The sequence below is a fragment of the Streptococcus sp. SM5 genome (assembly GCF_027497975.1).
On the sequence record NZ_JAJNSC010000008.1, the window covers coordinates 1 to 115,343 of the forward strand.

The following is a 115,343-nucleotide window of genomic DNA, read 5'->3' on the forward strand; positions in this document are numbered from 1 at the left end:
TAAGCTGCGTCTTCTTTGTTGTCTGCAACCGCTTTGACTGCAAGAGCAACGTTGCGCACTGGCGCTTGAAGTACAGAAAGGAGCATAGAAAGAAGTCCTTCGCGGTTTGGAAGAGTTGCAAGAGCAAGAATCTCTTCTTTAGATGCGACAGCGCCTTCGATTGCACCACCTTTGATTTCAAGTGCTTCAGCGTTTTTAGAAAAGTCGTTCAAGATTTTCGCTGGTGCGATAACATCTTCGTTAGAAAATGCTACTGCAGATGGTCCAACAAATACAGATGCAAGATCTTCAAGACCAGCTTTTTCAGCTGCACGACGCAAGATTGAGTTTTTAATAACTTTATACTCAACTTCGCTTCCACGAAGCTCACGACGAAGAACTGTATCTTGCTCAACTGTCAAACCACGAGCGTCTACAACGACGATAGATGCAGCAGCTTTCATTTTTTCAGCTACTACGTCAACTAGTTCCGCTTTTTTAGCAATAATTGCTTCACTCATTAGTGTGTTCACCTCCGTTATTATTTTGCTTGGGGAAATTTTTCAAAAGAAAAACGCGCCCAAACCTAGACACGAAAGTACAATACGCTTCTTTTTACATGATACGTTTTGTCCTCGGTAGGATATTTATGAGTCGAGCTCCCCTACTGTCTTAGGCAGTTTTTTCAAACCGTATATAAGTATAGCATAGTAAAAAAAAGAATGCAAGATTTTTGCAAACTTTTTTTAAAATTTTTCGTGATTTTTCTTTTAAAGTTCTACTGTTAGTACTTGGCCTTGCTTAACAACCTGTTCTCCAGCGATATAAACATCATCAACATCACTGGATTTAACAGCATAGATGAGATGAGAAAGCATATTTTCCTGAGGTTGGAGATGAATTTTTCCTTGTGGTTGAATAACGAGAAAATCTGCTTGCTTGCCGACTTCTAGACTTCCTATCTGATTTTCCATTCCTAGAACCTTAGCCCCTTCGATTGTCAGTGCCTTGAGAGCTGTTTCGATAGGAAATTGGCTGGCATCCCCACTTTTCATCTTCTGAAGAAGGGCTGCAGTCCGTCCTTCCTCAAACATATCTAGATTGTTATTGGAAGCAACCGAATCTGTCGCAATTCCTACTGCCACTCCTGCTTTTTGCAGTTGAATGATGGGAGCAATCCCTGATGCCAGTTTGAGGTTACTAATAGGATTGTGGGCAATAGACACTTGAGAAGTTGCCAAGCGTTCAATTTCTCTCTCGTTTAATTCAACCCCGTGAGCAAAGACAGACGGATGATCTAAGTAACCCAGTTCTTCTAGAAAAGTAAGGGGGCGTTTGCCGTATCGTTTCAGGATAATTCCTGACTCCTCCTTGGTCTCCGCCACGTGGATATGGATTGGAATAGCAAGCTCTTTTGCCATGTCTAAACTTTCTTCCAGCAAGTCTCTATCACAGCTGTAGGGAGAATGTGGGGCTACCATCACCTTGAAATTTGGATTTTTATATCCAATAATTTCCTCAATGGTTGCTCGAGTTCTGCTTATGGTCTCAGCAGTTGTCTCTGCCTCTGAAGAAAAAAGAGTCGGTGAGAAATAACAACGCATCTTGGAAGTTTTCACTGCCTGATAAATCCGTTCAATATCCACACCATTGGGATTATACATATCGTTAAAGGTTGTTGTTCCCGACTGGAGCATCTCTATCATAGCTTCTTTAACCGCTCTTGTAGTCATGTCGGGAGTAAATCCTGCTTCTGCTGGCCAGATATAGTCATTAAGCCATTCATGGAGATTGCTATCATCTCGAATTCCTCTCAATCCTGTCATAGCAGAATGGGTGTGACAATTGACCAAACCAGGCATAATCCAGGCCCCCTGATAGTCTATAATCTGCTCAGCTTGCTCTAAAATCTCTGAATTCTCTTGACCGACATAGACGATTTGAGAATCCTTAACTGCTAAGATTCCATTCAGATAAACATGGAAATCTTGATCACAAGTCACGATATTTACATGCTGATAGACTTTCATTGTTTTTCTCCTTCTAAGGCCTTGATTTTTTCTAGCTATTGTAACAAAAAAGTCACCCGAAGGCAACTTTTTTCGTCCATAAACTTTCAAAAGAGAATGGCTTATTCAAAGCTAAAATCTGCTGCTTGCTGCATTTGATAATACTTACCCTTTCGAGCCATGAGTTCCTGATGGCTCCCATACTCAACAATGTCGCCATCCACCAAGACAAGAATCAAATCCGCATCCTGAATGGTTGACAAGCGGTGGGCAATGATAAAGCTTGTACGCCCCTTCATGAGTTTAGCAAAGGCATCCTGAACCAGCACTTCTGTCCGCGTATCGATGGAAGAGGTTGCCTCGTCTAAGATAAGAATCTTTGGAATAGTCAGAAAGACTCGGGCTATGGTCAAGAGCTGGGCCTGACCAACAGAGAGAGATTCTCCTGCATTTGCCAACTTGGTATCGTATCCCTGCGGCAACTGTTGGATGAAAAAGTCTGCATTGGCTGCTTTGGCAGCAGCAATCACTTGCTCCCGACTGGAATCAGGATTTCCAAAGGCAATATTATCATGAATAGTTCCTTGCTTGAGCCAGGTTTCTTGAAGCACCATTCCAAACTGCTGGCGTAAAGAGGCACGACTATAATCATAAATGGATTTCCCATCCAGCAAGATATCTCCTGAGTTAATAGGGTAAAAACGCATGAGGAGATTGATAAGAGTTGATTTTCCAGCACCTGTCGGACCAACAATAGCAACCTTGCTACCAGCTGGAATATCAATAGATAAATCCTTAATCAAAATCTTTTCAGGATGGTAGCCAAAAGAAACCTGTTTAAAGGAAATAGCTCCCTTAACTTGGTCACTAGTCAACTCTTCCTTACCTGTTTCAGCCACCTCAGGACTATCTAAGACTCCATAAACACGTTCTGCACAAGCCAAGGCACTTTGCAACTCAGCTAGCACTGAAGAAATATCATTAAAAGGCTTGGTGTACTGTTGAACATAGTTCAAAAAAGTCACTAAGCGTCCAATGGTCAAGGTAGAGCCTATCATGATACGATAAGCTCCCACTCCAGCTAGAAGGGCATAAATAAGCGCATTGACAAAGCGAGTCGAAGGATTGACCGTTGAAGAATAAAAGATAGCTGACTGTGAATAACCTGCATAGTTGTCATTAGCCTCACGCAGCCTTTGGATAAATTCTGCCTGAGCATTAAAGGACTGGATAATGGTCTGCTGGCTAAGAGATTCTTCAATCAACTGAGTTTGAATCCCCCTTGTCTCTGTTTGCTTTTGGAAGAGATGATAGGAGCGTTTGGCAATAAAGCGTGAGATTACCATAGACAGTGGCGTCAACAGCAAGACCAAAAGAGTCATGAGGAGATGAATTTGAAGCATGGCTAGAATACTAACCAAAATCATTAAGACACCAATGAAAAATTGGTTAAAAATCATGGTCAAGCCGGCTGCCAACTGTTCTATGTCTGTTGTTACACGACTAACCATCTCGCCACTGCCCTGCCGATCCACAAAAGCAATCGGTAAACGATGGAGCTTATGGATGATTCGCTCTCGCAAGTCTCTGGTATAAGAGAAGATTAGGTGATTATAAAGAAGAGGATTGGCCCATTGTACCAGAGTATTTCCTATGACTACCAAGAGCATCTGAAGGAAAATTTGCCAAAAAACTGGTGAGGAACCAGCCACTAGGACTTGGTCGATGACCTGCCCAATCAAGATAGGTAGGTAAATCGATAAACCAACTTGGGCAATAGTTCCTAGAAAGGCTAGGAAAAGGAGGAAGGGATGGCTTGCAAGGTCTTTAGCCAAACGTTTGAGCGTCTGTTTTGCAGTTTGTTGTCTCATGCTAGTCCTCCTTACCATGTTGGGATACATTGATTTCACGATAGACTTGACTGGTCTTCATCAAGTCATCGTGCTTGCCGATAGCTAGGAGCTCACCTTTTTCCAAGAGGAGAATCTGGTCTGCCATCTGAAGTGTCGAAGTCCGTTGAGAAATCAAGATTAAACTTGTATTTGGCAGGTTTTCTCGGATAGCTTTCAAGAGCTTGGACTCGGTAATGGTGTCCAGGGCCGAGGTCGCATCATCTAGGATGAGAAATGGAGCTTGGCGCAAGACTGCTCGTGCGATAGACAGCCTTTGTTTTTGACCGCCCGAGAAATTTCGCCCTCCTGCCTCAACTAGGGCATCCAATAGTCCTTCCTTTTCACTGATAAAATCCTTAGCTTGCGCAATCTCCAAAGCCTGCCAGAGTTCTTGGTCAGTCACTTCTTGATTTAAACCTAGAGTCAAGTTAGAACGAATGCTTCCCTTAAAGAGTTCGACCTTTTGGGGCACATAGGCAATCCATGACCGCCACTGCTCCAAATTACTAGGACTAGATCCATCTCGATAAGGGTAAATGCTCCCCTTATCTGCTGGATAAAGTCCAAGGATGAGTTGTACTAAGCTTGATTTACCGGAACCAGTTCCCCCAATGATACCAAGGATTTGTCCTTGAGTCATATCAAAGGAAATGTCTCTCAGAGAAGGCTGGGCCGCATCAGGATAGGTAAAGGTCAATTCTTGGACTTGTAAAACCTGATCACTGGTAGCTTGCTTTTGTTCTAATTTTGAATGGATGTCTTCTGGAGCTTCGGCAAAGACTTCCTCAATTCGCTTAGCTGAGATATAGGACTGGTTGAGAGAAGTTATCAGCATGGCTAGCTTGACCAATTCCACCAAGATCTGTAGGAGATAATTAATAAGGGCAATGAGAGCACCTTGACTTAGCAATCCTCCTTGAATAGAAACATATCCCTGCCAGATGATAACAAGGAGGGTTCCATTAACAATCAGATAGGTCAGAGGAGTTAATAAACTGGACCAGAAACCTGTCTTTTCTTGTAATCTAGCATAGACTTGGTTAAGAGTTTGAAAAATTTGTAACTCTCGTTTTTCTTGACCAAAAGCACGAATAACCCGCATTCCTTGTATTTGCTGACGCGTTTCTTGAACCAGTTGGTCCGTTTTCTTTCTCAGACTGCTGTAGAGAGGATTAACCAGTCTAGAGAGCCCTACAATAACAATGGTCAAAATGACAACCATGACCAAGAACCAAAGAGTCAGCTCAGCTGAGATTCGATAGGCCATAAAAATGGCTCCAAAAACGATAATAGGCGCTCGTAAAAAGAGACGCAGGAATTGATTGATACCAGTCTGAATCTGGTAGGTATCCGAAATCAAGCGAGTGACCAAGCTAGAAGTGGTCAAACGATCTCTGCTGTCCTTGGGCAAGGAAAGAATATGGCGATAGAGGTCACCTGTCAATTCTTTGGCAAATCCAACCGCAGCCTTAGCTGAGTAGAACTGGGCTATTAAGGCCACTAAAACGCCAATCACTGCAAAGATAAGGAGCAGGCCAATCTGCATCCAGAGATGACCTTGATTTTTCTGGGGTAAGGATTGATCAACAATCCCAGCAATCACCATGGGAACCAAGAGCTCAAACACAGCTTCTAGTAGTTTGAACAAGGGGGCTAAAATGGATTCCTTGATGTAGGGTTTAAAGTAAGATAGTAGGTGTTTCATAAATCCTTTCTATTCGTATTCTGGAAATGAAGAAAGTGGGAAGCACCCACCCTCTCTGATTTATTTGTTTAAGTAAGGTAGTAGATAGCCATATCCTTCTTCTTCCATCTCATCCTTGGCCACAAAGCGCAAGGAAGCAGAATTGATACAGTAACGGAGGCCACCAAACTCACGTGGTCCATCTGTGAAAACATGACCCAAGTGAGCATTTCCTGACCGAGAACGAACTTCGATTCGCTCCATTCCATGACTGAGATCCTTGTAGTAGTGAATCAATTCCTTGGAAATCGGACGACTAAAACTTGGCCAACCACATCCTGAGGCAAACTTATCCTTGGCGAAAAAGAGTGGCTCACCCGTCGTGATATCTACATAAATCCCTTCTTCAAAGGTTTGGTCATAGGCATTGGTAAATGGAGCCTCTGTCGCAGCTTCTTGGGTGACACGATAGGATTCTTCTGATAAGCTTTCCTTTAACACCTCTTGACTAGGCTTTTCATAGTTAGAGGCATCAATCAAAGGTTTCTCAGCATCGGTCACATCGATATGACAGTAACCTGAAGGATTCTTCTTAAGATAGTCTTGGTGGTAATCTTCAGCCAGAATGTAGTGGCGAAGTTTCTCCACCTCTACTGCAATCTTTCGCCCAAGCATGCGCTCCTGCTCCTGCACCACTGTGTAGATAGCTGGCAAGTCTGCTTCATCCTGGTAATAAATCCCAGTTCGATATTGGCGACCACGGTCATTCCCTTGTTGATTGACTGATAATGGATCAATAACACGGAAATAATAAAGCAAAATTTCTCTGAGTGATACTGCTTTCTCATCGTAAATAACTTGAACCGTTTCTGCATGGTCTGTTTCCTTGAGCAACTGGTAATTGGTCGTTTCAACTTGCCCATTAGCGTAGCCAACACTGGTTGCTAGCACTCCAGAAATGCGTGAAAAATACTCCTCTAAACCCCAAAAACAACCACCTGCTAAATATATTTCTGCCATCTTCGTTTCTCCTTTACCAAGTTTTTAACTAATACTCTTCGAAAATTAAATTCAAACCACGTCAGCTTCCATCTGCAGCCTCAAAACAGTGTTTTGAGCAGCCTGCGGCTAGCTTCCTAGTTTGCTCTTTGATTTTCATTGAGTATAAACTGCTTTTCAAAAAAAGGATAGGAAGCCCTCTGATCAAGAGTTTCCCCATCCTATCTTCTATTCTTTATTTTGCTTCGACACGGACACCTTGGGTATCAACTTTCAAGTCATGAAGTTTTCCTTTGAAGGGTTGCTTTTCCAATTCTGCCTTAATCGTTGGCATCTTGTCGTGAGAAGCCAAAACCATAACTGTCGGCCCAGCACCAGAAAGGTAGGTTGCATAGGCACCATTTTCTTTGGCTACTTGCTTAATCGTCGCAAATTCTCTCACCAAGTCCTGACGATAGCGCTCGTGGAAGAGGTCGCCCTCGATTGCTTGCCCAGCGGTCACCATGTCTCCTGCCAACAAGGCTGCAACCGCCACATTGGCGATAGAACTAGCCGCAACAGCTTCCTTGTAAGACAATTTCTTAGGCAAGACGCCACGGCTGTCTCGAGTACGCAATTCATAGTTTGGAATGTAGGCTAGAAAATCACATTCTGGGAAGTCTGCTACGATAGCAGAAACTTGCCCTTCAACGGAACTTGCAATAACGAGATTACCATAAATGGCTGGAGCCACATTGTCAGGATGGCCTTCAATCTTAGTCGCTAACTGCAATTTTTCATGATCAGACAAGTTGAGCTGGCCCAGTTGGTTGGCTAGTTCAATCCCAGCTACAATAACCGAGCTGGAAGAACCCAAACCACGCGCCAAGGGAACATCACTAGTCATTTTCAAGCGTCTAGGTTGCAAGTCTGGCACAATTTGCAAAGCAATTTTGAGCAAGAGATTACGCTCGTCATGTGGAATCCATTTGCCAATCTGGTGTTCAATCAGCCACTCTTCTCGTTCTTCACATACCTCAATTTGAAGATACTTGGTTACAGCTACACCGACCGAGTCAAAACCTGGCCCGATATTGGCACTGGTTGCAGGTACAATAATCTTCATCTTATTCTCCTAGCACCTTGAAGGTATTCAAGAGGTCGAATTCTGAAACCTTCTTCAATTCAGCTGAGACATTTTCAAGTTGGGCTTTATTAATCTTGTGTGTTATGATCACAACACGCGCCTTGTCACCATCTTTTCCATCTTGGAGGATTTGCTTGAAGGAAATATCTTGGGCATTAAAGATTTCAGCCAACTTCAAGACCTGACCTTTTGAGTCTGGAGCCAAGATTGAGAAGTAGTAATTTGCTTTAACATCTTCAGGATTTGCCAAGACCAAGTCACGGCTATATTCGTTGAAGTCTTTGCCAATGGTTCCATCATTCAGGCGACGAACGATACGGACAATATCCGCCACAACACTTGTTGCAGTTGGTTTTTGACCAGCACCTGGTCCGTAGTACATAGACTCACCGATACCGATAGATTCTACAAAGACAGCGTTCATTACCCCATTTACACTGGCAAGTGGATGCGCTTTAGGAAGGAAGGTTGGAGTCACTTCTGCAGCAATTCCTGAAGAAGTTTCCTCGATAGAACCAACCAATTTCACTACATAACCCAAGTCTTGGGCTACAGCTACGTCTTCTGGTGTGATGTTACGAATTCCCTTGTGAGCTACATCATCAAAGGCAACCTTCATGCCAAAGGCAAATTGGCTCAAAATCACCATCTTGTAGGCTGCATCAATCCCATCTACGTCATTTGTCGGGTCGCTTTCTGCAAATCCTAGACGTTGCGCTTCCGCAAGAGCATCATCGTAAGACCAGCCTTCTTCCACCATCTTGGTCATCATGAAGTTGGAAGTTCCGTTGACCACGCCAAGGACACGCGTAATTTTATCAGAAGCCAAGGAATTTGCCAAGGTACGAAGAATTGGAATCCCACCAGCTACTGCTGCTTCATAGTAAAGTGCTACCTTGTTAGCTTTAGCGATTTCTAACAATTCTGCACCATGGACAGCCAAAAGGTCCTTGTTAGCAGTAACAACGTGTTTTCCAGCTTCCAAGGCACGAGTGATAAAGGTTTTAGCAGGTTCGATACGCCCCATCAATTCCACTACGATCGTAATGTCTTGATCTGACAAAATGTCATCCACATTGGTTACAAAGTTAAAGTCATTCCCTGCTGCAAGCAAGCGATTCTTTTCATCTTCATCCTTGACCAACACCTTAGCAACTTCAATCTCTGAATGTGCCGATTGATTGATTTTTTTTCCATTTTCCTTTAGGAGGAAAGGCACACCACTTGCAACGGTACCAAATCCTAGTAAAGCAATTTTAACTGTCATGTTTGTCTCCTCGAAATTTTCTATTATAGCCATTATAACAGAATTTTGTGAAAATTCCTATCATAGTAATTCACTATTTCAGTATAGAAAAGAAAAAACGAATCAAACGATTCGCTCTTCTTATAATCTAGAAATAGCTTTCCAGAAATGATTATCCGATTTTTTGCAGATTGAGCACAGCATCGTGATTCATCAAGACTTGGCCATACTCTTGCAAGACTGAACGACTGATGTCACTATCGTCTGCAAACTCGCGCATACGGGCCAAAAGCCACGCTGGATATGGACTTGGATGATTTTCAATATCCACTAAAATGGTCAAATAATAGCGCTCATTCATCTTGTAGAGTTCAGAAGTTTCCATCTCAAATGTCACTGTCTTGGCAAAAGCCACCAAATCAGCTAACTTAGCAAAAGAAAGGATGTAGTAGATGTAAGGCTCTTTCTTGCTCTCAACTTCTTGTTCAACCTGTTCCTGCTCTTCTTCCTTGGCTTCGACTTGCTCTAGAGATTGAATGGCTTCGATATCATCCTTAGTTTTGTCCGCGATACTTTTTTCCAGGGTTTTGATAAATTCATCTGGCGACATTTGAGCCAATTCTTCCATGTCTGGCAAATCCGATAAGTCTTCAAAATCTAGATTTTGGTCAATCTTTGACTTGGTCACAAAGACGTCCACCTTATCAGGTTTTGGAGTCACACGGAAGCTCAACATGCCTGTATCTAGAAAGCTCTCAGGCATCTCTAACTCATCCAAGATAGCATAAAAGAACTCTTCTGTTTTTTCTTGAGGAACGAGAAAGTCAGCAATCTCCATCCCTCGATCCATCAAATCTTCTAAAGACATCGTGATTTTTAAAGTAGTATCACTGATTTGTTTCATTTTCATTGCTAGTAACCTCATACTTTCAGTTCTATCTATTATACTAGATTTTTACGATTTTATCAAAAGAATGAAGCGAGAATGTAATATAATACTAGAGACCATTTTACAATACAAGAAAGAAAGTACAATGAAAATATAAAAGTTAATGCACTGACTAGCTTACTAGTCAATGTTCTCAATATCGTTTTTCCTCTGATAACTAATCTTTATCTGACGCGGATTCTCAGCAAATCCAACTACGGTTATTTCAATACCGCCAATACCTGGGCTAGCTTTGTCATTCCTTTATCCGCCTTTGGGATTTACAACTATGGGATTCGAGCTGTCAGTAATGTCAAGGATGATAAGAATAAAATCAACTATGTCTTTTCTAAGTTGTTTTATATTTCTGTTTTCACTTCTATCCTGATGACTAGTATCTACTTCCTCATTATCTTTTTTGATACCAGCATTGAAAATCTGAAAGTTCTCTACTATATTTTAGGTGCACAAGCACTCTTCCAATTCCTCTATATTGAGTGGATGAATGAAACATATGAAAATTACTCCTTTATATTATATAAGACATTAATTATACGAATAGCCATGTTGGTTGCAATCTTTACCTTTGTAAAAACTCCAGACGATATCGTACCTTATGCAATCATTATGAGTGCAACAACAATTCTCAACTATCTACTCAGTTTTCTCTGGATTAAGCGAGAAGTTTCCTTTGTTAAGATCGGTCTTGTCGAATTAGTCAAAGCATCTAAACCACTCTTGACTATGCTTCTCCTAGCGAACGCCAACATGCTCTATACCTTACTTGATAGAATGTTTATCACCAAAGGCCCTGATGAAAACTATATTTCTTATTATACCATTACTTCTAGCATCGTCATGTTAATTGCCAGTGTCTTGAGTGGAGCTATCAACGTCAGTATTCCACGTCTAGGCTACTATCTCGGTAAAAAAGACTATGAGTCTTATAAAAATCTTCTAAATCAAGGCGCTGCCCTCTTTTACTTCCTCATCATTCCAACCAGTATTGGGATTATGGTATTAGGGAACTACGCAACTGTCATCTACTCTTCTGAAAAATACCTTGAAGCTGGTATTGTGACTAGTATCTTCGCCTTTCGAACTATCATTTGGGCCATTGAATTAATCCTTGGTAAGCAGATTATCTTCATCAACGACAATGAAAATCGTTTAACAGCCTTTTACTTTATTGGTGGCGGATCTAATATCCTACTCAACAGTATCTTGTATTTCAATAATATTTTTGCACCAGAGTACTACATTGCTACTACTATTATTGCAGAAACTGTAGTTGTTCTACTGGAAATTTACTTTATCAAGAAGCATCATCTGCTTGACTTAAAAGAAATCTTTACTACTTTAACACGCTATACTATTGTATCGCTCGGATTCATTCCAATTTATTTCACTTTTAAATTTCTTTTCCAAATCAACTCTTATACAGTCAACCTCAATATGATACTCATGGTACTCTCGACTGTTGCAACCTGTGGAATCTACTATCTCTTGATACTTTTTATCACAAAAGATAAAACATTCCATTATGCACTCAATCTTGTACTTACTAATATAAAAAGGTCTCTATAATATTTGTAGTGGGTAAATCCCCTATAGATATTATGGAGCCTATTTTGTTATAGAAAAAAAGTCCCATATGACCTATAATGAAAAGCGACAAAACAACTCATTAGAAAGATTCATATGGAACAATTATATTTTATCACAAAACTACTCGATATCAAAGACTCAAATATCAAAATTGTAGATATCATCAATATGGATACACATAAGGAAATCATCGCTAAACTGAATTACAATGCCCCATCTTGCCCTGAGTGCGGAAGCTAAAAAATTGCTCAAAAATTGATTGAAAAGACTTCTATGACCGATATTTCACGCCAGCTTTCCATTTCAACTTAAACTGTCATTCGAAAGCTCAGTGACTTCCATTTTAAACATGATTTTTCTCAACTTACCGAGATTATATCTTGGGATGAGTATGCCTTCACTAAGGGAAAAATAAGCTTTATTGCGCAAGACTCTGATAACCTCAATATCATCACTGTCCTTGAATGCAGAACACAGGCTATCATCCGAAATCACTTTCTGCGCTACGATAGAGCTGTTCGTTGTCAGGTGAAAATCATTACTATGGATATGTTTAGTCCCTACTATAACTTGGCTAAACAGCTGCTTCGCTTTAGAATTTCTAGACTCAGGCTAAAACAGTCCACTGGACTGTTTTACTCCAACATCTCAGCCGTGCTATGAGTCGTTTGCGTGTTCAAATCATGAATTAGTTCTATAGAAAATCCCATAAATACAAGGCCATCAAGCGCTACTGGAAGCTCATCCAACAGGATCGTCGTAAACTAAGCCATAAACAATTTTATCACCCTACTTTTCGTATGCACTTGACGAATAAAGAAATTCTAGATAAGCTTTTGAGCCATTCAGAATACTTGAGACACCACTCCAATGTCTATCAGCTCTTACTCTTACTCTTTCACTTTCAGAACAAGGAGCCAGACAAATTTTTCGGACTTATCGAGGACAATCTAAAGCAGCTTCACCCTATTTTTCAGACTGTCTTTAAAACCTTTCTTAAGGACAAAGAGAAAATAGTCAACGCTCTTCAACTACCTTATTCTAAAGCCAAATTAGAAGCAACCAATAATCTCATCAAACTTATCAAGCGAAATGCCTTTGGTTTTCGGAACTTTGAAAACTTAAAAAAACGGATTTTTATCTCTATGAACATCAAAAATGAAAGGACGAAATGTGTCCTTTCTAGATCTTAGCTTTTCTTCTACCCACTACAGTTGTAAAACTAAAAGGACTTAGTCCTGTGCAATACAGAACTAAATCCTTTCAATAATTATTTTTCCAACTTTTTGGGGTAGTCCACAACGTTCTCTCTTAAACTTAAATCGTAACAGAATCTTTATCCTTGAGCATATAGCGTTTTAAAGGAGTTAAGCTAGCTAGCCAGTACAATAGACCTCCAAAGATCGCAGTAAAGCCACTACCAGTTGTGAGCAGGAACATAGGACTCTGGATATGCTTTGTTATAGGATTGTAAACAAATAGTACCGCAACTAACAAAGAAATGATTACACAAGATAATCCTATCAGATTAAAGCCATTTGTAAACTCATAGGCGTCATGTCCTTCAAGGAAATAGGCTGAACGCAAATCGAGTTTTCGTTTTCTTAAGATAAAGTAGTCTACAACGATCATTCCAATAATGGGTCCTTGAATATAGGCCGCCAGCGAGATGAAGGAACCGAAGTATTCATCCACTCCTCCCCAGATGGTAAGTAGGCTCACATAAACCATGGCAATCCAAACCATTAGTTTATAGCTTACTTTGGGCATCCCGCTTTTTACAATCATACAGTTCACATACGATCCTGTACCCTGGGTTCCAATATTAGCAAAAGCTACTAGTAGTAAACTTAAAAGGGCAAAGGCAGGAGTACTTAGAGTGGAGAGCATCGTCGTTGGGTCACTTTCATAGACACCTGTTTTGACAAACATGGCTAGAGCCATCACCCCACCTGTAGCAGCGAAGAATGGCGCAACAACCCCATACGATAATGCTGTAGCCCAATAGCCACTACGTTCTGATTTTGCCAAACGTGGTAAGACAAAGGCTTGTGTAGACCAAGAAAAGGCTACGGCCACATTTCCTTCCCCTGACATCATAAAACGTTCAATCGGTGTCAAATTTTCTTGGATGGCAGGTTGGACATTCATAATATCCCTAATCGGAACCGCAACAAAACAGATTCCAACGATGATTAGCCCAACAAATAACAAGGCAACCACCAGAAAGCGATTAGTACCTTTAATCACCTCTGGGCCCCCAAGAGCAATCAGCGTTCCAAGGAGAACACAGAGGGTACCTAGAATCGGTGCCCATACTCCCTTGTCTAAACCAAGCCCAAAATTATTTGCCAAATGAATCATGGAGCTGGCAAAAAGATTGGCGGTAACAGCGTACCAACCAAAATTTGCCAGACTAATCACGGTTGATAGAACGGCCACCCCTTTTCTACCTAGAACGGCTCTCAACCAAATCCATAAATCAATTCCATATTTAACTGCAAACAAGATTGGGAGACATTCGATAAAAACCCAGATAATGTTAAAGCTAAAAATATTTATCAACATTTGATTAAAGGTCAAATATTGAGCCACATAGGCTCCTTGGGTATAACACCAGGTTGCGATGGCAAAACCACTTGTCGATAGGAAGAGATCCCAGAAAGAATACTGACGATCCTTGTTGGTCATGGGAACGATTCCCGTTATGGTCTCCTGTTGAATGAAGTCATTCATCTTGGACATTTTATTGAATACCTCCTGTCATGGCTAGGATAATCAGAATAAGGTTAATTAGAACTAAGACGATGACTATAGTAAAATCACTTTTTAGAAATGGCTGGGCAAACACATAGTTTGGTGATTCCATTTCTTCTAGCCTTCTTTTCGTTTCATTTGCTATTAATTCTTCAATTTCTGATGTCGGTTTCATCTTAATTATCCTCTAAGTATAAATCTAATGCAAGTTTTCCATACTGCTTGGTATAACGATACCAGATATAAAGAAATTCACCTACTGGTTTTCCAACGCTTTCTTGGAACAGGGCCCACAAGAACCAATAATATGAAGTCACTGATACATAGGCAAAATAGTGACGTTTGGTTTTCTTGTCTGGAACTTCTTGTAGATAGATTTCAAGTACCTTTTCAGCTTCTTCCACTGTATAATTTGAACATCCAATAAAGGTCCCTAAATCTCCCGCTGGATCTCCCATACCAGAATATTCCCAATCAATCAAGCTCATTTCGCCATCTTCATTCAACAAGAAATTTGGGCTATAAGAATCTCCATGGCAGAGAACCTTTTTCGCTTGATCTTCTTGTAAAAGCTTCTCGAGAACTGAGACATTCTTATCCAACTCTTCAAGCCCATCAAATTCAAAACGATTGCTGGCTTTTAATTTTTGTCTAAAATCATCAATTCCCTCAAATTGATCAAAAGAATGATCCGTTTTTTCTCCAGATTGGTGCAAGCGTCTCAAGAGCTCCATTGCTTTTGCTACATCATCCCAATTATCATAATCTAGTTGCTTGGCGTTAGGAATAAATTCTGAAATTTTCCAGCCCTCATCCTTGTTCATAGCAACAAAAGTAAGGTCAATCTTCAATTTTGTAGCAATTTCCATGGAAGCTGCCTCGCTAGCACGATCGATATAATTCTCCGTTCCTCTACCTGGATGACGGTAAACATATTTCTTTCCTAGGCAGTCAAATGAAAACGAAGTGTTGGTTAAACCGTCTTTTAGGGGTTTAATATTGACAATATCTGAAGCTATACATCCTAATGTCTTACAGATGTTATCAATGATTTCCGAATTAGTATTCACCAAATAGTGTTCATCAAACTGACGCAACTCATCTAGTGAATCAAACTCCTTAACAATGTCTGCTGAATAATGCCGAGCTTCCAAAGGAAGTTCTTTGACGTGACGACTATAATAATCTTCCCAGAGCTGTTCGCGATACGGCTCATGTTTAAATTCAGTTTCCAAAATATCTACGAATTTTTCACTAAATGCACGATCAAAATAAACGTGCCCCACCATAGCCCAAGTATTCGTCCCACCGATTTGAATATCGATAATCGTGTGATTGGAATCTTCCTTAGAGCAGTATTCGTCTGTGTCCCCTTCTGCAAATATAGTCGAATAATAACCTCTGTAAATGTATCGTTCAAACGGATTTTCTACAAAATAATTATCCGAAGAGCAGATATAAGTGTTGGAAAGTTGATCTCTGACTAGCATGAGAGAAGAACAGTTATTGTATTTGTAGTAATCATTATTCACAACGATTTTAACGCCAAACTTTTCTTCCAGATAGAACATTTTTTCTTGTAGATAACCTACAATAACGGTTATATCTTCTATTCCTGCTTCTTGCAGTTGTCTGATTTGCCTCTCTATCAAGCGTTCCCCCTTGACTTGAAGCAATCCTTTGGGAATTTCATAAGACAAAGGAGCAAAACGACTACTCATTCCAGCAGCCATTATAATAGCATTTTCTACTCGATAGGGTTCTAAAACGTTCTTGCCTAGTTCATTTAAGTGATGTTCCTCATCAATCCACTTCTCTTCTTTAAGTTTTCCAACCAATGCATTGACTGTTCCTAAAGATAAATCTAGCTGTTCAGCCAATTGTCTCTGCGTAAAGTTTTCGTCTTTGTGAATCAACAAAAAACGTAAAAGTTTAAATTGTTTTTCTGATAGCATATCCTTAACCTCTTTCGTTCAATATTTCTATCCATTCGATTATACAATGAACATTTGTTTTTGTCAAGTTAGATTCTATATTAAGAAAATAGGGAACTATAATATTTGCAGTGGGTAAATTCCCTATAGATATTATGAAGCCTATTTGTTGTAGAAAAAGTTCCGTAATATCTAGAATGAAAAATGACCAAACCATCATTAGAAAGAATCGTATGGAACAATTAAATTAACAGGGATACCCACAAGGAAATCATCGCTAAACTGGATAATGATGCTCTATCTCGTCCTAATTGCGCTAGCCAAATTAAGAAATATGAGTTTCAAAAATTGTCTAAAATTCCTTACCTTGAAACAATTGGTATCCCCAATAGAACCCCTTCTTAGAAAAGATGTTTCAAGTGCTATCATTGCTCGAAAATGACCCTCTCCAAAACTTCTCTCATCAATAAAAATTGAGCAAAAGTTGATTGAAAAGACTTCTATGACTGATATTGCACATCAGCTGTCCATTTCAACTTCAACTGTCATTCGAAAACTCAATGACTTTCACTTTAATCATGATTTTTCTCGTCTTCCTGAGATTATGTCTTGGGACGAGTATGCCTTCACTAAGGGAAATATGAGTTTCATTGCGTAAGGTTTTGACAATCTCAATATCATCACTGTTCTTGAAAGTGGAACACAAGCTATCATAAGTAATCATTTTCTGTGCTACGATAGAGCCGTTTGTTGTCAGGTGAAAATCATTACTATGGATATGTTTAGTCCTTACTATGACTTGGCTAAACTACTTTTTTCCATGTACTAAAATCGTTCTAGATCGTTTTCATATTGTACAACATCTCAGCCGTGCTATGAGTCGTGTCCGTGTTCAAATCATGAACCAATTCGAGCGAAAATCCCATAAATACAAAGCTATCAAACGTTACTGGAAGCTTATACAACAGGATAGTCGTAAACTGAGTGATAAGCGATTTTATCGCCCTACTTTTCATATGCACTTAACGAATAAAGAAATTCTAGACAATCTTTTGAGCTATTCAGAAGAGTTGAAACACCACTACAATCTCTATCAACTCTTGATTTCTCAATTTCAGAACAAGGAACCTGACAAATTCTTCGGACTTATTAAGGACAATCTAAAGAAAGTTCATCCTCTTTGTCAAACTGTCTTTAAAATCTTTCTAAAGAACAAAGAGAAAATCATCAATGCCCTTCAATTACCCTATTCCAACGCCAAATTAGAAGCGACCAATAATCTCATCAAGCTTATCAAACGAAATGCATTTGGATTTCGGAACTTTGAAAACTTCAAAAAACAGATTTTTATCGCTCTCAACAATCGAGTAGGGGATAATCTCTAGCTCCTCTCACACCACCGTACATGCCGTTCGGCATACGGCGGTTCAACTAAATTTTAACGCATGTCGTTCAAGGTAATAATCCAAACACGAAACCAGTCCACGTTTTTCAAGGACTGATTTTGATATCGCACGTTTAAGTATCAACTTCTGAGCTACTAATTGATAGTGGTCACCCCAGCCAGATACCTTATCTGCTGTCCATTTAGGAACCCCTAGTTTCAGTAATTCCCATAGTCGTCTAGATTTCTTCTTCCATTGCTTCCAGATAATCACTCGTAGGCGAGTACGCAAGCGCTCATCTATGCTAGTGACTATGTGCTTCATATTTCCCAGCGAGAAATAGTTTATCCATCCTCGAATAGACAAATTCAGTTGCTCAATACGTCTTGTTAAGTCTATACTCCATTTCCTCTGTGTTAGTTTCTTCAATTTAAGCTTAAATCTCCGAACACTATCTTGATGGGGGCGACTTTTCCAACCAACTGATGATTTCCAGAACCCAAAGCCTAAGTATTTCAACTCGCTTGGTCTGGCAATCTTAGTCTTGATCATGTTTACTTTCAAACCTAGCCGTTTCTCAATAAAACGACTGACTTAATATATCACACGCTTAGCGGCTGCCTCGCTTCCGACCGTAATCACACAATCATCTGCGTAGCGCACAAATCGAAGTCCCCTCTTTTCTAATTCCTTGTTCAATTCATTTAGCATGACATTAGATAAGAGATGAGATAAATTTCCTCCCTGTGGTGTACCAACTAGCGTTTTATGACACTGACCGTTAATGATAACACCTGAATGAAGATACTTACGAATCAAGTATTCCGTATCTCCGTCTTCGATAATATTATGTACTAAGGACATCAATCTATCTTGAGGAACCGTATCGAAAAATTTCTCTAGGTCTATATCCACTATCCACTCATAGCCGTCATTTAAGTACTCTAAGAGCTTCATGATGGCTTTTTCACATGACCTATTTGGTCTGAAGCCATAACTCGTATCTGAGAAATGGGGTTCACAAATGGGGTTAATGACTTGGACAATGGCCTGTTGAATCATTCTATCCATAACTGTTGGAATTCCTAGTTGACGGATGCCTCCGTTTGGTTTGGGAATCTCAACTCTAAGAACTGGTTGAGGCTTATATTTTCTCTGTTTTATCAGTTCCTTAGTCAGGCGCCAGTTGTGTCTGAGATAGTCATCCATCTCTTCGATAGTAATTCCATCAATCCCAGTTGAGCCCTTATTGGATTTTACTTGATTGTGGACTTCCAGCATATTTTCGCGTGATAATATCTTATCTAGCAATTTTGACATGTGCGTATTCCTTTCTTGTTTTGATGCCTGAGGGACATCTTATATTGGTGAACCTTCACCCAGTCATACGTGACAGAGTCCAGTTCTATTAGACCTCTCGTTTTACAGACACAAGTGAAGTAGGATTACTTCGATTTGTTGGTCACCCCTCCGCTCCACTTCCATTACAGAAGCTTCCTCACTACTATGGGCTCGGCTGACTTCTCATGATTCGTTGTTACTACGCTTTCAGCTCTCATGAGATCTCACGGGATAAGTCGTACATCTTTCCTCGTTTATACAAGATACGAGGACGTTAAAAGGTTACAGTGAAAATAGGAAATCTGACGCAGAGTCTTTAGACTCTAGGAAAATTTATCTTTTTCACACAAACCTTAGTCCGAATTCAATTACTCTCGTGATTTACGCATATAGATTACGACTACTTTTTTGGACTTTAGAGTTTTAAGCCTCCTTATCCACTATATACGCCTTACTATCACGTTCCTGTTCGTAGAGCCACGATTTCGCTATCCCTTCCTCTGACGACTCTTATTTCTAGCGTCAGACTTAAAACGGTCTATCCCCAGACCGTTTTAATCCGCTACCTCACGATAGTCAGACTTGGGAATCGCTATTGGGTTCACCAGTAGCGGGTGCCCACGGAGGACTTACACCTCAGATGCACGACATGCCCGTCGTACTTAAAAAAGAAAGGACGAAATGTGTCCTTTCTCGATCTTAGCTTTTATTAAACCCACTACAGTTTACAAAGAGTTGACATATGTACATAATCTAACTGATAATTTCAACATCCTTATAACTACACAAGCGATGAAATACTTCGCTTAAACTACTTCGATATTGATTATAGACTACTTTTCGTCTATACAAGATGTGATACTTACAGCGCCACTTTGTGTACGATAAACTATGAGACTTTTGTACCATATTTTTTCACTTTTCGATTTACAGAAATAACTTTATTGTATCGCATTTGAAGTTTTTAGGCTATAACCTTCGACGCGCACCTAACGGAGCGATAAGGATCAATAGTCATATAATTAAAACAAAGTACCCTTAGCTTTCTAAAAGAATAGTATAACTCCCTGACTTAGATTTTACATTAATAAAGTGGATGCGGATAATTTGGCAGCCATAATTAAAGGACATACAAGAAAACTAAATAATATTAAATTTCTTATCATTATGTTCTTCATGTATATCACACTTTCCTTTACCATCTCTACAGACTACAATTTGGAATATTTTCTGCTGATGTATAAAAAATTGATCTTAGTAAACTAGAACTCCTTTTTGTGTCCAAGCTTGTATAAGAATATCAATGTCCTAATCTCCTCAATAGACACTCACAAGATTTGTTCTCTCATAAAACAGAATTACTTCTCCACCTTGCGAAAAGCTTTTATACTATGACTATACCACTCCTGCATTTTTTTTGAAGGAAAAGTCATGTAATCGCCATACATCTGGGTTAAAAAGACATCATAATTTTTAGGAATTGGTAACATTCTTCCCTCAAACTCTGTTAAGATTAACTCTTTGAAAGTATTTATTTGGAAAACACCCTTCATTCCCTCTTTATCAACTCCAACCATTCCCTCATATTTCGGCTGTTCTACAACACTATTCTTAACTAACTTATCTATTTTCTTATAGAAGTATCTCGGATTAACAAATCGGAGGGCGTACCAACTGCATAATCTTAGAAAATCTTTTAACTTGCTGTCACCGTGAACCGCGCGTGATTTTTTGATATAAGCTAGTTGACGAAGGGCCACATACTTATAACTCTTGTCAACAATGCTCAAATCTGTAAATCGATCAATTGGAAATACGTCAATAAAGAGACTAGTGTCATGACGCTTGTACTTGACATGGTCTTCGATAACAGTAGAAGTGTCCAAAATCGATGCAAAATTATGGAAGTACCAAGAAGAAGTGTCGTAGGAGAGAACCTTATAACGTGGATGGTCTTCTTCCTCAATGATCTTCAATAAGCGCTCATAATCTTCACGATAGAGAGAAATATCAATATCATCATCCCAAGGAATCATACCTTTGTGGCGGATAGCACCAAGCATGGTCCCATAACTGAGAAAATAAGGAATATTGTGTTTCTTACAAGTCTCATCAATATAATCTAGCAGAGCTAGTTGAATTTCTTTAATTTCTTCTTTTTCTAAATATTGCATCCTAATCCTCCAATTTGTAGGCATGAAATTCATGACTGTAGAAGCGTTTTTCTTCAGGTGGCAAGGTCATATAATCCCCATAAAATTGAGTCAAAATAGTATCAAATTTTTCAGGTGCAGGAAGGCTTAAATTCTCAAAGGGTAAATCAATTGTTTTATCAAAGGTACCACTTGGGAAGACTTCCTTTTCTTTAAGTTTAGAAGGGATAAAGGCCATATATTGTCCATTCTCACGACTATATTTTTGAATTTCTTTCTCGATTTTATTTGCAAAATAACGAGGAGAAACAGGTCGAAGGAGCAACCAGAAGGCTGTTCGTATCCAATCTTTTAAAATGCTATCCTTATAGACAATATTTTTGTGTTTACTGAAAGATAGAAGTTTGAAGCTTTCCAGCTTATAACAAATATCAATAACCTTAGGATCATCAAATCGGTCCATAGGGAAAATGTCGATAAAAACACCTGACTCATAGGTTTTTGTATTCCGAGTATCAATAATTTTAGTCGTACTGTCTATTATTTTGATAAAGTTGTTAAAGTAGTTCTTATCAGTTTCTAAGGAAAGGAGCTTATATTTGCTTTTTTCCTTTTGAAAAATGTTAATAAATCGTTGATAGTCTTCTCGAGGCATGGATAAATCAATATCGTCATCCCAAGGAATAAAGCCCTCATGTCGAACTGCCCCAATCAGCGTCCCGTAGTTAATAATATAGTTGATATTGTGCTTTTTACAGAGAGTATCAATGTAATCCAAAATTTCTAATTCAATTTGTTTGGCATCTTCAATGGTTAGTTTTTTCATTTTAAACTCCTATGATTTTTTGAATTTATTTTTTAAGGCTAGAACATGGTTTAAAAATTCATAGAAAATGCTATCTTTGGTAAAGACAAGTAGACCAATATAAGAGATGGCTGATAGCAAGACAATCAAACCAGTGTTAATCAAAAATGGCAAATTAATGACCATATCCACGGGATACAAGAAATTAATCAGGAAATAAATTGCTACAAAGGAAAGTGAAAAGAGAGAGTATCGAACAGTATAGCTAAAGATATGTCCCAGGTGAATAAGCTGTTTTCTATAGATGAAAATGATATAGAAAACAAGTAGAGAGGCCTCTGATAGCATAGTTGTCAGTAAGTAGTATTCAGGAGCCACGATGTGGTTGAAAAAGAGGAGACTATTTAAGCCCAAATTGAGTAATCCTGCAAAGACTGTATAGACTGTGATTCGTTTTTCATAGCCATTTGTAAAGAGAATTTGGGAACCAAGAATGGTATCCAGTGCCAGGATAATCGTACGAAAAGCGAAGAGAGAGGTTAAGATTCCGCCTCCGATATATTTTTCACTACCATAAAGTAGGATAGCATTTGGTCCTAAAACCATGAGTCCGAAACTGAGTGGAATGATAAAGAAGTTAAAGATTCGACTTCCTCTGTTAACCAGAGAAACATAGGCTTCTTTGTCTCCTTTACCCAAATAGTAACTGAGACGAGGCACACTCACTCCGATAGCTCCTGTTACAACCCCAGCTATAACGGTCACAATTCGTTGAGCTATGATATAGTAACTAACGTTAACATCAATCCCTGTTTTAACGAGAAAGAGACGATCCAAAAAAGTGAAGAGCATATTGGCATTAGCGAAGACCAACATGGCTGTCAAAGGGAGAAAGAGTGGTTTAAAATAACTTAGGTGAATCTTAACAAGTTTGATGTCCCTTTTAATCCAAAAATAACTAATCAGATAGTTAATCAGTGTCGATAAACTCATCACAAGTGTATAGACAACAATATCGTGCTCATTTTTGACAAAAAGGAAAATAGAGACCAACATCAGGATACGGATGAAGGCAGTTTTGTAAAAGAGAAAACTGTAATTTTCCAGAGCTTCATTGACCCATTCGATTGAAAAAATCTGGGCAATGAGTTGAATCCCCATAACAAGGTAGACCTTTTTGACGATTGGATTATCAGTAAAGAAGAGAGGATAGGATAGGATATAGACAGCAGTGGTCAAAATCGTACAAGCTATGCACAAATAAAAAAGACTAGAGAAGGTTCTATTCAGATCTTTTTTGTTATCCTTGACATTACTGATGGCCCGTAAACCGTAGTTATAGACTCCATAAGTTGCAAAGGGTAAGAAAAATGACAAAATTGTGTCGACTGAGTTGAAGTAACCATAGTCAGTACGATCCAAGACACGCGCGACGTAGGTACCAGTTAAGATGGGAAAAATAATATTCAAGACACGAATTCCCATGTAAGATAGAGCATTTAATTTTATACTTTTCATTCAATTTACCTCGTTTTCATTATATCATAAAGTTAGTTAAAATAACTCTTTTGTTTTCAACAACTAGTCTTTAATTATTTTAAAACATTTTTAGGAACTCAAATCCTCAAAAATTTAAGATTAAAAACTAACTTTTTGAGTATTTCAAATAAAATTTATTGAACTTTAACCAAGGACAAATATATCGTTAAAAAAGCAAAGAACTCCAATTGGGATTGAAAATACAAAAATTATCAAGCCTTAATTATTTAGTTACAGTACGATAATTATAATAAGATTGAAAGTTTATGATTTATATCTTTCATAGAAGTCTTTTCAATTAACTTTTAAGTAATCTTTGAATTGAGAATCTAACGGATTTGTTGATATTCTTTACTAGAGGACTCTCAGTGACTACTATCTTCTAACAACACAACAAAATAGACTCCATAATATCTATATGGAGGGTACCCACTACAAATATTATGGAGCCTCAAAATCGACTCTTCGCCAACTTTAGAGATTCGATGTATCAGAATGCTTATAATTTAAAGGTTGCTACACCGAGGATAGAACGATTTAAGTTTCGAAGAATTTGGAGACTTTGTTCAAATTTCTTATAACGAGTCACTCCATACTCTTCAACAAGAAGGACTGTATCTCTTTCCAAAAGAGATGGTACATCCTGTAAATCGACAAAATGAATTCCTTTTAAAGCCTCTTGATTTTGTTTCAATTTATCTAGGATAGCTTTATTTGAGCTAACAATTGTTAATTCTTGTCCAGCATTTTTGTATGACAGAACATCTGCTAGGTTAGCAATTGTTGTAATCTCTGTCACAAAATCAATTTGATACTGAGAAAAATCACCTGCTCTATTGATTGTTGGGTTAAAGAGATAAACCAACACATTTCCCATCACAACCAAAATCACACAGACTACTCCAATAACAGCTAAACGGAGAATCAAATTCTTCACATTCAACCCAAGCGCTGTCTCACCATTTGCATTCAATTCTTTAGAGTTGATGGTTTCCAACTTTTCAATTTTCACATTTGCATAAGTGTGTTTAAATTTCTCAATCAATCCATCAATCTTTTTCTCTAACAAGTCATTAGCGTCTTTACTTGGTGTCAAAATTTTCACACCAACCCCTGCATCGTCAATCATATAGTAGACGGTCAATTTTTTCCACCAATAGTCACTTGTAGAGTTTTTCAAGGTTGTTTCTGTCGTATCCAATTCACTAGCAATTTTTTTCAACTCACTAGACTCTACATCATTGAAAAGATAAGCTCCATTCAAGTTCCCATCAATCAATTTCCCGTAGAAATCACTATAACCACCAATTTGATGATTCAAAATCGTTTTAGCTGAATCTTCCGGAGGAGTGATTTTATAGCTGATATAAGTTGAATAACTTGTTGTGTCTTTGACAGTATTTTTATTCTTAACTGCTTTAATTGTAAATGGCACAGCAATGAGAGCAAATAAAGCGATGAGAGCTAAAATATTTGCTTTTCGTTTTTTGTAAAGATTTGCAAACAAATCAGCTACTGAATAATGTTCAAACATGATTTTTTTCTCCTTTGTTTAGTAGATACTGGTTCTCTTTTGTAAGCATTTTCGCTACGAATATAATCACAAGAACAATTCCCCAGAATTGCATTGTAAATAAATTGAAGAAACTTTCTGAAAAGCTACTTCTTGGCATAAAGAATAGATTATTCAAAATGAGTAGGGACAAGGCAAATAAGATTGTTCTTGAACGATAGGCTACTTGCAACATGGCTATGAATAGCATACCTAGCAAGAGACTAAGTAGAAAGACTCCTATCATACCATAGTCGGTATACAACTCCATAATGTAGCTACTTCCGATACCATGTCCTTTCAAGTATTCCTTGTTCAAGACAAGATAGGATAGATTATGGGCATAACTATTACTATCAATAGCTAGTTCCACACTATTGGTTGTATGTTCAAAGGCTTTTCCTCCGAAAATGGCCCCTAAACTTCCCCTTGCAAAATAATCAATAACAGGACCAAAAGTAAAATTGCGTAAATCTCGGTAAGGTAGGCTACTGTTAAATAGAAAACCTCGAGCCAAAACACCAAAACTGGTTCCTTGTTTATAGATAAAGTCAAGCAGGATATCCCAGAAACCTGTATGGGAAACTTGGACATTATCCCGTACATAATTGAGTATTCCCATCGCTAACATGAGAATAGGAGAACCTACAAAAATCGCTAACTTTTCTTTAAATCCAATCCATTTTCCCTTTTCTGTTTGCTCCCGCATAAAGTAATAAACGAAAGCAAATAGAATACTTAAAATAAAGGGATTGCGTGTCCCGATTGCCAAATGAATAGTATTAGCTGCAATAAAGGAGACAAGCACTGCTGTTGCCTGCAATTTCTTTGGCTTGGTTGCCAAATACATACACATTGCATAGACCGTAAATGTTGATAAGATATAGGTAAAATAAGGTAGTTTACTTTCAAAGTTTGCATAGTAGGCATAGTAGGAAGTCTGCAAGCGATACAGGAGCCGTTCAAATAACCGAATGAAATAGAAAGGATAGGTTAGAAGAAAAACTCCTAGCGATACAAAGCGCAACCGCTTGATGTAAACATCTTTTAGAGAACTTCCTATCTTGGGTACTTTTATTTGCTTTCTAGCTATAAAATAGCGAGCTAGGAGCCCCCCTGTGGTCAATCCCAATATCGAAACCATGACGACTATAAAGGCAAAACGATAGGCTATGGGATGATAGGTATCCAAAGCACCATCCCTAAAATAATCAATGGTCGGCCTTGATACCAGAAATACAAAAATAGTTAAAAAGAAAATAAAATGGATTAAGTAATACTTGATATCATTCCAACAAGCAATTAAGCTACTAACCAGTAAGAACAATAAAGTAGAAAGCAAGCTAACATTGTTATTATTAAACAGATACACAATTCCACTTACTAGCGTCAAGGCATAGCTGACTATGGTCAAACTAAATAATAATCGTTTCCCATCAATCACTTGCTCACCCCCGTTCTAATGTAATTTTTTAGATTTTTCAATATTTTTTAGTAATAAGAATCGGTATAAGGAAATATTTATGAATAGAGCCAAAGCACTAATTCTTCTCCCCTTACGGAAAATTGGATTCCTAGCAATAGCAAAGGCATGGCCTTTTAAAAAACGATGAATCTGAGAATAGGCTTCAAATTGTTTATACTGATCATCTAGCAACATCTTATCCAGAATAAAGAAGTGGGCATAGGCCAATCTGAAAAAAGCAACCTCTTTCAAGTCAGGATAGTTTTTCACAACTTCATTGTAAAACTTTTGGTAGATATCAATATAGGCTAAATCCTTCTCTGCATAGGGTTTAGTCGTAATACTATCCCCTCTATGGAAATAGTAATAATAGGGTTTGGTATTAACAACGTACTTCTTGGTCAACTTGATTAAATCAAAATGATAATAAGCATCTTCGTAAATCAATCCCTTTGGAAAGGATAGTGCAGTTGCAATCTCTCTCTTGATTAGCTTATTGCAAATCGTCCCAGGTATTTTTTCACCTATGAGGTATTCCCTCAGAAATGTTTGAGAATCACAGACAAAATAGTCATCCTGATTGGTTGATTGTGGGCTTTCATCATTAGCATAGACATTCATGACACCACAGCTCGAAACATCCGCATCTTCTTGAATTAATTGCTCATATAAACTATGAATCATTTCTGGATGGATATAATCATCTGAGTCAATAAAAATCAGATAATCCCCGTGGGCCTGCTTCATTCCATCATTTCGTGCTTGCGACAATCCTTCATTCTTTTTATGAAGTACTGAAACTCTATCATCTAGTTCAGCAATTGAATCACACAAGCGACCACTTTCATCCGTTGCTCCATCATCGACAAGAATGATTTCCAGATTTTGATAGGTCTGCTTCTGAATGGAAGCTATCGATTTTTCTAGGTACTGCGCCACATTATAGACTGGCACAATCACACTAATTAATGCAGTTTCCATGCTACTCCTCTAATAGTTTTTCTACTTGTTCGATTTGTTTGGCAATTGTAAATTGTTGAATAAATTGACTAGCCTCATTGACATCGAAGTTTGAGGCAGATGTCATGTAGTTCGTAATTGCCTGAGCTGCCTCTTGATTGCTCTCAATGATTTGTCCAAATCGACCTTCTTGGGATAATTCCTCAGCCCCTCCAACATCTGTAGAGACAAAAGGAAGTCCCAGACTCAAGGCCTCAACATACACTCCAGGAAACCCTTCTTGCTTAGACATAGACAAGAGAACTTTCGTCTGAGATAAATACTGATAAGGATTTTTTTGATAACCAAGGAAATGTACATAGTCCTCGAGCCCATACTCTTTGACTCGTTTTTTCAGTTCCTCTTCCATGTCACCAGCACCTATAAAGTAAAGGTGATAATGTTTTCCCTCTTGGTGTAATAGTCGTATCACTTCCACTACACGGTCAGAACCCTTATTTTTCTCAATCCGTCCAATGGTACAGATACTTTGAGGAGCAATCTCGATATCGATCTTCTCTTGAGATTTTTCTAGAATAGTCTTAAAATCATAACCATTGTAGACCGTCTCTAATTTTGAAGCATAATCTGGATAGACTTCCTTGATAGAATTGCTGGTTTTATTCGAAATTCCTACAATGGTATCCGCAGCATTCAACTGGCGTCTATGTGATTCCCTTTTTGAGCTATCCTTAAGAAATTCTTCAATACTTCCATGAATCCAAGATATCTTCTTGACTTCTTTTCTTTTAGAAAACAAAAGCGGTGGATTCATAATTGTAAAGGAAACTTCAACATCATAGTCATCTTTCACAAGCAAGCGCCGAGTCAATCTTGGAAAATAAATTCTCATTCTCCACAAAAGAGCTCGTAACCATCTGGCTTGGCGATAATCCTGAAGGGATTTTAAAATTCGTACATGTTTCGGAACAGATTCATATCCCTTGTCAAAATGCTCCATTTCAAGAATATCAATATCATACTTTTCTGGATCCAGATTTGAAACAATGGTAGATAAAATCTTCTCTGCTCCACCTCCGAGAGAAAAAGACCACATAAAAAATAATATTTTTTTCTTAGCCACCATATTCTCCCTTGTATTCTGTATAAGACTTATCCATATCAGCGATGACAGCATCATGATGCGGCACCTGCTTGTCAGCTGGTGGAGGTGTCATATAGTCTCCAAAAGCGGTGCTGAGATAGGCATCATAGCCGACTGGAATGGGCATCTCTGTCTCTTCAAATGGCAAGAAGAGATTATCTTCAAAGGATGCGATTGGGTACTTGTTTCTCATGTAGCCAGGCCCTGAGCATAATTCCGTGATTCCATCACTCTCAGCTAGACCATACTTGGTCATTTCTTTTTCAGCTTTTTTCCAAATGCGATAACGAAGAGATTTTGGCGTCACACCCAGTAAAATGCGACTTCCCCATTTCATAAGTGCGCCATGCTTTTCTGGAACAGTTTGCGCACAAAAAAGAGAATAAATCAAGGCCCAACGAACCTGTTTCTTCCGCTCAGCTGGATTTTTCGGATAATAATCCAAAGGCAAGACATCCAAGGCTAAACCATGTGGCAAATCCAAATCCTGCTGATAAGGTTTGATACAGGTGGTTTCCTTGTCACGAATGGTAATAAAAAGATTGCGGTCTACAAAATCCTTGTGACTCTTTGACAAGAAATAACTCTCATCTGCATAGCGAGGCCATAATTCTGCTAATTTCTCATAATCTTTACGAGGCATAAAAAAGTCTAGGTCATCGTCCCAAGGAATAAAGCCCTTGTTTCGAAGGGAACCAATAGCACCTCCACCACAAAGATAACAAAGCAAATCATGTTCTTTACAAAATGCGACGAAATATTCAGCCATTTTCAGACTACGAGCCTGAATTGCTTTTAAATCAGTCATGTCTCTCCTCTTCTGTTCAATAACGAGTTATATCGGTTTATTATACCATAAAAAAGCCTTAAAAATCCATCGGAAACTAAAAAAAATCAAAGTTCAAACCACTATTTTACTAGTGATTCCAACCTTGATTTTTTCTGTATAATTCTATCTCATCCTCATCTGAGAAAGTTTAGTTTGATATTTATTTTGGTCTACTAAGAGTGCCTGCCCTCCATAAACATCGTAATCATCAACCCAATCACCCAGTTCTGGAACTGTTAATCTCTCTATACCATTTTGCGCTCCATCTAGGAAGGATAAGCCATTGGTCAATAAGAAACTATAAGGAACATTCGTAGAGGTCATGCCAAAGACCTTACCAAGTGCTTCTGATCCAGTAAAGAGTTTAGTTGGATCCTTGAGTTGTTGCAGAACTACTGTCAAAACTTGCTGTTGTCTCTTGGTACGACCATAGTCACCTTCATCGTCATCACGGAAACGTGCATAATTGAGCAAGGTTGAGCCATTCATCTGCTGTTTCCCGACTTTAATCGTCTGCGTTGGAGACTCTGTTTCTGTAGCATGCAAATCATCACCCACGGTAGCTTCGGTTAAAGGTTGACCTTCTAAGGTTGAGAATTTGGCATCAATCGTCACCCCATCAGGGAAAAGAGTGTCAATAGCGGTTGCGAAGGCCTGGAAATCAACCAAGGCATAGTACTTAATATCCAAGTCAAAATTGTCTTTTAGGACTTTTCGGACCATTTCTGCTCCTTTTTGCCCCTCTTGTTCTCCCAACTCATAGGCTACGTTTAACTTGTTATCCGTCTGTTTTCTACCGTTAATCACTTGACTGTAACCGTCTATATAGACCAAATTGTCACGCATAAAGCTGACCAGCTTAATTTTCTTATCTGAGCCACCAACATTTAGTACCATAATAGAGTCCGTTCTCGTCTCAGCACTATTTTGACCAATCCGTCCATCTGTTCCCATAATTAAGATATTAACACCATCCTTGGTATCTTGACCATGAAAAACTTCTACTTGAGCCGCCTTAGCATTGGCAGGTTTATTTGGATCCGCATTTGAATAGCCTTTTAGGAACATAAAAATCATGCCAAAACCGACACAGGCTAGAAGGACAAGCAATCCTGCAAAAATGCGCCCCCAACGAATCTTGCGTTTTTTTGCTTTAACCTTTGGAAGTGAATGACTTTTCTGATATTTTTTTGCACGACTACGGTTACCATAGGATGGAAGAGGAGATTGATTGATTGGTTCCATGAAAGACTCTTCCATATCATGATTTTCACTATGAATTTCTGGTGAAGCTTCACTACCACTAGCCATATTTAACTTACCTTGCAAGTAAGCAAACTCTTTTTTCTCTCGCTCATTGAGGTAATGAATGTTCTTAAAGAGATAGTCATAACGTAACTGCTCATGATGACTTAAGGGATTTTCTTTACTCATCTTCTCTCCTTTCCGTGGTCTGATATTGGATAAATAGGATAGGCTCCCAGTACTTTATACTGGATTCCAATCGCTTCTAATTCTTTTTGGGCAAAGTTAACCAAATCCTTATCGGCATAATCCACATCAATAATGAAAAAGTATTCTCCCAGTGCTGTCTTGAGTGGCCGACTTTCAATTTTTGTCAGGTCAATTCCTCTCCAAGCAAAGGTCGACAGAGCCTTATAAAGGGCACCTGGAAGGTTGTCCGGTAAGGTCAAGGCCAAAGTCATTTTCTCAGTTTGTGCTTTCAAGGGAATAGAAGACTTTTCAGCTCCCAAAACCCAGAAACGTGTGAAATTGGCTTCCATTTCTTGAATATCCTCGGCAATCAGTTCCAAGCCATATTCTTCAGCAGAACTTCTTGGTGCAATCGCTGCATAAGGATGGCCTGGATGTTCAGAAATAAAACGAGCCGCATAAGCTGTACTAGCTGTTACCTCGATTTGGGCCTCTGGATATTGTTCATCGATGAATTTCTTTCCTTGAGCCAAGGCCTGTGGATGTGAAAAAATCTTTTCAATCTTAGTATGACCTGGAACCACCATCAACTGCTGATGAATAGGCTGAACGATTTCTGCTACTGCTTGAATGCGAGCCTGATGAAAAAGGTAGTCCAAGGTTTCATGAACACTACCCTCGATAGAATTTTCAACTGGCACCACAGAATAGTCCACCAAACCTTGCTCATAGGCCTTGATGACATCTGTAATATTGGCAAAGGCCTGCAATTCCTCCTGAGGAAAAGCTGACTGCACAACATGGTGTGAAAATGATCCCTTGGGACCTAGATAAGCAATTTTCATCTCAGTTCCTCTATAATTTCCTCTGGGCTTAGCTCGGTCACATCCAAAATCCGACTAGCCACTTCCTCATACAAAGCCTGTCTTTCTTGGAAAATAGCTGCTAATTCTTCCTTGCTATTATTTAGAAAAAGCGGGCGCTGATTGTCCTTATCAGCTGATATGCGTTGGTAGAGGGTGTCAAAATCAGCTTTCAGGTAGATATTATCAGAATTTGTCTTTAGTAAGTCACGATTTCGCTGAGAAACGACCACTCCTCCACCAGTTGACACAACTTGGTCTCTTTGTAGTAACTCAGCCAATACTTCTGACTCTACCTGTCGAAAGGTCTCTTCTCCCATTTCCGAGAAAAATTCCGCAATGGACATACCTAAGCGTTTCTCAATCAGGGCATCCATATCAAGGTAATTAGGGTCCAAGCCTCTTGCAATAGTCGATTTGCCAGCTCCCATAAATCCGAGTAATACCTTAGTCATGAATCAAGCTCTCCAAATCATCAAAGAAGCTAGGATAGCTGGTATTGATAGCTTCAGCACGGTCAAGCTCCACTTCTCCATCTGCAACCAAGAGGGCCGCGATAGCCGTCATCATTCCGATACGGTGGTCACCAAACGTATTGACTCTAGCACCGTGAAGGACTGATTTCCCTTTGATAATCATCCCATCTGCCGTAGGAGTAATATCTGCTCCCATACTATTTAAGGCGTCTGCGACTACCTGAATGCGGTCTGTTTCTTTGACTTTAAGTTCCTCAGCATCCTTAATAACTGTTACACCTTGGGCTTGGGTCGCAAGTAGAGCGATAACTGGCAATTCATCAATCAAGCGTGGAATAAAAGCGCCACCAATCTCTGTTCCTTTCAAGTCTGAAGACTCAACAGTTAAGGTTGCAGATTTAGCGACTGGGTCAATTTCAGTTATTTCTAGTTTCCCACCCATGGCACGAATGACATCAATAATACCAGTACGCGTTTCGTTGATGCCCACATTATTAAGCACCACACGAGAATTTGGAACAATCAAACCTGCGACCAACCAAAAGGCTGCACTGGAAATATCTCCTGGAACAACCACCTTTTGTCCTGTCAATTTTTGTGGTCCTTGGACTGTGATTTTCTTACCGTCCACACTTAAATGGCCACCAAATTGTTGCAACATATCTTCAGTATGATTACGGGTGCACTCTTTTTCGATAATAACAGACTCCCCCTGAGCCTGCAAGGCCGCAAACATCAAGGCTGACTTAACCTGGGCAGAGGCAATTGGCAACTCATAATGAATAGGTCTTAGGTTTTTCGTCCCTTTTAAATGAAGGGGAGGCAAGTCTCGCTCAGCTTGCCCTGAAATGCTGACACCCATTTTTTTCAATGGAACCGTCACACGGTCCATAGGACGTTTGGAAAGACTATCATCTCCAAACATTTCTACTTCAAAGTCTGCACCAGCAAGGACACCTGAAATCAGACGAATCGAGGTTCCAGAATTTCCCATATCAAGGGCATTTTGCGGCGCTTTTAAGCCATCCATACCTACACCTTGGATGGTAATAACCTCATCTTTATCCTCAATCTCAACACCAAGGTCACGAAAGACTTGCATGGTCGAAAGGACGTCTTCGCCACGTAATATATCATAAACCTTGGTCTCACCCTCAGCCAAACTTCCAAAGATAATAGAACGGTGACTGATAGACTTGTCACCTGGAACTCGGATACTGCCGTGTAAGTGGCTAATGTTTGTTTTTAGTTTCATACTGGACCTCATACTTGCAATACTTTTACCTATTTTATCATAAAAAGCCAGAAATTCCTTAAAAATTTCTGACTTTATGATAGTTATTTTCTTATTTTAGCAATTCTGAAACTGGTTCGAAAACGATTTTTTCAATGTCAGAAAGGTAAATGGCCAATTGTTGTTGCTTGGTAAAGAATTCTGACAAGAGGCTATTTCCTTGAATCTGCTTACCAAAGCCTTCCATCTTCGCTTGGAAGGAAGCGTCTGGCATTTGACCTGTCTGCGCTAGTCTTTGAATTTCCTCTTGGAAAGTAACATATTCTGTAAAGATTTTGCTTGCCTCAGCATCTGCTGCAATCGCATCTTTAGCTGCTTTAACAGCCTTGTATTCTGGTAATTCGCGTAGACCGCGACTAAGTTCATTTGCACTATCGTAAATATTTGACATAATTTTCTCCTTATTTGATAACGACTGTGTAGTCGGTATTTTCTGTTATGAGGTGCTCAGCTCGTTCTAAATCTTGAGCATTTCTAAATGAGATTTGTAGAATCCCGTGAATATCTTCACGGTTTTCCTCGTTGATATGGATGTTAACCAAGGAAGTTCCACGCAGTAGTTCCAAAATCCGCAAGATGACATCTTCTTCATCGGGAACATCTACATAGAGGTCATAAGAGCTATCCACACCTCCACGCTTATGGATTTCCATGGCCTGACGTTGCTCACGTGCTTGATTGAAAAAGTTCCAGATCTGCTCCTCATCTCCCTTGCTGATGGCTTGTCCAACCTCATCTAATCGCTCCTTGAAATCCTCAATTCGATCCAGAATAGTTTCACGATTAGACAAGAGAATTGAGGTCCACATACCCGGCTCGCTTTCCGCAATTCGGGTCATATCTCGAAAACCACCGGCCGCAAAGCGCCTTGCCATCTCATGTTCTTGAGCATAGGTCGCAGTCTGCTCCATGAGACTGGAAGCCAGAATATGTGGAAAATGGCTAATCTGAGAAGTCACACGATCATGCTCCTTGGTATCAATCTCGATAAAGCGAGCATGGAGACCTGAAAGCAGATTCTTCATTTCCTCAAGTGTATCAGGACTTGTCAGGCTCGAAGGTGTAAAGATATAGTAGGCATTTTCAAAGAGATTGACATCTGCAGAGGCAGCCCCTGTCTTGTGACTACCAGCCATAGGATGGGCCCCGACAAAGCTGACGGGCTTGCCAGTTAAATACTGCTCCGCCGCATCCACAATGGCTGATTTGGTCGAACCGGCATCTGAAATAATCACACCTTCTTTCAAGTCCAAGTCAGCTAATTCCTTAATAAAGGAAATGGTTTGTTTGATTGGCAAACTGAGAATAATGATATCTGCCAAAGGAGCAAAACTAGCAAAATCATCCGTTGCACGGTCAATCATGCCTTCTTTCAAGGCGATATCTCTCGAAGCTTGACTGCGATTATAACCTAAAATTTCATAATCTGGATGATCACGTTTGATACCAAGTGCCATAGAGGCTCCAATCAAACCAAGACCTGCGATATAGATTGTTTTTGCCATAGGAACTCCTTAATAGTTCTTTGTATAGTCTCGGTGCTTGGCTACCGCTTCTTTTAGTTCCTCAAGATTGTCTGATGAAAATTTTTCAAGGATTTCTTGTGCCAGAACCGTTGCTACAACAGCTTCCATAACCACACCGGCAGCTGGAAGAGCGGTCGGATCACTTCTCTCCACGGTCGCCTTGTAGGGTTCATGGGTTTCGATATCCACACTCATAAGTGGTTTGTAGAGTGTAGGAATGGGTTTCATAACGCCACGAACAACAATGGGTTGCCCATTGGTCATACCACCTTCAAAGCCGCCCAGATTATTGGTACGGCGAGTATAACCATCTTCTTTAGACCAGAGAATTTCGTCCATAACTTGGCTACCTTTACGGTAACCAGCTTCAAAGCCAAGACCAAATTCCACCCCTTTAAAGGCATTGATAGAAACAACTGCCTGAGCCAATCGCGCATCCAATTTTCTGTCCCATTGGACATAGGAACCAAGACCAACTGGAACACCTCCAACGACTGTCTCGACAACCCCACCGATGGTATCACCGTCACGCTTGATTTGGTCAATATAGTCCTTGATTTCCTGTTCTCGTTCTTGGTTGACAATAGAAACTTCAGACTGGGCAGCTCTTTCCTTAATCTCAGCAACTGTGAGATTCTCAGGAACATCGATTTCCTTGCCACCAAAGACCACGACATGGTTGGCAATCTCCATATCCAATTCAGCCAAGAGGCGTTTAGCTACTGCTCCAACTGCCACCCGCATGGTTGTTTCACGAGCTGATGAACGCTCCAAAGAATTTCGCAAATCATCAAAACGGTACTTGATGCCCCCAACCAAATCGGCATGTCCTGGACGAGGATGGGTGATTTTTCGTTTGCTTTTAAGGCGGTCTTCAATGTCTTCAGCAGACATAATATCCAGCCATTTTTGGTGGTCCTTATTGATGACATCCATGGTAATCGGAGCCCCTGTCGTCTTCCCATGGCGAACGCCCGAAGTAAAGACAACCTGGTCACTCTCAATCTTCATACGACCACCACGACCGTAGCCACCCTGACGGCGTTTAAGGTCTCCATTGATATCCTCTGCTGTCAAAGGAAGTCCTGCTGGAATTCCTTCAATAATAGCCGTCAGACGGGGACCGTGTGATTCTCCTGCAGTTAAATATCTCATACACTCTCCTTATTTTACCAAGTAGTCTTTCATCTCTTCTAGAGAAACTGGGTGAATCGTCGCTGAACCAAGCTCTGGTACCAAGACCAATTTCAAGGTATTGCCACGCGCTTTCTTGTCATGTGTCAAAGCCTGATAAAGCTTATCAACATCCCAATTTTCATAGTCAACAGGCAAGCCGAATTTCTGACACATCTCTGTGATAGATTGGGTAATGCCAGCTGGCATAAGTCCCTTCTCCTCAGCAACCTTGGAAATCTGTATCATGCCCATGGCCACAGCCTCACCATGCATGACTTTGCCATAACCGGCCGTTGCTTCAATGGCATGGCCAATGGTGTGGCCAAAATTGAGGTAAAGGCGAACACCATTGTCCAACTCATCCTCAACTACCATCTTACGCTTAACCTGACAAGAATGTTCAATCAAGGTCTCTGCATATTCCAGTATGCTCTCTACAGAACCATCCAGTTCCGTCAAAAGAGCCCACAGTTCTGGATCCTCAATCAAGCCATACTTGATAACTTCACCCATTCCTTCAATCAACTCTCTCTTTCCGAGTGTTTCAAGGACAAGCGGATCAATCAGAACCCCATCTGGTTGGGCAAAGGTACCCACCATATTCTTAGCAAATGGAGTGTTAACGCCTGTTTTTCCACCGATAGAAGAATCCACCTGGGCTGTCAAGCTGGTCGGAATCTGAACAAAGTGAATGCCCCGCATATAGGTTGAGGCTACAAAACCAGCTAGGTCTCCAACGACACCACCACCTAGGGCTACAATCCCATCACTACGAGTTAGACCTTGCTTGACTAGAAATTCATAGACTTTCTGAACAGTGGTTAAATTCTTTCTTTCTTCCCCTTCTAAAAAGTCAAAAACGGCTACCGGAAAACCAGCATCTTCTAGGCTGAGTTTGACCTTCTCTGCATAAAGAGAAGCTACATGGTTGTCTGTTACAATGACCACTTTTTGCGGTTGCCAGAGTTCTCGCAACCATTGACCAGCTTGAGCCAGACAACCTTTTTCAATCTGAATATCATAAGGATGATGAGGAATATCGATTCTGATTTTCATAGGAGAATCTCCCTTTCTTTATTGGTATTTTTCTGTTAAGGACTGCCAAATTTCTTCTGTCGGCATTTCTTTACCTGTCCACAGTTGAAAAGCTTCTGCAGCTTGATAAAGCAACATTCCTAGACCATTGACAGCTGGATTGCCCTGTCTCCTAGCCCATTTTAAAAATGGCGTTTCAAAGGGTTGGTAAATGATATCTGCCACCAAGAGATTTTCTGGCAAGCTAATACTTTCTGGAACTGGAGAGGATTGACCATCCATCCCTACACTTGTCGCATTGACAAGTAAATCCGACTCGGCAATCCTTTCCTGCAAGACAGAAACATCTTCTAAAGCATACAAGTCCACTTTAAAGCCTGTCTGCTCCTGTAACTTGTCTAGGTAAGGTCTTGTTTTTTCCATAGAAACTGAACGAACAAAGACTGAAATCTGACTGACGCCGTCCAAAATAGCTTGCGCCAAGATAGATTTGGCCGCACCGCCTGCACCCAGCAGGGTCATCTTCTTACCTGAAATTGTAAAAGAAGGCAAGCTCTTAAAAAATCCCTTGCCATCTGTATTATATCCAATTAAATTGCCATTCTCATTGACAACCGTATTGACCGCACCAATCAAGCGCGCTTCGTCACTCAGCTCATCCAAATATGGAATCACTTGCTCCTTATAGGGCATGGACAGGTTGATGCCAAACATCTGGTAGCGACGAATATTAGCCACTGTATCCGCCAAATCACTCGCTTCAATCTCCCAAGCCACGTAAGCACCATTGGTAGCTGTCGCCTCAAAGGCACTATTGTGGATGAAGGGAGAGATAGAATGCTTAATAGGATTGGCAACAACTGCTGCTAAACGTGTATAGCCATCAAGCTTCATCCAAAATCTCCCTGATTTTTTTCATGTTAGCTAGAGAAATCTGACCAGGGGCACTTGCCTCATCTAGACTAGCAAAAGACCAGCTAGAACCCGTCACATCCGCAGTGATACGAGAGACCTTGCCCACCTTACCCATAGAAATAGTTACATATTCCTGTTCAGGATTGAGGGTTTTAAAGCCTCGTGTATAGTTCATCAAGTCTAGCACATCCTGTTCCGTGTGAGCCATCACCGCAACCTTGACAAGTTTTGGATTTAGGCTCGTCAACTCTGACAAGATTTCCATCATGTTTTCAGGCGTTTCTTGGAAATTGTGGTAACTCAAAACGAGATTTGGGAAGTCCAGCATTTCCTCAAAAACATCCTTGTAGCTATAGTACTCAAAATCAATATAGTCTGGTTGATAGAGTTGCGCCACTTCCTTGATTAGATGGATATATTCTTCTGGAGAAAGGTCGATTTCTCCCCCTTCAGCGCGAGTTCGCAGCGTGAAAACCAACTCACGACCTGCAAATTTTTCAAAAATAGCTGGAGCCACCTGCAAAATCGCTTCCTTAGGCAGATAGTCGGCACGCCATTCAATGATGTCGGCATCTAGGTACCTCGTGGCATCCAGAGCCTGGACCTCCTCTAAACTTCTTGGCATTACTGAAACAATTAATTTCATTTACTAACCTTCATACTAATCACCTTGAGGTAATTACTACTTTCATCTTTTTTATTATAGGCAAAATCTGCTGGAAGACCGTATTTATTTAAAATCTGGTAACTTCTTCCTGCAAAGCCTTTATCAATTTGTTCTGTAAATTTCTGGTGGGAAATATTGGCAGCATTAGTACTGGCAATGATAATCCCTCCAGGATTTAAAATCTCAAGACTCTGGGAAATCAACTTGTGATAATCCTTGGCCACAGAGAAAGTTTGTTTTTTGTTCCGAGCAAAGCTAGGCGGATCTAGAACAATCACATCGTAGGTCAAGCCTTTTCGTTTGGCATACTTGAAATACTCAAAGACATCCATGACTATAAAACGGTGGTCGTCTGTGCTGAGCCCATTTGCCTGAAAATGCGCTTGAGACAATTCTCGTGAACGTTTAGCTAGGTCAACAGAAGTTGTCTGACTTGCTCCTCCCATGGCCGCAGCTACTGAAAAGGCTGCTGTATAAGAAAACATATTGAGCAAAGATTTGCCCATAGCCAATCCATCAACCAGACTACCACGAACTTCATGCTGGTCTAGGAAAATCCCTGTCATCAAGCCATCGTTCATAAAGACTTGATACAGAACACCATTTTCCAAAACAGTGAAAAAGTCAGGTGCTTCTTGACCATAAACATGGGCAGATTCGTAGTCCAAACCCTTAAAACGGATCTTCTCATAGGCTCCTAAAACCTCAGGAAAAACCTGTCTAAAAGCTTCTGAGATAACCTTGCGAATCTGATAAACATAAGAGTTATACCAAGAAAAGACAGCATAGTCGCCATAAAGGTCCACTGTCAGACCACCAAAGACATCTCCCTCTTGGTTGAAGAGACGAAAGGCAGTTGTCAATTCGTCTTGATAGTAGGCACTTCTCTTTTCTTTAGCTTGTCTAAACAGTGCTTCAAAGAACGCTTGATTGAAGGTCACCTTGTCTGTGCTGACAAACCAGCCCAAGCCCTTGTTTTGCTGAGAAAGGTAGGCAGTACCAAGAAAGTTGCCATCTTGACTATGAACTTCTACTTCCTGATCCTTGAGATGAACATCTGCAAGGTCGCTAGCTTCTAGTAAAACTAGCCCTTTAGCGAGCTTCTTTTCAACCCTTTTGTTGACTCTTATTCTATTCATAACTACCATTATATCAAACTTTTAGCCAATTCTCAAAAAAGAAACTACCCTTGCTTTTTTACTTTCATTTTAAAAAATGGTATACTAATACTAATAAAAAATTAGGAAGTAAATGTGTGAGAATTAATTTTAACAAAATCCAAAAAGCCATGGGTACCAGACTGGGTTTTGTCCTAACCCTTTTAATCCTCTATTGGCTCAAAACCTTATTAGCCTATACCGTTGACTTTAATTTAGATATTCAAGTAGGAAAATTACAAGGAAATTACCTTGCCTTTATCGCCTTTTTCAATCCCCTTCCTTTGGGGTTACTCCTGCTGGCTCTAGCCCTCTATGCTCGGTCAACCAAGATTTTTTATGGTCTGAGTATAGCTATTTATAGTCTTTTATTCATTTGGCTTTATTCTAATGTCTTTTACTATCGAGAATTTAGCGACTTTATCACGGCTAATACCATGAAGGTGGTCAGCAAGGTATCTGTCGGTACTGCAGAACTAGAGTTACTGCGTCCTTGGGATTTCATCTATTTTATGGATTTCCCACTGCTAGCATTCCTTTTCTTTAAAAAATTTATCCAGCTGGATAGGAGACCTTTCAAATTCCGCTCCAGTATTGCCATCACTGCACTCTCAGTCCTGCTCTTTTCAGCTAATCTTTTCTTGACTGAAATTGAGCGTCCCGATCTCCTGTCACGAGGATTTTCCAATTATTATGTTGTTCGTGCCCTTAGCTTACCCGCCTTTTTAGGTTATAGTGCGAATCAATCCTATAGCGCCAACAAGGAGCGTGCTAAGGCTTCTGAGACTGACCTGCAACCTATTACAGATTATATTCAAGAGCATTCGGCTAAGCCCAATCCAGACTATTTTGGCTTGGCTAAAGGGAAAAATGTGATTTATCTCCACTTGGAGAGTTTCCAACAGTTCCTGCTTGACTATAAACTCAACATGGATGGAACTGAGCATGAAGTCACTCCCTTCCTCAATTCCCTCTACCATTCGCAATCAACCCTAGCCTTTTCGAATATCTTTAACCAAGTCAAGGCTGGTAAGACCTCCGATGCGGAAACCATGCTAGAAACCGGTTTATTTGGTCTTAACCAAGGTTCTTTCATGGTCAACTACGGTGGCACCAATACCCAGCAGGCAGCTCCTTTTATCCTATCAAAAAACGGCTACCAATCAAGTGCTGTCTTTCACGGTAATATCGGGACCTTCTGGAATCGAAATACGACCTACAAACAATGGGGCTATCAATACTTCTTTGATGCTTCCTATTTTACCAAGCAAGACAGTAGCAATTCTTTCCAATATGGTTTAAATGATAAAATCATGATGAAAGATTCTATCCAATATCTAGAGCACTTGCAGCAGCCTTTTTATGCTAAGTATATCACGGTGTCCAATCACTATCCCTATGCTAGCAATCTGACAGGCGATGAGCTTGGTTTCCCACTGGCTAAAACCAAAGATGAAACAATCAATGGCTACTTCCAAACGGCTAACTATCTGGATAGTGCTATCAAGGCCTTCTTTGACTATCTCAAAGAAAGTGGCCTCTATGAAAAATCCATCATCGTCATCTACGGAGACCATTATGGAATTTCTAACTCCCGAAATCCTGAGCTGGCACCCTTGATTGGAAAGACTTCTGAGAACTGGTCGAATTACGACAATGCCATGTTGCAACGAGTGCCTTTTATGGTGGTCATGCCTGGCTATGAAAAAGGACAAATCATCAATACCTACGGTGGACAAATCGATATCTTACCGACTCTCGAACACCTCCTTGGTATTGAGTCCAATTCCTTCCTTCAAGTTGGACAAGATCTTCTGTCTCCAGATCATCAAGAAATCGTTGCCTTTCGGACTGCCAATTCCTTCGTTACACCAAAATACACCAGTTATGACGGACGAACCTACTATACTGAGAGCGGTCTTGAAATCAGCAATCTTGATGAACAAGCTCAGACTGAACTAGACATTGTTCGGCAGGCAGCCAGCCAACAGCTGAAAATCAGCGACCAGATTCAAACTGGCGATTTGATACGTTTCTACCAAGCAGATCATCTTGGAAAAGTTGATACAGAAAGTATTTCTTACCTCAATTCTTTACCAATTCTTCAAAAGATTGAGCAGGAAAAAGGTAGTCAATCAACCAGTCTCTTTAGCCAACGACAAGGTAAGACCAGTACTGACCTTTTCAAGGCACCAAGTTACCAAGAACTCCATCCAGAGTCGGCAGAAACCGAATCAAAATCACAATAAAAAATGCTCTTCCGTCTTGGAGGAGCATTTCTTTTTATAAAATTTATCAAGTAAGCGACCAACAACCTTATCTTTTTTCTATCTCTAACAATATCCGTGACAGGTAGTAATGATAGCTAAATATAGCAAGACCAAGCAGGAGGATAAGAGCTCCTACTCCCAAGCTGATGGCAAGGACAGGGGAAAGAGACTGAAGCAAGTATACGCTCACAATAGTTGAAATCAATAAGATAGCACTATAAATAATAATCAAAACCATTGTGACTATACCTTTTGAACGATTCACCAGGTCCGTAATGCTACTCCAATTGGTTGACAGATTTTTCATATCTTTAAAATAATGGTGGCAAGAAAGGCTGACACTGGCAAGAACCCATGCCACAAGAAGGTAAATCATCGAAAGGATAGGCAATCCTAAATAAAGGGAAAGACCAAGTAAAGTCAAGATAGGTAAAAAGGACTGGACAGCAAAGATAATCCAAAATTTCACTTTCACATAACGAGCAAAGTCAAAGGGTAAACTCTTCAGAAAATCAACATTTTCCCTCTCCAAGGATAAGGCAATTGAAGGAAGGCTGGTGATATTGTTATTGACAACTGCTATAAACATTCCCACGAAAAACAAGGGTAACCAGTATCGAGGATGAACGTCTGGAACTAACTGAGAATCTCGGATTGTGGAAATCGGACCAATCATCATGAGATAGGGAAGGAACGCACTTGTAAAAAGTACTGTAATCACGCCAGTCCCCTGTCCCAAGAGGGAGAGGTTGTAGCGCAAAACCATGCGGAAAAATCCCTTTTTAGTTCTTGAAATCCCCTCTTTACTGCGACGTTCTTTTTTGACCTTCTCCTCACTGTTAAGCAGAATCACGTCATAAAAATGAGGAAAAACCTTCTTTTTGGTCAGATAAAGCAAGAAAACAGTTAAAGCTATCCAAGCGAGCAGACCCAGTATGGCCTCTGTCGAAAAAGGCTCCACTGCTATTTTGTAAAAGAGATGAATAGGATAAAGGAGAAATGGAATATCTCTAACTCTGTCAACTATATCTCTAGAAGTCGACTGTAGAAGGAAGACAAATAATAAAGGTATGAGAACCCCAATCCCAATCATCACATTGGCAAAAATAGACTGATACTTTCTAAAAACGGTAGTTTGAGCCAAGAAATGCACTACCCCTACCATCACTAAAGTAACAGAGACAAATAATAAGGCCAAGGACAGCAGCATCAAAGGCAAGCCCAGCCAAAGAGAAGGAGCTAACCTAATGTAGAGGACTAGAAAATAAGCTAGGGTTGGTACAATTCCAGTTAGAGCTGGCAAGAGGACAGACAGTCCTTTAGCGATTATAATCTCTGATTCTTTAAAGGCATAGGGACTATAGGAGGCCAAATCCTTACTCTCATAAAAGACATTGTAAAAGGCAGTGAAAGCCGTTGAAAAGGCAAGCACCAGTAAAATAGCAACCATGGTACTAAAAAGACTTGGCATTTCCTCAAAAGGAAAATGAAAGGCTATATTTATAAACAAAAGTAGCATCAAGAGGCTAGAAAAAATGTAAGAACTTAGGACTCTAGCGGAAACATTTACTTTTTTCCCAGGGTTCTTAGCCTGCTTCTTTCGTAGATTAGCCAGATTCGCTTCTTTAGATGAATAGAGGATATTGATATCAACTAATTTTTTAATGACCTTGAAACGCATCTTCACCCTCCTCTTTTCTACCAGCAAGGCTAAGGTAGATACTTTCCAAAGACTGGTCTGGGTGGTCTTTTCTCAAGTCCTCTACACTACCACAATAAATCAAATGCCCCTTTTTCAAGATTGCAATCCGATCACAGACTTGCTCAGCTACCTCGAGGACATGGGTTGAAAACAAGACTGTCTTACCTTTTTGTGCATGTTCCTTCATCATTTGCTTCAAATCAAAGGCAGCCTGGGGATCCAAACCAGTCAAGGGTTCGTCCAAGACCCAAATATCAGGATCAGACAAGAGTGCCCCGATGACAAAGACTTTCTGACGCATTCCGTGAGAAAGGGTTTCAATAACCTGATAACGGTTTTCAGCAAAATCAAAAACCTTCAATAGCCTATCTAGACTAGCCTCCAAGTCAGAGCTGCTCAAATCATAGGATGAAGCAATCAATTCCCAAAATTCATTGGCCGTTAAACGTAAAAATAAGTCAGGCGAGTCTGCAACGTAGCCAATCTTTCGTTTGATAGCCAAGCGATTTTCCGATAAATCTAAACCGTCAACCAAAATACGACCACTGCTGGGTGAAATGATACTGACTAGGGATTTTATAGTGGTCGATTTCCCAGCACCATTATGGCCAATCAAGCCCATAATCTCTCCATTTTCAATCTGCAGATTGAGATTGCTCAAAGCCGCTTTATCACCATACAACTTACTAACATTTTGAAATTCAATCATGGGCTGACTCCTATCTTTATCTATGTAATTTACTATTATTATAGCGCTTTCATTTTAAAAATCAACATTTTATATAAAATAGTCAAAAACTTATTATTTAGTATTACGCAAACGTTTGAGTCAAGAGATACTTTATGATAGAATAAAGAACAAGATTGACAAGTAAGAGGAAAAATCATGCAAAATCAAACACTTATGCAATACTTTGAATGGTATCTCCCCCACGACGGCCAGCACTGGACGCGTCTAGCTGAAGATGCTCAACACTTAGCTGATCTCGGTATTAGCCATGTCTGGATGCCACCAGCTTTTAAGGCAACCAATGAAAAAGATGTAGGCTATGGGGTCTATGACTTATTCGACCTAGGAGAGTTTAACCAAAAAGGAACTGTCCGCACCAAGTATGGTTTTAAAGAAGACTATCTTCAAGCTATTCAAGCTCTAAAAGAACAGGGAATTCAACCTATGGCCGATGTAGTGCTAAACCACAAGGCTGCGGCCGATCACATGGAAGCCTTTCAGGTTATCGAAGTGGATCCTGTAGACCGTACAGTTGAACTTGGGGAACCCTTCACCATCAATGGCTGGACTAGCTTTACCTTCGATGGTCGCCAAGACACCTACAATGACTTCCACTGGCACTGGTACCACTTCACCGGTACAGACTATGATGCCAAACGCCGCAAGTCTGGGATTTATCTGATTCAAGGAGACAACAAGGGTTGGGCAAATGAGGAATTGGTCGATAATGAAAACGGTAACTATGACTACCTCATGTATGCCGACCTAGACTTTAAACATCCTGAAGTCATTCAAAATATCTATGACTGGGCTGAATGGTTCATGGAGACAACTGGTGTAGCTGGTTTCCGCTTGGATGCCGTTAAGCACATTGACTCTTTCTTCATGCGCAATTTCATCCGAGATATGAAGGAAAGATACGGTGACGATTTCTATGTTTTTGGTGAATTCTGGAATCCTGACAAGGAAGCCAATCTGGACTATCTTGAAAAAACGGAAGAACGCTTTGACCTTGTCGATGTTCGTCTACACCAGAATCTCTTTGAAGCCAGTCAAGCTGGCGCAAACTATGACCTTCGTGGTATTTTCACAGATAGCTTGGTTGAACTCAAGCCTGATAAGGCTGTGACCTTTGTCGACAACCATGATACCCAACGAGGACAAGCCCTTGAATCGACTGTTGAAGAATGGTTCAAACCAGCAGCCTATGCCCTCATTCTGTTACGCCAAAATGGCCTTCCATGTGTCTTTTACGGCGACTACTATGGGATTTCAGGGCAGTATGCTCAACAAGATTTCAAAGAAGTCCTTGACCGCCTCCTAGCCATCCGAAAAGACTTGGCCTATGGAGAACAAAATGACTACTTTGATGATCCTAACTGTATCGGTTGGGTACGTTCAGGTGCTGAAAATCAATCCCCAATCGCAGTTCTCATCTCAAATGACCAAGAAAACAGCAAATCAATGTTTATCGGCCAAGAATGGGCTAACCAAACCTTTGTAGATCTACTTGAAAACCACCAAGCTCAAGTTATCATCGATGAGGAAGGTTATGGACAATTCCCTGTCTCAGCTGCTTCGGTAAGTGTCTGGGCAGCCAATACTATCTAATAGCTTATAATCATCAAGCCAGATCCAAGCGGATTTGGTTTTTTTGTATTCACAAAAAGACCTACCCAAGTGGATAGATCTTTATTATCTTACAATTTACCTGCTACTGCATCCAACAATTCTTGGATCTTAGCTTGGTTGCTTCCTCCTGCCATGGCCATGTCTGGTTTACCACCACCACGTCCATCGACGATTGGTGCTAATTCTTTGACAAGGTTTCCTGCATGAAGGTCTTTTGTCTTGCTTGCTACAAGGACATTAACTTTGTCCCCAATTGCTGCAACAAGGACAAGAAGATCAGAGTAGTCTTTTTGTTTCCAGTTATCCGCAAAAGTACGAAGGGCACCAGCGTCAGATACAGATACTTGGCTAGCAATGTAACGGTGACCATTGACTTCCTTCACATCCTTGAAGATGTCGCCTGCGGCTGCAGCTGCGGCTTTTTCTTTCAACTCAGCATTTTCCTTTTGAAGTTGACGAAGTTGTTCTTGAAGTCCTTCTACCTTGTGAGGTACTTCCTTGACTTGAGGTGCTTTCAATGTTGCTGCGACTGCTTTAAGAGCATCTTCTTGTTCACGGTAGGCTTCAAAGGCTTCCTTACCAGTCACTGCCAAGATACGGCGAGTTCCTGATCCGATCCCTTCTTCTTTGACAATCTTGAAAAGACCAATTTCAGAAGTGTTGCCAACGTGGGTACCACCACAAAGCTCGATAGAGTAGTCACCTATAGTAACAACACGGACTTCTTTGCCGTATTTCTCACCAAAGAGGGCCATAGCTCCCATTTCTTTAGCAGTGTCAATATCCGTTTCAACTGTCTTCACTTCAAGAGCTTCCCAGATTTTCTCGTTGACTTGCTGTTCAATGGCACGCAATTCTTCAGCAGTTACTGCTTGGAAATGCGTAAAGTCAAAGCGAAGGAATTCGACTTCGTTAAGAGATCCTGCTTGTGTCGCGTGGTTTCCAAGGATGTTGTGAAGAGCAGCGTGAAGCAAGTGAGTCGCAGTGTGATTTTTCATGACACGGTGACGACGATTTGTATCAATTGCCAAGGTATATTCTTGGTTCAAGGCAAGCGGTGCAAGAACTTCAACCGTGTGAAGGGCTTGTCCGTTTGGTGCTTTTTGAACATTGGTCACAGTAGCCACGACCTTACTTGACTCATCCAAGATTTGTCCGTGGTCAGCGACCTGTCCACCCATTTCAGCATAGAATGGCGTTTCCGCAAAGATAAGAGAGGCAGTTCCTTCTGATACAGCTTCTACTTCTGCATTGTCAGCCACGATAGCCACCAATTTAGAAGATAATTGGCTAGCATTGTAGTTGAAGACACTTTCTACAGTGATGTTTTGAAGGGTTTCATTTTGCATCCCCATTGAGCCACCCTTGACAGCTGACGCACGCGCACGTTCTTGCTGCTCTTTCATAGCTGCTTCAAATCCTTCACGGTCCACAGTCATACCAGCTTCTTCAGCGATTTCTTCAGTCAATTCAACTGGGAATCCATAAGTGTCGTAAAGTTTAAATACATCTGAACCAGCAATGACAGATTGACCTTTTTCTTTCAAGTCAGCTACAATGCCTTGGGCAAAGTGTTGACCTGAGTGAAGGGTACGAGCAAATGACTCTTCTTCACTCTTAACGATTTTTTCGATAAAGTCACGTTTTTCAAGCACTTCTGGGTAGTAGCTTTCCATGATCTTACCAACGGTTGGAACGAGTTTGTAAAGGAAAGGCTCGTTGATTCCCAATTTTTGACCATGCATAGAAGCACGACGGAGAAGACGACGAAGGACATAACCACGACCTTCATTTCCTGGAAGGGCACCATCACCGATGGCAAATGACAAAGAACGAATGTGGTCAGCGATAACCTTAAAGCTCATGTTATCGCCATCTTGGTCATAAACCTTACCAGACAATTTCTCCACTTCACGAATGATCGGCATGAAGAGGTCTGTTTCAAAGTTGGTCTTAGCCCCTTGGATAACTGCCACCAAACGCTCCAAACCAGCGCCCGTATCAATGTTCTTGTGTGGCAGTTCCTTGTATTCGCTACGAGGAACAGCAGGGTCTGCGTTAAATTGTGACAAAACGATGTTCCAGATTTCGATATAACGGTCGTTTTCAATATCTTCTGCAAGCAGGCGAAGTCCGATATTTTCTGGGTCAAAGGCTTCTCCACGGTCAAAGAAGATTTCTGTATCTGGTCCAGAAGGTCCGGCACCGATTTCCCAGAAGTTATCTTCGATTGGAATTAAGTGGCTTGGGTCCACTCCCACTTCAATCCAGCGGTTATAAGAATCTTTATCATCTGGATAGTAGGTCATGTAAAGTTTTTCAGCTGGGAAGTCAAACCATTCAGGGCTTGTCAAAAGCTCATAAGCCCAAGTGATGGCTTCGTCACGGAAGTAATCTCCGATAGAGAAGTTCCCCAACATTTCAAACATGGTATGGTGACGTGCAGTCTTCCCTACGTTTTCGATGTCGTTGGTACGGATAGCCTTTTGGGCATTGGTAATACGTGGATTTTCAGGGATAATGGTCCCGTCAAAGTATTTCTTAAGGGTTGCTACCCCAGAGTTGATCCACAAAAGTGTAGGGTCATTTACAGGAACCAAGCTCACTGATGGTTCTACTGAGTGACCTTTGGTCGCCCAGAAATCAAGCCACATTTGGCGTACTTGTGCACTAGATAGTTGTTTCATATTGTCTCCTTATTGCTTGTTTAATGTGATTGGCTTTCCAGCATCTCCACATAGTCAATCGCGACACAGAGGGAAATGACTAGATCTGCATAAGCGTCCTCAAGGACCGTTACATTATAGGTAGATGTCAGATGGAAGAGTTCTTTCTTGATTTCCGCAATCAGCTGATCGCGATCATCCAGCAATTTGAAATTCAAATCCCAGATATTGCCCTCGATACGAAGCCCCAGATTATCAAACTCATACTTATCTCGCCAGAAGGTCAACTTCTTGCGAATGACAAAACTCGAGCCATCCCGAAGCTGAATCTCAAAACGAGGAAGCAAGGTCAAGATTTCTTTACTGATCTGACTAACTTGTTCACCAGTCGCATCATAGATGGTAAAAGTTTTGGGAATCTTAAAAAAATGATCCCTCTACCTGATAGGCGATTTCTCCCCTGTCATCCTTGATAGCGAAGCGTTCGCCTCCAAGACGAAACTTTTGTTTGACAAGAAATGTTTTCATCAACACCTCCAAAAATTAAAAGACAAGCTCATATCACGAAGGGCGAAAAACCGCGGTACCACCTTCATTCAATGAACTTGTCATTCTCTTATTCTTATGCAATTGTATGATTGAGTAGCATGACTTTCTAGCTTAGATGGCTCGCAGCACCGCCATTTCTCTGGACTAAGACAACTGAAAATCAAATCTCAACTTTCTTATTATATCGTTTTTTTAAGCTTGCGTCAACTGGAAATGATACCCATTTAAATAACCCATTCCCTACATCTCTGCTTACTTTTTCAGGATATATTTTTTCTTACTGCCATTTTTCTTTTTATCCCAACTTTTATCCCACATTTTCGAATTGCTAAAAATAGCTACGAAAATATTCCAAAATATAAAGTTTCCTATCACCAAATATATAGACTCAGTTGTTAGGTATTTTCGATCCAAACCATCCTTTAGATAGAATAGTATATATGTTTCGTTAACAATCAAAAAGGTTGGCCAATAACTTTTTTTGAAAAAAGTAGATATTTTCATGATTTGTTACCGCTTTCTGTAAGGTTAAGCTTAGTATACTACTAGGCAAGAAAATAAGCAACTAGAATAGAAAAAGATATGGCTATAAAAGCTGACTTCTATTAAAAAACGAACCAGCTGACTGATTCGTTTTCTTAAGTTCTACTCCTACTTCCGATACATTTTAAACTGTAGGAAGAGGTCGCTATATTTTCCTGTCCATTTATGGTCAAATTTCTCATAAACTTCTAGGTGTTTCATGGTTTCAGCATCAGGATAGAAGGCCTTATCTTCTTTCTTCTCCTCTGGGAGCAATTCCTTAGCTGGTAGGTTTGGTGTTGAATAGCCGACATACTCTGCATTTTTAAGAGCATTTTCGGGTTTCAACATAAAGTTGATAAAGGCATAGGCTGCGTCTTGGTTTTTGACTGTTTTGGGAATGACCATATTGTCAAACCAAAGGTTGCTGGCCTCTGTCGGTACCACATAGCGTAGATTTTCATTTTTTTCTAGCATTTGGCTGGCTTCACCAGAGAAGGTCACGCCGATAGCAGCATTGTTCTGAATCATGTAGCCCTTCATCTCGTCCGCAACGATTGCCTTGATATTTGGAGTCAATTTGTAGAGTTTGTCTACTGTTTCTTCCAACTGCTGTGGATCCTTGGAGTTGAGGCTGTAGCCAAATGAGTTAAGCCCTAGTCCCAATACCTCACGCGCCCCATCAAAGAGCATGATAGAGTTCTTATACTCTGGCTTCCAAAGGTCATCCCAATGCTCAGGCGCCTCATCTACCATGGTTTCATTGTAGACAATTCCCAAGGTACCCCAGAAGTAAGGGATGGAGAATTTATTGCCTGGGTCAAAGGACTGGTTGAGGAACTCTGGTCCGATATTTTCAAGACCTTCAAGTTTTGAATAGTCAAGCGGTACCAAGAGGTCTTCGTCCTTCATCTTGTTAATCATGTACTCACTAGGAATGGCGATATCGTAGGTCGTTCCACCCTGCTTGATCTTGGTATACATGGCTTCGTTGGAGTCAAAGGTCTCATACTGGACTTGGATTCCTGTTTCTTCTGTGAATTGCTCCAAGAGTTCTGGATCGATATAGTCACCCCAGTTGTAGATAACCAATTTTTGACTATCTCGGCTATTGATTTTACTGTCTAGATGCGTCGCAATTCCCCACAAGACCAGGATAATCGCAGCAATTCCTGCTAAAAATGAATAGAGTTTTTTCATGCTTGCTCCTCCTTCTCACGTGAGATAAAGTAATATCCAACCACTAGGATAATACTAAAGAGAAAAACAAGGGCAGACAGGGCATTGATCTCTAACGAAATACCCTTCCGAGCACGAGAATAAATCTCGACGGACAAGGTTGAAAAGCCATTTCCCGTTACAAAGAAGGTCACGGCAAAGTCATCTAGCGAATAGGTGAAGGCCATGAAATAACCTGCTATGATAGACGGAGTTAGGTAAGGAAGCATGATTTCCTTAAACATCTGAAATTGACTTGCTCCCAAGTCATAGGCCGCATGAATCATGTCACCGTTCATTTCTTTAAGTCGTGGCAAGACCATCAAGACCACGATAGGAATGGAGAAGGCCACGTGACTAGATAGAACGGTCAAAAAGCCAAGTGAAAACTTGAGTTGAGTAAAAAGAATCAAGAAGCTGGCACCAATCATAACGTCAGGCGCAACCATGAGGATATTATTGAGTGATAGAAAGGCTTCTTGGTATTTCTTACGAGACTGGTAGATGTAAATGGCACCGAAAGTCCCGATAATGGTCGCAATCAAGGCTGACAGAAAGGCCAAGAAAAAGGTCTGAGTCACAATCAACATGAGGCGACCATCGCCAAACATGGTTTTAAAATGGCTCAAGCTAAAGCCCGTAAAGCTGTTCATATCATTGCCTGCATTAAAGGCGTAACCAATCAGATAAAATATCGGCAGGTAGAGGACAAGAAAGACCAGTCCCAGATAAAGGTTGGCAAATTTTTTCATCGTTCTCTCCTTTCCTTAGTCACCCACATGGTGATGAACATGGTCAGGATGAGAATCACACCGATGGTAGAACCCATACCGTAGTTGTCATTGGTCAGGAAGTTCTGCTCAATGGCTGTCCCCAAGGTGATAACGCGGTTCCCACCGATCAAACGGGTCAGCATGAAGAGACTCAAACTTGGGATAAAGACCGACTGAACCCCACTTCTCACTCCATTCATCGATAGAGGGAAGATGACATGGCGGAAGGTCTCCCACTTGGTCGCACCGAGGTCATAGCTAGCATTGATGAGGTTGTTATCCATATCGTCCAAGACATTGAAAATCGGCAAAATCATAAAGGGAAGCTCGATATAGCTTGCGACAAAGATAAAGGAGAAATCGGTAAAGAGCAACTGTTGTGAACCGATTCCGATAAATTCCAAGAATTGGTTAATAGAACCATTCTGACCAAAAATCCCAATAAAGGCATAGGCCTTGAGGAGCAGATTGATCCAGGTTGGCAGGATAATCAGCATAAGCCAGAGTTGACGGTGTTTGAGACGGGTCAAAAAGAGGGCTGTTGGATAGCTGATAAGGAGGGTTACAAAGGTCACAATCCCTGCATAGAGCACAGAGTTGAAGCTCATTTTGAGATAGGTCAAGTTTTGTGACGCAAAGTAGGATTTATAGTTTTCTAAACTGAACTGGCCTTCGATGTTGAAAAAAGATTGTCCAAAAATCAAGACCAAGGGTGCGAGAACAAAGAGGGCAATCCAAAGCATGTAGGGCACTACAAAGAGTTTAGAGCTTGTTTTCTTCATCTCTTTCCTCCTCGATTGCATTGATCAGACCTGCTTCTTGCTCTTCGATTTCCACATATTCTTCGATTCGAGCATCGAACTCTTCTTCTGTTTCATTGAGGCGCATGATGTGGATGTCTTCTGGTTCAAAGTCCAGACCGATTTCCTCACCCACGATGGCCTTACGAGTCGAGTGGATCATCCATTCATTTCCAAGTTCGTCATAGGCGATAATTTCATAGTGAACCCCACGGAAGAGCTGGGTATCGACCTTAACTTGGAGCTTGCCTTCTTCAGGAAGGGTAATGCGCAAGTCTTCTGGACGAATCACGACTTCGACTGGCTCATTTGGCTTCATCCCCCCATCGACCGCTTCAAAGCGTTTGCCGTTAAACTCAACCAAGTAGTCCTCAATCATGGTTCCTGGCAAGATATTTGACTCACCGATAAAGGTGGCAACAAAGTGGTTAATTGGCTCATCGTAGATGTCCACTGGCGTTCCAGACTGGACAATCTCGCCATCATTCATGACAAAAATCCAGTCACTCATAGCCAAAGCTTCTTCCTGATCGTGAGTAACAAAAACAAAGGTGATTCCCAATCGTTGTTGCAGTTCACGCAGCTCATACTGCATATCTGTTCTTAATTTCAAGTCCAACGCTGACAAAGGCTCGTCCAACAAAACCACACGGGGTTGGTTGATGATGGCACGGGCAATAGCCACACGCTGACGTTGTCCTCCAGAGAGTTTACGGATGGAACGTTTTTCGTAACCTTCCAACTGAACCATCTTGAGAACTTCCGCTACGCGCTGCTCGATTTCTTTCTTGTCAATTTTACGCAAGCGAAGTGGAAAAGCAACATTTTCAAACACATTCATATGTGGAAACAAGGCATAGGATTGGAAGACCGTATGCACATCTCGCTTGTTGGTTGGGATGTCATTGATACGGACACCATCCAGCAAAATATCTCCTGTCGTCGCATCCAGTAAACCTGCAATGATGTTAAGGATAGTTGATTTCCCTGAACCAGACGCGCCTAGAAGAGTATAGAACTTCCCTTCTTCCAACTCAAAGTTGATATCTTTGAGAACCTTGGTGTTGCTGTCTTCAAAAACTTTAGAGACGTTTTTGAATTCAATAATTGGTTTTTTCAATTGTCATTTATTCCTTCTTTTTCATAGATTAACAGATCAGGGCTCTGTCAGGCCGCTACTACCTCGCGTAGGAGATTGAACTGCCTACATTCTTCTGCACTGACGATAGGCTTTCACCCCCTTTCCATGACATAGCAGCAGCTTTTCAACTACAGCTTCCTACTTGCTTTCACCCAAGATACGAACTTCTCTCTCAAGAGTAACGCCAGAGTGTTCCTTGACTTTTTCGATAACAGACTCAATCAAGTCCTCGTAGTCTTTAGCCGTTCCATCAGCGACATTGATCATAAAACCTGCGTGTTTTTCTGAGACTTCTACTCCACCAATACGATAGCCTTTCAAGCCAGCTTCAGAAATTAACTGACCTGCAAAATGCCCTACTGGACGCTTAAAGACCGAACCACAAGATGGGTATTCTAAAGGTTGCTTGAGTTCACGTAGATGCGTCAAGCGATCCATTTCTTGCTTGATAACCGGATGGCTTCCTGGGGCTAGGGCAAATTTAGCTGACAAGACAACTGCACCTGACTCCTGAATGGCTGAGTGGCGGTAACCAAAAGCCAAGTCCTTGGCAGAAAGAGTTTCGATTTCTCCATCCTTGGTCAAGACCTTACAAGACTGCAAGATGTGGGCAATCTCACCACCATAGGCACCCGCATTCATAAAGACAGCACCACCAACACTTCCAGGAATGCCACATGCAAACTCAAAACCAGTCAAACTATGACGAAGGGCAATGCGAGTTGTTTCAATCAAGTTAGCACCAGCTTCAGCTTCAATGGTATAGCCATCAACGGAAACATTATTGAGCTTGTCACACAAGATGACAAATCCACGAATCCCACCATCACGAACGATGATGTTGCTAGCATTTCCAAGAACCATCCAAGGGATATCTTCTTGATTGGCAAATTTGACAACGCGAGCCAACTCAAAATGATTTCGTGGAAAGACCAGATAATCAGCCTCTCCACCTACTTTTGTATAACTATAGCTATGCAAGGGTTCCTTGAAACGGATATCAATTCCTTCTAAGATTTCAAGCATTTTTTCTTTTACTGACATGACACTCTTCCTTTTACAAAATTCATTCCATTATACCATTTTTAAGACCATTTGACGACCCTAAAAAAATCTCGTTTGGTTTTTGCATAAGAAAAAGAGGTTCCCCCCCTTTTTCTTATGATTTTTTGCAAAAGATTGCCTTGGTTCCATAGGCAAGCAGAACGAGCTCCAGTGCTAGGAACACTTCAACCAAGACTGGATTGGTCAACCAGCCAACTTGGGCTAAAGATGGAGCTAGATCAAAGAAGGCATGGAGGCCATAGGCTGCTAGGAGATAAGTCCATTTCTTCTGGCGAACAGCTTGGTAAACCCAAACTGTCAACAGCAATTGGAATCCTAGAGCCAAAATCCGTTCAAAACCAAGCAAATAAATCTGCCAGACAGACAGCGACTGGATGGTTTTCAACATATTTTCAGACAGCAATTGCATGACCTGTGGATTCTGAGTTTGAACTGCTGAGAGAACAATGTAGAGATTAATCAAACTAGTAAGGCCCAGGAAAATCAATTCCAAACCACCATGACCTAACCCATAAGCCAAGGCGTCTGCCTTGTCCAAACTTCTCTTTTTCTCCAACCATTTGAAGAAAACAAGACGAGCAGTTTCCTCAAAAAAGGCTGCCATGGCTATGCCATAGATGATATAGACAAGTGGATGATCTTGCAAGAGGGCAATACTACCGTCTTTTTGAGGATGTAAAACCAAGATATGCACCAGTTTTTCCAAAATCTGTGAAGAGACAAAGAAGGCAACAGCCCCCAAGCCCAAGACAGCTAGATTAATCTGGTGTTTCTTTTTGGCATACCAAATGCTTCCTATCAAAAAAGCCAGCAACAGCAACATGGTAATAATGATATGAATGGTCATTTTCTTCTCCTATTCCGCCTTTTCAATATCTTTTTTCATCTCGTCAACATTGAACTTAGCAAACAAGTATTGACGATCTTGGACTGGAAAACGTTGGTCCAACTGGTCAACCGCTCCCACCTCGATAATCCCTTCCTTGATGACAAAGTCCATGACATGCCCACCGAAGGTCAAATCATCTGAGATGAAGTGTAGATGATAGCCTGCCACACTGACTCCATGGAAAATCTCTGGCGTCCAGAAACCAACGATGGTTCCTGCTACATTGTCTCGACGATATTCAGGTTGATGGGTTGCGACATCAGCAAACTTGGTCTCTGGTGTTGACTTGGGAATCATACGCACATGCATATGTGAAAATTCCCCACGAATCTTGATAGAGCGGAAAAGATTTTCCCCATCATAATAAGACTCAATTCGTTCTTCCAACTCTTTGTCTGTCATCTCAAAGCGCTGGCGGAAAATAACCTCTGCCTGATGCGGTACTACTGCTGCATAAGGAATAAGGGCATCTGGTGATACCTCCACAATCTCTGGCTGGTCGCCTGATCCTTTGGCCTGATAAGCCTTGCCATCCAAGACAATCAATTCTCCATCAATGGAATCCAAGGTTCCCAAACCAAGGTCTCCATGCTCTAGCAATTCTCCCACTGTCATGGTACCACCATAAAGGCCTGCCATCAAGGCTCCAAGGGTATTGTATTGAAATAATTTCACTGGTTCCTGCACGTTCTTATCCATTCACTTTCTTTTCTGTTATTCTATAAATCTTACTCCTAAGTATACCACATTTGCCCCTAGATGTGTACGAGAGAAACACCCTAGACATTGCCAAGAAGGAAAAAAAAAGGTACAATGTAACAAAATCAAGGGAGGTCTGGAATGAAGAAACAAAGCAAGTACCAAGAGGTCGTTTCCTATCTGAAAAATGGCATCGAGTCTGGACGTTTTCCAACGGGAAGTCGCCTGCCTTCTATCCGTCAACTGAGTCTTGACTTTCATTGTAGCAAGGACACCATTCAACGAGCACTGCTGGAATTACGACACGAACAATACCTCTATGCCAAGCCCCAGAGTGGCTATTATGTTCTAGAACAAGGACAACATCAAGACCTAGAAATCGAAGTCACTGAAGAACATGCCAGCGCCTATGACGACTTCCGACTCTGCGTCAATGAAACCTTAATTGGCCGGGAAAACTACCTCTTCAACTATTATGACAACCAAGAAGGTTTAGAAGACCTAAGACAGTCTATCCATAAACTTCTCTTTGACCAAGCCCTCTACTGCAAGGCTGACCAACTGGTACTGACTTCTGGCACCCAACAAGCCTTGTTTATCCTTTCTCAAATATCCTTTCCTAGCCAAGCCAAGGAAATCTTGGTGGAAAAGCCGACCTACCATCGGATGAATCGCCTCTTGATTGCACAGGGTCTGGACTATCAAACGATTGAACGAGGCATTGATGGAATTGACTTGGAGGAACTGGAAGACCACTTCAAAACAGGAAAAATTAAGTTTTTCTATACCATTCCTCGTTTTCACTATCCTCTGGGACATTCCTATTCTGAGCAGGACAAACGAGCTATTCTTGACTTAACTGCCAAGTATGGTGTCTATATCGTCGAGGACGACTATTTGGGGGATTTGGACTCCAAAAAGGGCCAGACCTTCCACTATCTAGATACAGAGGAGCGCGTTATTTATATCAAGTCCTTCTCAACCAGCCTCTTTCCAGCCCTGCGGATAACAGCACTCATCCTTCCAAATGGTATCAAAGAAGCCTTTATGGCCTACAAAAATATCCTAGACTACGATAGCAACCTTATCATGCAAAAGGCCCTGTCACTCTATATTGACAGTCAATTGTTTGAGAAAAACCGTCTAGCTCGCTTATCCAATCAGGAAGACTACCAAAAACAAATCGAGGAAATCTTAACTAAAACACCTTGTCCCCTTCCTCATTATCCCCTACACGATGGTTTATTGCTCGATCTCAGACAGTATCCTAAAATCGCCAGCCTAAAACACAGTCAGCTGAAATTGGACTTCTTTGAGGAGGCTTACTTGGATGCCTGCCCTTATCAATTTGCCAAGGTATCCTTAGAAAATCTGGAAAAGGTTTTAAACTATTTAAAAGCAGAATTGGATTGACTTCCAACTCTGCTTTTTTCTTATACTCTTCGAAAATCAAATTCAAACCACGTCAGCGTCGCCTTACCGTACTCAAGTACAGCTTGCGGCTAGCTTCCTAGTTTGCTCTTTGATTTTCATTGAGTATTATTCTTCAACTTCTGTTAAGGTTGCCGCTTTTTCAAGATATTTTTGGTAGGTGCCGTCATCCTTGAGTTTTTGGATGACCTTGTCCACCACTTCTTTCAAATCAGCACTATTTTTTCTAAGGGCAACTGCATTAGCTTCGCCGTCCTTCATCTTCAAGCTGACAGTTGCGACAGCTAAGTCTGCATTTTTAGCAGCATAGCTAAGGGCAACAGGCTCATCCATGTGAACAGCATCTACTTTTCCAGCCTGTAATTCATTAACAGCTTCACCCATATTAGCTAGGGAAGTCAATTGAGCTTTTGGCAATTGTTCCTTGACCATAGATTCTGGAACAGTCCCTTTTTGGGCCGCAATATTAGCACTTTCTAGGCTAGTTAAATCCTTGTATTTTTCTTCATCAGCCTTACGAACCAAGAAACTAATCTTGTTTTCATAGTAAGGGATTGAAAAATCAAAGACTTCTTTTCTCTCGTCAGTAGCGCTAATTCCCGCAACCGCTAGATCAGCCTTACCAGTTTGAAGACTGGTCAAGACATTATCAAAACTCATGCTTGAAATTTCCAACTTCACCCCAAGTTCATCAGCGATAGCTTGGGCCATATCAATGTCCGCACCGACTACCTGATTTTTTCCGTCAACCAAGGCTTGGAATTCAAAGGGTGCATAATCAGGACTAGTCGCCACAACTAATTTTCCCTTTTGCTTAATGGCCTCAACAGCTGACTGATAAACATTAGAATCCGACTGACAAGCTACTAAGAAGAAACTTGCAAGAAAACTACATAAAACAAATATCCATTTTTTTGATTTCATAAATAAACAACCCTTCTGTTGATTTTGTATAATTATAACGCTATCCAAGTTGCTTGTCAAGTATTTTTTGAATTTTTATCTTAAAAATATTTTTTTCATTCAACAAAAGGAGCTATTAATTGATTTCAAGCTCCTTTTTATACAGAATGAAACTATTTTATAGTTCGACAATCTTACCTGTTTCAAAGTAAACAACCCATTCACAGATATTCTTAGCATAGTCTCCAATGCGTTCCAAGAAGGCAATCACTTGGAAGTAATCACGACCTGTAACAATGGCATCAGGATTTTTCTTGATTTCTTCTGTAGCCAAGTCACGAATGCTATCAAAGTAATGGTTGATTTTTTCGTCCATGGCTGCTACTTCATAGGCCTGATCCACTGAACCATTGAGATAGAGTTCAAGGGCTGCTTCAACGAAGTTCTTGACATCACGCCCCATTCTCTTAATTTCTTCTTCAACAGCTGGGATGCGTTGCTCCCCCTTCATACGAATGGCTGCTCTTGCAATGGAAACGGCATGGTCCCCCATACGTTCCAAGTCAGATACAGCCTTCAAGACTGTCAAAACGGTACGCAAGTCTTGAGAAACTGGTTGTTGAAGGGCAATCATTTCAAATGATTTCTTCTCCAATTTCACTTCGTATTCGTTTACTTCTGCATCGTCTTCGATGACTTCCTTGGCCAAATCACGGTCATGCGTAACAAAGGCACGCACTGTCCGATTGATTTGGGATAGCACTTCTTGTCCCATAGCATAGAACTGGTTGTGCAATTTCTCTAAATCTTCCTCAAATTGAGAACGTAACATCATTTATCTCCTTATCCAAATTTTCCTGAAATATAATCTTCTGTTTCCTTGTGTTGTGGGTTGAGGAACATCTTCTTGGTATCGTTAAACTCGATCAGATCTCCATCTAGGAAAAATCCTGTCTTGTCAGAAATACGAGAGGCTTGTTGCATGGAACGCGTAACCAAGAGCATGGTGTATTTATCTTTTAGACCATACAAAGTTTCCTCAATCTTACCAGCCGAGATAGGGTCCAAGGCTGAAGTCGGTTCATCCAAAAGAATGATTTTAGGGCTGGTTGCCAAGACACGGGCAACACAGACACGTTGCTGTTGTCCACCTGAAAGCCCAATAGCTGAATCATGCAAGCGGTCCTTGACCTCATCCCAGATAGAAGCTCGTTGCAAGGCTTTTTCTACCGCTTCATCCAGAACCTGCTTGTCTTTAACTCCATTGATACGAAGCCCATAAACAACATTTTCGTAGATAGACATAGGGAAAGGGTTTGGTTGTTGGAAAACCATGCCGATTTCCTTACGCAATTCAACTGTATCTGTACGTGGGCTGTAGATGTTGTGGCCGTTGTAAACCACCGAACCAGTTGTGGTCACCTCTGGATTGAGATCCCCCATGCGGTTGATAGCCTTGAGGAGGGTTGATTTCCCTGATCCAGATGGACCGATCAAGGCTGTAATTTCCTTAGGTTGGAAAGATAGGGAAACACTATTCAAGGCCTTTTTTTGATTGTAGTAAACGGACAGGTCTGATACCTGTAAAATCGCTTCTGTCATACTGTTTCCTTTCTATCCAAAGTGTCCTGTTACGTAGTCATTGGTTGACTGTAGTTTGGCATTTTGGAAAATATTAGAGGTCTTATCGTACTCTATCAAGTCACCCAAGTAGAAAAATCCTGTGTAGTCACTAGCACGCGCAGCCTGCTGCATACTGTGGGTTACGATGATAATGGTAAAGTCTTTTTTCAATTCCAACATAGTTTCTTCTAGCTGGGCTGTCGCAATCGGATCTAGCGCTGACGCCGGCTCATCCATTAAGAGGATATCTGGTTTAACAGAGATAGCACGAGCGATACAGAGACGTTGCTGCTGACCACCTGATAGGGTCAAAGCTGACTTGTGCAAATCGTCTTTAACCTGGTCCCAAAGGGCAGCCTGACGAAGAGAGGTTTCCACAATTTCATCTAAGACTTGCTTGTCCTTAACTCCTGCACGCTCATGGGCAAAAGTGATATTGCGGTAGATAGACTTGGCAAAAGGATTTGGTCGTTGGAAGACCATCCCGATGTGCTTACGCATCTCATAAACATTGATTTCTGGACGGTTAACATCAATCCCTTCATAGAGAATTTGACCTGTTACCTTGGCAATATCAATGGTATCATTCATACGGTTGAGACTGCGGAGGTAGGTTGATTTCCCTGAACCAGAAGGGCCAATTAAGGCCGTAATTTTATTCTTTTCAAATTGCATATCGATGCCCTTAATGGATTCATTTTTACCGTAGTAAACATGTAAATCCTTAGTAGAGAGGGCCACTTTCTCTTCAGGAAAGGTGATGATATGCTTTTCATCCCAATTATATTTTGACATGGCTTCTCCTTTAGGCAGCGGTTAATTTCTTATGTAGGTAGCTTCCGAGTTTACGGGCTCCAAAGTTAAAGATGAGGATAAAGATGAGGAGCACGGCCGCAGAACCTGCTGATACGATGGTGCCATCAGGAATGGTTCCTTCACTATTGACTTTCCAGATGTGGACAGCCAAGGTTTCTGCTTGACGGAAGATAGAGATTGGGCTAGTTACACTGAGAATATTCCAGTTAGACCAGTCAAGGGCTGGAGCGGATTGTCCTGCTGTATAGATAAGGGCAGCAGCCTCACCAAAGATACGACCAGAAGCTAAGACGACCCCAGTCACAATACCTGGAAGGGCTTCTGGAATGACCACATGGACAACTGTCTCCCAACGAGAAATTCCAAGGGCCAAGCCGGCCTCACGTTGCGTATGGTGAACGTGTTTCAAGCTGTCTTCAACGTTACGAGTCATCTGAGGCAGGTTAAAGACCGTCAAGGCCAAGGCACCTGAGATGATTGAAAATCCATACTCAAACTGAACTACAAAGATCAAGTAACCAAAGAGACCGACAACCACTGATGGCAGTGAAGATAAGATTTCAATACAGGTTCTGACAAAGTTGGTAACAGGACCCTTTTTGGCGTATTCAGCTAGGAAAATTCCAGCTCCCATAGACAAAGGCACAGAGATAATCAAGGTAATGACCAGAAGGAAGAAGGAATTATAGAGCTGAATTCCAATCCCTCCACCTGCTTGGTAAGAAGAGGATTTGCCAGTCAAGAAAGACCAAGAGATGTGGGGCAAACCACGAACCAAGATATAAAGAATCAAGGATGCCAAGATGGCAACAATAATTCCTGCAATCGAGTAGAGGACAGCTGTTGCAATTTTATCTAATTTCTTAGCGTGCATAGTTTTTCTTTCCTCTTTCTTTCGTAATCAATTTAATCACACTGTTGAAGGCCAAACTCATCAAGAGCAAGACTAAGGCCAGTGACCAGAGAACGTTATTGTCAACAGTTCCCATAACGGTATTTCCGATACCCATGGTCAAGACAGAGGTCAAGGTCGCAGCAGGTGTTGTCAATGAAGTTGGGACAACGGCTGAGTTTCCGACCACCATCTGAATGGCCAAGGCCTCACCAAAGGCACGCGCCATCCCAAAGACCACTGCGGTGAAAATCCCTGAACGCGCCGCCTTCAAGGTCACGCGCCAGATGGTTTGCCAACGAGTAGCCCCCATAGCCAAACTAGCTTCGCGGTAGTGACGAGGCACCGCACGCAAGCTATCCGTTGTCATAAAGGTTACCGTCGGTAAAATCATGACAAAGAGAACGAAAATCCCTGACAAAATCCCAAAACCAGTTCCACCAAAGACACTACGGACAAAGGGAACCACGACCTGCAAACCGATAAATCCATACACGACTGAAGGAATTCCGACTAGCAATTCAATGGCTGGTTGCAAGATTCTAGCACCTTTTGGTGAGACTTCGGTCATAAAGACTGCCGCACCAATGGCAAAAGGAGTTGCGATAAGGGCTGATAGGATTGTGACAATAAAGGAACCCAAAATCATAGGAAGGGCACCAAATTGTTTACCTGAAGGATTCCAAGTTTGTCCAAAAAGGAAATCAAAGATATTGACCCCATTTACAAAGAAGGTTGACAAGCCTTTTTGGGCTACGAAAATCAAAATCATAGCCACAATGATGACAATCAAAGACAGACAGGCAAAGGTCAAGCCTTTTCCTAATTTCTCTAAACGAGAGTTCTTTGAGGGAGAAAGTAATTTTTTAGCTAATTCTTCTTGATTCATTAGTGACTCCCTTCTAGTGCTGTCACTGTTCCTACAGCATCTTTTTCAACCTTCATTTCTTTGACAGAAATATAGCCCATCCCCTTAACGATTCCACTTTGCGCTTCATCAGAGAGGACAAAGTTGAGGAATTCTGCCACCAATTCATTTGGTTGACCTAGGGTATACATGTGTTCATAAGACCACAAGGGCCAGTTATTGGTTGTAACATTTTCTGCAATCGGCTCATAGCCATTCAACTTCATGCGTTTCACCGAGTCATCCACATAGGCAAAGGCTAGGTAAGAAATAGCTCCTGGTGTCTGGGAAACAATGTTTTTAACCATCCCATTTGAATCCTGTTCTTGACTCTGCACAGCAGATTGACCTTCCATGATAACACTATCAAAGGTTGCACGCGAACCAGAACTTGCCGCACGGTTAATAATCGAAATAGCTAGGTCTTTCCCACCGACTTCTTTCCAGTTGGTCACTTGACCTGTGAAGATGCTACGGAGTTGTTCTGTTGTCAGATTTTCAACGTCAACTTCCTTATTTACAATTACTGCCAAGCCAGCTACGGCTACTTTATGGTCCACTAGAGCGGATGCATTGATACCGTCTTTTTCCTCGGCAAATACGTCTGAATTTCCTACATCAACGGCTCCAGACTGAACCTGAGACAGACCTGTACCAGATCCTCCACCTTGGACGTTAACTGTTTTTCCAATGTGCATAGAGCCAAATTCATCTGCTGCTGCTTCGACCAAGGGCTGAAGAGCCGTTGAGCCAACAGCAGTCATGGATTCTCCACGATCAATCCAGCTAGCACATCCCGCCAAAGAACCTGCTAGCAAAAGAGCCGCAAGGGATAGAGCGAGTTTTTTCCTTTTTTTCACTGTTTTTTCTCCTTGAAAATAATGGTGAATGCTGTGAATTTTTTCAACTATTTATTTATGTTTTTCTTTTTTAAAATTGGGAGCCAACTGAAGTTACTAGCTTAGTTTTACTAGAAATTTGCTCAGTTGCCTTCTCAACAAATTTTGACTGAAAATAAAAGACAATTTGAAAAAAATTCATACTTCCACTATAACATAGACAAGCTACTTTGACTAGCATTTTCACTTGAATCTGAGGCCTTTTGGAAAATAATTTTTCAAAACATTTCCAGTCACCTTAGCAAAGCCCAAACCATTGCCTTGAACCAAAACTTGGTACCAACCATTTGGCAGACTTTCCGCCAGCTGGACAGTCTCTCCAGCCGCATACTTTACAAACTCTTCTTGGTCAATTTCAACCGACTGTTTGACCTGACTCGGTTTCAAGGCTAGACCAAGAGCAAAACTAGGCTCAAAGCGTTTCTTCTTAAAAGTGCCCAGATGCAGGCCATTGCGAGCAATCTTGAGTTTCCCTAAATCTGGCAAGAGTTCTGGCAAGAGATAGAGTTGATCCCCAAAAGTCTGCAAGATCCCTCTTAGATTGACCTTCAAGTGTTTTTGGGCAAATTCCTGCCACAAGGCAACTTGTTCTCGGCTGAGATTACTCTTACTTGCCTTATATTTCGGTGCTGGATTTTCACCCTTAAACTGTAGATGAGCTACAAACTGACCCTCTCCCTTAAAATGGTGAGGATACATCCGAGCCGTTTCTGGCAAGTCAATACCAGCTACCATTCCATTGATATGCTCTACTGGTAGCAAATCAAAATCATACTCTTCCAGCAGCCAGTTGACAATATCTTCGTTTTCCTCAGGTGCCCAGGTACAGGTTGAATAAACCAGACGACCTCCCTCTGCTAGCATGGTCACTGCATCTTCCAGAATTTCTCTTTGCAAACTAGCACATTGACTCGGATAATCTAAGCTCCAATAGTCCATAGCATCTGGTTGCTTACGAAACATCCCTTCACCAGAGCAAGGAGCATCAAGGACAATGAGGTCAAAATAGCCTTTAAAAACCTTGGCCAAGCGGTCAGCAGATTCATTGGTCACCACAACATTTGTCGCTCCAAAGCGCTCCATGTTTTCTACTAAAATCTTAGCCCGTTTGCTTGAAATTTCATTGGAAACAAGGAGACCCTCCCCTGCTAGATAGGCTGCCAGCTGAGTTGATTTTCCACCCGGTGCAGCAGCCAAATCCAAGACTTTCATACCAGGACTGGGCTGGGCTACCTGAGCAACCATCTGAGCAGCGGGTTCTTGCGAATAAACCAAACCTGTAGCATGCTCAGGCGATTTCCCTGAAACCTTCCCATAGTGGCCCCAAGGGGTTTGAGGAATGGCATCAGAAAAGGAAACTGGCGCTTCTTTTAAAGGATTAACCCGAAAGGCAGAAACCGCTTCCTCCTCAAAAGAGGCAAGAAAATCTCTTGCCTCATCTCCTAGTATCCCTTCATATTTTTCAACAAATCCTTCTGGAAATTGCATTTAAGTTCTTTTCCTTTCGTAAATATAGGACTGAATTTCCTCCTGCATCTCAAGAGGCACCATCATGACTGGCTGTCTGGTTTGAAAATCAAGCGGTTGACCAGATAGGGTCACAACCCGATAGCCCAGATTTTCCCCTAAAATACTAGCCGCAGCATAATCCCATGGTTGCAGATAGGTAACATAGGTCAACAAACGCCCTGACAAAATCTTGGCAAAACTAATGGCCGCACTTCCATAGACACGAACACCAAGAACCGCTCGGCTCAAATCAGCCAGCCCCCATTCATTGGTTTCCAGCATACCACTATTTCCTGCAATGAGAAAATCTCCAAGTGGTTTGGCTTTAAAGGGAGCTAGGGGTTTATCATTTCGACAAACCGGAAACTTACCACCACCGTGATAACAATCCCCCTTGACCACATCATAAATCAAACCAAATTGCCCTTGACCATTCTCAAAATAAGCCATCATGACAGCAAAATCTTCCTGCTGGGCTACAAAATTATTGGTCCCATCAATCGGATCAATGACCCAAACCTTGCCCTCTTGAACTGAAGCTCGCAAACAGCCCTCTTCAGCACAAATCTTATCCTCAGGATAACGAGACAAAATCTCACTAACCAAGAATTCCTGAACTTCCTTGTCCAGTCGGGTCACCAAGTCTGTCGGAGAGGACTTGGTCTCAACACGTAAGTCTTCCTGCATGTGGTCAAGGATATACTGGCCTGCTTTCTTAATTAGCTCTTTAGCAAATTCAAATTTACTTTCCAAGAGAAATCTTTCCTTCCCCTTTTTCCTTGGCCGCCTGAACCGCTCGATAAAGCGAATAGCCACTAACCGTTTCAAATTCTCGTCCCAAACGTTTTTCTTCGCTCTTACTTGGCACGACCGCTTTGAATCCCTTATAGGAGTCCAGTAACTTTTTAGCCTCTACCTTGCCTTCATAGGCAGCTTCAACATCATTAAAAAAAGAAAGCACTGAAGCAAGTTCTTCAGTGCTCCACGACAAATCTAGTGGGTAACTATACTGTTTGTTCATTAACTAATACCAGCTCTCATTCTTGCTTCTTTTAGTTCTTGCTTACGGTAACTACGAGGGAGAAAAGCACGAATCTCATCTTCATTAAAACCAATTTGCATACGTTTGGCATCAATAATAATTGGACGACGCAAAAGACTAGGATACTGCTCAATCAAATGAAGCAATTCCGATACTGAAATACTCTCTACATCAATATCTAATTTTTGAAAAATTTTTGAACGAGTTGAAATGATGTCATCAGTACCATTTTCGGTCAAGGAAAGAATGTGTTGCAATTCTTTTCTCGTTAAAGGACTGGTCATAATATTGTGTTCCTCAAAGGGAACCTTATGTTTTTCTAACCAGGCCTTTGCCTTACGACATGAAGTACAGCTCGGTGATAGAAATAGTGTAATCATGCTTTTCTCTTCTTATCTATACTTTGCTAATTCTATTATACAAAAAAATAAAGCGCTTGACTAGAGATTTTTAGAAAAAAAGCCTATTTTTTCAAGAAAAATAGACTGTTTGCGAACGATTAATACATTTCTGATTTAGTTAATTCACTCTTAACAATAGTTTCGAATTACATACCTAATTTATACATGTGAAATAAGAACATCTTTCGTTTCACTTCCTACGACTTTTTAGATAAAGATAGCCAAAGAAGCTTTCATAGAGGGCAAAAAAGAGGAGGAAGGCATGGAGGAAAAAGGTTTCTGGCAAAATCAGAATAACTGGATCCTTGGCTGGGTCAAAAAGCCAAGTATCATCTCCCACAAAAAGAATTTGATGGAAAAGAGTGAAGAATTGGTCAAAACCAATCAAAACTCCTCCAAGTCCAATCAGCAAAGGCAAAAGCACTAGAGCCAGAAGCCCCCTACTAAATAAAGATAAAAAGCCCTTTTTCACAATCTTATTGGCAAAGAAATAGAAGCTTGGTAGTGTCACTAGAGCTACTAGCTGAACAAAGTGGAAGAGGTCCTTGACCACCGCAAAGTGGTGCAGACCAGCTGCTGACGAACGAAAATCAGGCATCTGCAAGACTTGACTAAAAGGATTGGTCAGGTAATTCATCAAGATATGAAAGTTGTACTGAATGGTTTCTGGTTTTAGATAGACTCGATCCGTCAAGTTCAGACACTGAATTTCCAATGGATAAACAATCCAAGCCAGATAAATAGTCAGAAGGATTGAGAGGGAGAGGAGAAAGAGCATAGAGGCCCAAAAGGTCAGTTTAGTTTTCATCAAAATCCCACTCCGCAAGGCTAGAAACCACATGAGTCGGTGCGATTGGCAGGTCTGCTACTTCTTCTGCCTTAGTAAAACCTGTCGTCACCAAGAGCGTTGGAATGCCATTGTCAATCCCTGCTCGAATATCTGTTAAATAGTTGTCCCCAACCATAATCAACTCTTCACGTTCCAAGCCTAAGTGCTCAACTGCCTTGTCCATAATGATGGCATTTGGTTTTCCGATATAAACAGGCTTTACTCGTGTTGCCACTTCAAGAAGGGTAATCAGTGAACCAGCCCCCGGCAAAAGCCCACGTTCTGTAGGGATGTTGAGGTCAGGATTGGTTCCGATAAAGTGGGCACCTTTTTGAATAGCTAGAGTTGCTGTCGCAAATTTTTCATAGTCAACTTGCCAGTCCAGACCTACTACCACATAGGCAGGATTATCCTTGTCTTCCACATAACCAGCTGCCTTGATGGCTTCCTTGAGCCCTGCTTCTCCGATGACATAGACGGTCTTTTCAAGCCCCAAGTCGTTCATATAGTCGATCGTTGCCAAAGTCGCTGTGTAGACAGTCGATCGGGGCGTATCGATATTAAAATTCTGAGCCAACATCTCTTGAACACTCTCTGGAGTGCGGGTTGTATTGTTTGTTACAAAAAGATAAGGGATATCCCGCTTTTGCAATTCATGGACAAAAGTCTCTCCTGCTGGAATTCGATCCTTCCCCTTATAAATGGTTCCGTCTAAATCAATTAAATAGCCTTTGTATTTCATACTTTCTCCCTAATCCTTTTTTATTTCTTGCCAAGTGATGATTGCTTGGGCATTGGTAGCCCCGTCGCTTGTAATCTCATGCTTGCTTTCCAGTCCAGTCCGTTCAACAGCCGATGTAATCACCCCACCTGGTCGAACTTCCTTGACATACTTGAGGTTGATTTTCTTGGGAATATATTGGGTCAAAAAATCAGCTCCCATAACCTCAAAAATCCAGTCCAGATACTTACTGTTATTAACATGACCATTCATATCTAAGTCGTAAAAACGGACATGGTAATCCTTGCTGACTGGCTCGTTCAATGACTCATACTTTGGTCCACGGATAAGTTTTTTATCAAAATCAGACTGGTAAGGAGCCACAATCTCAGGTTCGACAACATGAACTCTTCGACTGTCTCGGTCCATGAGAACAAAGGTCGCCATCATGTGAATGAGCTCCTGCCCCGTTTCATCACAAATGGTAAAGCGACGGTAGCAAAAGAGTCGATTGTAACTCAGGGCTTCCGTTTCGATGGTGATTTCTTCCGCAAAACGAGGCAAACGAACCACCTCAATATCATAGTCTGTGATAATCCAGACCAGATTATAGTCTTCCAAAATGGCCTTATCACTAACTCCCAACTCAATCGACTGCATCCCTGAAACTTGCAGGGATAACAAAATCACATCTGGAAGTTTAACATGACCATTCATATCAGCCATATCAAAAGGAATTTTCATTTTCATTTGATAAGTTAAGCCCATGATCCTACTCCAAAATAAATCGTTCTGCTACGGTGTCTCCCAAAAAGAGACCTCTTTTTGTCATGCGCACGCGGTCACCCTCTATTTGCATGAGACCTTGTTGAACCAAGTCTCTGACAATTTCTCCATAAAGTCCATCAAAAGACCGACCAAATTTTTCCTCAAATCGCGCCATGGAAACCCCTGATTTCTTGCGGAGACCTAGGAACATTTCTTCTTCCATTTGCTCCTTTTGACTCAGGTGCTCTTCTGTGATGCGCGCATTGCCTTTTTCAACCGCATTAAGATAATGACGAATGGGACCATGATTCTTATAGCGAACTCCATTGACATAACCAGATGCCCCAGCACCGATGCCATAGTATTCAGCATTGTCCCAGTACATGAGATTGTGGCGACTTTCAAAACCAGGCTTTGAGAAATTGGAAATCTCATAATGCTCAAAACCAGCTCGCTCCAGCTCTGCAATGATGTACTCAAACATCTCCGCTTCCAGCTCCTCCTTAGGTAGAGGCAATTTCCCTCGTCGCATGCGGTTCATAAAGACCGTATGATTTTCCAAAATTAAGCTATACAAACTCATATGGGGAATATCAAGTCCAATGGCCTTAGCCACATTTTCCTTGACCTGCTCCATGGTCTGACCAGGCAACGCATAAATCAAATCGATGGAGATGTTGTCAAAACCAGCCAGTTTAAGGCGGTCGATATTTTCATAAATGTCCTTCTCCAAATGACTGCGCCCAATCTTTTTCAACATCTTGTCGTCAAAGGTCTGCACGCCTAGCGAAACACGGTTGACAGCCGAGTTTTTCAAAACAGCAATCTTATCCGCATCCAAGTCGCCTGGATTAGCCTCAATAGTCAACTCTTCTAAAACAGACAGGTCCAAGTTTTTAGTCAATCCCTTCAATAACACCTCCAGTTGCGAAGCTGACAAAGCTGTCGGTGTGCCACCACCGATGTAGAGGGTTCGCAACTTTTGAATATCATAAGATTGAAACTCTTCTAACAGATGTTCCAAATAACTATCTACCGGCTGATTCTTGATAAAAACTTTTGAAAAGTCACAATAATAACAAATCTGGGTACAAAATGGGATGTGCACATAGGCTGACGTTGGTTTTTTCTGCATAGTAATTATTATACCACAAAGACACGCTACGAGAAAAAAATCACCATCCCCAGACACATAGTCCGTCCAGAGATGGTGATGGTTTATTCTTCTGTTATGTCAATAACAATCTCTTCTGATTCATCAAGAGTTTCGGCCTTTTCTTGCCATTGCTCCTTGAGATTATTGAATCGATCTTTTGATGCTTCTGTCGCTTGGCGAGCACATGATTTGGCTTGAGCAAGTACACTGTCCACAGTGATTTCACCTGACTCAACCTGTTCTTTGGTTTTAAGAACAAAATCTGTAGCCTGCTCCTTGACTTCTGTTAGTTTTTCACAGACCTGCTCCTTGGCATACTCAGGATCTTCTCGCAAATCATCCAGAAAATCTTGAGCCTGACTGCAAACTTGTTTGCCCTTGTCACTTGTTAAAAACAAGGCAAGAGCTGCACCTGAAACGGTTCCTAAAAGGATTGAGGATAGTTTACCCATAAGGATTCTCCTTTTTTATTTTTTGAAAAATTTACTTGCGACACGTAGGGCTGACAAACTTGCACCAGTCTTAAGTGTTTTTGAACCAGCCGATGAAGCTTTCTTGCTCAAGACACGCGCATGATTATTGAGGTCTGAAACAGATAGAGATAAATCTGCAACGGCACTAAAGAGTGGATCAATCGTTGCCACCTTAACATTGATATCATCTGCCAAAACATTGACCTTAGCCAGCAATTCATTGGTATGATGCAAGGTCACATCTACATCTGAAGTTAAGGTTTTAATCGTCTTTTCTGTTTCATCGATAACACGTCCAAGCTTTTGTACAGTAATAATTAGATACACTAAAAAGACAATCAAAGCAAGGGCTACAAGAATATATGCAACTTCTAACATTTAGTTTTCCTCCTCAGAAATATAGTAAGGGGCTTTCTTTCGATTTTGATAGAGAATGATAAAAATACCGAGACCGATAAGAACAACCGAAAGCCATTGAGACACTCGAAGTCCAAAGAACATGAGGCTATCTGTCCGCATGCCTTCGATGACCATACGACCAAAACCATACCAAATCAAGTAGAAAGCAGTGATATGACCTCGTCTGAGACTCTTCCATTTTCGTCTGAATACCAAAATCAAGGCAAAGCCAAGCAGATTCCATAGAGACTCGTAAAGGAAGGTCGGTTGACGGTAGCTTCCCTCAATATACATCTGGTCACGGATAAAGCCAGGTAGATAATCCAGATTATCCACTGCTGCACCGTAGGCTTCTTGGTTAAAGAAATTGCCCCAGCGACCCAAACTTTGGGCAATCATGACGCTAGGCGCCGCAATGTCTAGAAAATCCCAAGTATTAATGAGTTTACGATCAGCAAAGATATAGAGTACAATAGCCCCAGTTATCAAACCACCGTAAAAAGCCAAACCACCATTCCAAATGGCAAAAATTTCTCCCAAGTTCTGACTATAGTAATCAAAACGGAAAATAACATAATAGAGACGAGCTCCTAAAATAGCCAGAGGAAAGGCTATCAAGATAAAATCTAAAATATCGTCTGGTATGATCTTCTTTCTAGGTGCTTCTTTCATGGTCAAATAAACCGCAAGAATCAAGCCTGTTACAATACACAAGGCATACCATCGAATGGCTAGAGGGCCTAGATGAATCGCAATTGGATCAAACATTAGGCACCTCCTCGTTTTGAGCAATGAGATTGGTCAAGCGTTCTTCGAACAAACGCGTCGCATCAAAGCCCATTTCCTTGGCACGATAATTCATGGCAGCAGCCTCAATCACGACAGAGATATTACGACCTGTTTTCACTGGAATGCGGATACGAGGAATGGCTACGCCAGAAATTTCTATTTCCTCTGCATTGTTTCCAAGACGATCAAAAGTTTTATGTGTATCGTAATTTTCCAAATAAACAGCCAGCTGGACTTGTGAAGAATCCTTGACGGCACTCGCACCGTAGAGGCTCATGACATCGATAATCCCAACCCCACGAATTTCAATCAGGTGTCTCAAGATTTCAGCTGGTTCACCCCAAAGAGTAATCTCATCCTTGGCAAAGATATCGACACGATCATCGGCTACCAAGCGGTGACCACGTTTGACAAGCTCTAGACCTGTCTCACTCTTACCGATGCCACTATCACCTTGAATCAAGACACCCATTCCATAGATATCCATCAAGACACCGTGCACACTGGTCCGTTCTGCTAAACGTGAATCCAGATAACTAGATAACTCTCCAGATAAACGACTGGTTGCCGTACGGCTGGTTAAAATGGCAATCTTACATTCTCTGGCTGCCTTTAGCATCTCCTCTGGAACCACCAAACCACGAGCAACAATGACCGCAGGTGTCTCAGGTAGAAACATTTTTTTCAAGACTTGGTAACGGTTGTGAGAGGACATCGAAACGAGATAGGACCACTCCTTCATTCCCAAGAGTTGGATTCGCTCAGGCGTATAATAGTCAAAATAGCCCGTCATTTCAAGACCAGGTCGCGTAATGTCCGCGGTATTAATTTCCTTTTCAAGTAATTCTGGTTCGCCATAGACAATGTCTAGTCTGAGCTTTTCAATCACTTCTTTTACTAAAACCGACATCATTTCCTCCTTCAATCGAGTTCTTTTTACTATTATATCAAATTGTCCTTAGAAGTTTCAGATTTTTGCAGGCTTTGAAGTATTTATTTATACTCAATGAAAATCAAAGAGCAAACTAGGAAACTAGCCGCAGGTTGCTCAAAGCACTGCTTTGAGGTTGTAGATAAGACTGACGGAGTCAGTCACATATATAATCCAAGGCGACGTTGACATGGTTTGAAGAGATTTTCGAAGAGTATTAAAAGAAAAAAGACTAGATTTCTCCAGCCTTTCATTTCTAATTAGAATTTTTTACGTTTACGAGCTGCTTCTGATTTACGTTTACGTTTTACAGAAGGTTTTTCATAGAATTCACGTTTGCGTGTTTCTTGAAGAGTACCAGCTTTAGTAACCGCACGTTTGAAACGACGAAGTGCGTCGTCAAGAGATTCATTCTTACGTACTACTGTTTTAGACATTTTTTTCACTCCCTTCAAGTTCAAGATCTATTCTATTTTACACGTAAAAGGAATAATTGTCAAGAAAAAATGCGGTTTAATTTTGATTTTTTTGCCATTTATACAAGAGTTTAAAGCACTCAGATAGAAGAAACTGAAGGGTTTCGTTTTTTATTTTTCAAGTAGGCTGAGCGCTTCAGCATCTGCAATGATGGTCACATCAGGGTGATTTTGCAGGCTACTTGCTGGTAGACTCTCAGTCACTGGTCCAGACACTGTTCCGGCAATGGCTTCTGCTTTCGACTCACCGTAAGCAAAGAGAATAATTGACTTGGCATCCAAGATATTTTTAATCCCCATTGAAATGGCTTGAGTTGGGACGTCTTCAATCTTGTCAAAGAAACGTGCGTTTGCTTCAATAGTAGACTTGTCAAGTTCTACAAGGTGAGTTTGACTGTCAAATGGAGTACCGGGTTCATTAAATCCGATATGTCCATTGCGACCGATTCCCAAAATTTGGAGGTCAACTGGATGGTCAGCCAAAACTTGGTTGTAGCGTTCAACTTCAGCTTCAGCATTGTCCTTAACCCCACGAGGCAAGAAACTTTCTTTAAACGGTTTTTGGTTAAACAAGTTTTCTTGCATGAAGTAACGGTAAGACTGTGGATTATCTCCATCAAGTCCTACATACTCATCAAGGTTCACACTGGTTAAATTTGAAAAATCAAGGTCACTCTCAACAATTTCCTTGTAAAATTCAAGTGGGCTACTTCCAGTCGCAAGTCCTAGGGTTTTAGCGCCGTTGGCTATTTTTTCCTTCAAAATCTCAAAAGCAACTTTTCCACCTTCGATTTGGTTTTCAACTTTAATGACTTTCATCTTTTCATCCTCCGCTTTAATCTATATTTATTATATGGTATAGACCAATTTTTGTCAAGTGAAAACGATTTAATTTTCAAAAAAAGAGCGACTATACTTGAAACATGTTATAATGGATAAGATTAGAACTTAGAAAGAATGAACAAATATATGAATACAGCTGATTTTGATTTCCACTTACCCGAGGAATTGATTGCCCAAACGCCTCTTGAAAAACGGGACGCCTCTAAACTCCTCATCGTCAACCGTGAGACGGGAGAAATGCAGGATAAACACTTCCACTCTATTATTGATATGCTGGAACCTGGTGATGCTCTTGTTATGAACGACACCCGAGTTCTCCCTGCCCGCCTCTATGGTCAAAAAGAGGAGACAGGAGGCCATGTGGAACTTCTCCTCCTTAAAAACACTAGTGGAGACGAGTGGGAAGTTCTGGCAAAACCTGCCAAACGCCTCAAGGTCGGCACTCGTGTCAGCTTTGGTGATGGTCGCCTCAGCGCTGTCGTTACGGAAGAATTGACCCACGGTGGCCGTATTGTCCGCTTTGAGTACCAAGGAATTTTCCTAGAAGTTTTGGAAAGTCTAGGAGAAATGCCGCTACCTCCTTATATCCACGAAAAACTGGATGACCGTGAACGCTATCAAACCGTTTACGCCAAGGAAAGTGGCTCTGCTGCAGCACCAACTGCTGGTCTTCATTTCACCAAAGAACTGCTAGCAGAAATCCAAGCTAAGGGTGTTCATCTAGTCTATCTGACTCTTCATGTCGGGCTTGGAACCTTTAGACCTGTTTCAGTTGACAATCTGGACGAGCATGAAATGCACTCAGAATTCTACCAACTTTCTGAGGAAGCTGCTGCCACCCTTCGCTCTGTTAAAGAAAATGGTGGTCGCATCATCGCTGTCGGAACCACTTCTATCCGTACCTTGGAGACTATTGGTTCCAAGTTTGATGGGCAAATCCAAGCAGATTCTGGCTGGACCAATATCTTTATCAAACCTGGGTATGAGTGGAAGGTCGTGGATGCCTTCTCAACCAACTTCCACCTGCCAAAATCAACTCTGGTCATGTTGGTTTCTGCCTTTGCCGGCCGTGAATTAGTCTTAGACGCTTATCACCATGCCATTCAAGAACACTACCGCTTCTTCAGTTTTGGCGATGCCATGTTTATCTATTAATTTATATAATCAAAAAACGCATATTATCAAGGTTTTATAAAGCCTGATAGTATGCGTTTTGTAATGGATAAAAAATGAGTTAATTTATTCTAAAGCTCGTATCTTTCAAGCTCTGGACACTGGCATTGATCACCGCGCCGATAATCAAAATCTTAGCGATGAGAATAAACCAGAACATCATGACCACCACGACGACGGAACTGAAAAAACGCACGTCCACTAGGTGATTGACATAATTGTTAACATAGACTGAAAAGATATTGAGTAGTAAGACCAGGGTCAACAAGACAAAGGCACTACCTGGCAATACAGAGCGAATCCTTCGCACCTTAACATTGGGTAGAAAATAGTAGAGCATGACCAGGATGGCAAAAATCAAGGCATAGACCAAAGGGCCTGTTAGGTCTTGCAGATAATCAAAAAGAGGACTATCCGATTTCCAATAGCTTTTGACAAGGTTGAGGAGCATACGGCCAAAGACACTCAAAAACAGAGCTAAAGCAAAGAGAATCTGCAAGCCAAAACTGACAAACAAACTCATGAGTTGATGGGAAATCATTCCACGATTTTTTGATACTCCGTAAGCTTTATTAAAGGCTTTCTGCAGGAAATTCATAGATTTTGAAAAGGTCCAGAGGGCTGACAAAACCGCAAAACTCAATAAACCCGTTGACGGTTGGGTCAGCACTTCTGTAATGATCTTTGCGACCACATCATACATGGTATCCGGCAAGAATTCATTGACAACCTTTAAAAAATTAGAAACTGGAATCTGAAAATATGGGAGGATATTAACTACCACCAAAAGCAGGGGAAAAATCGAAATCAACCAATAGTAGGCTACTGCGACACTGGTTAACTCACTATCTGATGCTTGATAATAATGCAAAAAAGCTTTTAATAAGGGCTTATCTATCAGCTCTTTCCACCACTTCTTCATATCATACTCCTTCACTTATAATCTTGATTAATTTCTTCTTACCAATTCCATCATATCATAAGGCAGGGTATTGGCAGCTTCCTTCAAGGAATAGTTCTCTAGGTTATTTACATTTTGTCGTAACTTCTTGGCATACTTGGTCGTAATCAATCGTTTTTCTTCGTATTCGAAAATCAACTTGCGCTCCAGATAATAGCCTCTCAGCATTTCATCGATATTGTTGGGTTTGACACGATTGATAACCCGTTCGACAAAGGCACCACTGGTGATAATAGCTGTTTCTCTGAGACGAGAATCCTGCATGAAACTGATCAAAGAACTCTTATAAACCCCTTTTAGGTTCTCCAGACTTTCGATAATCATCTCTGTATTTTCTAGATAGAGCTCTGCAATTTGATCATAGTCAAGGGCTCTGAGTTTCTGTGATTCTTCATTTTTCCAACTGCGGAAGGTCTTGCCAAAGGTAAAGACTTCGTGAAGGAGAAAACGTAAAATCCGCAAGGAAACAAGGAAATAATAGGTCAAACGTGAAGCAAACTTACGATTGATACTTTGCTCCATGTTTTTCAAGTAACGTTGGTAGACTCGATAAGCACGCTCACTCATCTTGCCTTCTTCGTAAGCCTGTTCTAAACCATCACTTTCAATACTGAGGATAAGAAGTTTCAAGGCCTCCCAGTCTTCTTGAGCCCCCTTATTTTCTTGACTCAAGATAAGATTCTCTATTCGTCCATGGTAATTGTCAATGGCTGCATAGAGGGGGAGCTTATTTCTGGTATCTTCCAACTCTTTTTCCAACTCTATCGTTACTTCATTCAAAATGCCAATATGCATGAGATAGTCCTTACTTTCTTCCTGTTCATCAGAAAGATGAGGCAAGACTACGAGGCCTGTTAAAAAGCTTACAAGCGTCACACCTGCGACAAGGAAAAGCAAGAGAGGATACTCCTGTTCTAGATTACTTGGTATCAGAAGGATCGTAGCAATCGACACGGTTCCCTTAACACCTGAGAAAGTCAAAAGAAGCATGTCCTTCATATACTTATTCAGTTTTTTCTTGAGACGTCTAGTCCTATAGGCATAATAGCTATAAATCATGACAAAACGAATGGCAAAGAGGACAAAGGTAAGGGCTATAAGAGATACCAATAAAAGTAAGGGATTATAGATTGGATTGGTCAAGATAGGTTCTGCTATCATTTCCAACTCCATCCCTAAAATCACAAAGACAGAACCGTTTAGCATAAAATTCACTGTATGCCAGACCGTCTCGGTCACCGTATCCACCTGGGCTTCAAGGAGCGTAATTTTCTTAAAACGGCTTGCCTTTAAAATCCCAGCAACTACAACGGCAATAATTCCTGAAACGTGTACTTCTTCTGCTAGAAAGAAGGTTACCAAGGGCAAACTCAATTCTAATAAAAGTTCGCTGGCAATATCCGTTGCTCGTACACTAAGTAAAAAACTATGGAGGAAACGGTTGGTCATGGCTGTTAAAAAGCCAATCAAAAAACCGCCTAGGATTGAAAAGATGAGCGAACTACTCGCTTGCCCAAGGGAAAAGGCCCCAGTTGTCCAAACTGTCAAAGCTACCTGAAAGGCAACCAAGCCAGAAGCATCATTCAAGAGTCCTTCACCCTTAAGGATATTGGACACGCGCTTAGGAAAGCTAAACCGCTCCGAAAGAGAGGCAAAGGCTACCAAGTCCGTAGGGTCAAGGGCTGCCCCAACAGCCAAGCAAGCCGCCAAGGGAAGACTGAGCCAAAGAAGATGGGACAAGCCACCCAAACTCAGGGTCGAGATGAAAATCACTGGAAATATGAGATAAACAATGATTCGCCAGTGTTTTAAAATAGCCGTAATATCTGCTTCCTCCGACTCTCGGAAAAGCAAGGGCCCGATAACCAGTGCCAAAAACAACTCCGTATTGAGGTGAAAGTCGGTATTGGGTAAAAAAAGACCAATCACGATTCCCAAAAGAATCTGCACCAAAGGGAGAGGCAAAAAGGGCAGGAGCTTATTGGTTGTACTTGAGACAATCAAGACCAGTAAAAATAGGATAAGGTAAATCAGTAATTCCACGGACTTCCTCCTTAATTTTTTTTACAACAGGATTCAAATATCTCCTTCTGCTCTTTGATTTTTTGATCAATCTTGGAACAGTCTTTGTGCTCAATTTTTCTCTGGCACCGTTCCATCTCAAGAGCAACTAATTTTTTCTTGATTTTAAGCATTTTTTTGCTCATGTGTGCTTGGTCTAACACACCCACCGCTCGTTCATGGTGAGTTGATTCAACAAAATTCTGGCGCATGGCATCCAGCTTTTCACGTAGGTATTGTTTATCCATGTCTATATCTCTCTAATTTTTCAATCATTACTAAAAATGGTGGGTTGTTGACTTGGTTTAAAGTTCGGTAAATGGCAGCTGTGTACTCTTGTTGGTTCAACTGGCTAACAAAATTCAAGACAGCATCTCGCTCAATATCTCCTCCCTCATGACCATAGTAAATCATGATAGCAATCCGTCCCCCTTTGACCAGCAAACGACACAGCTTTTCTAAGGCTTCAATGGTAGTCTGAGGTTGGGTGATGACGGACTTATCAGCTGACGGCAGATAACCCAGATTAAAAATCCCTGCCTTGACTTCTGTCACAAACTGGTCCAGTGTCTCATGGCCTTGTAAGATTAACTGGGCATTTGTCAGGCCAGCTTGGTTCAAACGCTCTTGCGTCTTTTCCAAGGCTTGCTCCTGAATATCAAAGGCATAGACTTGCTTAGCTAGCTTGGCTAAAAAAAGCGTGTCATGACCATTTCCCATAGTCGCATCCACTACGATATCCTCTTTTGTCACTACCTCAGCTAAAAAATCATGTGCCATCTCAAGTGGTCTTTTCATTTTCAAACTCCTGTTTTACAGCCTTACATCCTTGAACGCTTCCACGACGTCGCATTTCAGTTTCAATAGCATTTAGCACTTCCCATTTATTGAGGCTCCACATAGGACCAATCAGCATATCTCTAGGTGCATCTCCTGTGATTCGATGGATGACAATATGCTTGGGAATGATTTCCAATTGGTCGCAGATAACCTTGACATATTCGTCCTGACTCATCAACTGCAAACGTCCTTCGTGGTAATCTCGTTGCATACGAGTATTTGTCATAAGATGGAGCAAGTGCAGTTTAATCCCTTGAATATCATTGTCCGTAACACAGCGGCGGACATTTTCAATCATCATCTCATGGGTTTCACCAGGAAGTCCGTTGATCAAATGAGAAACAATCTCAATCTTGGGATACTTTCTCAAACGCTTGACCGTTTCCACGTACAACTCATAGGAGTGGGCACGGTTAATCAGGTCAGAGGTTGTTTCATAAGTAGTCTGCAAGCCCAATTCAACCGTCACATGCATGCGCTCCGATAATTCAGCCAAATATTCAATGGTTTCGTCTGGTAAACAGTCTGGGCGCGTTCCAATATTGATTCCTACCACACCTGGCTCGTTGATAGCCTGTTCATATCGCTCCCGAATCACTTCCACCTTTTCATGGGTGTTGGTAAAATTTTGAAAATAAACCAGATATTTCTGAACATCCGGCCACTTACGGTGCATAAAGTCAATTTCCTTATAAAATTGCTCACGGATAGGCGCATCCGGTGCTACGATAGCATCTCCAGAACCTGAAACCGTACAAAAAGTACAGCCTCCATGAGCCACAGTCCCATCACGATTGGGACAGTCAAACCCCGCATCAATAGGGACTTTAAAGGTCTTTTCTCCAAAGAGTTTTCGATAATAATCATTCAAGGTATTATAAGATTTCATAACTTTCATTATAACAAAAAACATCTACAATCTCAAAAGCCTGACTTTCCTATAAATTCCTCTGTTTCTCGTTTCCATTAGCGATTTTTTATGATACAATATGGGTATGATTTTAATGAAATTAGCATCTATTTTATTATTGATACTGACCTTGGTCGTCTGCATTATCATAACCAAACTTTTTAGATTAAAAAAACTAGGACGAAACTTTGCGGATTTGGCTTTTCCAGTCTTGGTATTTGAATATTACCTTATTACAGCTAAAACCTTTACCCATAATTTCCTCCCTAGACTAGGCCTAGCCCTCTCACTCCTAGCCATTATTCTCGTTTTTTTCTTCCTTTTGAAAAAACGCAGCTTTTACTATCCTAAATTCATCAAATTCTTCTGGCGTGCAGGATTCTTATTAACCCTTGTTATGTATATCGAGATGATTGTTGAATTGTTCTTAATGAAATAATCGAATCCCTAAACATTTTCTAGGGATTTTTGCTTTCTCTACAAAATAGGATAGACAGTAACACTATACAACTTTATACAAAGAAAATCCCTTAGAAGCTTGCATTCTAAGGGATTAATCTTCTATCTAAGACAAGAGCTTCTCACTAGTCTTTAATGATAAAGAAGGTATCAAAATTTCTAATCTTCTTTTTTACCTTTAGTGGCTACTAATCCGGCACTCAAACCGAGAAGAGCTAAGCCTGCTGCTACTGCTGCTTGGCTTGCCGCACTTCCTGTATTTGGTAACTGCGCTTTGTTAGCTTGACTAGCTTCACTTGAAGCGATTGGTTTTGTAGCTGCTTTTTCTGACACTTGTGGTTTTTTAGCTTCTTGAGCTACTGGTTTGGTTGTTTCGCCAGCTGTACCGACTTCTATGATGCGATCTTGAGCCATAACTTTATCATAGCTATCCTTTTCAGTCCGCTTGCCATTTTCCACTTCGATCAAGTGAACACGGACACCTTGTTTTCCTTCTTGAATGACACGGGTTTCACCTAGATACAACTTATCAGACTTACGCTCCTGAACCTTGAAGTCAATGGTTTCTTCTTCGACTACAAGCTCTGGGCTATGAAGCACAAGATTTTTCACTTCGTCTTCTGGAATAGAGGTTCCTGGGTTGGTTCCCACTTCCACGATACGATCTTGTGCAGCAACTTTATCGTAAGTTTCTTTAAGCTGACGTTTTCCATTTTCTACTTCAATCAAGCGAACACGGACACCTTGTTTTCCTTCTTGGAGGACACGGGTTTCACCTAGATACAACTTATCAGACTTACGCTCCTGAACCTTGAAGTCAATGGTTTCTTCTTCGACTACAAGCTCTGGGCGATTCAAAACAAGATTTTTCACTTCGTCTTCTGGAAGAGAGGTTCCTGGTTTGGTTCCGACCAAGACGATGCGGTCTATTGGTGCCTCTACCACTTCATGGAGTTTTTCTTCCTTACTTCCATCAGAATTAATTGCTGTAAAGATACGTTCCTTACCAACTTTTCCTTCTTGTTCTACACGAGTCTCACCTAGATAAAGTGTTGAATCTTTTTTCTCAACTGTCTTGTAGGCCAAATCGTTTTCAACAAATTCAAGTTTTGGAAGTTCCTCCTGTACAGCAGCAACTGTCTTCTCAGAAACTGGTTTTTCCTTAGTCAACTGGATACGGTATTCCTTAACTTGTTTTCCACTTTCTGAAACGAGGCGAACAAGTACTGGAAGGCTGTCTTCTCCACTATCTACAACTGTTGAAGCTACTTGATTGGTTTCTTCAACTGAGACTTTTGGACGTTGACCTTTATAGGTAATTTGATAATCTTGACGATTTTCAGCGAAATTAGGAAGTTCTTTTCCATCTACAAGAATCTTCGATTGAGTACTTTCTTGAGGCAATTCACTTGGTGCAAGGAAGGTCATCTCAATCATCGCAACACCGCTCTTATCTGCTTTACGCTCCATACGCCATCTCATGGCTTTAGCTTTGACAGCTTTAAATGTTACGTTGATTTCATCTCCAGCTGCAATGTCTTTATCCGCACGATAAGGAACAGCTTCCCAATTTTCTGGATTGTTAAATGGATGTCCTGATTCGTAGGCTTGGTAGTTTGAATAGTAGGTAGGCACTTCAAAGTCTGGACCGACATAGCGCTCTAAAACAAGTTTAGAAGGCGCATCCGTACCACTATCTGCAAAGAAGTGAAGTTTGGCTTGCGCAACAGTCCGCTCTACAATCTTACCATTTTCACGGAAGATCACACCTGCTGATACTTCTGGGTTGGTAGACGGGCTTGCAGACCAGTTTGTCCAACGACGATTTTCAGAGTGATCTCTATCATTGATATAGTCTACACGGTCATGAGAACTGTCGTCAATATCATTAGTTGCTGAAGCAAAGGCCTGGTTACTGTTTTCATCATAGTTAGGGTTATCTGAAAGAGCCTCACCAAGTTTGTCTGTCACTCTTACAGTGAACTCAGCAGTAAGATTGCTACCAAGGACACGACCTCGAACAGTAAATTGACCTGCTTTTGTCAGATTTTCTGCTGGAACTTCTTCCCATTCAACTGTCAGGTCTTTTGTTTCGTAGCCGTCTTTACCTGTGAAGTATACCGGAACCTTAGTCGGCAATTCAAGTGGTTGCCCTAGTTGCAACAAGCGCGCTTGTTTAACCGCAGCAACTGGTTTACGAGAAAGTAAGTCTTTATCCTTAGTGAAGTGCAGACGGTATTCTCCTAATATGTCGCCATTTTCAGCTTTCGCGATGACACGAACTGGCTCACCTTCACGAACACTTGGAACGACGGTAGCGAGACCATTGTTGCTAACACTTGCTGTGACTGCGGGAACTTTTCCATCTACAGACTCAAGGTAGTAGTCTGTCAAATCAGGGTTGAAGTTTGCTAAGTCTTTGCCGTCAACTTGGATTCTTGTTTGTCCTTGTTTGGCTGCCGCAACTTGTTTCGCAAAGATTTGTACTTCTGTAATAGACGTTCCAAGTTTGTTGTCTGCTCTCACCATACGAATACGGACAGCATAGGTTTCAACTTTATCAAAGCTAAAGTGGTTCATTTCTCCAGCCTTGAGTTGAGCTGGAGCTTTGAGATTGCTTACCTCTTTCCAGTTTGCAGGATCGTTAAAGACATGTTCTTCATTACCTACAAAGCTAGGGTTTTTAGGAGCTGTTGGAACAGTCTTACCAACATAATACTCAATCACATAAGACTTCGGTGCACCAACTCCATGGTCTTCGTGGAATCCGACACTTAGATTATCAACTGAACGTTTGCTCAAGATACCTGAATCTCCGAACAGGACACCAACTGAAGCTTCTGGATTACTGCGATTCCAGTTTGTCCAACGATTGGCTGGTCGGTCGTTAAAGGAAATCAATTTATCGTTGACATTTGAAACAGGGTCGGTTGGATTTGAGTCTGAAGCAAAGGCAAGTGGCAATTCTGAACCGGTCCATTGGTCAGAAATGTTTGCACCTTGCTCAGTTTGAGCAGATACTCGAACATGAAGTTTAGTTGTTAATTGAGTACCTTCTAAGCGACCATTAACTGTAAAGACACCTTCCTTAGCGTATTGCTCTGGACGAATCGCATCCCATGCAACTTTAGCTGATGAAACGTGGCCATTTGAATCATATGTACGAACGCTTTCTGGTAATTGTGGTGCTTCTGCGATTGGAGTTGTCACACTGACTTCTTCAACTGAAACGATGCCTTCTACAGATACTTTAGCACGCGCTTCCAAGTCAATTCCTTCAACTTTACCTAGCACTTCAAAGCTTTGATAGTGGTCTAGTTTTTCTTTCGGAATAGCTTGCCAAGTGACTTTGTGAGCTTTAGGGAAACCTTTGTCATACTCAACCGTTACTGTTGACGGAAGAGTAGGTTCTTGGTGTAAATCTGTCACTACATTTACAGGACGGATGGATTGCGCAATCTTCTTCTCAGTATTTGCTTGTATAGTGAGATTGATTTGACCTGTAGCACCCTCATATTCAGCTTTCAGAGTAAGTGCTCCTGGTTTATGCAACTCAAGCATTCCTTTTCGGACTGCAACTTCCCCTTCACCGCTTGTAGAGAAGCTCACCTTATCAGCTGGTAATACAGCTTGCGTTCCATCTTGATAATGAGCTCGAACCGACAAGTTGACTGTTTGGTCTTCTTTGAGACCGTCAGCTTGCTCAACTTGTAAGCTCAAGTGGTCAATTTTCGGTGCTTCTTCAAGGAATTGAATCGCATAGGTTTGAAGAGGGCCACCATCTTTAGGCTGAACAAAGATGCTCGCACGCATGCCGTTTGCTGCGCTTGCTTGAAGAACTGTAACATCAGCATTTTCAGCACTTGCTGTGACTTTTGGCAATTGGGCACCATAAGCAAGAGTGCGGTATTGCATTGGTTGTTGACTAGTAAGCCCTGTTACTGCCTCACCACCAACAGTAACAGTTGGCACTACAGGTGCTGCAGCTTTTCCTTCTTCTACCACAAGGGTTGCATGAATAGTTTCTCCAGCTAACTGACCAGTCATTGGAATACGTGATCCAGCTACTGAAAGTTTGGCTTTATCTGCTTCCGCAATCTCCCAGCTATCTACTTCGTACTCTTGTACACTTCCATCTGTTACAAGTATTGACACATATTTATCTACAGTATTCAAGTCTGCTCCTGGAGCAACACGTTTAACTGTTGGTAATTCTTTCGCAATTGCTAGAACCTCGACACGAGCCTCTACCTCACGTCCATTTGCTGTACCTTTAACAGTCACAACTCCTGCTTGACTAACATCGACTTGAGACCAAGTTACTGGAAGTTTTTCACGACTACCATCGCTGTATACAAAACCTACTGTTTTCGGCATTTTTGGATCTTTACCAATTAATGTACGAACTCTTGCTACTTCTGTCCCTAAAACAGTTTTTTCTTGTCCTTCTTTTTTACCAGTAAAGACAGTTACTTGACTAGATTTCAAGAGATCTGAATGGGCTGTCAGTGTGAATTTACCTGCTTGTTCAGTTGATTTGACAATGGCAACACCTTTACCATTAAAGGCTTTACGAATCCAAGATCCATCTGCTTGCGCCTTATAGCGTTCACGGCTGGCTTGTTCCCCGTTATCAACACCGACAAGTTGGCCCTGTCCGTGCAATTGGAAGCGAACCAGATTATTGGCAGTTGGTACTACATTCCCTTGGCTGTCAACGATTTCATAGTAGATGTATGTCAAGTCTTTTCCATCTGCTGCGATTGCATGTTCTTCCTTGATAAGACGAACAGCCGCTGGCTTACCAGCAGTCGTAATCTTATCTCGAGCAATTTCCTTGCCAGATTCATCACGAGCAATTGCTTCCAAGGTACCCGGTTGATAAGCAACTTTCCATTCAAGATAAAGTTCATTAGCATTAGCACCTTCTTGGTAAGTTCGTCCATCGCTAGTTTGTTTTTTGTTGAATTTCTTCTCTCCTAGAGACTGGCCATTCAAGAACAATTCTACACTTGCAGCATTAGAATAAGCACGTACAGGGATTTTATTTTCCGCGTCTGCTACATTGTCTATCAACTCTTTGTTTTCCCAGTTCCAGTGAGGAAGAAGGTGAACCATTGGTTTTTTCTTGGCAGAAACCCATTGACTTTGGTAAAGATAAAAATCGTTTTTTGGAATACCTGCAGTATCTACTATACCAAAATAAGAGCTTTTAACCGGCGTGTTGTTTTGGTTGTGCCATGGAGTTGGTTCACCGATATAGTCCGTACCTGTCCAAATGAATTGACCAGCATAGCCAGCATTGTCACGGTCAAATGTCCATGAAGCAGTTGCCGTTTTACCCCAACCAACACGGTCATTTCCATAATCTGACTGTTCATAGTTACGCCATGACTGATTACTTTGTACCCACTCACGCTCTGGGTGGAAGTAACTTCCTCTTGTACGCGTTGCTGAAGATGTTTCTGACCCATAAATCAACCAGTTTGGATGCTTAGCTCTAAGGGCTTTGTGATTATCTTCAGAGTAGTTAAATCCAACAGCATCGAGTTCATCAGCAATTTTTTCATGCCCACCGCTACCATTACCGAAACGGAACTTATCTGCTCCCATGGTAACATAACGAGTCTTATCAACATCCTTGATAACTTTGACTAGACGTTTAACAGTCGCTAGAGAATGAGGATCCCCATTTGCTTCACCGATTTCATTTCCGATTGACCACATAAAAACAGCAGGATTATTTTTGTCTCTCTCTACCATAGTACGTAAATCGTAGTCGGACCATTTTTCACCTTTTTTAGCCTCAGGATGGGTAGCATCTTTTTCAAAGAAACGACCATAATCGTATGGTTTCTTTCCGCCATACCAAGTATCAAAGGCCTCTTCTTGAACAAGTAAGCCAAGTTCAGCTGCAATCTGTAAAGTCTGAGGACTTGCTGGGTTGTGAGTCGTACGAATCGAATTCACTCCCATTTCCTTCATCTGTTTCAGTCTACGGTACTCAGCCTTATAGTTTTCTTCTGCTCCAAGCGCTCCGTGGTCATGGTGCAAGGAAACTCCATGGAATTTAATGCGTTCACCATTCAAAGAGAAGCCCTCATTTGGAGTCCAGTTATAATATCGGTAACCAAACAGATCTTTCTTAGCATCAACTAATTGACCGTCCCGGTAAACACGTGTAACTAATTCATACAAGGCCGGTTTGTCATTTAAAACGGTCCAGAGTTTTGGTCTTTCAACTTCTAAGATCGCATCAAGACTAGTTACTTCATGTGCTTTCAAGGTACGGCTCTCTGTACGTACTAGACCTGTCACAGCCTGACCACCACGTTCAACGATTTGATATTCTGCTACAAGTTGATGGTCTTTGTCGTCCGTATTGACAATTTTGCTAGTCACATGAGTTTCAACCTTGCCGTGTTGCTGTTGTTCTAGTTTTGGCGTTAAGATGGTTGTCCCATTTTTCTCAACATGAACTTTATCTGTCACTTGTAAAGTCACATCACGGTAAATACCGCTACCTGAATACCAACGGCTACTTGGTTGTTTGTTGACTGCATGAACAGCAATTACATTCTCACGTCCATCTTTGTTCAAATAGTTAGTGATATCATATGAAAATTGGTTATAACCATTTGGATAATGACCCACTAACTGACCATTGACATAAACTTGGGAATCCATGTAGACGCCATCAAAAGTAAGGCGAACATTTTTCTTGAGGTCTTTTTCATCTAGTTTGAAAGTCTTGCGATACCAAGCTTCCCCACCGTTAAGCTGTCCACCTTCATTTTGTGCAGGAGATTCATGATCGAAATCATTAAAGATACTCCAGTCATGCGGTAAATCTAATTTTTTCCACGTAGATACATCTGCATCCGGTTTAATGGCTTCTTTAGAATTCGCATTGAGTTTAAAGTGCCAATTTTGGTTAAAATTCACTTTTCTGTCTTCAATCATTTGATTGACTTCTTCATTTGTCACAGCTTTAACATCTTCCTTGAGCGATTTTTCTTGACTTGAAGCTTGTGATTCTATCTTTGGAGCTTTTTCTTCAGATTTTGAAGATGCTTTTTCCTCTTTTGGAGTCACTGCTTCATCTTCTTTCTTCTCAGATGAAATAGACTCAGTGGCACTAGGTTGTTTTTGTGCTGTACTTTCGACTACATTTTTAGTTTCCAAAGCTTGATCAACCTTTTCTTCTACTATAGGATTTTCCTCTTTAGGTTTCTCAGCAGTACGAGTAATAGGTGTTTCATCCGCATTAACTACAGATTCTCCAGCTATATTTCCTGCGAATAGAACTGCACAAGTTCCAATCATTACTGAGCAAGCTCCTACAGCAAATTTACGAATGCTATAGACTCTTTTCCGATTCCAATGGCTTTTTTCCATAAAATCCTCCTTTTAGTAATCGCTTTCATTTTTATGTAAGCGCATACTTTTAATAGTCTTTTACCCTTATTTTATTAAATAATATAGGAATTTTCAATACTTTAGCATATAAAATAATATTTTTGATAGTTTTTTCTAAAATTTGTAGAAGAATTAAAAAAAACTGAATGTAGTTTTAAAAGAAAAAACACTTATTAACCTTTAAATTAAAAGAAGTAAAAAAGTCCCTTTAAAAGGAACTTCTTCTATTTATAATTAAAAGTCTCCCCTGCCAGCTTATCAGCTAGCTTTGGAAAGAGGGTATAAAACTTATGGGCTAGGTTCAACAACATCGGGAGATTGAGTTCTCGTTTGTTTTTTCCTATAATCTTGACAATCTTTTTAGCCACTGTATCTGGTTCTAGCAGGAAACGGTCAACCGACTTGAGATAGGTCCCATCTGGGTCTGCTTGGTCAAAAAATCCTGTGCGGATTGGTCCTGGATTGACCGTCGTTACATAAACACCGTAGGACATGAGTTCTAGGCGCAGAGCATTTGAAAAACCAATGGCCGCAAACTTGGTCGCTGAGTAAAGACTGGACTTGCCAGTAGCGATCAAACCTGCCATACTGACAATATTGATGATATGGCCTTTTCGACTTTCCTTCATTCGAGCCGCAAGGCGACGAGATAGATTCATCAAGGCAAAGGTATTGACCTCGAACATCTGATGAATATCTTGGTCAGAAATCTGGTCAAATTCCTCAAAAATCCCGTAACCTGCGTTGTTAATCAAGACATCAATCTTGCCATAACGGAGATAGAGGTCTGCTACCAGAGTTTCTAAGGCTGAATCATCGGTAATATCGATTTCAATCAATTCTGCTTGTGGATGATTTCCGTAGAGTTGGGCTAATTTTTCCTTATTTCTACCAAGCAAGATGAGTTGGTCATTTGGCAGGAGTTTGACCATTTCTTGGGCTAGACCACCGCTAGCTCCGGTAATGAGAATAGTAGGCATACTTATCCTTTCTCGAGCTTTTAGATTTCCACTTCTTCCAAGTCTTTGACCACATGGACATTTTCAAAAACACTAGCAGCGTCTTTTTTGAGCTTGCTGATATCTTTTGAGAGGAAACGGGCACTGATGTGGTTGAGCAAGAGGCGTTTGGCACCTGCTTCTACCGCTACTTGTGCCGCTTGCATGTTAGTAGAGTGGCCATGGTTACGAGCAATTTTTTCATCACCCTTGCCATAAGTGGACTCATGGACCAGGACATCGGCATTAACAGCCAGACGCACACTAGCATTGGTTTTGCGAGTGTCACCAAGAATGGTAATAATCTTACCTGGACGTGGAGCTGAGATATAGTCTGCTGCCTTGATTTCAGTTCCGTCTTCCAAAACAACATCCTGACCATTCTTGATTTTCCCAAAAAGTGGGCCAAATGGGACACCAGCTGCCTTGAGCTTTTCAGCATCCAGCGTTCCTTCCAAGTCCTTTTGCATAACACGGTAACCAACACAGAAAATAGTGTGATCCAACTCCTCTGCATACACCGTGAATTTATCGGTCTCAAGGATTTTTCCTAGAGAATCTTGGTCAAACTCATGAAAATGAATACGGTAAGGCAGGCGCGAACCTGACACACGAAGGCTGGTTAAAACAAATGACTTAATCCCTTGCGGTCCATAGATTTCCAAATCTGTCTGCTCTTCATTGGCCTGAAAGGCACGACTAGAAAGGAAACCTGGCAAGCCAAAGATGTGGTCTCCATGTAGGTGGGTAATAAAGATTTTGCTGACCTTACGTGGTCGAATCGTGGTTTCCAGGATGCGATTTTGCGTTCCTTCTCCACAGTCAAAGAGCCAAACTTCGTTAATCTCGTCTAATAATTTCAGAGCTAGACTTGAAACGTTGCGGGCTTTAGAGGGCTGACCAGCCCCCGTTCCTAAAAATTGAATATCCATTCGATACTTTCTAATTAATCAATATATAACATGGCTGTGCGGTTTTCCGATCGGAAATAGCGTTTGCCAGAAAAAGAAGCAGCTTCTTGTAATAACTCCTCTTGGCTGTAACCTTTAAGACGCTTGCGACCATCAGCCAAACTTTCCAAATCAGTCAAAGCTGTTAGATTCTCCACGCTAACAACTTCCTCATCTCCGACAGCCTTCATGTAAATCTTTCCAGACTCCTCAAAGACTAGCTGATGGGGAAAAATTTGTGCAATTTCAAAAAGCAAGTCATCAGAAATCTTCTCTTCATTCTCAGAGAAAATCCGACCAAGCCCCTCACTCTCATAACAAAAACCAAAGGATTTGCCAGACAGATTAAGCCGAATAAAAGGCTTGTTTTCTAGGGTGAAACTAGGTTCAGCATTGTAAAGATTCAGTTCCTGACTGAGTTCCGCAAAATAATCCGTCGCAGCCTCAGGACTCTTTTTCTGGTAGAGTTCTGCAAAGTAAGCATTGACCACGCTAGGTGGAGGAGTGATCAGTGCCAACTGCTCTTGATTTGTTTTACCAGCTAGAAGTTGATCTAGATAGACCTTGTCCAGACTTGTATAGCCCCCATATTTTAGAGCCAACGTTTTAATATCAGTCATAAAATTCCTCTAACCTCCATTTATTTTTCTCAGAAATGTAGCCTGTAATGACTTCGCCGTCTTCCTGATAATCACGATCTTCAAGAATCGCAACACTTTCTAAATCGTGAATCTTGTAGGATTTTGAAAAAGGCACTCGCAGGGTAAAGGGTTCGAAAATATCCTTGATTTTCTCTAAAAATAGTGCCTGCAAATTCTCACGACTATCCTCAGCCTTAGCTGAAATAAGAGCATAAGGGGTTTGGGTAGGCGTGAAATCCTCCAACAAATCTGCTTTATTATAAAGGGTAAGGCGAGGAATATCTTCCATATCCAAGTCTTTCATGATAGACAAGACTGTTTTTTCATGCTCTTCGTGGTAAGGATTGCTGGAATCGATAACATGAACCAGAAGGTCCACATGCTTGCTTTCTTCCAAGGTCGACTTAAAACTGGACACCAACTCTGTCGGCAAATCTTGGATAAAGCCAACTGTATCTGTCAAAGTTACTTGGAGATTCCCCCCCAGATGGATACTCTTAGTCGTCGCATCTAGAGTCGCAAATAGCTCGTCAGCCTCATACTGGATCTTACTGGTCAAGGTGTTCATGATAGTTGACTTCCCAGCATTGGTGTAACCAATCAAACCAATCTTAAAGGCACTTGACTCCAAACGTTTTTCTCTGACAGTCGCCCGATTTTTCTCAACCACCTTGAGCTGGCGCTCGATATCCGTGATTTGATTGCGAACACTACGACGGTTCAGCTCCAGCTGGCTTTCACCAGGTCCACGGGAACCAATTCCCCCTGCCTGACGGCTGAGCATAATTCCCTGACCAACCAAGCGGGGCAAGAGATATTTGAGCTGGGCTAGGTGGACTTGGAGTTTCCCTTCATGGCTTCGAGCCCGCATGGCAAAGATATCCAAAATCAACTGCATACGATCAATGACCTTGACACCCAGAACTTCCTCTAGATTGACATTTTGCCTTGGGGTCAGACGGTTGTTGACGATGACAGTGGTGATTTCTTCTGCATCCACCATAAGCGCAATCTCTTCCAACTTACCAGAGCCGACGAAGGTCTTAGAATCATATTTTTCACGTTTTTGTCTGTAGCTATCTACAACAACTGCTCCAGCTGTCTTGGCTAGACTGGCCAATTCTTCCATGGAGAGGTCAAAATTGTCCATCCCCTGCAATTCTACACCAATGAGCAGGACCCGCTCCTCTTTTTTCTCCGTTTCAATCATCTAAAAACTCCTCTATCTGGCATAAAATGCGGTCTTGCACACCAGCTTCTCCAATCTGATAAAAGGTGACCTGCATGCGATTACGGAACCAGGTCAACTGACGCTTGGCAAAACGACGGGTAGCCTGTTTGAGACTCTCACTAGCTTCCTCCAAGGTCTGCTCTCCACGGAAATAAGGAAAGAGTTCCTTGTAACCAATCCCTTTAGCAGCCTGCACATCTGGATAATGGTCAAACAACCACTTGGCTTCGTCTAGAAGTCCAGCTTCAAACATCAGGTCCACTCGGTGATTGATACGTTCATATAATTGACTGCGCTCATCATCCAAGCAGATAATCAGCGGTTCATATAGACTCTCTTGATTTTCCAAATCCTGACCAAAATGGGCAATTTCCAAGGCACGCATTGCACGACGACGATTAAACTGAGGAATTTCAAGGCCTACTTGCTCCACAATATGAGCTAATTCCTCATCTGTATAAGGCTCCAAGCTAGCCCGATAGGCCAAAATTTCCTCATGGGGAGTCTCCCCACCTAGGTGGTAGCCTTCAAGCAAGCTCTGGATATAAAGCCCAGTCCCACCAGCAATAATAGCTAGCTTGCCCCGACTGTGAATATCCTCAATAGCCATCTTAGCTTCTGAAACAAAATCAAAAGCCGAGTAAGACTCGGTTACCTCTCTAACATCGATTAAATGATGAGGAACAGCTGCCTGCTCTTCTGGACTAGCTTTGGCCGTCCCAATATCAAGTCCTCGATAGACTTGCTGGCTATCTCCACTAACCACTTCGCCATTAAAACGCTTGGCTACTTCAATGGCTAGAGCCGTCTTTCCAACTGCAGTCGGTCCAACAATCACAATTATTTTTGTTTTCATCTTTTTTCCTTGAAAAATTCCCATTTTTTCGTTACTATTATTATAACACAAAAAGGTCAGTCAGAAAAATGTGACCTCTTGAAGGGGCTGACTGATTGAGAATATAAAGGAGGAAGACTCATGGCTAAAGGATTCGCTAAAGGTCTTGTAACAGGTGTCGCAGGAACTGTCGCTGCAGTCGCAGGTGCAGTATACGCATTTAAAAAGAAAGTAATCGAACCAGAAGAGCAAAAAGCTGCTTTCATCGAAGAAAACCGTAAAAAAGCAGCTCGCCGCCGCGTATCACGTTAAGAAACAAAAGAAGTTGGGATTCATTGCCTCAACTTCTTTTTTCTATTCTTTTAAATAGCTAGGTCAAACTTCAACTGTGGCTTGACAGGGTCATAATCCACCAACTCAAAATCTTCCGCTTTGATATCAAAGAAGTTGGTTTTGTCTGGTACATTCAAGACCAAACGTGGTTGGCAGTTTGATGGCTCACGACGGAGCAATTCCTGAGCTTGTTCAAATTGATTATCATAGATATGGAGGTTGTTGATGAAGTAGAAGAACTTCCCAACCTTCCAGCCAAAATGTTTAGCAATCATCATTTGAAGAGCCACATACTGCATAGCATTGATGTGGTGGGCCACCAACATGTCATTCGAACGCTGGGTCAAGGTCGCATCCAGATAGATTTCTCCATCTACACGGCGGACATCAAACATGGTCTGAAAGGCACATGGGAGTAGCCCATCTGTTTCTTCGAAAGCTTGGTAATCCCAGAGCGAAATGATATTGCGACGGTTCCAAGGGTTGGCTTCCAACTGCTTGAGAAGCTTATTGATAATGTCGTGTTTCTTAACAACAGCACCATAGCGCTCACCAATGGTTCCCGTATTTCCCACTTCCCATTCATTCCAGTAGTGAACATTGTACTTGCTATTCAGCACTTCTAAGCTATTAGACTGGTCTTGGTAAATCCAGAGCACTTCCTTGATGGCGGATTTGATGGCAATAGGACGCAAGGTTGTAATGGGGAATTCCCCCTTTGCCAAGTCATACTCGGCAAATGCACCCGTTACATACTTGGAGTTGGCAACTGTCCCATCCTTGTACTTGGGGCGTGCTTGTTCAGAAAAGACACCATCTTTGAGGATTCGTTCAATATTCTCTTTAAAAATCGTATCTGCTTTTGTCATTTACTCTCACCTCATTTGTTTCCTAACTAGTATAGCATAAAAAAAGCTTTTCTACATGCTCAGATAATCAATAGCTTTCTTGTATTTTTCAAATCGTTCCAGATCCTTTTCAGTAATTGTAGCTAGTCTAGATAAATCTGAATTATGTTTCAAATCTGCTAATTTGACACAACGTGCTATAGGATTCGATTTAACAAGTTCCAAATATTGTTGGTAATCTTGTTCCTTTTTCTTGGTCAGTACCTGCACTGCAGTAACAACAGTCTCTGGTAAACCAGCTAATATTAGTTCTTCTGCTGTATAAGGGCTATCTTCAAGAACATCGTGCAATAGAGCGACTGCCTTTTCTTCTTGCGTATCGACCAGACTTGCTACAAAAAGAGGGTGTTTGATATAAACTACTCCAGCCTTATCATATTGTCCCTCATGTGCTTTTTTTGCAATGGACAAAGCCAATTCAAACATGGATTGTTCTGACTTATTCATTTAAAATCTCCTTTCTAAAATCAAAAAGTTAAGAGTTATATTTACAATTATGATCTTGAAAAAGAGCCTGATGAATCACCAAGCTCTGTCATTTTTATTTTATTGCAATACAAGTGATGCTGCTCCAATAACTCCAGCGTCATTTCCTAGAGTTGCAAGAGCCAATTTAGTTGTTGTGCGTACTTGTGGGAAGGTATTTTCGTCGTAAACCTTTTGAACACCTTGTAGAAGGAATTCTCCTGCAGCTGATACACCACCACCGATGACGATGGTTGATGGGTTTAGGATTGAACCAATGTTAGCACAAGCGATTCCCAAGTAACGTGAGAAGTTACGGTAAACGATCAAAGCAAGGTCGTCTCCTTCTTTGGCAAGGTCAAAGACTGTCTTAGCAGTTACTTCTTCTCCATTATCAATCAAGCGTTTCAAGGCTGCATCGCCTTCGTATTCATCCGCATAGCGACGAGTCAAGTTGACAATCCCTGTTGCTGAAGCGACTGTCTCAAGGCAACCTTTCTTACCGCAAGTACATGCGATTGGTTGGTCAAAGTCAACAGTGATGTGGCCAAGCTCACCTGCTGCACCAGCCACACCGTGAAGCAATTTGCCTTCTGCGACAATACCGCCACCAACACCTGTACCAAGTGTCATAAAGACAACGTCTGGTTGGTTATCACCAGCACCCATCCAACGTTCACCAAGAGCCGCTACGTTGGCATCATTATCGATGAAGAATGGAATGCCCAAGGCTTTTTCAATCTTTTCTTTGATTGGTTGAAGGGTTTTCCAGTTCAAGTTGTAGGCACCAATAACAGTCCCTTTTTCACGGTCAACCACACCTGGTGATCCCATTCCAATACCTTGGAAGTCCGCTGCTGCCAATCCAAGCAAGTCCAAACGATGTTGAATAGATTCAATCATATCATCAACGATATGACTTCCCTCATCCAAAATGTTAGTTTTGATAGACCATTTTTCTTGGATTTCTCCCTCTTGAGTTAAAATTGCGAACTTGATAGATGTTCCACCAAGGTCAATCCCAATAATCTTTTGACTCATCGTCTTCTCCTTTTTAATTGAAAATGCTTACAGATATAGTATAACAAAATCATTAGATTTGTGCAAAGCTTTGCATGAAAAAGTTACATCTAATAATTAATAACTATTTATCCCCTAGTTTTTGAATTGCATAGTTGGCTTCTTCTTTGGTAAATTTTCTAAAATAAGGAGAAGTTAGCCTCTCATAAATTTCTGTCTTTGAGAGATTACTATATTTTCGATATTCTCTTGCTTTAGCTAAGGCATTTGCCTTATAATCTGCATTCAAGTGATCGATGGCATACTGCACTGCTGAACTTGAAAAACCATGCCACGTTAATTGCTCATAGAGAGCTTTTTTTGACATATTTGCCCACGAATTATAACTCTTTGCCTTTTCTAAAGCAGCATTGTACTGGTTCCCATCTGCTGGTTTTGGTTGCCGCACACCATCGTATCCTACATAGTAACGGCCACCATCTACCCATTTATCCTTCACCATATAACCTTTAGAATCGACATAGTAACGACCGCCATCTACCCATTCATTCTTGGCCATCTTTCCATCTGATTTATAATAATAAGCTCCTACCCATTTATTGCGAACATGGCTGCCTTCTGATGGTAGATTAAGTTTTTGAATGGCATAGTTTGCTTCTTCTTTTGTAAATTTTCCAAACCAAGAAGAAGTTAGCCTGTCATAAATTTCAGTTTTTGAGATATTACTATATTTTCGATATTCTCTTGCTTTAGCTAAGGCATTTGCCTTATAATCTGCATTCAAGTGATCGATGGCATACTGCACTGCTGAACTTGAAAAACCATGCCACGTTAATTGCTCATAGAGAGCTTTTTTTGACATATTTGCCCACGAATTATAACTCTTTGCCTTTTCTAAAGCAGCATTGTACTGGTTCCCATCTGCTGGTTTTGGTTGCCGCACACCATCGTATCCTACATAGTAACGGCCACCATCTACCCATTTATCCTTCACCATATAACCTTTAGAATCGACATAGTAACGACCGCCATCTACCCATTCATTCTTGGCCATCTTCCCATCTGATTTGAGATAAGAATTTCCTATCCATTTATTGCGAGCAGAGCTTCCTTCTGCTGTTAGATAATAATAGGAACCATGCTTTTTATCATAAATCCAGTCACTTTTAACCTTTTTTCCATCAGAATCAACATAATAACGACCACCATCTACCCATTCATTTTTAGCTCTCTTCCCATCTGATTTGAGGTAGTAATTTCCTACCCAGCCAGACTGAACTTTAGATTGTGATTTATCCTGTTTAGGAGTTGTTTCTTTAGGTTTTGGTGCCGGCTTCGGCGCTGGTTTTGGTGCTGGCTTCAGCGCAGTTTTTGGTGCTGGCTTCGGCGCGGGTTTTGGTGCTGGCTTCGGCGTGGGTTTTGGTGCCGGCTTCGGCGCGGGTTTCGGTGCTGGCTTCGGCGCAGGTTTTGGTACTGGCTTTGGCGCGGGTTTCGGTGCTGGCTTCGGCGCGGGTTTTGGTGCTGGCTTCGGCGCAGGTTTTGGTGCTGGCTTCGGCGCAGGTTTTGGTGCCGGCTTCGGCGCAGGTTTTGATGCTGGCTTCGGCGCGGGTTTTGGTGCCGGCTTCGGCGTGGGTTTTGGCGCGGGCTTTGGCGCAGGTTTTGGTGCTGGCTTCGGCGCGGGTTTTGGTGCGGGTTTTGGTGCTGGCTTCGGCGCAGGTTTTGGTGCCGGCTTCGGCGTGGGTTTTGGTGCGGGTTTTGGTGCTGGCTTCGGCGTGGGTTTTGGTGCGGGTTTTGGTGCCGGCTTCGGCGCGGGTTTTGGTGCCGGCTTCGGCGCAGGTTTTGGTGCCGGCTTCGGCGCAGGTTTTGGTGCCGGCTTCGGCGCGGGTTTTGGTGCCGGCTTCGGCGCAGGTTTTGTATTCTCTTTTACAATCTTACCATTTTTAGACGCATCCTTTTCTTGAGCAGATACTTTCTGAGGCGAGAAAGGCAACACCCCCATTGTATCTGAAAAAGAAACAAGTGCAAGAGTAGTTGCTGCTAAACTTGTAACCAAAAATTTTTTTGATTTTCTCATAAAAATCTCCTTTAAATTTTTATTGTTTACGATTACATTATAACAAAAATATGTATTAATATATACTAAAAGCTATTAATAGCTAAAACTCACAATCCTATCACTTGCAACTCATACAAGCCTCTCACTGCATTACAGCCGTAAATAGCTTCTGCTCGGGCTAAGTCTTTTAAAGTCAAGACTCTCTCTTCTACCTGTCCTGTTTCCAGCAAGAGCTGACGGTAAATTCCTGGCAAGATTCCCAGTCGGATAGGCGGTGTGTAGAGTTTCCCAGAAATTTTCAGAACCAAATTTCCGATAGAGGTTTCAAGAAGTTCTCCTTTTACATTATGATAAATGATCTCTTGTTCCTCTAGGCTCAAATGCGGTCGGTGAGTCGTTTTGAAGTAGGTAAAGGCTTGTTGCAAATTGGCTTCCTGCAGACAAAGTTTGGCCTGACAAAAACTTGGACTGAGGGGTGTTAATACTCGGCGTTCGACTTCTATCTCTCCAGACTTGCTGAGAGAAATACGCAAGCGGTAATCTTGATTAGCATCACAAGCCTGACACTCCTCCTCTATCTTTTGTTTCAAGTTTTCTGAATCAAATGGAAAGGCAAAATACCGACTAGCTTTTCTCAGCCTTTCTATATGTTGATTCTCAAGCAGCAAGTTCTTCTGGCTGATTTTCCCTGTAGTAATCAGTTTGAAACGAGCTTGTTTACGATAGAGAACTGCTGCCTTTTGATGAACCTCGCGGTATTCAGACTCCCAAGTGCTATCCCATGTAATGCCTCCGCCAACTCCATAGATAGCTTGCTCCTTGTAGAGTTGAATGGTCCGAATAGCAACATTAAAAATTCGTCGCCCATTTGGAAGCAGGAAACCAATGGTTCCGCAGTAGACTCCACGCGGTTGTGGCTCCAAGTCCTTGATAATCTCCATAGTCGCAATTTTGGGTGCACCCGTTATGGATCCGCAAGGAAAGAGAGAACGGAAGATTTCAACAAGGTCAACATCCTCTCGCAACTGACTCTTGATGGTTGAAGTCATCTGCCAAACAGTTGAATACTGTTCCACTTGGCAGAGACGCTCCACATGTTCACTTCCCACTTCAGAAATACGGTTCATATCGTTGCGCAAGAGGTCCACAATCATCATATTTTCAGAGCGATTTTTGGGATCCTGTTCCAACCAACTGGCCTGCTCCAAGTCTTCTTGGTCAGTCACTCCACGCTGAGTCGTTCCCTTCATTGGTCGCGTTGTCAACTCACGGTCATTTTGCTCAAAAAAGAGCTCTGGACTCATGGAAATCACTGCCATCTCGTCATGTTCAACATAAGCATTGTAGCCCGCCTCCTGCTCTACTACCATACGATTGTAGATGGCAAAAGGATTGGCACTTAATTTTTGCTTGAGTTGGACGGTGTAGTTGACCTGATAGGTGTCCCCCTGCCGCAAATGATGGTGAATCTGAGCAATCGCCTTTTCATAATCTGCTTCAGACGTCACTTCCTGCCAATTTGAAGGCAAATCAACCTCATCATAAGTCAGGGGAATAGGAGATGTCTCCACCCTATCGTGAACAGTAAAGTAAAGCAAATACTCGTCCAGTAAAGGAGCTTTATGAACTGCTAATTTCTCCTCAAAAGCAGGTGCAGCCTCGTAGCTGACATAGCCCACCACATAGTAGCCTTGCTCTTGGTAGCTTTCCACTTGTACCAGCAAATCTGCCACTTCTGCTACATTTCTCGTTTTCAACTCTTTAATAGGCTGGGTAAAGGTGTATCTCTCGCCCAAAGCCCTAAAATCAATCACTGTTTTTCTATGCATATCTTAAGTATAGCACAAAATAAGAAAACCCTCATCCGCAAAGCAGATGAGAGATTTCGATTATTTAAAGATTGAAGTTTTAAAGCTGTTTGTTTGTTGAAGAAGTTTTTTGAATAATTTCTCTTTAAGTGATACAGTATTATCAAATTTAACTGATCCATTTTTAAGAGTTGCTTTATCTTTATCAACGGCAGCAGCAAATGCATTCTTCAAGTCTTCGTAACTACTGTATGTAGTACCGTCAATTGTAACAGGGTTAAATCCTGCTTTTGCTTTATCAACAACTTCTTTGAAGTATTCTTTCTTCCAATCTTCTAGACTACTAAATTTACCATCAGAAACTTTCTTAATGATGAAGTCATCTCCTAGAGTAGCATGACCTGCTTGTTTAGACTCATTTTTCAGCATGTTAGAAGCGTAGTTTAAGAATCCTTTTTCATATCCAAAGTAACCCCACATACGGAAGGTGTTATGTTTGAATGACATTGCTCCTGGAGCACCTTCACTCGTATTACCACCATAGATACCAGCTGTAATTGGTACAGTTACATAGGCAGAGCCAAATCCAGTTGGATCATACTGACCATTACCAGGACCGTGCTTAGTCATGAAGTTTTTCTCTACTAAGTCGTTAACAGATGTTAAATTATATTCTTTTTCTTCTGCATTTAAATCTCTAACGTTGTCGTATTGGTTCTTCGTATTAGCTCCACGAAGTTGCTTATCTACTTTCTTGAACCAAGCGTTATTTAGTTCTTTACTGTGTTTATCGATTACAGCTTCTCCTTCAAGGTAATCAAGAAGCATTAGAGTATCGTTGAAACCTTTCATATAATGATCGATTTCTGCACGAGATGCAAGATCGTTTGGATTAGTGTTGTACCATTGGTTTCCATCGTTTGGACGTTCGTAGGCCATGTTCAATCCTAGTGCTTTAAAATCGCCGTTTGGACTTGTTTCAGCAGGTGATTGTAACATACCTTGTGCAAATGCTTCTAGGTCAGTACCTTCACGGTGTCTTGAACCGCCTAAGTAAACCATACGGTCATTTACGTGAGTTGTTTCGTGAGTGAAGGCTGAGATACCAAAGTCACTAATCATATCAGTAACCATGAAGAAGACTGAATCATCCTTATAAGGGTTACCGTAAATACGAGCTACAGCTCCCATACGCCAGTCAGTAGCATGATAACGACCTGTTGGTCCGTATAATTCACGGATAGGTGCTACATCCTTACCACTGTTCGTATGTCCGTATTTATCTGTGCTGATGCCTTTATAGTTTTGGTTATCTAACACAGGAGTTGGTACCATGTTGTTGCTCTTAAGTAGTTGATTACGAACTTTATCTAATGATAAACGAGACCAGAAATCTAGGTAATTTTGTTGACCTTTAGCGACTTTATTGATTTCAGCTTTGAATGCTTCACGTTCGGCTTCAGTATTCTTACCGTATTTCTCAAATGAACTGTATGCCATAGTGTTATATGTTGAGATTAAGAACATATGCGCATCTTTTAAGTTAAGAAGTGGTAAAATCATCTTACCGTGCATGTCGTTATTTAATCCTTCGTATGCTCTATGTTTCTTATCAGCAAATTCAGGAGTTGTTGTTTTAGGTTCAACGATATATACATTATCTTTAGTAGCTTTTATGAACCAATCGTTTAAGTCTGTATCACTTGTGAATAGACGCATATTATAGTCTAAGAAACTGTTTAACTCGCCTATACCGATAACTCCACCGATCGTTTCGCGATAAGCTTCTAAAGTTCTATCACCTTTAATGTTACTTTCTTTAGAACCAACCTTAATCAAAAAGTCTAACACACTAACATTCTTACCATAGAAGTCAGGTTTAAATAACATTAACTCTTTAATATTAAAGTCATCGAATTTAACTCCGTAGTAACGGTTGAGGTAAGACAAACCAAGAAGAACTGCGGCCTTATTGTCATCGATTTTCTTAATCAAGGCACGTTTAGCAGCCTCATCAGTGTTAAGCTGGTGATCTTCATTTTCCACTAACTTCGTAACGAATTGATTAAGATTATCTTTAACATACTTGAAGCTTTCTTCTAAGTACAAATCTTTAATTGCATTGACTTTGTTACCACCAGTTCTACCCAAGTGTTGGTAAATCGGGTCAGATTGCAGTTCAACTGGACTTAACTTACTTTCAATAGCGCTGATTAAATCTGCACGATCTTTAACAACCATGTTTGGTGTATAAACGACTTCACCCAATTCAGCCACGCTGTATTCTTTAACTTGTTTCACTTGAGAATCTTTAGGTGCAATTGTAAAGATATCTTTTGTCTTATCTGCGTAGTGAACCATAATATGGTCAGCATCTGTAAGGTCTGTGACAAAGTCATTGCCTTTCATTGCAGTTACAGACAATACTTCTTTAGTCATTAATGGACTATCAGCGGCTAATTTATTTCCTTGATTTACAATCCATTCTTTGTTGTAGAACGGTTGAAGTTTTTCGATGTTACGGTAAGCAAGCTCACGAGAAGCATTGTAATCTTGAATGTCCTTGTAAGTGTCAGATTTTGGTTTTACATTATTTAGTGTATCTGAAACAAGAGGATTGATAACATAATCATTAGCTGTAATTCCTAATGTTGCAATTTTCTTATCTGCTTCTTCTTGAGAAACCTCTTTAATTCTATCAGAGGTAGAGAATCTAAATGAACGCTTACCTGTACTTACATCTTTAACTATAAAGTTACGTTCTAATGCATTGTTTGAGAAGTAACCATCATCTTCAGCAATATCTTTAGATCCATAGAATACTTCACCATTTTCAACTTTCATCATAGACACAGAGTCAGCAACTTTACCCCATGCCCAGTTTTTACTGATGAATCCACCTGTTTCAACAGGATCTTTTACTTTAATAGTTCCTTTTGTAACAGCATTACGGACAGCCCCGTATTTACCAATTCCGTTAGGGTCACCACTGTTGTCCGTTCTAGCAACAAGACCACCGATACGAGCTTTATTAGCTACCATATTAGCATTTACATAAGCTTTATCTATATTACCTTTCCAAAGCTCTCCGGCAATACCACCGAAATCCCAACCTCTGTTACCAACACCAGTAAGATTGCCGATGAATGCAACATTTGTTAATTGAGCTCCCGTATCTCCTTTATTAATAATACCAGCAATTCCATCTCTTCCAAGAATGCTACCAGTTACTTTAATATTTTCAACCGTAGCATTTTTAACAGTTCTAGCAAGAGCAGAAATATTGTCAACCCAAGGCATATTAATATCAACATTACCTAAGTTAATGTTTTTAACTGTACCGCCTTCAACGTTATCGAATAACTGACGAGCCATATTATGAATGGTATATTGTTTACCGTCAACACTTGTTAAAGTTCCGCTAAATTTACCAGGTACATATTGTTTATTCGGAGTTGGTACATTTGCTGCATTCAAATCTGCACCAAGTTTAAAGGTACCACTTGGATTAGCTTTCATAGCCGTTACTAGGTCGTTAAAGCTATAATATACATCACCATCGTGTGCTTTTTGTTTTTCAAAGTAATGGACATACTCTTCGCTAAGTGTGTTGTCAGCATTCCGTTGAATCAAATCAGGTGCTTTGGCAGTGACTTTGTATAAAGTTTTTCCGTCTTTTTCTACTTCTTCAATCTTGTCAACAGCCAGTCTTGTTATTTTATTGTCATGAGTGGTCACTCGTAAATAAAGCGGAGCAAGATCAGTTGGTTTTTCTGTCAGCAAACTAGTATCTGTTTCATTACCGTCAGCATCCACACTCATCAAGCTTGTTTCTTTGATGTTTTTGATTTCAACTTTTTTGAGGTCAATTCTTAGCGGTTCTTCTTTCAGAACTTCTTCCTCATCACCCTCACCACGGTCATAAACCATCTTAGTTTTAAGTTTATAATCCTTGTAGTACTGCAAATCTGTCAAGGTCGTTGTCAAGTCGTCTGGTGAAACATTCAAAGTTTTAACAATTTCATCACCCTTTTTCAGAGTTAGAGTGATAGATTTAATGGCTGCTTTACTTGGATTTTCCAAATTATAACGAATTTGAGATGAACGTTTCAAATCATTAACATCAACAAGTGACAAACTTAAGATTGGTTTTTCAAAGTTTTTAGTTCCTAATTTGACGATACGATCTTGGTCTAACTCCAGAACCTGTTCCACAATTTTAGGTGCTTCTTCAGTTTTTAAACCTTTGATAGTTTTGTAAGTCTTGGTAACTTTTTTCTGCCCATCTTTTCCTTCTTGGACAGTAACTCTTTCACCCTTTTTCAGTTGGTCATCTTCTTTAAGAACTTCCTTAAATGGAATCTTTTCAAGACTTTCTTCCACCAGAGTTCCTTCAATTGGTTTTGTCCCACGGCTTATTTTTTTAGTGACTGGTTCTTTGACAACAGTAGTTGTTGTATTTAAAACTTGGTCAGTCTCAACACCTTCGAGAGTCTTATAAGTCGTTTTGGTAATTTTACTGCCCTTTTCTCCATCTTGAACTACAGTTTCTTCATCCGTATATTTGGTTGGATCCTCGATAATTTCTGTCTTATAGTCAATCTCAGTAGTAGTTTCTTTCGTAACCGCTCCCTCAGTTACTTTGTACTCAGGTAACTGTTCTTTTATAAGGGCTTGACCTGCTTTACCTTCCTCTTGTGTACCTTTTACTTCTACTTGGGCTTCTGGTAATTTTGGCTGTGTGAGAGCTTGACCTGCTTTGCCTTCCTCTTGGATACCTTTTGCTTCAACTGGAGCCTCTGGTAGTTCTGGTTGTGTTAGAGCTTGACCTGCTTTGCCTGCCTCTTGGGTTCCTTTTGCTTCAACTGGAGCTTCTGGAAGTTCTGGTTGTGTTAGAGCTTGACCTGCTTTGCCTGCCTCTTGGGTTCCTTTTGCTTCAACTGGAGCCTCTGGTAAGGTTGGTTGCGTTAAGGCTTGACCTTCTTTGCCTGCCTCTTGCGTTCCTTTAGCTACTTGATGCGTTGGTTCAGCTTGTGGTACTGGAGTTGGGGCAGGTTGCTCTTCTTTCTTAGTTCCGACTGCAATGACTTGCGAAACAGGATTTTGAACCACTTGGTCTTCGATGACTTCTCTAACTTCTTGACCATTAACCATCGATACTTTGGTTACAAGGCGACGCTGACCATTTACTCCAGCTGTGACAATACGAGTCTGTCCTTCTGCTAGATTGGTATATGGGCTTGTGACTGTTTCAAAAGGAATATCCACTAAGCTCTCTTCCAGTCTTGTCTGAGGTTTCTCAGAAACTGGTGTTTCTTGAACTACTTCTGTCTTCTCGATTTCATTTGCACTTTGCTTTTCTACTGGCAACTGAGGCTTCTCAGCTGAAGCTGGTCTTGATGGGTGAAGTTCTGCTTCCTTGAAGTAACCAATGTATTCATAGCCATCAATGTGTATAATCCCTTCAGCCAAACCTTCATGTGTAGAGGCTGAAATAGTTTGGTTATAAGAAAGTAACTCTTTATTTTCAAACGCAAATGTGGTGAAAGGAACAAAGTTGCTTGCACCAATCGAACTAATTAATAAGACACCAAGCACCTTACCACGATGTTTTTTAGAGATTAATAAAACAGCCAAAGAAGCCGTAGCCAACCCTATACCAGCCAAGGCTAATTCTTTACTCCCTGTATAAGGAAGTTCTTGGTAGGTACTAACTTTCTTTCGATACACTGCATAGATAATATCATCCTCTTGAAACTCCGAAGGGACTTCATGGTGAATTAAGGCTTTTTCAGACTCGGTCAATTCCTGCTCCGCCAAATATCGGTAATGAACACTATGAGCACCACCCACTTCATTGGCTTGCACCTTATCTACTGAAAGGGTACTAGCACCAAAAAGGAAGGCCCCGATAGCTACAGGACCTACCCCAACAGTTAGCTTACGAATCGAATATTTTGTGATTTTTTCTAGTTGTTGTTTTGTTTTTCTCATTCTTATGACTTTCTAATAGAATCTTGTGGATAGTGCGCACGCGCACCTCCAATTAATTTTGGACGGCTAGCAAGAGCCGTTACATGGGCATGCCCAATTTCTCTCAAAAGAGGGCGAATCGGAACCTGAACATGATTGACATGCATGCCAATTGAGGTGTCTCCGATATCCAATCCAGCATGAGCCTTGATAAATTCAACCTCAACTGGATCTTGCATAAACTTGAAGGCTGCCAACTGACCTGACCCTCCTGCATGAAGGGTAGGAAGGACACTGACGATTTCCAGACCAAACTGCTCTGCCACCTGACGTTCAACGACGAGGGCCCGATTGACATGTTCACAACCTTGAACAGCTAGATGAATTCCTTTTTCCTCTAAGATATCTAGGATGGTCTTCACAATGATTTCCCCAATTTCTTGACTGGATTCCTTGCCAATCTGACCACCTATCACTTCACTAGAAGAAAGGCCCAAAACAAAGATAGATCCTTGCTTCAAATTGGCCTTTTCTAATACATCTTTTACAATCTGGCTTGTTTCTCTTTGAATGTCTTTTTCCTTCATACTTGATACCTCTTTTGTCATTATCTATCATATCGTTTTTTCTACTTTTTAGCAAGATAGACAACCTAGAAAGCTTGCCCAATTACGCATAAAACTCCCAGAATTGACTGGGAGTTAGCTAGTTTCTATTCTATTTATGTATATTTCAACTGTCGTACCTTTTGAGGGAATAGAATCAATCTTCATTTGGTAATGTTCTCCAAAATGAAGTTTGAGCCGTTGATCAACATTTTGAAGACCAACTCCCCCACGTTTGAGTTGACTTTGACTACTATCGCTAGCATCTTGGAAACCAATCCCATCATCCTCAATGCGGATGACCAATCCCGAATCCTGTTTCTGAACAGAAACTCTAATATGTCCCTGGCCTTCCTTTTCCTTAATGCCATGGTAAAGAGCATTCTCTACAAGAGGTTGTAGCACTAGCTTGGGCAAGACTAGATTATCAAAGGCAGGATTTTCATTAATTTCGTATTCCAGCTTATCGCCATAGCGTTGTTTCTGGATAAATAGATACTGGCGGACATGATTAATTTCATCAGACAGGCAAATCAAATCTTTACCCTGATTGAGCGCCAAGCGGAAATAAGTCGCCAAGGACTTGGTCACTTGCACCACTCTCTGACTATCTTGAAATTCAGCCATCCAGATGATGGTGTCCAAGGTGTTATAGAGGAAATGGGGGTTAATCTGGCTTGATAGAGCTTGAAGTTGGTACTGACGGGTCGTTTCTTCCTGCCTGCGAATATCTACCATCAGCTGATCAACCTGATCCAACATGGCATTGAACTGGCGAGTCACCTCTCTCAATTCATAAGCACCCGCTTCTTTGGCACGAAGATTCTGATTACCAGAAGCAATTTCCAGCATAGTTTCTCTCAAATCCTTCAAAGGGGCAATCCAGCGTTTAAGACTAAACCACACCAAGCAGAGACAAGCAAGAAGAGATGTGAAACTGGCTCCAAGCAAGGTCCACATGAGTTGACTCCGAACCTGGTCTAACTTCTCCAACGAAGACACGCCAAGCACCGTCCAATCAGTTCCAGCAATCTTTTCTTGACTGACATAGGATTGGTGGTCTGGAGTGTAACCCTGCCCTGTCTTAATATAGGGTTTCATGGCCTCCATTTCGCTAGACGAACTATAAACTGTATGTTGAGGATGATAAACAAATTCATGGTTTTCATTGATGATAAAAGCAAAGCCCTGCTGACCCAACTGGAGTTGGTTGAGATAGGCTTCCAGAGTTTCATAGGAAATATCCAAACGAAGTACACCTAGATTGGCTCCCTTTGCATCAAGAAGTTCTTGAGTGACAGAAATGACCCACTGGCTATCTGATTTACGAGCTGGAGTTAAAACTGGTTTAGCTCCCTGATGAATGGCCTTTTGGTACCAATCCTCAGTCATCATATCTGAGGAAGTTTTCATCTGCACACTATCATCCGTAGAAATGACCTGACCAGATTTGGTTACCAGCACAACAGCTTTCAAGTCCTGGTCTGACTTTAAAATGGTCAAAAACAAATCTCGAATTCCCTTGACCTTTTCTTGACTGGGATTCTCAGCATAGGTTAGGACATCTGCCTGCTGGGTCAAACTGGTCGAGGTGGTTTCTAATTTTTTGATATAAGACTGGATAAAGTGGCTAGTCTGACTGATAGTCGTTTGGCTATTGCCCTCAATAGTAGCCTCAATGGCTGAAGAACTAGATTGATAGTAGAAAGTCCCAACCAGAGCTAGGAGAATGAGAAAGACCAGAAAGATGGAAATAACCATTCTGACTAGGAGAGAAGAACGTTTCATCGATCTTCCCCCTTCTTAAACTGGCGAGGTGTCACACCTGCAATCTGTTTAAAACGTTGGGTAAAATAGTTCATATCTTCAAAGCCAACCTTCTCTGCGATCTCGTAAATCTTCAGATCGGTAGTTAAAAGCAAAAGCTTGGCTTGTTTGACACGTTCTCTCACCAGATAATCCTGAAAAGGCAGGCCTAACTCTTTCTTAATCAAAGAACTCAGATAAGTCGGGCTAAAACCCAAGTCACTGGCCAAACTCTTCAAACTAAATTGGCTATCAGCCAGATGGGACTGGATTTTCTGGGCCATATTTCCCTCAAACTTATCAGTCAATAAATCTTGTAACTGCTCTTCTTTCTCTTCCTTATCCAACTTTTGCTTGATTTTCCCCAGCATTTCCTCGATATCCTGACGAGAAAAGGGCTTGAGTAGGTAATCATCCACACCTAGTTTGACAGCAGACAAGGCATAATCAAAATCATCGTAGCCTGTTAAAAAGACCAAATGCACCTGAGGATAGGTTTCTCGGACCAGACTGGCCAACTGGATCCCATTTAGCTGAGGCATGTTGATATCGGTTAAAATAATATCTGGCACCTGCTTTTGTATCAATTCCCAAGCCTGTCTTCCATTTTCAGCTTGACCGATGATTTCCATATCGTAGGCTGCTACATTGACCAGTTTGGTCAAGCCTTGTCTTACCAGATATTCATCTTCTACGATTAAGATTGTGTAGGTCATGCTTCTCTCCTTTGTCACTTACTAGTATCAGTATAGCAAAATTCTCCTCTAACTGCTTAGGAAAGCCCTCTTAATCAACATAATCTAGTAAATAAGCGTAACCTTTTTCTTCCATTTGGTCTTTGGGAATAAAGCGGATAGAGAGACTATTAATACAGTAGCGCAAGCCACCCTTGTCCTGTGGTCCATCCGTAAAGACATGGCCAAGGTGAGAATCTCCAACTCGGCTCCGAACTTCCATACGCGTCATATTGTAAGACTTATCTTCCTTGTAGGTGGCAACATCTGGACTGATGGGTTGGGTAAAACTAGGCCAACCACAACCAGACTCAAACTTGTCCTTTGATGAAAAGAGAGGTTCGCCAGTTGCCACATCCACATAGATACCAGATTCAAATTTATCCCAGTAGCGGTTTGAGAAAGCCCGTTCTGTTTGATTTTTCTGAGTAACTGCATACTCCTCAGGTGACAAGGTCTTTTTCAATTCTTCATCGCTTGGTTTGGGGTATTTGCTGGCATCGATGACGGGATAGGCTGCCTGATTGACATTGATATGGCAGTAGCCATTTGGATTTTTCTTGAGGTAGTCTTGGTGGTAATCCTCTGCCACTACAAAATTCTTCAAGGTTTCCTTTTCAACTGCTAGAGGTTGGTCGTATTTATTAGCCACCTCATCAAAGACTTGGTTGATTACCTCTAAATCCTTGTCATCTGTGTAATAAACACCAGTACGGTACTGGGTTCCCACATCATTCCCTTGTTTATTTTTGCTGGTTGGATTGATAATGCGGAAATAATGAAGCAGGATTTCCTTGAGGGAAATTTGCTTGGCATCATAGGTGACATGGACAGTCTCCGCATGACCTGTTTGGTTAATCAATTCGTACTTGGTTTTTTCCCCTCTACCATTTGCATAGCCTGAAACAGCATCCGTTACTCCGGGAACGCGTGAGAAGTATTCCTCCACTCCCCAGAAACATCCTCCAGCTAGATAAATTTCATGCAAGTCTGCATCTTTACTAATTTCTGTTTTTTTCACTGTTTTTCCTCCTTGGCTAACTGATGCTTTCTCAATTTGCGAGCTATCTGTCTGCCCTGCATTTCGCATCAATAGAAAATAGAAACCGGTTATGGCTAGGAAAAAGATTCCTGCCAAGACAAACAATTTTACTTTATCATTCATGACCTTTCTCTACCCCATTTCTTTCAATGTCTTTAAAATCATATCCTTATCCATAAAACCTGGTTGCGTTTTGACCAGCTTACCTTCCTTGTCTATAAAGGCTTGAGTTGGGTAAGAACGAACACCATAACTTTCCAATAGTTTGCCTGACGGGTCAATTAGAACTGGGAAATTTTTATAATCCAAGCCCTTGTACCAGTTCTTAAAGTCCGATTCTGCTTGTTCCCCCTTATGTCCTGGTGACACTACTGTCAAGACCACATAATCATCACCAGCATCCTTAGCAATTTCGTCCGTATCAGGAAGACTGGCTAGACAGATGGAACACCAAGAAGCCCAGAATTTGAGATAGACTTTCTTTCCCTTGTAATCAGACAAGCGGTAGGTCTTGCCATCTACTCCCGTCAGTTCGAAATCAGCAACCGCCTGACCTTTAGTAGCAGTTTGCGCACTGACTTGTTCTGTTTTGGTTTGCTCCTTCATAGTAGATTCGTCTGGCATGTTTTTAGCCGAACAGGCTGCCAAGCAACAGATTGATCCGACTCCAAGGAGACATGTTTGCCATTTTTTCATTTCTTCTTCCTCTCTATTCAAATAATCTTGTCAAAATAGAAGCATTTCCTAAAAGCACCAAAATTCCCATTACGATTATGAGGAAACCACCCACTTTTTTGAGGGTTCCGAGGTAGGGATGTAGTTTTCGGAAATGTTTCAAAACATAGCTGGAGGCTAAGGCTAGAACCAAGAATGGTAGCGCCAAACCTAACGTGTACACCAACATGAGACCAGCTCCCTGCCAAGCACCTGAGCCACCTGAAGCCGCCAAGGCCAAAACAGAACCAAGAACCGGCCCTACACAAGGCGTCCAAGCAAAACTAAAAGTCAACCCCAGTAAAAATGCCTGACTATAGCCCTTACCCTTTTGCTCCTGTCTCTTTAGTTGCAGCCTTCTTTCCTTGTAGAGTCCCTGAAAATGTAAGATTTCCATCTGGTGCAAGCCCAAGAGAATGATAACTGCACCCGTCACATACTGAAACCAAGAAGCATACAAAAGGTCTCCTAAAAAGCCAGCGCCATAACCCAGTAGGATAAAGATAAAGGAAATCCCCGCTATAAAAGCTAGAGTTCGCAATAAACTAACAACTGAGATTGAAAATTTGCCACTAGAAATCTGAGCACCATCTTTATCATCCAACAAGACCCCTGCATAGACCGGTAACAAGGGTAAAATACAAGGAGAAAAGAAGGAAAGAATTCCAGCAAGAAAAACACTGATTAAAAAGATTATATTATCCATTGCCTTCCTCCATTCTTTGATTTGATAGGACTATTATAGCCCTAAAACTCCAGAAAAAACAGGGACAATGATAGGGAAAAATAGGAATTTAATCAGGTTATGTAAAAAATGGTTCAAAAAAAGCCAGACAAGGTCTGACTTTGATGGAAACTGAAAAGAAACTTCACTAGTCTTCCATACTTATCTGATAATAAATAAGGTCCGCAAGATAGCCTTTTCTCTCTACACCATTGGTAATAGTCTTTAGATAGGACATTCCAGCCTTCTCCATGACACGACCTGAAGCTGGATTGAGACTAGCATATCGTGCTCTGACATCTTGAAAACCTGCTTGAGTAAAACAGAAATCCAAGACAGCTTTCAAGGCCTCCGTCATTATACCATGACCCCAGTATTTCTTGCCTAACACATAACCAATTTCACAAGAAGAATCGTTATCATCTATTGCAACTATGCTGATATCTCCTATAACTTTCTCCGGATTTTCTTTGAGGCAAATGGCCCATTTGTAATAGTTGGGATTTGCATAGGAGGCAATCCAATTACGAATCGAATTTCGAGTCACCTCGACATCATAATGGGGATCCCAAGTGACATAGGTCAGATTTTCAGCGGATGAAGCCCAATTCTGAAACATAGCTTCTGCATCACTTTCCACAAATCTTCGCAAGGTTAAACGCTCTGTCTGTAATATTTGCGTACCGATTGCTTTCATGACTCTACCTCGCTTTCTGATAGATGATTCTATGTCCAACCTCAATTTAAATTTACTTTGCTTTTTAATTTCCAGGTAATAAGCTAAAAAGGTCCCCCGGACCTTCTTCGCTTACCTGTTTCCATGCTCGGGGTAAAAAGACTAAACTCAGTAACAACTAAAAAACAAGTTTTTCATCTAGTTACTTGACGCAGTCGCTGTCTGGTTTGAAATGCGCTCTAGCAAGCTTTTTCAAACCTAGTCATCGTTGCGGGGGTGAGACGACGAAATCGAACTCTGTGAGTTACCGGACCTTCTCTCACTTTCTTATTCCAAGGTGAGAGGCTGAAAACCTCCACTGGAGGTTTTTCTTGCTTTTTAATTTCAGGGCAAGAAGCTAAAAAGGTCCCCCGGACCTTTTTACTCCCAAAAGTCATCAAATACGGTGATTGGTAGGTGGCGTTTGTGTTGGCCTTTGTGCCACCAGTTTTCGATAGTTGCTTGAGCTTCTGGGCTGATTATTTTTCCTTCTAGGTAGTCGTCAATCTCTTCATAAGTGACTCCAAGGGCCACTTCGTCAGCTAGACCTGGTTTATCTTCTTCTAGGTCTGCTGTTGGGATTTTTTCATAAAGGGCTGGGTCTGCACCAAGTTCCTTCAAGAGTTGTTTTCCTTGGCGTTTATTGAGGCGATAAAGAGGGAGAATATCTGCACCACCATCACCAAACTTGGTAAAGAAGCCTGTGATATTTTCCGCAGCGTGGTCTGTTCCAATGACCGCTCCTCTATGGGAACCAGCAAGGGCATACTGAGCAATCATACGGCAACGTGCCTTGATATTGCCCTTGTTAAAATCTGAAACAGGACTACCTGTCGCTTCAACTGCAGCTGTCATAGCATCTGCAGACTCCTTGATATTCACAACCAAGCTGACATCTGGCTGGATGAAGGCTAGAGCTTTTTGAGCATCTGCTTCATCGGCTTGTACTCCATAAGGCAGGCGGACCGCAATAAATTTGTAGCTGTCATCACCCGTCTCTGCTCGCAGTTCTTCCATGGCCAGTTGAGCCAATCGTCCTGCTAAGGTTGAGTCTTGTCCTCCAGAAATTCCTAGTACAAAAGTTTTAAGGAAGGGATGCTTTTTCAGATATCTTTTTAAGAAATCAATAGAACGACAGATTTCTTCTTGGGCATCGATCACTGGTTTCACGCCTAGTTCTTGAATAATAATCTCTTGCAAACTCATTCTTCTTCTCCTTCACCGAGGGCTTCCTTACGCATCTTGTCAATCAAGTCCATCTTGTCTTGCCATACATCACGCGCCAAGTCCACTGGATAGTGTTGCGGATTGAGCACCCGTTTGTACTCGTCCCAGAGCTTGTCAAATTCCTTACGAGCATAGGCTTGAATATCAGGTAAACTTGGTAAGTCATAGACCAATTTCCCATCCTTAAAAATATCCACCAATAGAGGAACTGCATCAAAATTACGAACGGTCTTTTTGATATAGGTATAAGTCGGGTGGAACATCTTGATTTCTGTCATGCTGGCAACATCTACGCCATCATAAGTGATATAGTCTCCTTCTGACTTGCCTTTTTCACGACTGGTAATGCGCCACACCTGCTTCTTACCTGGTGTAGACACTTTTTCAGCATTATTTGACAGCTTGATAGTATTGCGCATCTGGCCATTTTCATCTTCGATTGCAACAATCTTATAAACTGCCCCAAGAGCTGGCTGGTCATAAGCTGTAATCAACTTGGTACCCACACCCCAGACATCAATCTTGGCCTTTTGCATCTTGAGGTTGAGGATAGTATTTTCGTCCAAATCATTAGAAGCATAAATCTTAGCCTCTGTAAATCCAGCCTCGTCCAGTTGCTGACGAACTTTCTTGGAAATGTAGGCAATATCCCCAGAATCAATCCGCACACCCATAAAGTTAATCTGGTTACCTAGCTCACGAGCCACCTGAATAGCAGCGGGTACCCCAATGCGAAGGGTGTCATAGGTGTCCACAAGAAATACACAGTTTTTGTGGGTCGCAACATAAGCCTTGAAAGCCTCATAATCATTGCCATAAACCTGCACCAAGGCATGGGCATGAGTCCCCAAGACAGGAATGTCAAAGAGTTTACCAGCGCGCACGTTGCTGGTTCCATTGGCGCCACCAATCACCGCTGCGCGTGTTCCCCAGATAGCCGCATCCATTTCTTGAGCCCGACGTGTCCCAAACTCCATCAAGGGTTCATCTTCAATAACCGAGCGAATACGAGCTGCCTTAGTCGCCACCAAGGTCTGGTAGTTGACGATGTTCAAAAGAGCAGTTTCGACCAACTGACATTGAGCTAGAGGGCCTTCCACCTGTACAATCGGTTCATTAGCAAAAACCAAGTCCCCTTCTTGGGCAGAACGAACGGTCAACTCCAACTTGAAATTGCGGAGGTAGTCCAAGAATGCCCCATGATAGCCTAGCGACTCCAAATAGGCAATATCACTATCTGAAAAACGCAGGTTTTCAAGATAACTCACAATTCTTTCCAAACCTGCAAAAACCGCATAGCCATTCTTAAAAGGCTGCTGGCGGAAATAAACCTCAAAGACCGCCTTTTTATTGTGAATCCCTTGGTCAAAGTAAACCTGCATCATGTTAATCTGGTACAAGTCCGTGTGCAATGTCAAACTATCATCTGGGTACATACTTTTCCTACTTCCTTAACTAGAAACACATGAAATTTTTCAAAAACTTTCATGTATTCCAATAAATTAGTACTATTATATCACATTTTAGCTGGATTGAGAAAAGAGTAACAAGCTATTCACCACTCTCCAATTCATCCATATCTTGCTCAAATTTTTTCTGAGCCCATTCGCCATAGCTCTTCAGACCAAGATTGCCGATAAAAACCCAAGGAAGGTAAATAACATAAGTAATGACCCAAGCAGACAGGTATTTAACATTCAAAGGATTGTGCTGATAAATTTCTATGTTGAATTGATAATTCTGTAACATCAAAAGAGCCGTAATAACCAAGGTTAGTAAAAAACAACCCAAAATCGTAAAATGAAAACGACTATAGTAGGTCACTCCCAGATAACGGGCACGATTGAAAAAGAATAAAATTCCTACTATCAGAGTATAGACTAGAAAATTCGGATTAAAAAGAGAGGGAGCTAATACAGCCACCAAATAGCTTAGAAGTACAAGCCCAATGAAGAGGGTAAAGGATTCTGCCCCAGCTTTATTGATTAGTTGTTCTTCTCTTTCGTCAAGTAATTGATAATGAATGAATTTATTTACCATCTTCTTCCTCCCAAAATAGTTGGTCTAAGGTTTTCCCTAAACATCTACAAATGGACTGGCAAAGCGAGAGACTGGGATTGTATTTTCCCGCCTCTATCAAACCAATAGTCTGGCGCGTCACCCCCACAGCCTCTGCCAGTTGACCTTGAGTTAAATCAAGCTCTACACGAGCTAATTTTAATTTTAAATTTTTAGCCACCTGCGTCCTCCTTATAGTTTTAATACTCATCTACTCTTAAAAAATCCAAAACCAACACAAGCTGTCAGCTATTTATTATAACCTCATTAATTAGCACTCCAATATTATCTTCAGCCTAAAATCAGTATGTTGGATTGTTTGAAATAAACTTCCT

General features: G+C 41.2%; 96 protein-coding genes, 6 pseudogenes and 1 other annotated feature. Of the genes and pseudogenes, 9 read left to right on the plus strand and 93 right to left on the minus strand.

From position 1 onward, the window contains the following. The 8 genes from rplJ to mecA all read right to left on the minus strand — a co-directional run. A partial coding sequence (gene rplJ, locus PAN07_RS07405) for a 50S ribosomal protein L10 (RefSeq protein ID WP_001287277.1) occupies positions 1 to 500 on the minus strand: 500 nt, incomplete at its 3' end. A 38-nt stretch (positions 501 to 538) separates the two neighbouring features. Next, positions 539 to 674 (minus strand) — a sequence feature (ribosomal protein L10 leader region). Positions 675 to 749: 75 nt separating this feature from the next. Next, on the minus strand, positions 750 to 2,009 hold the full coding sequence (locus PAN07_RS07410) for a TRZ/ATZ family protein (RefSeq protein ID WP_084862397.1): 1,260 nt from the start codon (positions 2,007 to 2,009) through the stop codon (positions 750 to 752). A 101-nt stretch (positions 2,010 to 2,110) separates the two neighbouring features. Then, positions 2,111 to 3,859, minus strand: a complete 1,749-nt coding sequence (locus tag PAN07_RS07415) for an ABC transporter ATP-binding protein (protein WP_084862399.1) — start codon at positions 3,857 to 3,859, stop codon at positions 2,111 to 2,113. Between the two features lies 1 nt (position 3,860). Continuing rightward, positions 3,861 to 5,585, minus strand: a complete 1,725-nt coding sequence (locus PAN07_RS07420; protein WP_084862401.1) for an ABC transporter ATP-binding protein — start codon at positions 5,583 to 5,585, stop codon at positions 3,861 to 3,863. Between the two features lie 60 nt (positions 5,586 to 5,645). Continuing rightward, complete coding sequence (gene msrB / locus PAN07_RS07425) at positions 5,646 to 6,584, minus strand: peptide-methionine (R)-S-oxide reductase MsrB (protein ID WP_084862403.1); 939 nt, start codon at positions 6,582 to 6,584, stop codon at positions 5,646 to 5,648. A gap of 214 nt (positions 6,585 to 6,798) precedes the next feature. Next, entirely contained in the window at positions 6,799 to 7,668 is an 870-nt protein-coding gene (thrB, locus tag PAN07_RS07430; protein ID WP_084862405.1) for a homoserine kinase, read from the minus strand. 1 nt (position 7,669) lies between these two features. Further along, positions 7,670 to 8,956 (minus strand): homoserine dehydrogenase, encoded by a 1,287-nt coding sequence (locus tag PAN07_RS07435; RefSeq protein ID WP_084862407.1) that lies wholly within the window; start codon positions 8,954 to 8,956, stop codon positions 7,670 to 7,672. 151 nt (positions 8,957 to 9,107) lie between these two features. Then, positions 9,108 to 9,845, minus strand: coding sequence for an adaptor protein MecA (mecA, locus tag PAN07_RS07440; protein WP_269797639.1), 738 nt, complete (start codon positions 9,843 to 9,845; stop codon positions 9,108 to 9,110). Between the two features lie 105 nt (positions 9,846 to 9,950). Between mecA and PAN07_RS07445 the strand changes: the two genes are divergently transcribed. Together PAN07_RS07445 and PAN07_RS07450 are read left to right on the plus strand one after the other, a co-directional pair. After that, positions 9,951 to 11,450 (plus strand): oligosaccharide flippase family protein, encoded by a 1,500-nt coding sequence (locus PAN07_RS07445; protein WP_247933422.1) that lies wholly within the window; start codon positions 9,951 to 9,953, stop codon positions 11,448 to 11,450. Positions 11,451 to 11,564: 114 nt separating this feature from the next. Next, positions 11,565 to 12,664 (plus strand): annotated as a pseudogene (locus tag PAN07_RS07450) (transposase). Positions 12,665 to 12,788: 124 nt separating this feature from the next. On the opposite strand, the gene PAN07_RS07455 reads toward PAN07_RS07450, so the two are convergent. Genes PAN07_RS07455 through PAN07_RS07465 form a run of 3 tightly spaced genes read right to left on the minus strand, consistent with a single transcriptional unit; the run spans position 12,789 to position 16,183 of the window. Continuing rightward, positions 12,789 to 14,216, minus strand: coding sequence for a cytosine permease (locus tag PAN07_RS07455; RefSeq protein ID WP_084862413.1), 1,428 nt, complete (start codon positions 14,214 to 14,216; stop codon positions 12,789 to 12,791). A gap of 1 nt (position 14,217) precedes the next feature. After that, a complete protein-coding gene (locus tag PAN07_RS07460) occupies positions 14,218 to 14,403 on the minus strand; it encodes a hypothetical protein (protein ID WP_060805305.1) in 186 nt (61 codons plus the stop codon). A gap of 1 nt (position 14,404) precedes the next feature. Next, positions 14,405 to 16,183 carry a phosphotransferase gene (locus tag PAN07_RS07465; RefSeq protein ID WP_084862415.1) on the minus strand — a complete coding sequence of 593 codons (1,779 nt, stop codon included), beginning with the start codon at positions 16,181 to 16,183 and terminating at the stop codon, positions 14,405 to 14,407. 183 nt (positions 16,184 to 16,366) lie between these two features. Here PAN07_RS07465 and PAN07_RS07470 point away from each other — a divergent pair. Then, positions 16,367 to 17,547, plus strand: a pseudogene (locus tag PAN07_RS07470) (ISL3 family transposase). A 42-nt stretch (positions 17,548 to 17,589) separates the two neighbouring features. Here the strand turns inward: PAN07_RS07470 and ltrA are convergent. The 21 genes and pseudogenes from ltrA to PAN07_RS07575 all read right to left on the minus strand — a co-directional run bounded on the left by ltrA (position 17,590) and on the right by PAN07_RS07575 (position 39,860). After that, positions 17,590 to 18,867 (minus strand): annotated as a pseudogene (ltrA, locus tag PAN07_RS07475) (group II intron reverse transcriptase/maturase). 780 nt (positions 18,868 to 19,647) lie between these two features. Beyond that, positions 19,648 to 19,797: pseudogene (locus PAN07_RS07480) on the minus strand (IS200/IS605 family transposase); the annotation flags it as partial. A 449-nt stretch (positions 19,798 to 20,246) separates the two neighbouring features. After that, positions 20,247 to 21,062: a phosphorylcholine transferase LicD gene (locus PAN07_RS07485; RefSeq protein WP_084862417.1), complete on the minus strand. Its 816-nt coding sequence runs from the start codon at positions 21,060 to 21,062 to the stop codon at positions 20,247 to 20,249. A gap of 1 nt (position 21,063) precedes the next feature. After that, a complete protein-coding gene (locus PAN07_RS07490; RefSeq protein WP_084862419.1) occupies positions 21,064 to 21,867 on the minus strand; it encodes a phosphorylcholine transferase LicD in 804 nt (267 codons plus the stop codon). A 9-nt stretch (positions 21,868 to 21,876) separates the two neighbouring features. Beyond that, the gene (gene tacF, locus PAN07_RS07495; RefSeq protein ID WP_084862420.1) at positions 21,877 to 23,364 is read right to left on the minus strand and encodes a type IV teichoic acid flippase TacF; all 1,488 of its coding nucleotides are present in this window, start codon (positions 23,362 to 23,364) and stop codon (positions 21,877 to 21,879) included. A 520-nt stretch (positions 23,365 to 23,884) separates the two neighbouring features. Beyond that, a complete protein-coding gene (locus PAN07_RS07500) occupies positions 23,885 to 24,919 on the minus strand; it encodes a prephenate dehydratase (RefSeq protein WP_265465757.1) in 1,035 nt (344 codons plus the stop codon). Further along, complete coding sequence (locus tag PAN07_RS07505; protein WP_033684924.1) at positions 24,912 to 26,381, minus strand: O-antigen polysaccharide polymerase Wzy family protein; 1,470 nt, start codon at positions 26,379 to 26,381, stop codon at positions 24,912 to 24,914. The genes PAN07_RS07500 and PAN07_RS07505 overlap by 8 nt, the downstream gene beginning before the upstream one ends. 15 nt (positions 26,382 to 26,396) lie before the next feature. Continuing rightward, complete coding sequence (locus tag PAN07_RS07510) at positions 26,397 to 27,383, minus strand: glycosyltransferase family 2 protein (protein ID WP_269797640.1); 987 nt, start codon at positions 27,381 to 27,383, stop codon at positions 26,397 to 26,399. A 1-nt stretch (position 27,384) separates the two neighbouring features. Continuing rightward, on the minus strand, positions 27,385 to 28,488 hold the full coding sequence (locus tag PAN07_RS07515) for a glycosyltransferase (RefSeq protein WP_269797641.1): 1,104 nt from the start codon (positions 28,486 to 28,488) through the stop codon (positions 27,385 to 27,387). Beyond that, positions 28,478 to 29,314, minus strand: coding sequence for a phosphorylcholine transferase LicD (locus PAN07_RS07520; protein WP_269797642.1), 837 nt, complete (start codon positions 29,312 to 29,314; stop codon positions 28,478 to 28,480). Before PAN07_RS07520 ends, PAN07_RS07515 begins: the two co-directional genes overlap by 11 nt. Positions 29,315 to 29,458: 144 nt before the next feature. After that, positions 29,459 to 30,769, minus strand: a complete 1,311-nt coding sequence (locus tag PAN07_RS07525; RefSeq protein WP_084862428.1) for an LCP family protein — start codon at positions 30,767 to 30,769, stop codon at positions 29,459 to 29,461. Further along, positions 30,766 to 31,614, minus strand: a complete 849-nt coding sequence (gene pheA, locus PAN07_RS07530) for a prephenate dehydratase (RefSeq protein WP_269797643.1) — start codon at positions 31,612 to 31,614, stop codon at positions 30,766 to 30,768. Before pheA ends, PAN07_RS07525 begins: the two co-directional genes overlap by 4 nt. Next, positions 31,611 to 32,087 carry a shikimate kinase gene (locus tag PAN07_RS07535; protein ID WP_084862431.1) on the minus strand — a complete coding sequence of 159 codons (477 nt, stop codon included), beginning with the start codon at positions 32,085 to 32,087 and terminating at the stop codon, positions 31,611 to 31,613. Before PAN07_RS07535 ends, pheA begins: the two co-directional genes overlap by 4 nt. Beyond that, a complete protein-coding gene (gene aroA / locus PAN07_RS07540; RefSeq protein ID WP_084862433.1) occupies positions 32,080 to 33,363 on the minus strand; it encodes a 3-phosphoshikimate 1-carboxyvinyltransferase in 1,284 nt (427 codons plus the stop codon). The genes PAN07_RS07535 and aroA overlap by 8 nt, the downstream gene beginning before the upstream one ends. A gap of 91 nt (positions 33,364 to 33,454) precedes the next feature. Beyond that, positions 33,455 to 33,793, minus strand: coding sequence for a YlbF/YmcA family competence regulator (locus PAN07_RS07545; RefSeq protein WP_064276487.1), 339 nt, complete (start codon positions 33,791 to 33,793; stop codon positions 33,455 to 33,457). A gap of 10 nt (positions 33,794 to 33,803) precedes the next feature. Next, a complete protein-coding gene (locus tag PAN07_RS07550; RefSeq protein WP_084862434.1) occupies positions 33,804 to 34,907 on the minus strand; it encodes a prephenate dehydrogenase in 1,104 nt (367 codons plus the stop codon). A gap of 9 nt (positions 34,908 to 34,916) precedes the next feature. Next, positions 34,917 to 36,083: a chorismate synthase gene (gene aroC / locus PAN07_RS07555; protein ID WP_070697342.1), complete on the minus strand. Its 1,167-nt coding sequence runs from the start codon at positions 36,081 to 36,083 to the stop codon at positions 34,917 to 34,919. Between the two features lie 9 nt (positions 36,084 to 36,092). Next, positions 36,093 to 37,160 (minus strand): 3-dehydroquinate synthase, encoded by a 1,068-nt coding sequence (aroB, locus tag PAN07_RS07560; RefSeq protein ID WP_269797644.1) that lies wholly within the window; start codon positions 37,158 to 37,160, stop codon positions 36,093 to 36,095. Positions 37,161 to 37,178: 18 nt separating this feature from the next. Beyond that, positions 37,179 to 38,033 (minus strand): shikimate dehydrogenase, encoded by an 855-nt coding sequence (locus PAN07_RS07565; RefSeq protein ID WP_084862437.1) that lies wholly within the window; start codon positions 38,031 to 38,033, stop codon positions 37,179 to 37,181. Beyond that, positions 38,023 to 38,700, minus strand: a complete 678-nt coding sequence (aroD, locus tag PAN07_RS07570) for a type I 3-dehydroquinate dehydratase (protein ID WP_049516075.1) — start codon at positions 38,698 to 38,700, stop codon at positions 38,023 to 38,025. Before aroD ends, PAN07_RS07565 begins: the two co-directional genes overlap by 11 nt. After that, the gene (locus PAN07_RS07575; RefSeq protein ID WP_192856284.1) at positions 38,697 to 39,860 is read right to left on the minus strand and encodes a class I SAM-dependent rRNA methyltransferase; all 1,164 of its coding nucleotides are present in this window, start codon (positions 39,858 to 39,860) and stop codon (positions 38,697 to 38,699) included. Before PAN07_RS07575 ends, aroD begins: the two co-directional genes overlap by 4 nt. Before the next feature lie 149 nt (positions 39,861 to 40,009). On the opposite strand from PAN07_RS07575, the gene PAN07_RS07580 reads away from it, so the two are divergent. Then, positions 40,010 to 42,127, plus strand: a complete 2,118-nt coding sequence (locus PAN07_RS07580) for an LTA synthase family protein (RefSeq protein WP_269797676.1) — start codon at positions 40,010 to 40,012, stop codon at positions 42,125 to 42,127. A 67-nt stretch (positions 42,128 to 42,194) separates the two neighbouring features. Here the strand turns inward: PAN07_RS07580 and PAN07_RS07585 are convergent, their stop codons facing one another. Together PAN07_RS07585 and PAN07_RS07590 are read right to left on the minus strand one after the other, a co-directional pair. Next, positions 42,195 to 43,829 (minus strand): hypothetical protein, encoded by a 1,635-nt coding sequence (locus PAN07_RS07585; RefSeq protein WP_049487320.1) that lies wholly within the window; start codon positions 43,827 to 43,829, stop codon positions 42,195 to 42,197. Next, positions 43,810 to 44,559 carry an ABC transporter ATP-binding protein gene (locus tag PAN07_RS07590; RefSeq protein ID WP_033686761.1) on the minus strand — a complete coding sequence of 250 codons (750 nt, stop codon included), beginning with the start codon at positions 44,557 to 44,559 and terminating at the stop codon, positions 43,810 to 43,812. Before PAN07_RS07590 ends, PAN07_RS07585 begins: the two co-directional genes overlap by 20 nt. Before the next feature lie 177 nt (positions 44,560 to 44,736). Here PAN07_RS07590 and PAN07_RS07595 point away from each other — a divergent pair, with 177 nt between their 5' ends. Beyond that, positions 44,737 to 46,191 carry an alpha-amylase gene (locus PAN07_RS07595; RefSeq protein ID WP_269797645.1) on the plus strand — a complete coding sequence of 485 codons (1,455 nt, stop codon included), beginning with the start codon at positions 44,737 to 44,739 and terminating at the stop codon, positions 46,189 to 46,191. 89 nt (positions 46,192 to 46,280) lie between these two features. Here the strand turns inward: PAN07_RS07595 and alaS are convergent, their stop codons facing one another. From alaS to budA, 10 genes and pseudogenes are all read right to left on the minus strand, one after another. Beyond that, the gene (gene alaS, locus PAN07_RS07600) at positions 46,281 to 48,899 is read right to left on the minus strand and encodes an alanine--tRNA ligase (RefSeq protein ID WP_237446979.1); all 2,619 of its coding nucleotides are present in this window, start codon (positions 48,897 to 48,899) and stop codon (positions 46,281 to 46,283) included. A gap of 20 nt (positions 48,900 to 48,919) precedes the next feature. Continuing rightward, positions 48,920 to 49,406 (minus strand): annotated as a pseudogene (locus PAN07_RS07605) (LURP-one-related/scramblase family protein). Between the two features lie 273 nt (positions 49,407 to 49,679). Continuing rightward, entirely contained in the window at positions 49,680 to 49,931 is a 252-nt protein-coding gene (locus PAN07_RS07610) for a hypothetical protein (RefSeq protein WP_269797646.1), read from the minus strand. 147 nt (positions 49,932 to 50,078) lie between these two features. Beyond that, positions 50,079 to 51,149, minus strand: a complete 1,071-nt coding sequence (locus PAN07_RS07615; protein WP_265465190.1) for an ABC transporter substrate-binding protein — start codon at positions 51,147 to 51,149, stop codon at positions 50,079 to 50,081. After that, positions 51,146 to 51,919 (minus strand): ABC transporter permease subunit, encoded by a 774-nt coding sequence (locus PAN07_RS07620; RefSeq protein WP_000712740.1) that lies wholly within the window; start codon positions 51,917 to 51,919, stop codon positions 51,146 to 51,148. The genes PAN07_RS07615 and PAN07_RS07620 overlap by 4 nt, the downstream gene beginning before the upstream one ends. Beyond that, a complete protein-coding gene (locus PAN07_RS07625) occupies positions 51,916 to 52,722 on the minus strand; it encodes an ABC transporter permease (protein ID WP_000753801.1) in 807 nt (268 codons plus the stop codon). The genes PAN07_RS07620 and PAN07_RS07625 overlap by 4 nt, the downstream gene beginning before the upstream one ends. Next, positions 52,703 to 53,860 (minus strand): ABC transporter ATP-binding protein, encoded by a 1,158-nt coding sequence (locus PAN07_RS07630; RefSeq protein ID WP_000742900.1) that lies wholly within the window; start codon positions 53,858 to 53,860, stop codon positions 52,703 to 52,705. The genes PAN07_RS07625 and PAN07_RS07630 overlap by 20 nt, the downstream gene beginning before the upstream one ends. 159 nt (positions 53,861 to 54,019) lie before the next feature. Then, positions 54,020 to 54,925 carry a UDP-N-acetylmuramate dehydrogenase gene (gene murB, locus PAN07_RS07635; RefSeq protein ID WP_269797647.1) on the minus strand — a complete coding sequence of 302 codons (906 nt, stop codon included), beginning with the start codon at positions 54,923 to 54,925 and terminating at the stop codon, positions 54,020 to 54,022. A gap of 115 nt (positions 54,926 to 55,040) precedes the next feature. Then, complete coding sequence (locus PAN07_RS07640) at positions 55,041 to 55,793, minus strand: YhfC family glutamic-type intramembrane protease (protein WP_269797648.1); 753 nt, start codon at positions 55,791 to 55,793, stop codon at positions 55,041 to 55,043. A 9-nt stretch (positions 55,794 to 55,802) separates the two neighbouring features. Further along, positions 55,803 to 56,534 carry an acetolactate decarboxylase gene (gene budA, locus PAN07_RS07645; protein WP_033681610.1) on the minus strand — a complete coding sequence of 244 codons (732 nt, stop codon included), beginning with the start codon at positions 56,532 to 56,534 and terminating at the stop codon, positions 55,803 to 55,805. A 141-nt stretch (positions 56,535 to 56,675) separates the two neighbouring features. Between budA and PAN07_RS07650 the strand changes: the two genes are divergently transcribed. Then, on the plus strand, positions 56,676 to 57,947 hold the full coding sequence (locus PAN07_RS07650; protein ID WP_265465193.1) for a PLP-dependent aminotransferase family protein: 1,272 nt from the start codon (positions 56,676 to 56,678) through the stop codon (positions 57,945 to 57,947). A gap of 126 nt (positions 57,948 to 58,073) precedes the next feature. On the opposite strand, the gene PAN07_RS07655 is transcribed toward PAN07_RS07650, so the two are convergent. From PAN07_RS07655 to PAN07_RS07755, 21 genes and pseudogenes are all read right to left on the minus strand, one after another. Beyond that, the gene (locus tag PAN07_RS07655) at positions 58,074 to 58,889 is read right to left on the minus strand and encodes an ABC transporter substrate-binding protein (RefSeq protein ID WP_265465195.1); all 816 of its coding nucleotides are present in this window, start codon (positions 58,887 to 58,889) and stop codon (positions 58,074 to 58,076) included. A gap of 157 nt (positions 58,890 to 59,046) precedes the next feature. After that, positions 59,047 to 59,700, minus strand: coding sequence for a phosphate signaling complex protein PhoU (phoU, locus tag PAN07_RS07660; RefSeq protein WP_000946460.1), 654 nt, complete (start codon positions 59,698 to 59,700; stop codon positions 59,047 to 59,049). An 11-nt stretch (positions 59,701 to 59,711) separates the two neighbouring features. After that, complete coding sequence (gene pstB / locus PAN07_RS07665; protein WP_000133484.1) at positions 59,712 to 60,470, minus strand: phosphate ABC transporter ATP-binding protein PstB; 759 nt, start codon at positions 60,468 to 60,470, stop codon at positions 59,712 to 59,714. A 12-nt stretch (positions 60,471 to 60,482) separates the two neighbouring features. After that, a complete protein-coding gene (gene pstB, locus PAN07_RS07670) occupies positions 60,483 to 61,286 on the minus strand; it encodes a phosphate ABC transporter ATP-binding protein PstB (RefSeq protein ID WP_125851778.1) in 804 nt (267 codons plus the stop codon). Positions 61,287 to 61,296: 10 nt separating this feature from the next. After that, positions 61,297 to 62,181 (minus strand): phosphate ABC transporter permease PstA, encoded by an 885-nt coding sequence (gene pstA / locus PAN07_RS07675; RefSeq protein WP_000543046.1) that lies wholly within the window; start codon positions 62,179 to 62,181, stop codon positions 61,297 to 61,299. Continuing rightward, positions 62,171 to 63,088: a phosphate ABC transporter permease subunit PstC gene (gene pstC, locus PAN07_RS07680; RefSeq protein ID WP_001070903.1), complete on the minus strand. Its 918-nt coding sequence runs from the start codon at positions 63,086 to 63,088 to the stop codon at positions 62,171 to 62,173. The genes pstA and pstC overlap by 11 nt, the downstream gene beginning before the upstream one ends. Next, positions 63,088 to 63,966: a phosphate ABC transporter substrate-binding protein PstS family protein gene (locus PAN07_RS07685; RefSeq protein ID WP_269797649.1), complete on the minus strand. Its 879-nt coding sequence runs from the start codon at positions 63,964 to 63,966 to the stop codon at positions 63,088 to 63,090. Before PAN07_RS07685 ends, pstC begins: the two co-directional genes overlap by 1 nt. Positions 63,967 to 64,188: 222 nt before the next feature. Then, positions 64,189 to 65,493 carry an RsmF rRNA methyltransferase first C-terminal domain-containing protein gene (locus tag PAN07_RS07690; RefSeq protein WP_269797650.1) on the minus strand — a complete coding sequence of 435 codons (1,305 nt, stop codon included), beginning with the start codon at positions 65,491 to 65,493 and terminating at the stop codon, positions 64,189 to 64,191. Further along, positions 65,494 to 66,267 (minus strand): inositol monophosphatase family protein, encoded by a 774-nt coding sequence (locus tag PAN07_RS07695; protein WP_269797651.1) that lies wholly within the window; start codon positions 66,265 to 66,267, stop codon positions 65,494 to 65,496. Then, complete coding sequence (locus tag PAN07_RS07700) at positions 66,257 to 66,535, minus strand: UPF0223 family protein (protein WP_001041974.1); 279 nt, start codon at positions 66,533 to 66,535, stop codon at positions 66,257 to 66,259. Before PAN07_RS07700 ends, PAN07_RS07695 begins: the two co-directional genes overlap by 11 nt. Then, positions 66,535 to 66,936 carry a Spx/MgsR family RNA polymerase-binding regulatory protein gene (locus PAN07_RS07705; protein ID WP_000631254.1) on the minus strand — a complete coding sequence of 134 codons (402 nt, stop codon included), beginning with the start codon at positions 66,934 to 66,936 and terminating at the stop codon, positions 66,535 to 66,537. Before PAN07_RS07705 ends, PAN07_RS07700 begins: the two co-directional genes overlap by 1 nt. 211 nt (positions 66,937 to 67,147) lie before the next feature. Continuing rightward, the gene (locus PAN07_RS07710; RefSeq protein WP_269797652.1) at positions 67,148 to 67,765 is read right to left on the minus strand and encodes a TIGR01906 family membrane protein; all 618 of its coding nucleotides are present in this window, start codon (positions 67,763 to 67,765) and stop codon (positions 67,148 to 67,150) included. Beyond that, positions 67,755 to 68,528: a TIGR01457 family HAD-type hydrolase gene (locus PAN07_RS07715; RefSeq protein ID WP_024057503.1), complete on the minus strand. Its 774-nt coding sequence runs from the start codon at positions 68,526 to 68,528 to the stop codon at positions 67,755 to 67,757. The genes PAN07_RS07710 and PAN07_RS07715 overlap by 11 nt, the downstream gene beginning before the upstream one ends. Positions 68,529 to 68,537: 9 nt before the next feature. Beyond that, positions 68,538 to 69,275: an acyl-[acyl-carrier-protein] thioesterase gene (locus PAN07_RS07720; protein WP_269797653.1), complete on the minus strand. Its 738-nt coding sequence runs from the start codon at positions 69,273 to 69,275 to the stop codon at positions 68,538 to 68,540. Between the two features lie 4 nt (positions 69,276 to 69,279). Continuing rightward, positions 69,280 to 70,410 carry a radical SAM family heme chaperone HemW gene (gene hemW / locus PAN07_RS07725; protein WP_261082674.1) on the minus strand — a complete coding sequence of 377 codons (1,131 nt, stop codon included), beginning with the start codon at positions 70,408 to 70,410 and terminating at the stop codon, positions 69,280 to 69,282. A gap of 83 nt (positions 70,411 to 70,493) precedes the next feature. After that, positions 70,494 to 70,883: a YtxH domain-containing protein gene (locus PAN07_RS07730; RefSeq protein WP_000517381.1), complete on the minus strand. Its 390-nt coding sequence runs from the start codon at positions 70,881 to 70,883 to the stop codon at positions 70,494 to 70,496. Continuing rightward, positions 70,856 to 71,282 (minus strand): annotated as a pseudogene (locus tag PAN07_RS07735) (DUF948 domain-containing protein). The gene PAN07_RS07730 and the pseudogene PAN07_RS07735 overlap by 28 nt, the downstream one beginning before the upstream one ends. Next, positions 71,283 to 72,071, minus strand: coding sequence for a prolipoprotein diacylglyceryl transferase (lgt, locus tag PAN07_RS07740; protein ID WP_265465188.1), 789 nt, complete (start codon positions 72,069 to 72,071; stop codon positions 71,283 to 71,285). Then, complete coding sequence (gene hprK / locus PAN07_RS07745) at positions 72,064 to 73,002, minus strand: HPr(Ser) kinase/phosphatase (RefSeq protein WP_049516049.1); 939 nt, start codon at positions 73,000 to 73,002, stop codon at positions 72,064 to 72,066. The genes lgt and hprK overlap by 8 nt, the downstream gene beginning before the upstream one ends. Positions 73,003 to 73,283: 281 nt before the next feature. Beyond that, the gene (gene rpsU / locus PAN07_RS07750; protein WP_000048054.1) at positions 73,284 to 73,460 is read right to left on the minus strand and encodes a 30S ribosomal protein S21; all 177 of its coding nucleotides are present in this window, start codon (positions 73,458 to 73,460) and stop codon (positions 73,284 to 73,286) included. Between the two features lie 150 nt (positions 73,461 to 73,610). Continuing rightward, positions 73,611 to 74,318, minus strand: coding sequence for a glucosamine-6-phosphate deaminase (locus tag PAN07_RS07755; protein WP_261051036.1), 708 nt, complete (start codon positions 74,316 to 74,318; stop codon positions 73,611 to 73,613). A gap of 150 nt (positions 74,319 to 74,468) precedes the next feature. Between PAN07_RS07755 and queA the strand changes: the two genes are divergently transcribed. Then, positions 74,469 to 75,497 (plus strand): tRNA preQ1(34) S-adenosylmethionine ribosyltransferase-isomerase QueA, encoded by a 1,029-nt coding sequence (gene queA, locus PAN07_RS07760; RefSeq protein WP_084947461.1) that lies wholly within the window; start codon positions 74,469 to 74,471, stop codon positions 75,495 to 75,497. 79 nt (positions 75,498 to 75,576) lie between these two features. Here the strand turns inward: queA and PAN07_RS07765 are convergent, their stop codons facing one another. The 5 genes from PAN07_RS07765 to PAN07_RS07785 are packed head-to-tail and all read right to left on the minus strand — an operon-like array spanning position 75,577 to position 80,275. Further along, positions 75,577 to 76,437: a YihY/virulence factor BrkB family protein gene (locus PAN07_RS07765; RefSeq protein WP_020902460.1), complete on the minus strand. Its 861-nt coding sequence runs from the start codon at positions 76,435 to 76,437 to the stop codon at positions 75,577 to 75,579. Between the two features lie 27 nt (positions 76,438 to 76,464). Continuing rightward, positions 76,465 to 78,519, minus strand: a complete 2,055-nt coding sequence (locus PAN07_RS07770; RefSeq protein WP_269797654.1) for a sodium:proton antiporter — start codon at positions 78,517 to 78,519, stop codon at positions 76,465 to 76,467. 11 nt (positions 78,520 to 78,530) lie between these two features. Then, positions 78,531 to 78,785: a hypothetical protein gene (locus PAN07_RS07775; protein ID WP_020902458.1), complete on the minus strand. Its 255-nt coding sequence runs from the start codon at positions 78,783 to 78,785 to the stop codon at positions 78,531 to 78,533. Then, the gene (locus tag PAN07_RS07780) at positions 78,778 to 79,335 is read right to left on the minus strand and encodes a class I SAM-dependent methyltransferase (protein WP_020902457.1); all 558 of its coding nucleotides are present in this window, start codon (positions 79,333 to 79,335) and stop codon (positions 78,778 to 78,780) included. The genes PAN07_RS07775 and PAN07_RS07780 overlap by 8 nt, the downstream gene beginning before the upstream one ends. Continuing rightward, on the minus strand, positions 79,319 to 80,275 hold the full coding sequence (locus PAN07_RS07785; RefSeq protein WP_025169866.1) for a TIGR01212 family radical SAM protein: 957 nt from the start codon (positions 80,273 to 80,275) through the stop codon (positions 79,319 to 79,321). Before PAN07_RS07785 ends, PAN07_RS07780 begins: the two co-directional genes overlap by 17 nt. 91 nt (positions 80,276 to 80,366) lie before the next feature. Between PAN07_RS07785 and PAN07_RS07790 the strand changes: the two genes are divergently transcribed. Continuing rightward, the gene (locus tag PAN07_RS07790) at positions 80,367 to 80,726 is read left to right on the plus strand and encodes a DUF3397 family protein (RefSeq protein WP_020902455.1); all 360 of its coding nucleotides are present in this window, start codon (positions 80,367 to 80,369) and stop codon (positions 80,724 to 80,726) included. Between the two features lie 179 nt (positions 80,727 to 80,905). Here PAN07_RS07790 and bgaA read toward each other — a convergent pair whose 3' ends face one another. The 6 genes from bgaA to miaA all read right to left on the minus strand — a co-directional run bounded on the left by bgaA (position 80,906) and on the right by miaA (position 92,841). Beyond that, a complete protein-coding gene (gene bgaA, locus PAN07_RS07795; RefSeq protein WP_269797655.1) occupies positions 80,906 to 88,144 on the minus strand; it encodes an LPXTG-anchored adhesin/beta-galactosidase BgaA in 7,239 nt (2,412 codons plus the stop codon). A gap of 245 nt (positions 88,145 to 88,389) precedes the next feature. Continuing rightward, positions 88,390 to 89,145 (minus strand): SDR family oxidoreductase, encoded by a 756-nt coding sequence (locus tag PAN07_RS07800; RefSeq protein ID WP_247933398.1) that lies wholly within the window; start codon positions 89,143 to 89,145, stop codon positions 88,390 to 88,392. 20 nt (positions 89,146 to 89,165) lie between these two features. After that, positions 89,166 to 90,095, minus strand: coding sequence for a ribonuclease Z (gene rnz / locus PAN07_RS07805; RefSeq protein ID WP_084862498.1), 930 nt, complete (start codon positions 90,093 to 90,095; stop codon positions 89,166 to 89,168). Between the two features lie 14 nt (positions 90,096 to 90,109). Beyond that, complete coding sequence (locus tag PAN07_RS07810; RefSeq protein WP_084862502.1) at positions 90,110 to 90,733, minus strand: cystathionine beta-lyase; 624 nt, start codon at positions 90,731 to 90,733, stop codon at positions 90,110 to 90,112. Next, positions 90,726 to 91,964, minus strand: coding sequence for a GTPase HflX (hflX, locus tag PAN07_RS07815; RefSeq protein ID WP_084862503.1), 1,239 nt, complete (start codon positions 91,962 to 91,964; stop codon positions 90,726 to 90,728). The genes PAN07_RS07810 and hflX overlap by 8 nt, the downstream gene beginning before the upstream one ends. After that, on the minus strand, positions 91,957 to 92,841 hold the full coding sequence (miaA, locus tag PAN07_RS07820; RefSeq protein ID WP_084862505.1) for a tRNA (adenosine(37)-N6)-dimethylallyltransferase MiaA: 885 nt from the start codon (positions 92,839 to 92,841) through the stop codon (positions 91,957 to 91,959). Before miaA ends, hflX begins: the two co-directional genes overlap by 8 nt. Before the next feature lie 120 nt (positions 92,842 to 92,961). Between miaA and PAN07_RS07825 the strand changes: the two genes are divergently transcribed. Then, positions 92,962 to 93,132, plus strand: a complete 171-nt coding sequence (locus tag PAN07_RS07825) for a DUF3042 family protein (RefSeq protein WP_001051780.1) — start codon at positions 92,962 to 92,964, stop codon at positions 93,130 to 93,132. A 50-nt stretch (positions 93,133 to 93,182) separates the two neighbouring features. Here the strand turns inward: PAN07_RS07825 and PAN07_RS07830 are convergent, their stop codons facing one another. The 17 genes from PAN07_RS07830 to PAN07_RS07910 all read right to left on the minus strand — a co-directional run bounded on the left by PAN07_RS07830 (position 93,183) and on the right by PAN07_RS07910 (position 115,189). Further along, complete coding sequence (locus PAN07_RS07830; RefSeq protein ID WP_084862506.1) at positions 93,183 to 94,022, minus strand: thymidylate synthase; 840 nt, start codon at positions 94,020 to 94,022, stop codon at positions 93,183 to 93,185. 51 nt (positions 94,023 to 94,073) lie between these two features. After that, the gene (locus PAN07_RS07835; protein WP_084862508.1) at positions 94,074 to 94,508 is read right to left on the minus strand and encodes an HD domain-containing protein; all 435 of its coding nucleotides are present in this window, start codon (positions 94,506 to 94,508) and stop codon (positions 94,074 to 94,076) included. 99 nt (positions 94,509 to 94,607) lie between these two features. Beyond that, positions 94,608 to 95,567, minus strand: coding sequence for an ROK family glucokinase (locus PAN07_RS07840; protein ID WP_004256124.1), 960 nt, complete (start codon positions 95,565 to 95,567; stop codon positions 94,608 to 94,610). Between the two features lie 103 nt (positions 95,568 to 95,670). Further along, on the minus strand, positions 95,671 to 97,620 hold the full coding sequence (locus PAN07_RS07845; protein WP_269797656.1) for an Ltp family lipoprotein: 1,950 nt from the start codon (positions 97,618 to 97,620) through the stop codon (positions 95,671 to 95,673). 89 nt (positions 97,621 to 97,709) lie between these two features. Then, the gene (gene pabB, locus PAN07_RS07850; RefSeq protein WP_269797657.1) at positions 97,710 to 99,431 is read right to left on the minus strand and encodes an aminodeoxychorismate synthase component I; all 1,722 of its coding nucleotides are present in this window, start codon (positions 99,429 to 99,431) and stop codon (positions 97,710 to 97,712) included. A 60-nt stretch (positions 99,432 to 99,491) separates the two neighbouring features. Beyond that, complete coding sequence (locus PAN07_RS07855) at positions 99,492 to 105,404, minus strand: ZmpA/ZmpB/ZmpC family metallo-endopeptidase (RefSeq protein ID WP_269797658.1); 5,913 nt, start codon at positions 105,402 to 105,404, stop codon at positions 99,492 to 99,494. Between the two features lie 2 nt (positions 105,405 to 105,406). After that, complete coding sequence (locus PAN07_RS07860; RefSeq protein ID WP_192856285.1) at positions 105,407 to 105,970, minus strand: TIGR01440 family protein; 564 nt, start codon at positions 105,968 to 105,970, stop codon at positions 105,407 to 105,409. A gap of 114 nt (positions 105,971 to 106,084) precedes the next feature. Beyond that, on the minus strand, positions 106,085 to 107,776 hold the full coding sequence (locus tag PAN07_RS07865; protein ID WP_261069991.1) for a sensor histidine kinase: 1,692 nt from the start codon (positions 107,774 to 107,776) through the stop codon (positions 106,085 to 106,087). After that, entirely contained in the window at positions 107,773 to 108,510 is a 738-nt protein-coding gene (locus tag PAN07_RS07870; RefSeq protein WP_020903450.1) for a response regulator transcription factor, read from the minus strand. Before PAN07_RS07870 ends, PAN07_RS07865 begins: the two co-directional genes overlap by 4 nt. A 70-nt stretch (positions 108,511 to 108,580) precedes the next feature. Next, positions 108,581 to 109,693 carry a peptide-methionine (R)-S-oxide reductase MsrB gene (gene msrB / locus PAN07_RS07875; RefSeq protein WP_084862515.1) on the minus strand — a complete coding sequence of 371 codons (1,113 nt, stop codon included), beginning with the start codon at positions 109,691 to 109,693 and terminating at the stop codon, positions 108,581 to 108,583. A gap of 9 nt (positions 109,694 to 109,702) precedes the next feature. After that, positions 109,703 to 110,266, minus strand: a complete 564-nt coding sequence (locus PAN07_RS07880; protein WP_084862517.1) for a redoxin family protein — start codon at positions 110,264 to 110,266, stop codon at positions 109,703 to 109,705. A gap of 13 nt (positions 110,267 to 110,279) precedes the next feature. Next, positions 110,280 to 110,990, minus strand: a complete 711-nt coding sequence (ccdA2, locus tag PAN07_RS07885; protein ID WP_084862518.1) for a thiol-disulfide oxidoreductase-associated membrane protein CcdA2 — start codon at positions 110,988 to 110,990, stop codon at positions 110,280 to 110,282. 166 nt (positions 110,991 to 111,156) lie between these two features. Further along, a complete protein-coding gene (locus tag PAN07_RS07890) occupies positions 111,157 to 111,705 on the minus strand; it encodes a GNAT family N-acetyltransferase (protein ID WP_084862520.1) in 549 nt (182 codons plus the stop codon). A 399-nt stretch (positions 111,706 to 112,104) separates the two neighbouring features. Then, complete coding sequence (nadE, locus tag PAN07_RS07895) at positions 112,105 to 112,929, minus strand: ammonia-dependent NAD(+) synthetase (protein WP_084862522.1); 825 nt, start codon at positions 112,927 to 112,929, stop codon at positions 112,105 to 112,107. Continuing rightward, entirely contained in the window at positions 112,926 to 114,386 is a 1,461-nt protein-coding gene (locus tag PAN07_RS07900; RefSeq protein ID WP_269797659.1) for a nicotinate phosphoribosyltransferase, read from the minus strand. Before PAN07_RS07900 ends, nadE begins: the two co-directional genes overlap by 4 nt. A gap of 115 nt (positions 114,387 to 114,501) precedes the next feature. Next, complete coding sequence (locus PAN07_RS07905; RefSeq protein WP_261100923.1) at positions 114,502 to 114,990, minus strand: DUF6773 family protein; 489 nt, start codon at positions 114,988 to 114,990, stop codon at positions 114,502 to 114,504. Next, complete coding sequence (locus PAN07_RS07910; RefSeq protein ID WP_001107500.1) at positions 114,980 to 115,189, minus strand: helix-turn-helix transcriptional regulator; 210 nt, start codon at positions 115,187 to 115,189, stop codon at positions 114,980 to 114,982. Before PAN07_RS07910 ends, PAN07_RS07905 begins: the two co-directional genes overlap by 11 nt. Positions 115,190 to 115,343: the final 154 nt, after the last annotated feature.

Excerpts from the sequence above, each read along its gene's own strand:
- aroC (WP_070697342.1), bottom strand. The coding sequence starts at position 36,083 with ATGAGATATTTAACTGCAGGAGAATCACACGGTCCCCGTCTGACGGCT.
- rpsU (WP_000048054.1), bottom strand. The coding sequence starts at position 73,460 with ATGTCTAAAACAGTAGTACGTAAGAATGAATCTCTTGACGACGCACTT.
- murB (WP_269797647.1), bottom strand. The coding sequence starts at position 54,925 with ATGTCAGTAAAAGAAAAAATGCTTGAAATCTTAGAAGGAATTGATATC.
- aroA (WP_084862433.1), bottom strand. The coding sequence starts at position 33,363 with ATGAAACTAAAAACAAACATTAGCCACTTACACGGCAGTATCCGAGTT.
- PAN07_RS07870 (WP_020903450.1), bottom strand. The coding sequence starts at position 108,510 with ATGACCTACACAATCTTAATCGTAGAAGATGAATATCTGGTAAGACAA.
- PAN07_RS07610 (WP_269797646.1), bottom strand. The coding sequence starts at position 49,931 with ATGAAAATATCTACTTTTTTCAAAAAAAGTTATTGGCCAACCTTTTTG.
- budA (WP_033681610.1), bottom strand. The coding sequence starts at position 56,534 with ATGGATAAGAACGTGCAGGAACCAGTGAAATTATTTCAATACAATACC.
- PAN07_RS07575 (WP_192856284.1), bottom strand. The coding sequence starts at position 39,860 with ATGAATAGAATAAGAGTCAACAAAAGGGTTGAAAAGAAGCTCGCTAAA.
- PAN07_RS07905 (WP_261100923.1), bottom strand. The coding sequence starts at position 114,990 with ATGGTAAATAAATTCATTCATTATCAATTACTTGACGAAAGAGAAGAA.
- PAN07_RS07655 (WP_265465195.1), bottom strand. The coding sequence starts at position 58,889 with ATGAAATCAAAAAAATGGATATTTGTTTTATGTAGTTTTCTTGCAAGT.
- PAN07_RS07865 (WP_261069991.1), bottom strand. The coding sequence starts at position 107,776 with ATGAAACGTTCTTCTCTCCTAGTCAGAATGGTTATTTCCATCTTTCTG.
- nadE (WP_084862522.1), bottom strand. The coding sequence starts at position 112,929 with ATGAGTTTGCAAGAGATTATTATTCAAGAACTAGGCGTGAAACCAGTG.
- rnz (WP_084862498.1), bottom strand. The coding sequence starts at position 90,095 with ATGGATATTCAATTTTTAGGAACGGGGGCTGGTCAGCCCTCTAAAGCC.
- PAN07_RS07765 (WP_020902460.1), bottom strand. The coding sequence starts at position 76,437 with ATGAAGAAGTGGTGGAAAGAGCTGATAGATAAGCCCTTATTAAAAGCT.
- PAN07_RS07625 (WP_000753801.1), bottom strand. The coding sequence starts at position 52,722 with ATGAAGAAAACAAGCTCTAAACTCTTTGTAGTGCCCTACATGCTTTGG.
- PAN07_RS07650 (WP_265465193.1), top strand. The coding sequence starts at position 56,676 with ATGAAGAAACAAAGCAAGTACCAAGAGGTCGTTTCCTATCTGAAAAAT.
- PAN07_RS07510 (WP_269797640.1), bottom strand. The coding sequence starts at position 27,383 with ATGGAAACTGCATTAATTAGTGTGATTGTGCCAGTCTATAATGTGGCG.
- PAN07_RS07500 (WP_265465757.1), bottom strand. The coding sequence starts at position 24,919 with ATGTTTGAACATTATTCAGTAGCTGATTTGTTTGCAAATCTTTACAAA.
- PAN07_RS07825 (WP_001051780.1), top strand. The coding sequence starts at position 92,962 with ATGGCTAAAGGATTCGCTAAAGGTCTTGTAACAGGTGTCGCAGGAACT.
- PAN07_RS07880 (WP_084862517.1), bottom strand. The coding sequence starts at position 110,266 with ATGAAAAAATGGCAAACATGTCTCCTTGGAGTCGGATCAATCTGTTGC.
- PAN07_RS07775 (WP_020902458.1), bottom strand. The coding sequence starts at position 78,785 with ATGGATAAACAATACCTACGTGAAAAGCTGGATGCCATGCGCCAGAAT.
- pstB (WP_125851778.1), bottom strand. The coding sequence starts at position 61,286 with ATGTCAAAATATAATTGGGATGAAAAGCATATCATCACCTTTCCTGAA.
- phoU (WP_000946460.1), bottom strand. The coding sequence starts at position 59,700 with ATGTTACGTTCTCAATTTGAGGAAGATTTAGAGAAATTGCACAACCAG.
- pstA (WP_000543046.1), bottom strand. The coding sequence starts at position 62,181 with ATGCACGCTAAGAAATTAGATAAAATTGCAACAGCTGTCCTCTACTCG.
- thrB (WP_084862405.1), bottom strand. The coding sequence starts at position 7,668 with ATGAAGATTATTGTACCTGCAACCAGTGCCAATATCGGGCCAGGTTTT.
- hflX (WP_084862503.1), bottom strand. The coding sequence starts at position 91,964 with ATGATTGAAACGGAGAAAAAAGAGGAGCGGGTCCTGCTCATTGGTGTA.
- mecA (WP_269797639.1), bottom strand. The coding sequence starts at position 9,845 with ATGAAAATGAAACAAATCAGTGATACTACTTTAAAAATCACGATGTCT.
- hprK (WP_049516049.1), bottom strand. The coding sequence starts at position 73,002 with ATGTCGGTTTTAGTAAAAGAAGTGATTGAAAAGCTCAGACTAGACATT.
- PAN07_RS07515 (WP_269797641.1), bottom strand. The coding sequence starts at position 28,488 with ATGGTGGCTAAGAAAAAAATATTATTTTTTATGTGGTCTTTTTCTCTC.
- pstB (WP_000133484.1), bottom strand. The coding sequence starts at position 60,470 with ATGACAGAAGCGATTTTACAGGTATCAGACCTGTCCGTTTACTACAAT.
- PAN07_RS07615 (WP_265465190.1), bottom strand. The coding sequence starts at position 51,149 with ATGAAAAAACTCTATTCATTTTTAGCAGGAATTGCTGCGATTATCCTG.
- lgt (WP_265465188.1), bottom strand. The coding sequence starts at position 72,071 with ATGTTTGATCCAATTGCGATTCATCTAGGCCCTCTAGCCATTCGATGG.
- PAN07_RS07730 (WP_000517381.1), bottom strand. The coding sequence starts at position 70,883 with ATGGGTAAACTATCCTCAATCCTTTTAGGAACCGTTTCAGGTGCAGCT.
- PAN07_RS07900 (WP_269797659.1), bottom strand. The coding sequence starts at position 114,386 with ATGTACCCAGATGATAGTTTGACATTGCACACGGACTTGTACCAGATT.
- PAN07_RS07535 (WP_084862431.1), bottom strand. The coding sequence starts at position 32,087 with ATGACTAAGGTATTACTCGGATTTATGGGAGCTGGCAAATCGACTATT.
- PAN07_RS07455 (WP_084862413.1), bottom strand. The coding sequence starts at position 14,216 with ATGTCCAAGATGAATGACTTCATTCAACAGGAGACCATAACGGGAATC.
- pabB (WP_269797657.1), bottom strand. The coding sequence starts at position 99,431 with ATGCATAGAAAAACAGTGATTGATTTTAGGGCTTTGGGCGAGAGATAC.
- PAN07_RS07830 (WP_084862506.1), bottom strand. The coding sequence starts at position 94,022 with ATGACAAAAGCAGATACGATTTTTAAAGAGAATATTGAACGAATCCTC.
- PAN07_RS07580 (WP_269797676.1), top strand. The coding sequence starts at position 40,010 with ATGGGTACCAGACTGGGTTTTGTCCTAACCCTTTTAATCCTCTATTGG.
- PAN07_RS07465 (WP_084862415.1), bottom strand. The coding sequence starts at position 16,183 with ATGCTATCAGAAAAACAATTTAAACTTTTACGTTTTTTGTTGATTCAC.
- PAN07_RS07490 (WP_084862419.1), bottom strand. The coding sequence starts at position 21,867 with ATGAAAAAACTAACCATTGAAGATGCCAAACAAATTGAATTAGAAATT.
- PAN07_RS07855 (WP_269797658.1), bottom strand. The coding sequence starts at position 105,404 with ATGAGAAAAACAAAACAACAACTAGAAAAAATCACAAAATATTCGATT.
- PAN07_RS07835 (WP_084862508.1), bottom strand. The coding sequence starts at position 94,508 with ATGAATAAGTCAGAACAATCCATGTTTGAATTGGCTTTGTCCATTGCA.
- PAN07_RS07435 (WP_084862407.1), bottom strand. The coding sequence starts at position 8,956 with ATGACAGTTAAAATTGCTTTACTAGGATTTGGTACCGTTGCAAGTGGT.
- hemW (WP_261082674.1), bottom strand. The coding sequence starts at position 70,410 with ATGCAGAAAAAACCAACGTCAGCCTATGTGCACATCCCATTTTGTACC.
- PAN07_RS07840 (WP_004256124.1), bottom strand. The coding sequence starts at position 95,567 with ATGAGTCAAAAGATTATTGGGATTGACCTTGGTGGAACATCTATCAAG.
- PAN07_RS07620 (WP_000712740.1), bottom strand. The coding sequence starts at position 51,919 with ATGAAAAAATTTGCCAACCTTTATCTGGGACTGGTCTTTCTTGTCCTC.
- aroD (WP_049516075.1), bottom strand. The coding sequence starts at position 38,700 with ATGAAATTAATTGTTTCAGTAATGCCAAGAAGTTTAGAGGAGGTCCAG.
- PAN07_RS07810 (WP_084862502.1), bottom strand. The coding sequence starts at position 90,733 with ATGACTGATATTAAAACGTTGGCTCTAAAATATGGGGGCTATACAAGT.
- queA (WP_084947461.1), top strand. The coding sequence starts at position 74,469 with ATGAATACAGCTGATTTTGATTTCCACTTACCCGAGGAATTGATTGCC.
- PAN07_RS07640 (WP_269797648.1), bottom strand. The coding sequence starts at position 55,793 with ATGACCATTCATATCATTATTACCATGTTGCTGTTGCTGGCTTTTTTG.
- miaA (WP_084862505.1), bottom strand. The coding sequence starts at position 92,841 with ATGAAAACAAAAATAATTGTGATTGTTGGACCGACTGCAGTTGGAAAG.
- PAN07_RS07565 (WP_084862437.1), bottom strand. The coding sequence starts at position 38,033 with ATGAAGCTTGATGGCTATACACGTTTAGCAGCAGTTGTTGCCAATCCT.
- PAN07_RS07860 (WP_192856285.1), bottom strand. The coding sequence starts at position 105,970 with ATGAAGGAAAAAGACATTCAAAGAGAAACAAGCCAGATTGTAAAAGAT.
- PAN07_RS07800 (WP_247933398.1), bottom strand. The coding sequence starts at position 89,145 with ATGCCTACTATTCTCATTACCGGAGCTAGCGGTGGTCTAGCCCAAGAA.
- PAN07_RS07755 (WP_261051036.1), bottom strand. The coding sequence starts at position 74,318 with ATGAAAGTCATTAAAGTTGAAAACCAAATCGAAGGTGGAAAAGTTGCT.
- msrB (WP_084862403.1), bottom strand. The coding sequence starts at position 6,584 with ATGGCAGAAATATATTTAGCAGGTGGTTGTTTTTGGGGTTTAGAGGAG.
- PAN07_RS07485 (WP_084862417.1), bottom strand. The coding sequence starts at position 21,062 with ATGCAATATTTAGAAAAAGAAGAAATTAAAGAAATTCAACTAGCTCTG.
- PAN07_RS07705 (WP_000631254.1), bottom strand. The coding sequence starts at position 66,936 with ATGATTACACTATTTCTATCACCGAGCTGTACTTCATGTCGTAAGGCA.
- tacF (WP_084862420.1), bottom strand. The coding sequence starts at position 23,364 with ATGAAAAGTATAAAATTAAATGCTCTATCTTACATGGGAATTCGTGTC.
- PAN07_RS07790 (WP_020902455.1), top strand. The coding sequence starts at position 80,367 with ATGGGTATGATTTTAATGAAATTAGCATCTATTTTATTATTGATACTG.
- PAN07_RS07415 (WP_084862399.1), bottom strand. The coding sequence starts at position 3,859 with ATGAGACAACAAACTGCAAAACAGACGCTCAAACGTTTGGCTAAAGAC.
- pheA (WP_269797643.1), bottom strand. The coding sequence starts at position 31,614 with ATGAAAATTGCTTATCTAGGTCCCAAGGGATCATTTTCACACCATGTT.
- PAN07_RS07520 (WP_269797642.1), bottom strand. The coding sequence starts at position 29,314 with ATGACTGATTTAAAAGCAATTCAGGCTCGTAGTCTGAAAATGGCTGAA.
- PAN07_RS07845 (WP_269797656.1), bottom strand. The coding sequence starts at position 97,620 with ATGAGAAAATCAAAAAAATTTTTGGTTACAAGTTTAGCAGCAACTACT.
- PAN07_RS07550 (WP_084862434.1), bottom strand. The coding sequence starts at position 34,907 with ATGGCAAAAACAATCTATATCGCAGGTCTTGGTTTGATTGGAGCCTCT.
- PAN07_RS07720 (WP_269797653.1), bottom strand. The coding sequence starts at position 69,275 with ATGGGCTTAACTTATCAAATGAAAATGAAAATTCCTTTTGATATGGCT.
- PAN07_RS07700 (WP_001041974.1), bottom strand. The coding sequence starts at position 66,535 with ATGAACAAACAGTATAGTTACCCACTAGATTTGTCGTGGAGCACTGAA.
- PAN07_RS07690 (WP_269797650.1), bottom strand. The coding sequence starts at position 65,493 with ATGCAATTTCCAGAAGGATTTGTTGAAAAATATGAAGGGATACTAGGA.
- PAN07_RS07710 (WP_269797652.1), bottom strand. The coding sequence starts at position 67,765 with ATGAAAACTAAACTGACCTTTTGGGCCTCTATGCTCTTTCTCCTCTCC.
- msrB (WP_084862515.1), bottom strand. The coding sequence starts at position 109,693 with ATGAATGATAAAGTAAAATTGTTTGTCTTGGCAGGAATCTTTTTCCTA.
- PAN07_RS07590 (WP_033686761.1), bottom strand. The coding sequence starts at position 44,559 with ATGATTGAATTTCAAAATGTTAGTAAGTTGTATGGTGATAAAGCGGCT.
- PAN07_RS07410 (WP_084862397.1), bottom strand. The coding sequence starts at position 2,009 with ATGAAAGTCTATCAGCATGTAAATATCGTGACTTGTGATCAAGATTTC.
- PAN07_RS07545 (WP_064276487.1), bottom strand. The coding sequence starts at position 33,793 with ATGTCAAATATTTACGATAGTGCAAATGAACTTAGTCGCGGTCTACGC.
- ccdA2 (WP_084862518.1), bottom strand. The coding sequence starts at position 110,990 with ATGGATAATATAATCTTTTTAATCAGTGTTTTTCTTGCTGGAATTCTT.
- PAN07_RS07715 (WP_024057503.1), bottom strand. The coding sequence starts at position 68,528 with ATGAAATACAAAGGCTATTTAATTGATTTAGACGGAACCATTTATAAG.
- PAN07_RS07460 (WP_060805305.1), bottom strand. The coding sequence starts at position 14,403 with ATGAAACCGACATCAGAAATTGAAGAATTAATAGCAAATGAAACGAAA.
- PAN07_RS07525 (WP_084862428.1), bottom strand. The coding sequence starts at position 30,769 with ATGAGTAAAGAAAATCCCTTAAGTCATCATGAGCAGTTACGTTATGAC.
- PAN07_RS07780 (WP_020902457.1), bottom strand. The coding sequence starts at position 79,335 with ATGAAAAGACCACTTGAGATGGCACATGATTTTTTAGCTGAGGTAGTG.
- bgaA (WP_269797655.1), bottom strand. The coding sequence starts at position 88,144 with ATGGAAAAAAGCCATTGGAATCGGAAAAGAGTCTATAGCATTCGTAAA.
- PAN07_RS07595 (WP_269797645.1), top strand. The coding sequence starts at position 44,737 with ATGCAAAATCAAACACTTATGCAATACTTTGAATGGTATCTCCCCCAC.
- pstC (WP_001070903.1), bottom strand. The coding sequence starts at position 63,088 with ATGAATCAAGAAGAATTAGCTAAAAAATTACTTTCTCCCTCAAAGAAC.
- alaS (WP_237446979.1), bottom strand. The coding sequence starts at position 48,899 with ATGAAACAACTATCTAGTGCACAAGTACGCCAAATGTGGCTTGATTTC.
- PAN07_RS07420 (WP_084862401.1), bottom strand. The coding sequence starts at position 5,585 with ATGAAACACCTACTATCTTACTTTAAACCCTACATCAAGGAATCCATT.
- aroB (WP_269797644.1), bottom strand. The coding sequence starts at position 37,160 with ATGAAAATCAGAATCGATATTCCTCATCATCCTTATGATATTCAGATT.
- PAN07_RS07785 (WP_025169866.1), bottom strand. The coding sequence starts at position 80,275 with ATGAAAGTTATGAAATCTTATAATACCTTGAATGATTATTATCGAAAA.
- PAN07_RS07585 (WP_049487320.1), bottom strand. The coding sequence starts at position 43,829 with ATGCGTTTCAAGGTCATTAAAAAATTAGTTGATATCAATATCCTCTAT.
- PAN07_RS07890 (WP_084862520.1), bottom strand. The coding sequence starts at position 111,705 with ATGAAAGCAATCGGTACGCAAATATTACAGACAGAGCGTTTAACCTTG.